The 115,343-nt window shown below is 48.6% G+C and carries 98 protein-coding genes, 1 other RNA gene and 1 riboswitch (1 of these 100 running past the window's edge); of the genes, 12 read left to right on the plus strand and 87 right to left on the minus strand.

The window, feature by feature from the left end; translation table 11 throughout:
- Positions 1-221 precede the first annotated feature (221 nt).
- The 3 genes from BLW33_RS04555 (at position 222) to BLW33_RS04565 (ending at position 2,714) form a co-directional block, all read left to right on the plus strand.
- Entirely contained in the window at positions 222-1,163 is a 942-nt protein-coding gene (locus BLW33_RS04555) for an ABC transporter ATP-binding protein (RefSeq protein WP_090305741.1), read from the plus strand.
- Positions 1,156-1,926, plus strand: coding sequence for an ABC transporter permease (locus BLW33_RS04560; RefSeq protein ID WP_090305744.1), 771 nt, complete (start codon positions 1,156-1,158; stop codon positions 1,924-1,926). The genes BLW33_RS04555 and BLW33_RS04560 overlap by 8 nt, the downstream gene beginning before the upstream one ends.
- A 101-nt stretch (positions 1,927-2,027) precedes the next feature.
- Complete coding sequence (locus tag BLW33_RS04565; protein ID WP_090305748.1) at positions 2,028-2,714, plus strand: putative ABC transporter permease; 687 nt, start codon at positions 2,028-2,030, stop codon at positions 2,712-2,714.
- Between the two features lie 82 nt (positions 2,715-2,796).
- On the opposite strand, the gene BLW33_RS04570 is transcribed toward BLW33_RS04565, so the two are convergent.
- From BLW33_RS04570 to argC, 21 genes are all read right to left on the minus strand, one after another.
- The gene (locus tag BLW33_RS04570; protein WP_090305751.1) at positions 2,797-4,569 is read right to left on the minus strand and encodes a phospholipid carrier-dependent glycosyltransferase; all 1,773 of its coding nucleotides are present in this window, start codon (positions 4,567-4,569) and stop codon (positions 2,797-2,799) included.
- Positions 4,566-6,173 carry a 6-pyruvoyl-tetrahydropterin synthase-related protein gene (locus tag BLW33_RS04575; protein WP_090305754.1) on the minus strand — a complete coding sequence of 536 codons (1,608 nt, stop codon included), beginning with the start codon at positions 6,171-6,173 and terminating at the stop codon, positions 4,566-4,568. The genes BLW33_RS04570 and BLW33_RS04575 overlap by 4 nt, the downstream gene beginning before the upstream one ends.
- Positions 6,174-6,175: 2 nt before the next feature.
- Positions 6,176-7,051, minus strand: a complete 876-nt coding sequence (locus tag BLW33_RS04580) for a pyridoxamine kinase (RefSeq protein WP_090306015.1) — start codon at positions 7,049-7,051, stop codon at positions 6,176-6,178.
- Between the two features lie 32 nt (positions 7,052-7,083).
- Positions 7,084-7,788: an ABC transporter ATP-binding protein gene (locus BLW33_RS04585; RefSeq protein ID WP_090243124.1), complete on the minus strand. Its 705-nt coding sequence runs from the start codon at positions 7,786-7,788 to the stop codon at positions 7,084-7,086.
- A 20-nt stretch (positions 7,789-7,808) separates the two neighbouring features.
- Positions 7,809-8,636 carry an Mrp/NBP35 family ATP-binding protein gene (locus BLW33_RS04590; protein ID WP_090305757.1) on the minus strand — a complete coding sequence of 276 codons (828 nt, stop codon included), beginning with the start codon at positions 8,634-8,636 and terminating at the stop codon, positions 7,809-7,811.
- A gap of 35 nt (positions 8,637-8,671) precedes the next feature.
- Positions 8,672-9,136 carry a YbaK/EbsC family protein gene (locus tag BLW33_RS04595; RefSeq protein ID WP_090305760.1) on the minus strand — a complete coding sequence of 155 codons (465 nt, stop codon included), beginning with the start codon at positions 9,134-9,136 and terminating at the stop codon, positions 8,672-8,674.
- Complete coding sequence (locus tag BLW33_RS04600) at positions 9,118-10,137, minus strand: potassium channel family protein (RefSeq protein ID WP_090305763.1); 1,020 nt, start codon at positions 10,135-10,137, stop codon at positions 9,118-9,120. Before BLW33_RS04600 ends, BLW33_RS04595 begins: the two co-directional genes overlap by 19 nt.
- A complete protein-coding gene (locus BLW33_RS04605; RefSeq protein ID WP_090305766.1) occupies positions 10,137-10,400 on the minus strand; it encodes a GIY-YIG nuclease family protein in 264 nt (87 codons plus the stop codon). Before BLW33_RS04605 ends, BLW33_RS04600 begins: the two co-directional genes overlap by 1 nt.
- Positions 10,401-10,574: 174 nt before the next feature.
- Positions 10,575-11,207 (minus strand): V-type ATP synthase subunit D, encoded by a 633-nt coding sequence (locus tag BLW33_RS04610; protein ID WP_090243134.1) that lies wholly within the window; start codon positions 11,205-11,207, stop codon positions 10,575-10,577.
- Positions 11,208-11,210: 3 nt separating this feature from the next.
- Entirely contained in the window at positions 11,211-12,599 is a 1,389-nt protein-coding gene (locus BLW33_RS04615; RefSeq protein WP_090306017.1) for a V-type ATP synthase subunit B, read from the minus strand.
- Positions 12,592-14,397, minus strand: a complete 1,806-nt coding sequence (locus BLW33_RS04620) for a V-type ATP synthase subunit A (protein WP_090305768.1) — start codon at positions 14,395-14,397, stop codon at positions 12,592-12,594. The genes BLW33_RS04615 and BLW33_RS04620 overlap by 8 nt, the downstream gene beginning before the upstream one ends.
- Positions 14,398-14,417: 20 nt before the next feature.
- A complete protein-coding gene (locus BLW33_RS04625; RefSeq protein WP_090243138.1) occupies positions 14,418-14,744 on the minus strand; it encodes a V-type ATP synthase subunit F in 327 nt (108 codons plus the stop codon).
- Complete coding sequence (locus tag BLW33_RS04630; RefSeq protein ID WP_176966630.1) at positions 14,745-15,707, minus strand: V-type ATPase subunit; 963 nt, start codon at positions 15,705-15,707, stop codon at positions 14,745-14,747.
- Position 15,708: 1 nt separating this feature from the next.
- On the minus strand, positions 15,709-16,320 hold the full coding sequence (locus BLW33_RS04635; RefSeq protein WP_090305773.1) for a V-type ATP synthase subunit E: 612 nt from the start codon (positions 16,318-16,320) through the stop codon (positions 15,709-15,711).
- Positions 16,321-16,348: 28 nt separating this feature from the next.
- A complete protein-coding gene (locus tag BLW33_RS04640) occupies positions 16,349-16,822 on the minus strand; it encodes a V-type ATP synthase subunit K (protein ID WP_090305776.1) in 474 nt (157 codons plus the stop codon).
- 19 nt (positions 16,823-16,841) lie between these two features.
- Complete coding sequence (locus BLW33_RS04645; RefSeq protein ID WP_090305779.1) at positions 16,842-18,719, minus strand: V-type ATP synthase subunit I; 1,878 nt, start codon at positions 18,717-18,719, stop codon at positions 16,842-16,844.
- Positions 18,716-19,024, minus strand: coding sequence for a hypothetical protein (locus BLW33_RS04650; protein WP_143032590.1), 309 nt, complete (start codon positions 19,022-19,024; stop codon positions 18,716-18,718). Before BLW33_RS04650 ends, BLW33_RS04645 begins: the two co-directional genes overlap by 4 nt.
- A 397-nt stretch (positions 19,025-19,421) precedes the next feature.
- The gene (locus BLW33_RS04655; protein WP_090305785.1) at positions 19,422-20,609 is read right to left on the minus strand and encodes an aspartate aminotransferase family protein; all 1,188 of its coding nucleotides are present in this window, start codon (positions 20,607-20,609) and stop codon (positions 19,422-19,424) included.
- Positions 20,610-20,618: 9 nt separating this feature from the next.
- The gene (argB, locus tag BLW33_RS04660; protein ID WP_242911595.1) at positions 20,619-21,518 is read right to left on the minus strand and encodes an acetylglutamate kinase; all 900 of its coding nucleotides are present in this window, start codon (positions 21,516-21,518) and stop codon (positions 20,619-20,621) included.
- Positions 21,519-21,581: 63 nt separating this feature from the next.
- Positions 21,582-22,817 carry a bifunctional glutamate N-acetyltransferase/amino-acid acetyltransferase ArgJ gene (argJ, locus tag BLW33_RS04665; protein ID WP_090305791.1) on the minus strand — a complete coding sequence of 412 codons (1,236 nt, stop codon included), beginning with the start codon at positions 22,815-22,817 and terminating at the stop codon, positions 21,582-21,584.
- Positions 22,818-22,846: 29 nt separating this feature from the next.
- Positions 22,847-23,890 (minus strand): N-acetyl-gamma-glutamyl-phosphate reductase, encoded by a 1,044-nt coding sequence (gene argC, locus BLW33_RS04670; protein WP_090305792.1) that lies wholly within the window; start codon positions 23,888-23,890, stop codon positions 22,847-22,849.
- Positions 23,891-24,155: 265 nt separating this feature from the next.
- Between argC and BLW33_RS04675 the strand changes: the two genes are divergently transcribed.
- The 3 genes from BLW33_RS04675 (at position 24,156) to deoD (ending at position 28,478) form a co-directional block, all read left to right on the plus strand.
- A complete protein-coding gene (locus tag BLW33_RS04675) occupies positions 24,156-25,394 on the plus strand; it encodes an argininosuccinate synthase (RefSeq protein WP_090243158.1) in 1,239 nt (412 codons plus the stop codon).
- Positions 25,387-26,766 (plus strand): argininosuccinate lyase, encoded by a 1,380-nt coding sequence (argH, locus tag BLW33_RS04680; protein ID WP_090305795.1) that lies wholly within the window; start codon positions 25,387-25,389, stop codon positions 26,764-26,766. Before BLW33_RS04675 ends, argH begins: the two co-directional genes overlap by 8 nt.
- Before the next feature lie 989 nt (positions 26,767-27,755).
- Positions 27,756-28,478: a purine-nucleoside phosphorylase gene (deoD, locus tag BLW33_RS04685; RefSeq protein ID WP_090305798.1), complete on the plus strand. Its 723-nt coding sequence runs from the start codon at positions 27,756-27,758 to the stop codon at positions 28,476-28,478.
- Between the two features lie 63 nt (positions 28,479-28,541).
- Here the strand turns inward: deoD and BLW33_RS04690 are convergent, their stop codons facing one another.
- Genes BLW33_RS04690 through BLW33_RS04705 form a run of 4 tightly spaced genes read right to left on the minus strand, consistent with a single transcriptional unit; the run spans position 28,542 to position 32,949 of the window.
- Positions 28,542-29,228 (minus strand): TIGR03936 family radical SAM-associated protein, encoded by a 687-nt coding sequence (locus BLW33_RS04690; protein ID WP_090305801.1) that lies wholly within the window; start codon positions 29,226-29,228, stop codon positions 28,542-28,544.
- Positions 29,209-31,044, minus strand: coding sequence for a TIGR03960 family B12-binding radical SAM protein (locus tag BLW33_RS04695; RefSeq protein ID WP_090305803.1), 1,836 nt, complete (start codon positions 31,042-31,044; stop codon positions 29,209-29,211). The genes BLW33_RS04690 and BLW33_RS04695 overlap by 20 nt, the downstream gene beginning before the upstream one ends.
- 58 nt (positions 31,045-31,102) lie before the next feature.
- Positions 31,103-32,341 (minus strand): cation:proton antiporter, encoded by a 1,239-nt coding sequence (locus BLW33_RS04700; protein WP_090305805.1) that lies wholly within the window; start codon positions 32,339-32,341, stop codon positions 31,103-31,105.
- Complete coding sequence (locus BLW33_RS04705; RefSeq protein ID WP_090305808.1) at positions 32,341-32,949, minus strand: TetR/AcrR family transcriptional regulator; 609 nt, start codon at positions 32,947-32,949, stop codon at positions 32,341-32,343. Before BLW33_RS04705 ends, BLW33_RS04700 begins: the two co-directional genes overlap by 1 nt.
- 174 nt (positions 32,950-33,123) lie before the next feature.
- Between BLW33_RS04705 and BLW33_RS04710 the strand changes: the two genes are divergently transcribed.
- Positions 33,124-34,668, plus strand: coding sequence for a Na+/H+ antiporter NhaC family protein (locus tag BLW33_RS04710; protein ID WP_090305812.1), 1,545 nt, complete (start codon positions 33,124-33,126; stop codon positions 34,666-34,668).
- Positions 34,669-34,742: 74 nt separating this feature from the next.
- Here BLW33_RS04710 and BLW33_RS04715 read toward each other — a convergent pair whose 3' ends face one another.
- The 3 genes from BLW33_RS04715 to BLW33_RS04725 form a co-directional block, all read right to left on the minus strand.
- Positions 34,743-35,321 carry a TetR/AcrR family transcriptional regulator gene (locus BLW33_RS04715; protein ID WP_176966631.1) on the minus strand — a complete coding sequence of 193 codons (579 nt, stop codon included), beginning with the start codon at positions 35,319-35,321 and terminating at the stop codon, positions 34,743-34,745.
- A 232-nt stretch (positions 35,322-35,553) separates the two neighbouring features.
- Positions 35,554-36,720: a tRNA uracil 4-sulfurtransferase ThiI gene (gene thiI, locus BLW33_RS04720; protein ID WP_090305818.1), complete on the minus strand. Its 1,167-nt coding sequence runs from the start codon at positions 36,718-36,720 to the stop codon at positions 35,554-35,556.
- Positions 36,721-36,729: 9 nt separating this feature from the next.
- Positions 36,730-37,899 (minus strand): cysteine desulfurase family protein, encoded by a 1,170-nt coding sequence (locus BLW33_RS04725; RefSeq protein WP_090305821.1) that lies wholly within the window; start codon positions 37,897-37,899, stop codon positions 36,730-36,732.
- A 151-nt stretch (positions 37,900-38,050) separates the two neighbouring features.
- Between BLW33_RS04725 and BLW33_RS04730 the strand changes: the two genes are divergently transcribed.
- Positions 38,051-38,647 (plus strand): helix-turn-helix domain-containing protein, encoded by a 597-nt coding sequence (locus BLW33_RS04730; RefSeq protein ID WP_090305824.1) that lies wholly within the window; start codon positions 38,051-38,053, stop codon positions 38,645-38,647.
- On the opposite strand, the gene BLW33_RS04735 is transcribed toward BLW33_RS04730, so the two are convergent.
- The 9 genes from BLW33_RS04735 to BLW33_RS04775 all read right to left on the minus strand — a co-directional run bounded on the left by BLW33_RS04735 (position 38,636) and on the right by BLW33_RS04775 (position 45,868).
- Positions 38,636-38,878, minus strand: coding sequence for a hypothetical protein (locus tag BLW33_RS04735; RefSeq protein WP_090305828.1), 243 nt, complete (start codon positions 38,876-38,878; stop codon positions 38,636-38,638). The genes BLW33_RS04730 and BLW33_RS04735 overlap by 12 nt on opposite strands.
- A 65-nt stretch (positions 38,879-38,943) precedes the next feature.
- Complete coding sequence (locus BLW33_RS04740) at positions 38,944-39,171, minus strand: hypothetical protein (protein ID WP_090305831.1); 228 nt, start codon at positions 39,169-39,171, stop codon at positions 38,944-38,946.
- Between the two features lie 118 nt (positions 39,172-39,289).
- Positions 39,290-40,108: an RnfABCDGE type electron transport complex subunit B gene (locus tag BLW33_RS04745; protein ID WP_090305835.1), complete on the minus strand. Its 819-nt coding sequence runs from the start codon at positions 40,106-40,108 to the stop codon at positions 39,290-39,292.
- Positions 40,109-40,121: 13 nt separating this feature from the next.
- The gene (gene rsxA / locus BLW33_RS04750) at positions 40,122-40,694 is read right to left on the minus strand and encodes an electron transport complex subunit RsxA (RefSeq protein ID WP_090246547.1); all 573 of its coding nucleotides are present in this window, start codon (positions 40,692-40,694) and stop codon (positions 40,122-40,124) included.
- Positions 40,691-41,317 carry an electron transport complex subunit RsxE gene (rsxE, locus tag BLW33_RS04755; RefSeq protein ID WP_090305837.1) on the minus strand — a complete coding sequence of 209 codons (627 nt, stop codon included), beginning with the start codon at positions 41,315-41,317 and terminating at the stop codon, positions 40,691-40,693. The genes rsxA and rsxE overlap by 4 nt, the downstream gene beginning before the upstream one ends.
- Entirely contained in the window at positions 41,317-41,940 is a 624-nt protein-coding gene (locus BLW33_RS04760; RefSeq protein WP_090305840.1) for an RnfABCDGE type electron transport complex subunit G, read from the minus strand. Before BLW33_RS04760 ends, rsxE begins: the two co-directional genes overlap by 1 nt.
- Entirely contained in the window at positions 41,940-42,920 is a 981-nt protein-coding gene (locus BLW33_RS04765) for an RnfABCDGE type electron transport complex subunit D (protein WP_090306020.1), read from the minus strand. The genes BLW33_RS04760 and BLW33_RS04765 overlap by 1 nt, the downstream gene beginning before the upstream one ends.
- 21 nt (positions 42,921-42,941) lie before the next feature.
- Entirely contained in the window at positions 42,942-44,276 is a 1,335-nt protein-coding gene (gene rsxC, locus BLW33_RS04770) for an electron transport complex subunit RsxC (RefSeq protein WP_090305843.1), read from the minus strand.
- A gap of 146 nt (positions 44,277-44,422) precedes the next feature.
- Positions 44,423-45,868, minus strand: a complete 1,446-nt coding sequence (locus BLW33_RS04775) for an aminopeptidase (protein WP_090305846.1) — start codon at positions 45,866-45,868, stop codon at positions 44,423-44,425.
- A gap of 165 nt (positions 45,869-46,033) precedes the next feature.
- Here BLW33_RS04775 and BLW33_RS04780 point away from each other — a divergent pair, with 165 nt between their 5' ends.
- On the plus strand, positions 46,034-46,846 hold the full coding sequence (locus tag BLW33_RS04780; protein WP_090305849.1) for an MBL fold metallo-hydrolase: 813 nt from the start codon (positions 46,034-46,036) through the stop codon (positions 46,844-46,846).
- Between the two features lie 26 nt (positions 46,847-46,872).
- Here BLW33_RS04780 and BLW33_RS04785 read toward each other — a convergent pair whose 3' ends face one another.
- The 9 genes from BLW33_RS04785 to BLW33_RS04825 all read right to left on the minus strand — a co-directional run bounded on the left by BLW33_RS04785 (position 46,873) and on the right by BLW33_RS04825 (position 58,660).
- Positions 46,873-47,820, minus strand: coding sequence for a DUF896 domain-containing protein (locus BLW33_RS04785; protein WP_090305852.1), 948 nt, complete (start codon positions 47,818-47,820; stop codon positions 46,873-46,875).
- Between the two features lie 9 nt (positions 47,821-47,829).
- Complete coding sequence (locus BLW33_RS04790; protein ID WP_090305855.1) at positions 47,830-49,122, minus strand: methionine gamma-lyase family protein; 1,293 nt, start codon at positions 49,120-49,122, stop codon at positions 47,830-47,832.
- Complete coding sequence (gene miaA, locus BLW33_RS04795) at positions 49,122-50,069, minus strand: tRNA (adenosine(37)-N6)-dimethylallyltransferase MiaA (RefSeq protein WP_090305858.1); 948 nt, start codon at positions 50,067-50,069, stop codon at positions 49,122-49,124. Before miaA ends, BLW33_RS04790 begins: the two co-directional genes overlap by 1 nt.
- Entirely contained in the window at positions 50,070-51,953 is a 1,884-nt protein-coding gene (gene mutL, locus BLW33_RS04800) for a DNA mismatch repair endonuclease MutL (protein ID WP_090305861.1), read from the minus strand.
- A gap of 16 nt (positions 51,954-51,969) precedes the next feature.
- Positions 51,970-54,612, minus strand: a complete 2,643-nt coding sequence (gene mutS / locus BLW33_RS04805) for a DNA mismatch repair protein MutS (protein WP_090305864.1) — start codon at positions 54,610-54,612, stop codon at positions 51,970-51,972.
- 6 nt (positions 54,613-54,618) lie between these two features.
- On the minus strand, positions 54,619-55,971 hold the full coding sequence (gene miaB, locus BLW33_RS04810; protein WP_090305867.1) for a tRNA (N6-isopentenyl adenosine(37)-C2)-methylthiotransferase MiaB: 1,353 nt from the start codon (positions 55,969-55,971) through the stop codon (positions 54,619-54,621).
- 38 nt (positions 55,972-56,009) lie between these two features.
- The gene (locus BLW33_RS04815; protein WP_090305869.1) at positions 56,010-57,503 is read right to left on the minus strand and encodes an NAD(P)H-hydrate dehydratase; all 1,494 of its coding nucleotides are present in this window, start codon (positions 57,501-57,503) and stop codon (positions 56,010-56,012) included.
- A gap of 154 nt (positions 57,504-57,657) precedes the next feature.
- On the minus strand, positions 57,658-57,918 hold the full coding sequence (locus BLW33_RS04820; RefSeq protein WP_090305872.1) for a hypothetical protein: 261 nt from the start codon (positions 57,916-57,918) through the stop codon (positions 57,658-57,660).
- Positions 57,919-57,928: 10 nt separating this feature from the next.
- Positions 57,929-58,660, minus strand: coding sequence for a YebC/PmpR family DNA-binding transcriptional regulator (locus BLW33_RS04825; protein WP_090305875.1), 732 nt, complete (start codon positions 58,658-58,660; stop codon positions 57,929-57,931).
- Between the two features lie 212 nt (positions 58,661-58,872).
- Here BLW33_RS04825 and BLW33_RS04830 point away from each other — a divergent pair, with 212 nt between their 5' ends.
- Complete coding sequence (locus tag BLW33_RS04830) at positions 58,873-61,845, plus strand: transglycosylase domain-containing protein (RefSeq protein ID WP_090305876.1); 2,973 nt, start codon at positions 58,873-58,875, stop codon at positions 61,843-61,845.
- Between the two features lie 57 nt (positions 61,846-61,902).
- On the opposite strand, the gene BLW33_RS04835 is transcribed toward BLW33_RS04830, so the two are convergent.
- On the minus strand, positions 61,903-62,124 hold the full coding sequence (locus BLW33_RS04835) for a YdbC family protein (RefSeq protein WP_090246576.1): 222 nt from the start codon (positions 62,122-62,124) through the stop codon (positions 61,903-61,905).
- Between the two features lie 7 nt (positions 62,125-62,131).
- On the minus strand, positions 62,132-62,392 hold the full coding sequence (locus BLW33_RS04840; RefSeq protein WP_090305879.1) for a glutaredoxin domain-containing protein: 261 nt from the start codon (positions 62,390-62,392) through the stop codon (positions 62,132-62,134).
- Positions 62,393-62,534: 142 nt separating this feature from the next.
- Here BLW33_RS04840 and upp point away from each other — a divergent pair, with 142 nt between their 5' ends.
- Entirely contained in the window at positions 62,535-63,164 is a 630-nt protein-coding gene (upp, locus tag BLW33_RS04845) for a uracil phosphoribosyltransferase (RefSeq protein ID WP_090305882.1), read from the plus strand.
- 74 nt (positions 63,165-63,238) lie between these two features.
- On the opposite strand, the gene BLW33_RS04850 is transcribed toward upp, so the two are convergent.
- The 36 genes from BLW33_RS04850 to BLW33_RS05025 all read right to left on the minus strand — a co-directional run bounded on the left by BLW33_RS04850 (position 63,239) and on the right by BLW33_RS05025 (position 110,264).
- Positions 63,239-63,883, minus strand: a complete 645-nt coding sequence (locus BLW33_RS04850) for a cytidylate kinase-like family protein (protein ID WP_090305885.1) — start codon at positions 63,881-63,883, stop codon at positions 63,239-63,241.
- A 39-nt stretch (positions 63,884-63,922) separates the two neighbouring features.
- The gene (locus BLW33_RS04855) at positions 63,923-64,534 is read right to left on the minus strand and encodes a flavin reductase (RefSeq protein WP_090305888.1); all 612 of its coding nucleotides are present in this window, start codon (positions 64,532-64,534) and stop codon (positions 63,923-63,925) included.
- A 69-nt stretch (positions 64,535-64,603) separates the two neighbouring features.
- Complete coding sequence (ilvB, locus tag BLW33_RS04860; RefSeq protein ID WP_090305891.1) at positions 64,604-66,268, minus strand: biosynthetic-type acetolactate synthase large subunit; 1,665 nt, start codon at positions 66,266-66,268, stop codon at positions 64,604-64,606.
- A gap of 12 nt (positions 66,269-66,280) precedes the next feature.
- Complete coding sequence (ilvD, locus tag BLW33_RS04865; RefSeq protein ID WP_090305894.1) at positions 66,281-67,939, minus strand: dihydroxy-acid dehydratase; 1,659 nt, start codon at positions 67,937-67,939, stop codon at positions 66,281-66,283.
- A 28-nt stretch (positions 67,940-67,967) separates the two neighbouring features.
- Positions 67,968-69,032: a 3-isopropylmalate dehydrogenase gene (leuB, locus tag BLW33_RS04870; protein ID WP_090305897.1), complete on the minus strand. Its 1,065-nt coding sequence runs from the start codon at positions 69,030-69,032 to the stop codon at positions 67,968-67,970.
- 24 nt (positions 69,033-69,056) lie between these two features.
- Positions 69,057-69,560 (minus strand): 3-isopropylmalate dehydratase small subunit, encoded by a 504-nt coding sequence (leuD, locus tag BLW33_RS04875; RefSeq protein ID WP_090246588.1) that lies wholly within the window; start codon positions 69,558-69,560, stop codon positions 69,057-69,059.
- An 11-nt stretch (positions 69,561-69,571) separates the two neighbouring features.
- A complete protein-coding gene (gene leuC, locus BLW33_RS04880; RefSeq protein ID WP_090305899.1) occupies positions 69,572-70,834 on the minus strand; it encodes a 3-isopropylmalate dehydratase large subunit in 1,263 nt (420 codons plus the stop codon).
- A 35-nt stretch (positions 70,835-70,869) separates the two neighbouring features.
- Complete coding sequence (gene cimA / locus BLW33_RS04885) at positions 70,870-72,465, minus strand: citramalate synthase (protein WP_090305901.1); 1,596 nt, start codon at positions 72,463-72,465, stop codon at positions 70,870-70,872.
- Between the two features lie 283 nt (positions 72,466-72,748).
- Positions 72,749-73,747, minus strand: a complete 999-nt coding sequence (gene ilvC, locus BLW33_RS04890) for a ketol-acid reductoisomerase (protein WP_090246593.1) — start codon at positions 73,745-73,747, stop codon at positions 72,749-72,751.
- 398 nt (positions 73,748-74,145) lie between these two features.
- Positions 74,146-74,808, minus strand: a complete 663-nt coding sequence (locus BLW33_RS04895; protein ID WP_090305905.1) for a 3-oxoacid CoA-transferase subunit B — start codon at positions 74,806-74,808, stop codon at positions 74,146-74,148.
- Complete coding sequence (locus tag BLW33_RS04900; RefSeq protein WP_090305907.1) at positions 74,805-75,554, minus strand: 3-oxoacid CoA-transferase subunit A; 750 nt, start codon at positions 75,552-75,554, stop codon at positions 74,805-74,807. The genes BLW33_RS04895 and BLW33_RS04900 overlap by 4 nt, the downstream gene beginning before the upstream one ends.
- Before the next feature lie 9 nt (positions 75,555-75,563).
- Positions 75,564-76,361, minus strand: a complete 798-nt coding sequence (locus BLW33_RS04905) for an enoyl-CoA hydratase/isomerase family protein (protein WP_242911596.1) — start codon at positions 76,359-76,361, stop codon at positions 75,564-75,566.
- 101 nt (positions 76,362-76,462) lie between these two features.
- Complete coding sequence (locus BLW33_RS04910; RefSeq protein ID WP_090305910.1) at positions 76,463-78,322, minus strand: alpha-amylase family glycosyl hydrolase; 1,860 nt, start codon at positions 78,320-78,322, stop codon at positions 76,463-76,465.
- Positions 78,323-78,492: 170 nt separating this feature from the next.
- Positions 78,493-82,008 carry a pyruvate:ferredoxin (flavodoxin) oxidoreductase gene (nifJ, locus tag BLW33_RS04915; RefSeq protein ID WP_090305912.1) on the minus strand — a complete coding sequence of 1,172 codons (3,516 nt, stop codon included), beginning with the start codon at positions 82,006-82,008 and terminating at the stop codon, positions 78,493-78,495.
- 147 nt (positions 82,009-82,155) lie between these two features.
- Complete coding sequence (gene pap / locus BLW33_RS04920; protein WP_090306022.1) at positions 82,156-83,655, minus strand: polyphosphate:AMP phosphotransferase; 1,500 nt, start codon at positions 83,653-83,655, stop codon at positions 82,156-82,158.
- Between the two features lie 273 nt (positions 83,656-83,928).
- Positions 83,929-85,350: an ATP-binding protein gene (locus BLW33_RS04925; protein WP_090305915.1), complete on the minus strand. Its 1,422-nt coding sequence runs from the start codon at positions 85,348-85,350 to the stop codon at positions 83,929-83,931.
- Between the two features lie 186 nt (positions 85,351-85,536).
- Positions 85,537-85,743, minus strand: a complete 207-nt coding sequence (locus BLW33_RS04930; protein ID WP_090246287.1) for a hypothetical protein — start codon at positions 85,741-85,743, stop codon at positions 85,537-85,539.
- Positions 85,744-85,845: 102 nt separating this feature from the next.
- Positions 85,846-87,321 carry a sodium/proline symporter PutP gene (gene putP, locus BLW33_RS04935; protein WP_090305918.1) on the minus strand — a complete coding sequence of 492 codons (1,476 nt, stop codon included), beginning with the start codon at positions 87,319-87,321 and terminating at the stop codon, positions 85,846-85,848.
- Between the two features lie 112 nt (positions 87,322-87,433).
- Positions 87,434-87,775: RNase P RNA component class A (rnpB, locus tag BLW33_RS04940), an RNA gene on the minus strand.
- A 4-nt stretch (positions 87,776-87,779) separates the two neighbouring features.
- On the minus strand, positions 87,780-89,198 hold the full coding sequence (locus tag BLW33_RS04945) for a sensor histidine kinase (RefSeq protein WP_090305921.1): 1,419 nt from the start codon (positions 89,196-89,198) through the stop codon (positions 87,780-87,782).
- Positions 89,188-89,862, minus strand: a complete 675-nt coding sequence (locus BLW33_RS04950) for a response regulator transcription factor (RefSeq protein ID WP_090305923.1) — start codon at positions 89,860-89,862, stop codon at positions 89,188-89,190. Before BLW33_RS04950 ends, BLW33_RS04945 begins: the two co-directional genes overlap by 11 nt.
- 50 nt (positions 89,863-89,912) lie before the next feature.
- Positions 89,913-91,196 (minus strand): S1C family serine protease, encoded by a 1,284-nt coding sequence (locus BLW33_RS04955; RefSeq protein ID WP_242911597.1) that lies wholly within the window; start codon positions 91,194-91,196, stop codon positions 89,913-89,915.
- 142 nt (positions 91,197-91,338) lie between these two features.
- Positions 91,339-92,478, minus strand: a complete 1,140-nt coding sequence (gene recA, locus BLW33_RS04960; RefSeq protein WP_090305926.1) for a recombinase RecA — start codon at positions 92,476-92,478, stop codon at positions 91,339-91,341.
- A gap of 20 nt (positions 92,479-92,498) precedes the next feature.
- The gene (locus tag BLW33_RS04965; protein ID WP_090305929.1) at positions 92,499-93,755 is read right to left on the minus strand and encodes a competence/damage-inducible protein A; all 1,257 of its coding nucleotides are present in this window, start codon (positions 93,753-93,755) and stop codon (positions 92,499-92,501) included.
- Positions 93,756-93,785: 30 nt separating this feature from the next.
- Entirely contained in the window at positions 93,786-94,526 is a 741-nt protein-coding gene (gene yaaA, locus BLW33_RS04970) for a peroxide stress protein YaaA (RefSeq protein WP_090305932.1), read from the minus strand.
- A 100-nt stretch (positions 94,527-94,626) separates the two neighbouring features.
- On the minus strand, positions 94,627-95,172 hold the full coding sequence (gene pgsA, locus BLW33_RS04975; RefSeq protein ID WP_090305935.1) for a CDP-diacylglycerol--glycerol-3-phosphate 3-phosphatidyltransferase: 546 nt from the start codon (positions 95,170-95,172) through the stop codon (positions 94,627-94,629).
- Between the two features lie 21 nt (positions 95,173-95,193).
- On the minus strand, positions 95,194-96,525 hold the full coding sequence (rimO, locus tag BLW33_RS04980) for a 30S ribosomal protein S12 methylthiotransferase RimO (RefSeq protein WP_090305938.1): 1,332 nt from the start codon (positions 96,523-96,525) through the stop codon (positions 95,194-95,196).
- Positions 96,518-98,869: a DNA translocase FtsK gene (locus tag BLW33_RS04985; protein ID WP_090305941.1), complete on the minus strand. Its 2,352-nt coding sequence runs from the start codon at positions 98,867-98,869 to the stop codon at positions 96,518-96,520. Before BLW33_RS04985 ends, rimO begins: the two co-directional genes overlap by 8 nt.
- Before the next feature lie 52 nt (positions 98,870-98,921).
- Complete coding sequence (gene dut, locus BLW33_RS04990) at positions 98,922-99,371, minus strand: dUTP diphosphatase (RefSeq protein WP_090305943.1); 450 nt, start codon at positions 99,369-99,371, stop codon at positions 98,922-98,924.
- Between the two features lie 18 nt (positions 99,372-99,389).
- On the minus strand, positions 99,390-101,471 hold the full coding sequence (locus BLW33_RS04995) for a polyribonucleotide nucleotidyltransferase (protein ID WP_090305946.1): 2,082 nt from the start codon (positions 101,469-101,471) through the stop codon (positions 99,390-99,392).
- 202 nt (positions 101,472-101,673) lie between these two features.
- Complete coding sequence (gene rpsO, locus BLW33_RS05000; protein WP_090246307.1) at positions 101,674-101,940, minus strand: 30S ribosomal protein S15; 267 nt, start codon at positions 101,938-101,940, stop codon at positions 101,674-101,676.
- Positions 101,941-102,066: 126 nt separating this feature from the next.
- Complete coding sequence (locus BLW33_RS05005; protein ID WP_090305948.1) at positions 102,067-103,182, minus strand: MGDG synthase family glycosyltransferase; 1,116 nt, start codon at positions 103,180-103,182, stop codon at positions 102,067-102,069.
- Positions 103,175-103,345: a stress-responsive transcriptional regulator PspC gene (locus BLW33_RS05010; protein ID WP_242911598.1), complete on the minus strand. Its 171-nt coding sequence runs from the start codon at positions 103,343-103,345 to the stop codon at positions 103,175-103,177. Before BLW33_RS05010 ends, BLW33_RS05005 begins: the two co-directional genes overlap by 8 nt.
- Before the next feature lie 2 nt (positions 103,346-103,347).
- Complete coding sequence (gene proB, locus BLW33_RS05015; protein ID WP_090305950.1) at positions 103,348-104,163, minus strand: glutamate 5-kinase; 816 nt, start codon at positions 104,161-104,163, stop codon at positions 103,348-103,350.
- A gap of 186 nt (positions 104,164-104,349) precedes the next feature.
- On the minus strand, positions 104,350-105,087 hold the full coding sequence (locus BLW33_RS05020; protein WP_090305952.1) for a hypothetical protein: 738 nt from the start codon (positions 105,085-105,087) through the stop codon (positions 104,350-104,352).
- On the minus strand, positions 105,084-110,264 hold the full coding sequence (locus BLW33_RS05025) for a fibronectin type III domain-containing protein (protein WP_090305954.1): 5,181 nt from the start codon (positions 110,262-110,264) through the stop codon (positions 105,084-105,086). Before BLW33_RS05025 ends, BLW33_RS05020 begins: the two co-directional genes overlap by 4 nt.
- A 163-nt stretch (positions 110,265-110,427) precedes the next feature.
- Positions 110,428-110,516, minus strand: a riboswitch (cyclic di-GMP riboswitch).
- 172 nt (positions 110,517-110,688) lie between these two features.
- Between BLW33_RS05025 and BLW33_RS05030 the strand changes: the two genes are divergently transcribed.
- Complete coding sequence (locus tag BLW33_RS05030) at positions 110,689-113,268, plus strand: PEP/pyruvate-binding domain-containing protein (protein WP_090305957.1); 2,580 nt, start codon at positions 110,689-110,691, stop codon at positions 113,266-113,268.
- A gap of 51 nt (positions 113,269-113,319) precedes the next feature.
- Here the strand turns inward: BLW33_RS05030 and BLW33_RS05035 are convergent, their stop codons facing one another.
- The 3 genes from BLW33_RS05035 to BLW33_RS05045 all read right to left on the minus strand — a co-directional run.
- Positions 113,320-114,672, minus strand: coding sequence for a sodium-dependent transporter (locus BLW33_RS05035; protein WP_090305961.1), 1,353 nt, complete (start codon positions 114,670-114,672; stop codon positions 113,320-113,322).
- A 114-nt stretch (positions 114,673-114,786) separates the two neighbouring features.
- Positions 114,787-115,179, minus strand: a complete 393-nt coding sequence (locus tag BLW33_RS05040; RefSeq protein WP_090305964.1) for a PaaI family thioesterase — start codon at positions 115,177-115,179, stop codon at positions 114,787-114,789.
- A gap of 1 nt (position 115,180) precedes the next feature.
- Positions 115,181-115,343: the final stretch of an ABC transporter ATP-binding protein gene (locus BLW33_RS05045; protein WP_090305967.1), read on the minus strand. It continues 467 nt past the right edge of the window; only the last 163 of its 630 coding nucleotides appear in the window; its start codon lies beyond the right edge, outside the window; it ends in the stop codon at positions 115,181-115,183.

The raw sequence follows: 115,343 nt of genomic DNA on the forward strand, positions 1-115,343 counted from the left end.
GGATATAAAACACCTCAGCAAATGGAGGATGAAGCTATTCGGGTGGCATAAAAAAGTTCAACTTTTTGTGTCCAATGTATTGACATAGGTCCAATGTGAGAATAAGTTGTCACCCATAATCATACAACATCAAAGCGATACATTCATTTTTTACTTGACGATTGTCATTCCGTGGATTATAGTCGAAAGAATAGATTATTTACTGATGAGGAGGACATTTAATGACAGCAGCACTGGAAATAAAAAATTTAAAGAAAACATATGCATCGGGGGTCATAGCACTGCGCGGCATCGATTTGATTGTAGAGGAAGGGGATTTTTATGCACTTCTTGGCCCCAATGGTGCTGGAAAATCGACGACTATAGGGATTGTGACCTCCTTGGTCAACAAAACATCTGGGACAGTGAAGGTATTCGGCTATGATCTTGATTCAAATCTGGTCCAGGCCAAGCAACAGATCGGCTTAGTTCCCCAAGAATTTAATTTTAACCCCTTTGAAACCGTTGAGCAAATCGTCGTTAATCAAGCGGGTTATTATGGTGTTCCCCACAAGGAGGCACTGCGCCGCAGTGAAAAATATTTAAACCAATTAGATTTATGGGAGAAACGTAATGAGCGAGCACGGATGCTTTCAGGTGGGATGAAGCGGCGCTTGATGATTGCCAGAGCCCTCATGCATGAGCCACGCCTACTCATTTTAGACGAACCAACCGCTGGTGTCGATATTGAGCTGAGACGGGAAATGTGGGATTTTTTGAGAGAATTGAATACAGGTGGGACGACGATTATCCTGACCACTCACTACCTGGAAGAAGCGGAAATGCTCTGCCGCAATATTGGTATTATCCAATCCGGAGAATTAATTGAAAACACCAGCATGAAGAATCTTTTATCAAAATTACAATTTGAAACCTTTATCTTTGATTTGGAGCCTTCTCCTTCTGATCAAATTCCCCGGATTACCGGGTACAAAAGCATCCTTAAGGACAATCGAACCCTTGTTGTTGAAGTTCAGCGGGATCAAGGTGTCAATACAATTTTCAATCAACTCACTAAGCAGGGTATCAAAGTGGTCTCGATGCGTAATAAATCCAACCGTTTGGAAGAACTTTTTTTGAAAATTACCGATGGAAAACGTCACTCGGAGGAAGAACATGTTTAATCTTTATTTTACAGCGCTGAAACGCCTGGCCGCTAAAGAAACCCATCGCTATCTGCGGATCTGGATTCAGACCCTGGTACCGCCGGTTATTACCACCTCCCTTTACTTTGTTATTTTTGGCAACCTGATCGGTGGTCGAATTGGAGAAATGGGTGGCTTTTCTTACATGGAGTTTATTGTGCCTGGACTCATTATGATGTCCGTCATCACAAGTTCTTATTCCAATGTCGCCTCATCCTTCTTTTCACAAAAGTTCCAAAAGAACATTGAAGAACTCCTTGTTTCACCGGTTCCAACACAGGTTATTATTCTTGGCTTTGTCATTGGAGGACTGGGGCGAAGCGTCTTGGTTGGTACCCTCGTTACCATCATTTCTTTATTCTTTGTGCCACTCCACGTCTATTCCTGGTTCATTGTTATCGTCACCTTGCTGATGACCGCCATTTTATTCTCATTGGCGGGGTTATTAAATGGTATCTTTGCTAAATCCTTTGACGATGTATCGATTGTGCCGACCTTTGTGTTACAGCCCCTTACCTATCTCGGCGGTGTATTTTACTCCATTGCAATGCTGCCACCAGTCTGGCAGGCTGTTTCCAAAATTAATCCCATCGTCTATATGATTTCGGGCTTCCGATTCGGTTTTCTGGGTGTAACGGATGTCCCGATTCTGTGGTCCCTGGGCATCCTTATTCTTTTTATAACCGTCCTTTATGCCATCTGCTGGTCTTTAATTGAAAAAGGGGTTGGCTTAAGAAGCTAACACCTTTTTAAAGGACAATGCATATAAAACTATAAGATGTTTTACAAATTCCTGTGCTACAATAAAAAAACTAAATAAAGGGATAACACAGGAGGTATGATTTGACTCTGGAAAAAACTGCAAAGCGACAAGGCGTTTGGTACGCCATTTATGAGTGTATCTGGATTTTTGCCCTGGGTGGTTTCTTAGGCGTTATTGTTGAAACATCCTATTGTTTTTTAGTCCAGGGCATTATTGAGAATCGTTCGGGACTCATCTATGGAATGTTTAATCCTGTTTATGGATTTGGTGCGGTCCTGATCACTTTATTCCTAAAACCATTGATGCATAAGAAGTGGGTATGGGTTTTTCTCCTATCCATGGTTATTGGTTCGGCCTTTGAATTTTGTTGTAGCTTTGTCCAACAAGAGCTCACTGGGACTGTTTCCTGGGTGTACACAAATCAGCCTTTCAATATTCTCGGACGGACAAGCCTGGGCTTTGCCATTGCCTGGGGAGCATTGGGCGTATTGTTTATTAAAGAAATCTATCCTTTGCTCCATCGATTTATCTTAATGATTCCCCGCCGACTGGGTGTAGTATTGGCTTGCTTTTTTGTTGTTTTTATTTCTTTGGACATGGCATTATCTGCCGTGGCCGTTCAGTGCTGGAATCAGCGGGAGCGAGGAATCCCAATTACCACCTCCATCCAAATTGAAATGAACAAGCGTTACCCGGATTCCGTTATGAAAGTGGACTATCCTAATATCACCCATATAGATACTGGAAAGGTGTCCTTAACAGATTAGGCCCCATGCTTCATATCTTCAAGTTGCCACGTCATCTTAACAGAACGGGCAACTTTTTAATTTTTTGTTTGCAATCGGGGCTTTAAAGAATCTCCCGTCCCTTCAATCGATATGCCCGAAGTAAAAGACCGACATAGAGAACACCGAAGAGAAGTGCGCTGATTTGAAATGCCAAGCGAATCCCTAAAATGGTTTCCCAGGATATTCCACTTCCGTAGATAAAGGGAAAAGCCACCACGAAGGATATCCCCACAGCACAGAGATAGATGCTGATAAAAATATTGCGATAGCCGACAATCCGGGGATGGGTACAGGTATTTTGAAAGAAATATCCCAGTGCCAGCATCAAAAAAGGAACCATTGGAAAATAATGGTATAAAAACGTATCCCGCGTAATAAATATCCAGGGGATTAACTGGCTGAAATAGGCCGCGGCAATGACGATTCCAGCATCATCCAGCCGACGAATGCCCCGCCATAGGGCGTAGAAAGAACCTACAAGCCCAAAGCCCCACACTATAGGGTTTCCCGTCGCATAAAGGTAGATATTAGCCGGTGCTGGTTCAAAATAATAAAACACGGGTTTTAGTGCAAGGAACCATGTCCACCAATGGGAGGAGTAGGGATGGTTGTAATTTGTCGATGTCCCGGTATGATAGCTTAACATCTGTTTAGCGTGTTCGATGGCGACTGTATAAAAATCGCTGCGTCCAAGGGTCTGGGCATAGGGAATATAGCTCAGGCCATAAACTAAGCATGGAATCATAATAAAGCAAAGGATACACCAGGTACACTCATAGAGTATAGCGCGCCTTTCTATCCCCCAGGCGAATCGAATTCGCTGGAAGAGCCAGAAAAAATAAAGCAGTGCCAAGCCCGCAGCGGCGTACAAGCCGGACCATTTGGTGCCGATGGCACAGCCAGCACAGACCCCTGATAAAAGTAAAAAGAGGTAGCGTCGCCACAAGCACTGGCTATTGTGATAAAAGACCATGAAGGCATACATTCCTAAAATAAAAAGTACCAAAAAGGCATCCAGTGTCCCTATCCGCGTTTGGGTATAGTGCATAAAATCCAGCGCCAGGAGTAAAGTAACCATTCCCGCCCACTTTGGGGATTTTAAAAGGGATCGTCCGAAAAAGTAAAGCAATGGCAGCATCAAAATCCCAGAAAACACCTGCATAAACCGAAAACCGAAGGGATTCCGTCCCCATAAATCCATTCCCAAACCAATGATCAAACGACCCACAGGGGGATGATCCATTTCTGCCACCGATAAGCCATCCTGCATTTCCAGGGCAGAAGAAGGAAAGTAGCTTTCATCAAAATAAGCACTATTCATTCGATTGCTATCCCGGGAGATGGTTTGTGGTTCATCCAAAACCAAGCCTCCATTTGGACTGAGGGCCTTTGTCGGGATTAACTTTCCCTCTTGATTATAAAACCCGATTTCTGCTAAAACAAGCCGATTCGAGGCGGCGTGCTTGTCAACTCGGATGTACCGCGTATCACCACTACAGGATAAGGGATAATCATACCAGATCATGGCTGCCGTATAATCCTTTGAATCATCATCGGTATCAAAAGCTACCGACCAATCCATCTGATTGGAGGAAGCCGAGATGGTGATGTCAATATACTTGGTAGAGCTATTGACCGGACAATACAGAGCCACGGAAGCAGGGGCTTCTGCCACCTCAAAATACAATGGACCGCTTTGATTATCGATAACCGCATAGGTTTCAGGTGCTGTAGGATCCCCCAGATTGTAAAATGCGACGATACCGTATAAGATAATCACAACGGCTAGAAAAAGCCATTCCCTCCAATGCATTTTCCGTGTGTAGTCCCTCATTGTCTCTTCTCCCTTCTGACTTGACGCTCCATGAACATCCCTCCCAGGATTACTGCAGAAGTAATGCTGAGTACCACGGACCAGCGACGAAGGGGTGTCCCAATGAACTGAAGGGTCCCCTTCCCCGTCTCATTGGAATTGATTTCCAGAAACCCCGAGGAATCCTTACGCGTCTCAACTTTACGTCCCTCGATTTGTACCGAATAGCCCGGATAATAAATAATCGGCAGGGACTGCCACCCGGTTTGGGTAATGGTGAATTTTTTGGAATAGGCATCTGTCTCTGTCCCCCATTGATCGGATACCAGATGTTCAAGTAACTCACCATAGACCATTTCCTTTGGCAAATATTCACACCCTGCCGGAAAAGAGGGATAGGGATTATCCGAAGCCGTTCCCCTGACGGAATAAATCGTGGTGGTATTCCAAAAGAACAGGGCAGTGAGGACCGCGAGGCAGAAAATAGTGCAAATCACATTTCTCCCTTTGTGCAAATGATAAAGACACTCCCCTGAAAAAAAGCAAAATATCCCACTAGCCAATCCATAAAAACGCCAGGGAAACTGCAAATTTTGGAAATAGGGTACCAGGATTCCCCAGGGGAATAAGGTGGTCGCCATCCATAAGCTAAAGAAGCCACAAAAGAGGACCTGGGTTTCGAAGCACCAGCGACGCCTCTGAGTGAATCCCAGAATTCCCATGATCACCAGGATGACCCCAACTCCAGATGGCGGGACATTTTCTCTACCAAAATGCTCCACGGGCAGAGAAAGAATGGCGTCTACAGGTGATGCCGCCCAGTTTGCCACTGAGCCCAAAAGCCCGGTATCTCCCCAAATCGGATTAAGCCAAAGTTGTTCTAGCATCGGAAGGGTGAAAAAAGCAGTGATTAAGAAAGTGACTCCTGCTGCTTTAAGAAGCGCCAGAAATCGGGAGGGTTCTTCTATAAATCGACGGATCCTTAACAAAAAGATGGCCAGGCAGAATATAGCCATAATAAGGGCTGAAAGCACATGGCTTAAAATGACCCCTGAAAATCCCAGGGTCAGCATTCCCCAATGCCTATTTTTCTCGCAAATCTCCCAAAGCCCAGCAATAATCAAAGGGATGAAGGCCATCGCCGTCAATTCACCAACGGCACAGCGATAGTATAGATTTGTCGTATGGTAGGAGCAAAGTAAATAAAAGCATGCTGAAATTAGCGGAATCCACGGTTGGTTGGGGTAAACACGCCCAACACTATAAAACATAATGATCCCAGTGGCAATATTGACCATGACAAAATACAATTTAAGGGCGGTTGCCCCAGAGCACCCCCAAAGGGTAAAAGCCGCTGGAATGGATAAAAAGAAATCCGGATAGAATAACCCGGCGCCGTAGCCATATTCCTTAAAATATTCCGCATAAACCCCTGGATAAAAGACACCCTGGGAAAAAGCATTAGAGAGTGCCTGAATTCGGCTCAAATGGAAACTTGCATCGTGCCCAAAGGGAATCCCCGAATGGAAGATCAATGGAAAAAGGCTGATAAGAACCCCTAAACCTAAAAGGGTTCCGATCAGCCATGGAGGTGGTTCCTTCACCTGCTTTATGAACCAAGGCATGCCTACACCAGGTGCAATGCCTGCATCATGGCCGGCAGAGCCCCTTCAAAGTCTACTCCTTCTCTGGGATTTGTTCCCCGGGCCACGGTACGACAAATACAATTCTGGGTTAATCTCACGGCTAAATCAACGGAATCCTCCAATGAAAAACCCTTGATCAATCCTGACACTAAAAAGCTGGCAAAGACATCACCAGTCCCGTGGAACTGACCTGGTATTCTTTCCTCCAGGGCATAATGAATACACCCTGATGCGGCATCATAGCTGGCGGCTCCCAGATGGGCCTCCTCAAAGAAAACACCGGTTAAAACCACCTTCTTCGGTCCCATCTCAGATAATCTTTTTAAATAGCTCTCAATCATCTCTTTGGTATAGGGCCCCTCTGTGTATTCCTCGCCAAGGAGGAGGGTCGCTTCGGTCATATTTGGGATGAGGACATCCGCCCTTCGACAAAGGGATGCCATGGCATCGACCATGGAGTCGTCAAAAACAGAATATAATACCCCATTATCAGCCATCGCCGGATCGACACAAACCAAAGTCTCCGTATCGGCTAATTTCTCGATAAAACGGATAATTAAATCGGTCTGTCGTGGCGAACCTAGAAAGCCGGTGTAAATCGCCTTAAAATGAAGACCAAGGGTTGCCCAATGGTCCGTAAATGCCACAAGATCATCGGTTAAATCGCGATAAGTAAAGCCAGAAAACCCGCCGGTGTGGGTCGAAAGAACCGCCGTGGGCACACAGCTGCCTTCAATACCAGCCGCGGAAAGAATGGGCAGCGCAACTGTTGTCGAGCATTTCCCAAACCCTGAAATATCGTGAACAATGGCCACCCGGTCCAAAGGCCCGGATAGCTTTGTAAGATCAGAATTCATTTTTAAATCCATACGCACTCCTTCTTAACTCTCTACCATTCAATATCATCCACAGGGGTGGGTGTTGGATTCAGATACATATCCTGAACCTTACCATTCTTCATGGTAATCACCCGATCAGCCATGGGTGTAATAGCCTGATTGTGAGTAATGAGGGCAACCGTCATTTTTTCTCTGCGGCAGGTATCCTGGAGCAGCTTTAAAATGGTTTTTCCGGTATTGTAGTCCAGTGCCCCCGTTGGCTCATCACAGAGGAGGAGCTTCGGCCGTTTGGCTAAGGCCCGGGCAATGGCTACCCGCTGCTGTTCCCCACCGGAAAGCTGAGAGGGAAAATTATCCAAGCGATCCGCCAGCCCCACCTTTGCCAATGTTTCAGCAGGGTCCATGGGATTCTGACAGATCTGGGTGGCCAATTCGACATTTTCAATGGTTGTCAGATTTTGAACCAAATTATAAAATTGGAAAACAAACCCTGTATCGTACCGTCTATAGGTGGCTAGCTCCCTGTCCGTCAGACAGGCCAGTTCCTTGCCCCCAACATAAATCTCACCCTCATCACAGCGGTCCATCCCCCCCAGGATGTTCAGCACCGTTGTCTTCCCTGCCCCGCTGGGCCCAACGACAATGGCGAATTCTCCCGCATCAATTCCAAAGGTGATCCCATTGGCCGCATTGATGGTCACTTCTCCCATTTTATAACGTTTATAAACATTCTTAAACTCGACAAAGTGTGCCATGTGGGACCACTCCTTTCCGATCACAATGCTTCGATCACATCAGCAGCCTGATCAAACCAAGTGCCGTCGTAGTCTTCGATGTTTCCGGCATCGACCTTTTTGGCAATTTCCGGATCGATGGGAACCTTTGCTAAAACTGGGATATGGTTTGCTGCGGCAATTTCATCAATTTTGCTATCCCCAAAGATATGATAAATGTCATCACAATTGGGACATTTAAAATAGCTCATATTTTCGACGATTCCTAAAACCGGAACATTCATCATCTGAGCCATGACCAGCGCTTTCTCAACAATCATGGAAACCAATTCCTGGGGAGAAGTTACGATAATGATTCCATCGATAGGAAGGGACTGAAATACCGTCAGGGGGACATCTCCCGTTCCCGGAGGCATATCTACAAATAAATACTCCTTATGGTCCCAGATCACATCGCTCCAAAACTGTTTGACTGCCCCAGCAATGACGGGGCCCCGCCACACCACAGGGTCTGTTTCATTTTCTAGGAGGAGATTCATCGACATGACATCAATTCCTGTTTTCGTCCGGACAGGATAAATCCCATTTTCTGAACCAATGGCTTTTTCGGTGAGCCCAAAGGCTTTTGGAATAGAAGGACCTGTAATATCAGCATCTAGGATTCCAACCTCCGCCCCGCGACGACGCATGGTGACCGCCATCTCAGAAGTAACAAGGGACTTCCCAACTCCCCCTTTACCACTGACAACACCGATGACCCTTTTGACCTGACTCATGGGGTGGGGTGCCACCGAAAAATCTGTTTCCTGACGGTCCCCACAATCCGACCCACAGGTATTGCAATCATGTGTACATTGTTCTTCGCTCATTTCAACCTCGTTTTCTTAAAATTCGATATTATGATTTATTTGGTAATCTCAACCCATCCCACTGCCCCGGAGCATTCCCAAAGTTCATCCAGGGTCATGGGTACCATGCTGTTGGCATCGCCAGCTGCCGGATAAACCAGTCCATAGCGTTTCAGACTATTGTCTAAGTACACTGCAGTGTGCTCCTTGGAAACGGCAAAGGGGCAAACTCCGCCAACCTCATGGCCCGTGTATGCTTCGACCTCGTCGGGCTTACACATCTTTGCCCGTAGACTAAAGGCCTCCTTGAATTTTTGGTTATCCACCCGGGCATCACCAGACATCACAACAAGGATACAGCCCTCGCCATTTCTAAAGGTCAGGGATTTTGCAATTTGATCAGGCGCCACATGGATGGCCTCTGCCGCCAGCTGAACGGTTGCCGTGGATTCCGTTAAGATCAGGACGTCTCCATCCTTTCCAAAACGGCTTAAGTATTGTTTTACTTTCTCGACTGACATGTCTCCTCCTTAATTTCTGTATTGGCTTCATTCTCTTCCAGGGAATCCTCCGCTTCTTCTGCTTCCTGAACCGAGACATCATCCATATCATCAGCCGCGCTATTGGAAGCACCAGCAACCACAGAACCCACAAAACAAGCCGTGGTGAAGATACTGGCAATGGCAATCGTAATGGCCACTAAGCGGCTATAAAACAGGCCATCAGCCCGCACAGGCACAATATCACCGAATCCAATGGTCGAAAACGCAACAAAAAGATAATAGATCAAGTCCAAAGCATCGATAGGCTGCCCTGAGGTACTGATGTAATACCCTGGGTTATTGGACCAGCAACTAAATACCATCAAGTACAAAATCGTCAGTACGCAAACCATTAACACACCCATTCCCTTGAGAATTCCAAGGGCGTCTTTTTTCTTCTTTTTGAAGCGACTGGGCCGTACCAGGACCATGGGGTTAATAATGGCACGAACCATGACTAGAAAGCATAGGGCAAGTGCCGCCAATAAACCGCCAAGGGTCAAGGGAAGGCTTGGATGTTCAATAAAGGATGAGAAGGAAACAAAGCAATGGCCTAATATTAAATAAAAGACCACATCCACACAACGGCCCACCAGGCCATCTTTAAAATGATCCAGACCCACGAATAAACGTTTGGTAAAGTACATAATCCCCATAAAGCTAACGGTAAAACAGGCTAAAGCTAACAGCTCACCACTTCCAACCGCTCCGGAGGATAAACTCGTCCCCAACAGAATAATAAGCAGAATTGTATTTACCGTTAAAACCCCATGGCGATCGTAATAAATAACCAATTTCCACAAGACTCTTTTAAAACGGGGAATGGGTTTGCCTGTTTTTCGATTCTCTTTAAACTCCAGAAGGAGCTTTTTTCGATTAACATACAAAAAAAGTTCAAATAAAAAAAGGCATAGTACAAATAAGTCATAAAAAAAGATGATCGTATCACCACTCATTAAGGCTAGTGCTTCTTTTTCCATTAGTCTGACTCTCCTTGTTGCTGGGCAATTAATTCGAGCTTTTTAAAACGGGACAGTTTTTTAATCGCCGCTTCACGGCTAAGGGCATCCCCTTTTTCATTAAAAACTTCATAGTACTCCAGGATAACAGGCAAACGATTTTTAGTATATTTTGCGCCATTGCCCTGATTATGAGTCCTTATCCGGCGATGAAGATCGGTGGTCCACCCCGTATACAGGGTATCATCGGCACAACGAAGGATATAGACGAAATGTTTTCCCATTGACACCCCCAATTTCCAGTTTATTTCATTATACACAATGGAGCTTTCTCTGTCCAATAATTGTCACTTTTTCCGGAACTTTGCTCAGAATGATCACAAGAAGAAATCAATAAAAGCAACTGAATCATCTCTATAAAAAATGATCAGTTGCTCTTCTTGTGATGATTTTGTCGATTATTGGTCCTGCTTTAGCATCATTTCCTTAACCTTCATCAAGCGGGTGATGTTGCCCTGCTCATTTTCCGCAAGCTTCATCGTAATGTATTTGATGGTGGTCTGCATTTCCGGGATCATGACATGCTCAAGGGCATTCACACGGCGCCGGGTTTTTTCAATTTCATCAGCCAAAAGATTACAGGTTTTTTCTACCTCGGCCAATTCAATCAATAAAGGTAGCAGCTCTGCAACATCAAGTACAGATTGATCCAGCTCTCCTGAAGAGAAGGCAAACCCATAGGGTAAATCTGCTGTTTCATGGTAAGAGCTGTAGCGGATTGTCGGAACATCACAATTCATGATATTTTGGGTTCCAACCTGGATTTCAGCCTGTCTGGCGGGGCACAAAAGTGCTTCTGCTACAGCATCCGAGCCCATCCGCGCACTGGCTACGGAAAATTGAGCCATTGCCGCTGCAAGCTTTTCATCAATCTCTTCCCTCAACGCCTTGTTCCGTCGGATATATCCCATGAACTGACGGACCATTTCGTCCCGTTTATCCTTAAGGAGCTTGTGACCGCGTACTGCAGTCTTCAAACGCTTTTTCAGGCGTGTGAGCTCCATTCTTGTCGGATTCACACGAATAGCCATGGCCTATTCCTCCTCTTCTACAAGGGTTGGACAATAAGCATCGATATACTCGTCTTTAATACGTTTCAGCTCGGTTCGGGGCAGAATGGATAACAATTCCCAACCGATGGCCAGTGTTTCTTCAATGCTACGATTCGTTTCAAAACCCTGGGAAATATAGACTTCTTCGAACTCTGTAGCGAAACGCGCATAGACCTTATCCACATCAGATAACGCCGCATCCCCAAGGATAACAGCCAACTCCTTGGCATCCTTTCCACGGGCATAGGCCGAGAACAATTGGTTCATCGTATCTGCATGGTCCCGACGGGTCTTCCCGTCCCCGATTCCCTTATCCTTCAAACGGCTTAGGGAGGGCAGCACATCGATGGGCGGTGTAATGCCCCGGCGATATAAATCCCGGGACAAAATAATCTGCCCTTCTGTGATATAGCCCGTAAGGTCTGGGATTGGATGGGTTTTATCATCCTCGGGCATGGTCAAAATCGGAATCTGGGTGATGGAGCCCTTCTTCCCACGGATACGGCCTGCCCGTTCGTAAAGGGTAGCCAGGTCCGTATACAGGTACCCTGGATAACCACGGCGGCCAGGAACTTCTTTCCGGGCTGCGGACACCTCACGGAGGGCTTCCGCATAATTGGTGATATCGGTCATAATAACCAGAACCTGCATATCTAATTCATAGGCCAAATACTCCGCACAGGTAATGGCCATACGGGGTGTCGAAATACGTTCTACCGCCGGGTCATTGGCGTAGTTCATAAAGAGGACAGCCCGTTCGATGGCTCCGGTACGGCGGAAATCTTTCACAAAATAATCGGCTTCTTCAAAGGTAATCCCAATGGCGGCGAAGACGACAGCAAAGCCTTCATCATTGTCTAAAACCTTTGCCTGCCGCGCAATTTGAGCCGCCAGCTGGGCATGGGGCAGACCAGAGCCGGAGAAAACCGGTAACTTTTGCCCACGTACCAGGGTGTTCAAACCGTCAATAGCGGAAACCCCTGTTTGGATAAATTCTGCCGGGTAGTCCCTGGCCACAGGATTCATGGGCGAGCCATTGATATCCATTCGCTTTTCAGGGATGATGGCGGGACCACCGTCCTTAGGACGGCCCATGCCATCGAAAACGCGGCCAAGCATATCCTTACTGACGCCCAACTCCATGCCATGGCCTTCAAAACGAACCTTTGAGTCGGAAATCCGAAGTCCCTGGGAGCTTTCAAAAAGCTGAACCATGGCCTTATCGCCATCGACCTCCAGAACCTTACCGATGCGCTTTTCACCATCAGCCTGTTGGATTTCGACGAGCTCATCGTATTTAATCCCTTCGACCTCATCCACCAGCATCAGAGGGCCGACGACTTCTTGTATGGTTTTATATTCTTTATTCAGCGTCATCGTAGTCCTCCATCAGCACATTAAATTCATTGGCCAACTCTTGTTCAATTTCTACAAAGCGGGTTTCCTTTTGATCCTCTGGAACGTATTTCATTCTAGCAATGGCTTCTCTCACCGACATAGAAATAATCTTATCAAAGGGCACATCCATTTCCAAAGCCTGCTGCCCCTTTTGGTACCAGGTCAAAATCATTCTCAGCATATCGTACTGCTTTGCCAGTGAGGAATAGGTGTCGATATCATCAAAGGCCGATTGATGCAGATAATCTTCCCGAATGGACTGGGTACACTCCAAGGTTAAACGGTCTTTAAAGCTCAGGGCATCCACCCCGACCAAACGGACGATTTCTTCTAATTCGGATTCCTCCTGAAGCAGCTTCATGGTCAACTGCACCTGGGCAGACCAATCTGTGGCCACTACATCATCGAAGAATGTGTTTAAGCGATCACTGTACAAGCTATAGCTCTGCAGCCAGTCGATGGCCGGGAAATGACGCTTGTACGCCAGACTGGCCGATAAGCTCCAAAACACCTTTACGATTCGAAGGGTCGCTTGGGAAACCGGCTCTGAAATATCCCCACCTGGCGGTGAAACCGCCCCAATAGCGGTGATGGCACCATAGCGTTCATCACTACCCAGGCAGCGGACAAAACCAGCCCGTTCGTAAAACTCTGCCAAACGTGAGCTAAGATACGCAGGATACCCTTCTTCTCCAGGCATTTCTTCCAGCCGCCCGGACATTTCGCGTAAGGCTTCAGCCCAACGGGAGGTGGAATCCGCCATAATAGCAACCTTATAGCCCATATCTCTAAAATACTCGGCAATGGTAATCCCAGTATAAATCGACGCTTCACGGGCTGCCACCGGCATATCCGAGGTATTAGCAATGAGGACGGTCCGCTTCATTAGAGACATCCCCGTCCGTGGATCGTGGAGTTCCGGGAACTCCATAAGCACGTCGGTCATTTCATTGCCACGCTCGCCACATCCGATATAAACGATGATATCCGCATCGGCCCACTTAGCCAGCTGATGCTGGACAACGGTTTTCCCGGAGCCAAAAGGTCCTGGAATGGCGGCAATTCCCCCCTTAGCGATGGGGAATAGCGTATCGATGACACGTTGACCCGTAACCATCGGTTCATCGGGAGCCAGCTTTTCCTGATAAGGGCGTCCACGACGGACTGGCCAACTTCGAAGCATCTGAATGATATGCTCCTTCCCATCCACCGTTTCAATTTTAGCAATGGGTTCTACAATGGTCGCTTCTCCATCAAAAATCCAGGTGATTTTACCCTCGATTTTTGCAGGCACCATGATTTTCTGGAGAACAGCAGGTGTTTCCTGTACGGTTCCCAGGACATCTCCGGGTAAAACCATATCCCCTTCCTTAACCGATGGGACAAATGGCCATTTCTTTTCCCGGTTTAGCTTGGGAACATCGACCCCTCTGGCAATCCGGTCTCCAGCGGCTTCATAAATGGCCGTTAATGGACGCTGGATCCCATCGAAGATTCCTTCGATGATACCCGGTGCCAACTCAACAGAAAGCGCTTCACCCGTCTGATAAACGGGCTCTCCTGGTCCAAGGCCTGCCGTTTCTTCATAGACCTGTATTGAGGCACGGTCGCCCCTCAGTTCAATGACCTCACCAATCAAGCGTTTCTCACTAACCCGAACCACATCGTACATCTGGACATCAGACATGCCCTTTGCGACGATGAGGGGGCCAGCAACCTTGACGATGGTGCCAACACTTTTTTCCAATGGTTTTTCACTGGGCGAAATCATGTGTTATCCACCCCTTTCTTTTATAAAATATCTGCGCCAATAGCTTTTTCAATGTTATCCTGAATCCCTTTCATCCCAACGCCTTCCGAGCCAAAACGACTGGGAATGGGTATAATGGCAGGATAGGGCTCTGTCTTGTATAGATTAATGGTATCCTCGGCCTGGGCAGCTGCCGTCTCGGTGATGTAAATCACCGGAAAGCCCTCCCGGGACAAACGATGAATCGCTTTTTCAATGGTAAGGGGGTCATCGGCATAAACCGTATGAAAACCCAATGCCTGAAAAATCATAACGGAATCCCGATCTCCGATGACAGCGACCTTTCCTTTATGTTGGTGTTCACTCATTTAAATCACCCCCAGCTGGGAAAGCGGCACTTTGATACCCGCACGTTTAGCGGCAAAAAGTATCCGTAAAGCTCGCCCTTCGTTAAGCTTACTCAAAAGATAATTAATAATGGGACCAATGCCAAAGGAATCCATTCTGGCATTATGGATAATGGAAAGCGCGGCATTTTCAAGGCCTTGTTCCAGATTGGTGATATCTTTATCTTGCGCGAAATCATCAAGGCGTTCCTTGATGAGGGTACTATACTCACCAGTGGCCAGTTGTGCTGAAAGCTGCTCTGGTGCCAGCCCCAGGGCATCCAACAGCGTCTTTTCATCAAGGTTCCCCCCGTTTAACAACAGAGGCTTTGCCTTAGACTGTTCCCAACTTAAGATATTGCATCGGACAATCGTCAGTATATTGGTAAACGTAATTTTGGCATTAAAATATTTTGACAATAAGTCATTCTTCTTTTTTTCCAAAACTTCCAAAATTTCAGCATAGACGCCATCGTCAATGATTGCGCTGAGGACCCGGGGATCCTCCTGATTTTCAGCTTTACGCATCGCTTGAGCTAATGCCTCTGGAATGGCATCGTAATTGCCTGAATCAATGCTCTTATCCAACAAATCGAGGGAAATACTTCCTCCGCCAAGCAAAAGCTCTGGCGATGCCTTCCGATTCAGTATCCCTTTTAAAATCACCTTGATATTATGTCCATCCGTCGGCAAAAGGAATAAATCCGAAAGCTCGGGTTCTGGGCAGATTTCCGCAATCAAAGTCCGTGCATCGGTGATTTCTGTCCCGATTAGGGCTTCGAGGTCCTGTTTATCCTCAGAATCAGCACCATAGCCCGCTTCCTCCAAAATCTTCATGCCCTCTGGAATATCTGCTTCACTCAGGCGCTGCCATTGTGTCGCATCCAGAAGGGTATCCTCCAGGGCTTTAATGCGCCCGACGGCGAAAAGATAATCTGCTGCCATGCTACACCTCCGCAGGGAACAAGATATCAGCAGCCTCCCGCTCATAGGTAATCCGTGCATCATCAATTAACCGGTCAAAGGAACCATTAACATCAAAGCGCTCTCCAACGAGGCGTACGCCTGCTTTAAAGGGAGCATCATCCTCACTCAAGGTGAGCTCTCCAGGAAGTCCCTTGGCCTTAAGCGCTGTATTGAGACGCGTCAGCATACCATTGGCACCCATATATCGCTCCCGGTCTTTCTGGGGAACCTGCAGTTGTTCCTGTCCAGTGGAAGCCCCATCCAAAACGATTCGTGTAATCAGCTTTTCCCAGGCTTCGCCACTAAGAGCATCCAGAGCCATACGTGCATGCTTAAAGGTTTCATCCAAAATACTTTGTTTAACCAATAAATGCTTTTTACGGTTTTCCAGTCGGGTCATCAAATCACTACGGCGTTGGATTTCAGCAATGTTCTTCTTACTGGCTTCTTCCATGTCGGCTAAGGCGACCCCTGTTTGTTCATCAATGGCGGCAATGAGTGTCTGCGCTTTATCCTGTGCTTCCTGTCGGATCGTTTTCGCATCATTTTCTGCGTTTTCAATGATTTTTGCTACTATTTTATCTGAAGCCATATCAGACACGTCCTTTCAAAGGAATTTACTAAACGGTAATTCCGAAAAGCAGCAGGATGGAGACGAGTAATGCCAGAATGGCGTAGGTTTCAACCAAAGCGGTCATGGTAATACCCTTTGCAGAAGCAGAAGGATCCTTACCGGTCATATGGATTGAGGCAGCAGCTGTCCGCCCCTGATAAATTCCAGACCACCACCCGACAATGGCGATGGGAAGTCCTGCACAAAAGAAAGCCAATCCCTGTTCAATGGAAAGGTTCGCTGGAGACCCGGAAAGAACGCCAGTCTGTACCATAATCAGAACAGAGACAAGGAATCCATAAATCCCCTGGGTACCTGGAAGGGCCTGGAGCACCAACAGTTTCCCGAATAATTCTGGCTTCTCTGCACAAACACCTGCAGCCGCTTTACCGGCACACTGCACCCCGTTGGCTGAGCCAATCCCTGCAAAAGCAGCGCAAACAGCGGCACCACAAATTGCGATAATTAATCCTGTAGTCATTGTTTTTTCCTCCTAAAATTTAAGATTCAGAATTCTCTCCATCAATCACATCAATGTACTTGGATTGAATGGATAAGGGTTTGAAGGCGTAACCCCCGCCTTCATAGAACTTATTGAAAAACTCAATATATTGCAGACGGCTATCATGGACATAGGCCGATAATAAGCTCATGGCCAGATTAAAGGAATGCCCCACTAAATAAATGAGTATTGCAAAAATGAAACCAATGACACTGCCACTGACCATGCCAGCTAAAAGGTTCATAACCATACCGATAACACCGGTTGCCAAACTGAGTGCCAGAATACGGGAGTAGGATAGAATATCGCTCATATAGCTGCTGATATCGTACAATCCTAAAAGCCCTCCAGTGATCTTGCCAACAATCCCAGGCTTCTCGCGACCAGCAGTACAAAGGATCACAACAGCGCCACCAATGGCCATCCACATTCCTGCGGTTTTCAGCGGTTCTAAAAACATAAACCCGAGTCCCACAATTAAAACCATCCAGCTCACTTGGTCAAAAATTGCGTCCATCCATCTTCCAGCCTTTACCTCCTCGGCGATCTTTATTCCCATACCTGAGAAAATATGGAGGACCCCGACAATCAAGGTAACAATCAGCATATTGATGGGGTTATCCAGAGGAGCAAAGAGAATAGGATTCCAGGTTTCACCAAAATAGCTCCCAAAGAGTATACCAAAAATAATCGTCGGGAAGCTGCCATAAAAGAGGACATTAATCAATCGGCCAAAATCTCCCTGGGGCTTCTTGATCTTCTTAAAGGCGTAGAAGAGGATCGCCATCACGACCCCATAGCCCACATCTCCCATCATCATCCCAAAGATGATCCAATACCACAATCCGGCAATGGGTGCTGGGTCAATGGTACCAGGCTTCGGCAATGAAAACATATCCGTAATCGTTTCGAATTGGGATAGGAAATGGCTGTTCTTTGTCACTGTTGGCGGTTCTTCGTCATCCCCAGGATCCGTATAGGATAAATCATAAAACTCAGTTACGGATTCCACCGCTTTCTTGACGACCTCCAGCTTATCACTTCGGACCCAGGCCATAATTTGGATGGTTTCTAAGGTTTCACTGCCCTTGACCTGCTTGCGCTCGGATTGTGCATCGTACTGGGCAGACAGGAGTTCGAGCTTTTCCCGCTCGGGAAAGAGCTTTCGGACCTGGTCGTCGATACCGGCCATTTCCTGTTCCGCCACTTTAATGGCATCGTCATTCCTATCGTATACGGCCTTGGTCAGGCCGACCACCCTTGGGGGGCTGCCTTCTACAAATCCCATGGCTTTAAGGGCATCCAGGGTATCTGCCTCGTCCTTACGATAAAGAGAGATCAGGGATGCAAGTCCCTCCTGGGCAACATCCATACGAATAAAATCTCCACCAGCATCTTCAACTAAACGGACGGCTTCCTCCAAAACCGGCATGGGTACATAGCCGGTGTGAAAGGCTACGCTAGCCGTTCCTGGAAGACTTTCTACTGGAATGGGTAAACTCAGCCATGGTAAAAGCTGGGTATTTTGTGCTTTTAAGGCGGCGATTTTCCCGTGGAGCTCACCCATCTGAGTGTTTAACACTTCTAATTGGGCCGCTAAATCGGCTCCCTGGGGATTTTGGGAGAAAAAGGTCTGGGAATCAACGTTGGGACGCTCTTCAAAAAACTTGCTTTTTTCTCGATATTTCTCTAAAAAAGCAAGCATTGCCTTGGATTGCTGGGCCTTCAAATCCGAGGCATCATTATCCCCGCCTGCTTGCTCAGCATCATCCGGCTCGATCACCATGAATTCGCCAGTGCGCTGAAGGCTTTTTAATAAACTTTCTTTGTTCTCCTTCAGGGCGATCAGCCGCGCTTTTTTCATCGGAACGATCATTGGTCCACAATCCTTTCCAGAACAAAAGATACCGTATCGGCCAGTCGTTTTCGGGCGTCTTCGGCAAACTTCTGATCCTGATCGTCCTGCTTCCTCAGGGAGTCATCCATTGAGAGTCGTGCCTTGACCCTTGCTTCTTCCGCCAACTTTTCCTGATCCGACCGACATGCATCCAGGGCATGCTTTTGTTTGGACAAAGCATTTTGCTCCATTGTCCGTAACATTTCGCGAGACTCCACCCGAGCATCATTTCTAATTTGTGTCGCACGTGCTTCTGCCTCAGCGATGGTATCAAGAATTGACATTATCTTTCACCGCCTTTCTTTTTTTTATTGCGAGAAAATTATCAGTAAAATGATAATTTTTTCTCTCATGTTATCACAATACCACGGAATAAATTCTTTTGCAAGCGTTTTTTTACACTTTTTGTAAACATTTGTATGTCTTTGTCATATAAAAAGAATTCTTTTGTATTCTACCCTTACTCTATATAAATAAGAAGAAAAAAGATGGTTGAATGCTGATGAAACTCTCACATCGGATCATTTTAAACATCTAGGCATTTTCTTTTAAGCTATCCATTTTAATAATTTTGTTGCAATATGACAAGGGAGATATTCAAATTATATAGTGTTATGCTTTGGTTATTATTTAGTTTAATCGCAAAAGAAGCCAATCATTATCAAACAATTGGCTTCTCATTTATTTCAGGCATGACGCAATAATCGCCATTGCCTCATCAATTTCTTCCCTGGTGATAATCAGCGGTGGTACAAACCGGAGGACATTGGGTCCGGCACCCAATAATAAAAGTCCACGATCCAAGGCTTCAGCAACAATATCACCGACTGGGATGGATAATTCCATACCTAGCATCAGACCGATGCCACGGACCTCAAGAATCTCTGAATGCGCTGCTTTCAGACCCTCAATCTTTTCCTTAAGATAGGCACCCTTTTGGACAATATCGTTAAGGAATTCGGGCTGGTTAACGGTCTTTAGAACGTAGCTTGCTGCCGCAGTCGCCAGGGGATTTCCCCCAAAGGTGGAGGCATGGGTACCCGGCACAAAATACTGGGTAATGTGTTCCTTCCCAATAATGCCGCCCATGGGTACCCCACCGGCAACGCCTTTTGCAAAACTGACAATGTCTGGAACCACATTGTAATATTGATAGGCAAAGAGATGCCCCGTACGGCCGATTCCGCATTGCACTTCATCAAAAATAAGGACGATGTTTTCTGAATCACATAAGCTGCGGACCGCCTTTAAATACTCAGGGTCTGCCGGATAAATCCCGCCCTCTCCCTGGATGGGCTCTATGAGAATAGCACAGGTTGCCGGAGTAATGGCTGCCTCCAGAGCCTCTAAATCATTGAAGGGCACATGCTTAATGGCCGGCATAAGGGGATCCAGGTCTTTTTGATATTTGGGCTGTCCCGTGGCGGTGATGGCGGCATAGGTACGGCCGTGGAAGGAATGATCCATGGCGATAATTTCAACCGCATCTTCTGATTTTTCGTGCTTGGCATAAATACGGGCCAGCTTCATCGCCCCTTCATTAGCCTCAGCACCACTATTACAGAAAAAAACCTTATCCAGTCCGCTGCCCTTTACCAATAGTTTTGCGGCTGTTACCTGGGGCTCCGTCCAATACAGATTGGATACATGAATGATTTTTTTGGCCTGTTCAGCAATGGTCTCACACAACCCGGCATGATTATATCCCAGGGCATTGACGGCAATCCCCCCCACAAAATCCAAATATTTTTTTCCTTCGACATCCGTAAGCACACAGCCTTCCCCACTTTCAAAAGCCACCGGGAAACGGCTGTAAGTCGGCATGATATACTTCTCAGCCTGTTCGACCAGTTGTTCTGTCTTCGTCATGGCAACCTCCTATAACGATTCGTATTTTGGTAATGCTTTGCGGATCATAGTTCCGCAGCCCGCTGCTGTAAATAATTCCAGAAGTAAGGAGTGTTCGATTTTACCGTCTAATATATGAACAGAATTAACACCCGATAAAATGGCATCCACAGCATTCTCTACCTTGGGGATCATCCCACCGGAGATAACACCCTCTTCAATGAGTGGCTTGACCTGATCAATGGCCAGACGTCTAATAATGGAATCCGGGTCACCAGGATCGACGTATACGCCGTCGGTATCTGTCAGGTAAACCAATTTTTCAGCCTTCAGCTCTTTGGCGATGGCATAAGCAACGTGGTCAGCATTAATATTATAGCTCTGTCCATCCTTATCGCTGCCAATGGGTGCAATGACCGGGATATAATCGCTTTTTAAAAGGGTGTATAAAATATCACTCTTTACCTTTGTAATTTCACCCACAAAACCGATATCTAAATCATTGACAAATTTTTTCTTAACCTTGAGCAAGCCACCATCTTTTCCTGAAATCCCAACAGCTGTGATGTCCCGATCCTCCAGCATCTGTACGATTTCCTTATTAATCCGCCCCGAAAGCACCATTTCTGCCACTTCAATCACATTTTCGGTGGTTACCCGAAGCCCATCGATAAATTCGGTATGGACATCCAGCTTATCAAGAAATGCGGAAATGTCCTTTCCCCCACCATGGACAATAATGGGGCGCAGGCCCACCAGCTTCATAAGTGCGATGTCGTTCATAACCGACTTTTTAATATTTTGATCGTACATAAAGCTGCCGCCGTATTTAATTACAACGGTTTTTTTTCGAAACTGCTTAATATAAGGTAACGCCTCGATAAGGGTATTGGCCCGATCGATGTACTTTTCCATGTCTTGTATACTCATTTTTCCCAACTTTCATTGTTTTCTTACATTGATTATATCACAGATCCCAGGTTGCCAGCTTTGTTAGGTCCGATAATCCCCATTAATCTTAACATAATCATAGGTAAGGTCACAGCCCCAGGCCGTTGCCTGGGCATCTCCCTGGCCCATTTCTACCTGGATTTGCAGTTCTTTTTCCTCTAGTATTACTTTGGCATAGGCCTCATCAAAGAGGATAGGGGTCCCATGATCTAAAAGTTTAATCCGTCCTCCCTTGCTTTCAAAGCAGACGCTTACCGTCATAGGGTCAAAAATGGCCCCAGATGCCCCCAACGAGGATAAGATCCGTCCCCAATTGGCATCCTCTCCAAAAATGGCGGTTTTAACTAAGCTCGATTGGATGACTGCTTTTGCCAGGATTCGGGCATCCCCTTCCCCTTGAGCACCGCTAACGATGGTTTCAATAAATTTAGTGGCTCCTTCCCCATCCTTTACGATGGCCTTCGCCAGGGTTTCATTCACCTGGTACAGGGCATCATAGAAGGTGATGTAGGCTTCGCTGCCGAAATCTCCCAGGGTCAGCTCTTTGTTGCCTGCTAATCCATTGGCCAGGACCGCCAGAGTATCATTGGTACTCATATCGCCATCCACAGACATCATATTGTAGGTGTCCTTGGTAATGGAAGAAACCATGGCCTGCAGGCAATCCGGAGCAATCTTGGCGTCCGTTGTGACATAAGCCAGCATGGTAGCCATATTGGGGCAAATCATTCCAGAGCCCTTGGCCATCCCACCGATACGCACGGTTTTACCATCGATCTCAATTTCAAGGGCACAGGTCTTGGGGACCGTGTCCGTCGTTAAAATCGCCCGTGCCGATTGATCCGCTCCACAGACATCGGCAGTTAACGCTGCGATCAAGCCATCGACACCCTTTGTGATTTTTTCAATGGGTAATGGCACCCCAATAACCCCTGTGGAAGAAACCAAGACCATTTCTTTGTCAATCCCTAATCCACTGGCGACTTTTATGGCAGTATTTTGAACATCTGCCATTCCCTGTTCCCCGGTACAGGCATTGGCGTTACCGCTGTTAGCCACAATAGCCTGGGTCCAGGGATTTGCTTTAACAATTTCATTATCCCACAGAACAGGGGCAGCCTTCACCATATTTTGGGTTGTTACCAGAGCGGTTGCTGCTGGCACTATGCTGTAAACCATGGCCATATCCAATGCCCCATTTTTTTTAATGCCGGCGGCAATACCACTGGCTTTAAACCCTTGGGGTGCCAATACGCCGCCATCTATTTCTTTTTTCACGATTACTTACTCCTTTTTTACTGTGGTAATCATCCTGGAAAGTCAGGAATAAAGTCAATTCCCATTTCTTCTGGCAAGTCAAATAATAAGTTCATATTCTGAACCGCCTGGCCCGCAGCACCCTTCATTAGATTATCGATGGCTCCGACAACGATGACCCGATGGGTTCTCGGATCGACGGTCAATCCGATGTCACAATAATTGGAGCCCTTTACCCAACGGGTTTCAGGTAGCTCTCCCCCATCATAAATTCTTACAAAGGATTCCTCCGAATAAAAATCTCGATAAGCCGCTAATAGCTCTTCTACACGCTTATCTTCCTTTAAACGTGCATAACACACCGCCAGAATTCCCCGATTCATAGGGGTCAGGTGGGGCGTAAAGGATAAAGTCAACCGATCACCACCAAGGAATCCGAGCTCTTGTTCGATTTCTGGTGTATGGCGATGGGTTCCTACCTTATAGGCCTTAATACTCTCATTACACTCACAGTATAGATTGCCAATATTAAGTCCCCGACCAGCTCCCGTTACGCCAGATTTAGCGTCGATAATGATAGAATCAATCTCCACAAGGTGGTGCTGGATGAGTGGGGCCAGGCTCAAAATACTGCAGGTCGTGTAACAGCCCGGATTGGCAATCAGACGAGCACCTCGAATCTCATCCCGGTGTAGCTCCGGCAATCCATAAACGGCCTCCTGAAGCAGCCCCTCATTTCCATGCTCAACCTGGTACCAGCTTTCATAGGTTTCCTTATCCTTTAGGCGAAAATCAGCCCCTAAATCGACAATACGACACTTCTTCAAGATCTCTTCATTAACCTGTACCGAGGCAATGCCATGGGGTAAGGCTAAAAAAATTACATCGGCCATTTCAGCCAATTGCTCTAAGGGAACATTCTCACAGGATAATTCTGAGATCCCCTGAAAATTATGATAAACCTTTTTAAAGGGTTCATTTGTATAAGATCTCGATCCAATGGACACCACATCGACTTCCGGGTGCCGGTATAATATTCGCAGTAACTCTTGTCCGGCATAACCGGTGCCACCAACGACTGCAGCTTTTATCATATTCAATCACTCCTTGGATAATTATTAATGCATTCGCGTCCCAAAACGAAACAACTGTACTTATTTTAAAGACATTTCTACCATAAAGGCCTGAGTCCTTGGACTATTGTGCTATTATACCCCTGTTGATTTGAATATTCAAGCACATTTTATGAATATTTATTCTGTTTTTCGGATATTTTATCATTTAGGCCTTGATTTTGAGGATTCTATATTGTATAATCATTCACAGTTAAAAGAATATAATCTCGAAGGAGGCAATATAATGTCACAAAAGAAAGTAATTTTAGCCTATTCTGGTGGATTAGATACCACCACTATCATCCCATGGCTCAAGGAAACCTACGATTATGAAGTTATCTGTGTGTGTGTTGATGTCGGACAAGGGAAGGAAACCGATGGTTTAGAAGAGCGGGCCAAGGATTCCGGCGCCAGTAAATGCTATATTATCGATGTCGCCGATGAATTTGTTGAAGACTACTGCTGGCCAGCACTGAAGGCCGATGCCGTTTATGAAAAGAAATATCTCCTGGGTACTTCTTTAGCCCGCCCCCTTATTGCCAAGGTTTTGGTGGATATCGCCCATAAGGAAGGTGCGGAAGCCATCTGTCATGGTGCCACTGGTAAAGGGAATGACCAGGTCCGTTTTGAACTGGGTATCGGCGCCTTGGATCCCCAGCTCAAAATCATTGCCCCCTGGCGAATCTGGGATTTGCAATCCCGTGAAGATTGTATGGACTTCTGCATCGAGCATGACATCAAGGTCAGTATGAGCCACGATCAGAGCTATAGCCGGGATACAAATATCCTCCACATGAGCCACGAAGGCCTGGAGCTGGAAGACCCTTCCCTGGAACCCAACTATGCCCATCTCCTCCGTCTAACCAACACCCTTGAAAACGCACCGGAGGAAGGCGAAGAAATTGAAATCGAATTTATTAAGGGTGAGCCCGTTAAAATTAACGGACAAGCCATGAGCCCCCGGGAAATCCTTGAAACCTGTAATAAAATCGGCGGAAAGCACGCCATTGGGGTCGTGGACTTAATTGAAAACCGTGTGGTTGGGATGAAGTCCCGTGGGATTTATGAAACCCCCGGCGGCACCATTCTCTACAATGCCCATGAAGAGCTGGAGCATATGTGTCTGGATCGTGAAACCTTTGCCTTTAAACAGCAGGCAGCGGTTAAATTTGCAGAAATCACCTATAACGGCCAGTGGTTCACACCCTTGCGGGAAGCCTTATCTGCCTTTATGGACGAAACCCAAAAAACCGTCACTGGTGTGGTGAAGCTACATCTGTATAAAGGAAATATGGTCCTGCATTCCGTTTCTTCCCCCTATTCACTCTACAATGCAGAAATTGCCAGCTTTACCACCGGGGATTTATACGACCATAAGGATGCAGAAGGCTTTATCCATCTCTTTGGCCTGCCACTGAAGGTCCGTGCCCTCATGCGCATGAGCCACGATGAAAAAGCGGCTAAAGGAGAAACCGATGTCTAAGAAAATGTGGGGTGGCCGTTTCCAAAAGGGAACCGATACCTTAACAGACGATTTCAACTCCTCCATCCGCTTTGATAAACGTCTCTTTCGTGAGGATATTACGGGGAGCGTGGCTCATGCGAAAATGCTTGGAAAACAGCGGATCATCCCGCAGGAGGATGCGGATTTAATCGTTCAGACCCTCGGGGAAATCCTGTCAGATATTGATGACGGGAAGGTAACCTTTACCGTTGATATGGAGGATATCCATATGAATGTAGAGGCCATCCTAACTGAGCGCATCGGTGATGTAGGTAAAAAACTCCATACCGGCCGCAGCCGAAATGATCAGGTCGCCACTGATATGCGGATGTATGTTAAAAACATTTGTGCTGACCTCAAGGAGTCTATCCGTCACTTTGCCAATAGCCTGCTGGACTTAGCCGCTAAGAATACCGAAACCATTATGCCGGGCTACACCCATCTCCAACGGGCCCAGCCCATTACCTTCGCCCACCACCTCATGGCCTATGTGGAAATGATGAAGCGCGATATCAAACGCTTTGAACAAGCTTCTGATATGGCCAATAGTCTTCCCCTTGGTGCCGGTGCCCTGGCAACCACTACCTACCCCCTGGACCGTTACTACGTATCCCAGGAGCTGGGATTTGGGGGAATTTGTCTCAATAGCCTGGATGCTGTTTCAGATCGGGATTTTTGTTTGGATTTCCTCCAGGCCGTTTCCGTCCTTATGATGCATCTCAGCCGATTGTCCGAGGAAATTATTCTGTGGTGCTCCTCTGAATTTGGTTTTGTCACCCTGGATGATGCCTTCTCCACAGGGTCTTCCATTATGCCCCAGAAAAAGAATCCGGATATTCCGGAGCTGGTTCGGGGGAAAACCGGACGGGTTTATGGGGACCTTATGTCCCTCTTGTCTACAATGAAGAGCCTGCCTCTGGCCTACAATAAAGATATGCAGGAGGATAAGGAGCCCGTATTCGATGCCTATGATACCGCGGAAATCTGCTTGACGACAATGACCAAGCTCATCGATACCTTGAAGGTCAATGCGGAGCCCATGCGCAAGGCAGCAGCTGGCGGTTTTAGTAATGCCACGGACGCTGCGGATTGGCTTGTCAAACAGGGTGTGCCCTTCCGGGACGCCCATTCCATTATTGGCAAATTGGTGTTCTATGCCCTGGAACAGGGTAAAGCCTTGGATGAACTGACTCTGGACGAATACCAATCCATTAGTCCAGTCTTTGATTCTTCCATCTATGAAGCCATCGATTTGAAAACCTGTGTCAATCAACGGGATATCATTGGTGGTCCTGCGGTCGATACCGTTAAACGTGCCATTGATATTAATCGGGGATTGCTCCGAAAATAGAAGGATTGTTTAAGCCACCATTATGGTGGCTTTTTTCAAAAACTGCAAATGCCGACCCGTCACATTATATGTAACCAGTCGGCATCAGCAATGTTGTTCAATTACCATTTCCTTGGGACTCACCCCTTTCAATCCTTACCATAAAAGCTTATGACAAACGAGACTTTATTGGTTGTGGCGACGCTTCGTTCCTCATCCCTTTTCAAATCATGTGGGTTATCATTAAAGTACGGGGAAGGCTCTTGCCTTTTATCCACCGCATCATCCTTATCTTTTACTAAGCCGATGATATGAACGCGGTACCACTTCTTTTATTTGCCTATAGTATAGCACCATCAGACTCTTTTGTAAAGCCTTTTCATTCGATTTTAATTCTAAAATTCATGAAATAAAGCGGCCAAAAATTGACTAAGACCTGCTTCTCTCAACTGACGAAGCAGGTCTTAGCGTTCAGATTCAGGTTTCATGTCTTTTGGACTCACCCCTTTCGAATCTTACATTATCAAAGTCGAATTCTCATCCTTTACAGAAGCGCCAAAATCTTCTTTGTTCTCATCCCTTACTGCTTACGCTTTCATCGAATATAAACTCCTTGTATTTAAGAACGCTTAAGTCTCTATACGCTATAAGTCGTCTGCTTAAATAACCATTCGCTTACTCCCATAAGGTTCAGGCTTCTAACATGTTTATCAACCTGATAACAGCAACCTCACCAATGTGTGTAATACATTTTCTTCTTTACAACCATTTGGTTGGTTTCTCACCTGTTATCATTCTCTGTAAAGATGTTTCTCCTTTGATTTGACTATAGTATAGCACGTTTTCATCGTATTGTAAAGCATAATCATTTAATTTAAGGATTTTATAATTAAGTTTTTTTATAAAAAGCGCCCCATCTTGGCATTGATATTTTTATGATTTCAGCCTATAATAGAATTAGATTTGAAATATTATTATCAGTATTAAAAAAAGATTATTAGGAGGCTGATATGTCTACAACACCACATAATATCGCACACCCCGGTGATATCGCTAAAACGGTTTTAATGCCTGGAGATCCTCTCCGCGCACGTTTTATTGCCGAGAATTATTTGGATAATCCACGGCTTTTCAATAATGTCCGTGGGATGTTAGGCTATACTGGTCTCTACAAAGGGCATTCTATTTCTGTTATGGGTTCTGGTATGGGGTTACCCTCCATGGGCATCTATTCTTATGAGCTTTTTAATTTTTATGGGGTGGATAATATCGTCCGCATTGGCAGTGCTGGCAGCTACACTGAAGAAATTCCTTTATACTCCATGGTACTGGTCGATTCCTGCTGGAGCGAATCCACCTATGCTAAAGCACAGTCTGGTGATGACTCCCCCATTCAGTATCCTGATAAAGAACTTAACGACATTCTATCACAAACAGCCGATCGCTTAAATATTGACATTTTCCGCGGCCCCATCCATTCCTCCGATATTTTTTACAACGCTCCCGGTTATGGTGATTTCTCTGCCATCCGTGAAGCCCATGGATGTATCGGTGTGGAAATGGAAAGCTTCTCCCTCTTCCATAATGCCAAACTTTCTGAAAAGAAAGCGGCTTCCCTGCTGACGGTGAGTGATAGTATGCTGACCATGGAATCCCTAGATGCCTTGGAACGAGAAAAGGCCTTTACCAAGATGTTCCACCTAGCCTTAGAAAGCGCCATAGCCTTTCACTAAAAAATAAATGCCATACCCCACAATTTTCTTCTGTGTGGGGTATGGCATTTTTTATCAATGCTTTTAGAAATCATCGTCGAGCAGCTGCTGCATGGATTTATGTAACCCAACTGTGGCATCAACGGTAAGCTCTAAATTCGCAAAATCATTCAGTGCCGTCATAACGAGGAGTGGCTTCACACATTTTTGGTCGATATACACCACGGCTAAATCAAATCCCAAGGTATCTCTCTGTTTTCCAGTATAAGATAGAGACTGGATAAAGGGACGAATATCTACTTCCTGCATGCGTCCCCTTTTATTGCGTTTTTCAATCAAAATGGTTTCTTGATCCATGAAGCGAGCAATGGACTCCTGGTAAAGGGCATCTGATTTTTCATTCTCCACGCCATAAAAGGTAATGTGATAACGGGCATTGCTCAGGCTGGCACTTAAGGAAGGTGTTCCTGGCCGGATAATCCAGGCTTCGGTAATGGCGATACCCATGGGTAGGATGGCATTCATCTCCTTTATAAAGGCCTTTGGTTCCATCTCTTCTGAAAGCCCGATATCCCCATACTCCGCATCGGAGGTCAATCCCAGAGCCATCGCTCCTGAAAAGGCCAGCTTAGGGTGTGGATTAAAACCGCTGGAATAAGCCATGGGGATTTCTGCCCGGCGAAAGGCCCGCTGAAATAATCGCTGCTGGTCTAAATGGGAAATGAGACGCAGGGTCTCCCCACGTTTAAATTTAAATCTCATGGTTGCCATGGCACTGCCATCCTTTCTCAAAGCTCTGGATTCCACATCCACCACAGCCACTGCGACAGTCAGTGGTCAGGGATTCTGCCATTGCTTTATCCCATTCCCGTCGTAGGAAGTCCTTTGTCACACCCATATCGATGAAATCCCAAGGCAGCACTTCCCCAAAATCTCGGGTTCTCAGGGCGTAATCATCCCCATCGATCCCCGCTTGGGCAAAGGCCTGCTGCCATTTTTCTTCGCTAAAATATTCATGCCAGCCATCAAACTTACAGCCAAGTTGATAAGCATTGTACAGCACCTCTCCCAGCTTACGATCTCCTCTGGCAAAAATGGCTTCGTAGTAGCTGGTGGCGGCATCATGCCAGTTGTATTGGATTTTTCGACTCTTAATGGCATCCTTAAGCAGCTGCTGCTTTTCTCTAAAGGTTCCCTGGGTTTCCTGGCCCATCCACTGAAAGGGGGTGTGGGGTTTAGGCACAAAACAGGAAGAGCTCAGAACAATTTTAACCGCCTTATTCCGCTGGTCCTTATCCACAGCGTAGTACTGCTCCAACACCTTTTCTGCCAAATCAGCGATGCCGGTCACATCTTCAGTGGTTTCTGTAGGAAGTCCCATCATGAAGTAAAGTTTGATATGCCCCCAGCCCTTTTGAAAAGCGTTGGACACCGTTCCCATGAGGTCCTCTTCTGTCACCCCTTTATTGATCACATCGCGCATACGCTGGGTTCCAGCCTCTGGTGCCAGGGTAATCCCGCTTTTTCTGATTTTTTGGATTTCCTCTAACATATCAATGCTCAGGGAATCAATACGCAGGGAGGGCAGGGAGACACCGATTCGTTTTTCCTGATAACGCTCCACCAAATCGTGGATCAGGGTCTCAATCTGGGTATAATCCCCAGAACTCAAAGAGGACAGGGCAATTTCCTCATAGCCGGTGTTCTCCAAAATTTTCTGAATATCAGACTCGATACAGTCCAGAGATTTTTCCCGTACCGGACGATAGATCATTCCAGCCTGACAGAAGCGGCAGCCCCGGCCACAGCCCCGAAAGATTTCTGCGGTCACCCGATCGTGGATGGTCTCAGTAAAGGGTACGATGACCTGTTCCGGGAAGTACACCTTCTCAATATCCTTAATAAAGCGCTTTTTGATCTGGACCGGTTCGCCGCTTTCTTTCCAAATCAATCTGCCATCCTCGGCCTGGGTACACAGTCTTGGGATATAAATCCCCTGAATCTGAGCAGCCTCCTTGAAAAAGCGTTGACGATCATCCCGGTTATGACGATAGCACTTAAGGAGATCGAGAATCACCTCTTCCCCTTCACCGATGACGAAAAGGTCGATAAAGTCTGCCAGGGGCTCTGGATTACAGGCACAAGGGCCCCCTGCCAGAATAATCGGCGCATCCTCACCCCGTTCTTCGGAACGCAGAGGGATACCCGCTAAATCCAGCATATTTAAAATATTGGTAAAGCTCATTTCATATTGGAGGGTAAAGCCCACCATATCAAAATCCATAAGGGGATCTGCACTTTCCAGGGCAAAGAGTGGAAGGTTTCGAGTTCGAAGCTGTTCCTCCATATCCGGCCAGGGTGCAAATACCCGCTCACAGGCGATATCCTTCTGATCGTTGAGAAGGGCGTACAGAATCTTCAGGCCCAGGTGGGACATCCCCACCTCGTACACATCGGGAAAGGCAAAGGCGAATCGGATGGTGTCTGCAGTCAATTCCTTGTGGACCGACCCGATTTCATTGCCTTGATAAGTTACTGGTTTTTTGACCAGGGGTAAAATCTTTCGTTCTAATTGTTCTTTATTCATAATTCCTCAATCTTTGCGTTTTTTAGCTTGTCAATTTTACCCTATCCATGGCTTAAAGTCAATGAAGGCTCTTCGCAGAATCCAGTTCTCCAGCCCATTCAAACCCCTTTTTCGCCATGATCACCGCAATGATTTCATTAATAATGGCCGCAGCGGCGATGGTTCCTGAAATAATGGTAGCGCACTCTGGGGCTTTACTTGAAAGCATGGAGGCTGCAATACCGGTAAAGACCAAGGATACACCGGAATGGGGCAGCAAGGTAAATCCAAGATATTTTTGTACCGTTATAGGCATGTGGGTCGCCTTTGCCCCCATCCTTGCCCCAAAGTATTTACCAAAGGCCCTTGCGGCAATGTAAATAAAGGTAAAGAACCCCGCTCCAAGTATGGCATGATAATCCAGGGGTGCCCCCAGGTTGATAATGACGACAAGCATCGAAATTCCCAAAATTGGATTAAAGTCCTCCGTTACGTCTTCAACCTCCTCCTTGGAAATCACATTGGAAAAAGCGGCAGAAAAAGCCATTCCCATGAGCATAAAATTAAGGAGGGGTGAGGGCATAAGATACGTGTTACACAGGATACCAATTACCGATGTGAGAATGATGCCCAAGATTAACGTGATGATGACACTGCCCTTCGATGTGGTTTTCTTAAGCACAAAACCCGTTGGGATACCAATGGCTGCGCCGATAATCAAGGGTAAAAAAATCATGACTGGTACAAAGTATAACGGCATTCCTCCTCCAGACAGGCCCCGTGCCACCATGGCGATGGTTGTAAAAAACACGATAACGCCAACGATATCATCCAGTGCTGCCATTGGGATGAGGGTTTTTGTAACAGCACCATCGGTTTTAAATTCACGAACAATAGATAACGCCGGAGCAGGCGCTGTCGCCAGTGCAATACCGCCAAACACAAAAGCTAGATACAATGGAATATTTAGCATACTAAAGACAAGGACAAAGCAAGCCGTTACCACCCCAAATGTCATTATGGACTGGGACAGTGTCGTGATGATCAATGCCTTTCCGTATTTCTTAATCTCCCCCCACACCAGCTCCGTACCAATCATTAATCCCACACAGCATTCTAAAACATGGATGATTGTATTGTACCAGGGCGCATCCATTAAAGCTTGGGGCAAAAGGTTTAAGGCACAGGGACCTAACACCATTCCACCGATGAGCCAGCCTAAAATTGCTGGTAATTTCAGCTTAGATACGGCTTTTCCACATAAATAAGAACCCAAAATCGTCAGAACCCATCGCATAATGAGGAATAAAAGATGCATTATTTGTTTTTCCTTTCTGCAATACCATATAATATAAGATCAATTGTTTTCGCCAAAAAATTTTCACGCATTCCAGCGACAGAAGATAAGTTCCCTTCTTTTATATCAAGGCTTTCAAAATAAGCGTTAAACATAAGCTGGATTAAGGAAAAATGTTTCATAGCCTCTTCCGCAGAAATATCTTCCCTTAAATCCAGACGATGCAGCAGCACATTAAAATAATCGTGGTTAAACTGATTGAAAGGACTTTTTGCACCTTCGATTTCCTTATACAAATGCTGCGGGCAATGCAGCATCGTCTCAAAAATGATATTTGCTTTCATGGGGAATGCTTCAAAAAAACCCCATCGGGCAGACATATAGGCCTGCAGACTATATTCTGAATCTGAACCTTTTAAGCAAACAAGCAAGGCGTCATAACATTCTTTAACACAAGCAATGTATAGTTCATCACGATTTTTAAAATTATGGTACAGCAGGCCTTTGGGAATCCCTGTATTGCAAATGCTATTGACAGAGGCACCTTTATAGCCATTTTTCCCAAATTCCCGGATTGCCGCTTCTATAATCTTTTTTTTACTCATTGCCGTTCGTTGTTCTTTTTTCAAAAAATCACCTCTTATCTATTATAGACCACATAGTCTATAATGAGGTTTATCAGACCATTTGTCAAGACATAAAAGAAAACTCTCCACCTAAAAAGAAAATCCCTACTTTAGTTTTTCTTAAGTCTATGATAGAATTAAAAGGCAATTTTAGTATTCATGTAGAGGAGGAATTATATGGAAACAATCGATGTTGGACTTTTGTCTTTGGTTCCACCGATTATTGCCATCGTTTTGGCCCTGTGCACCAAAGAAGTCATCTCTTCTTTGATCATCGGGATCCTTTCCGGTGGCCTGATTTATGCTTTAAATACCGGAGGGGGCATCGTCGAAATGAGTGCGATTTCCTTTGGTGCTATGGCTGAAACCGTTGGGAGTCCAGGTAAATTTAATATTATTTTATTTCTGGCACTCCTTGGTGCCCTAGTATGTGTTGTCACCAAAGCCGGTGGCTCCCGTGCTTATGGTAACTGGGCATCAACTAAGATTAAAAACAAGAAGCTAGCCCAGCTGGCCACCAGCTTTTTAGGGGTTTTAATCTTTATTGATGACTATTTTAACTGCTTGACAGTCGGTACCGTCATGAAGCCCGTTACGGATAAATACAATGTATCCCGTGCAAAGCTGGCCTATATCATCGATGCAACTGCTGCTCCAGTCTGTATTATTGCCCCCATTTCCAGTTGGGCAGCTGCCGTGGGTTCGACCCTTTACGAAACCGGGGCCTTCTCCAACGAATTGTCGGCATTCTTTGCCACCATTCCTTATAACCTGTATGCCATTTTGTCCATCATTATGGTTATTGTGTTATCGGTGACCAATCTGGAATTCGGTCCCATGGCAAAAGCAGAATGGAGGGCAGAGCATACCGGGGATTTAGGCGCTATTGACTCAGATCCCGAAGAGGAAGCCGCGATTTCCAATAAGGGAACGGTTTGGGATTTGGTAATCCCCATCGGTGCATTAATTGTCTTCTCCATCTTAGCCATGCTCTTTAACGGTGGTTATTGGTCTGAGGGCCTTTCCCTGAGTGAAGCTTTTGGGAATTGTGATGCTTCTGCTGCATTAGTCCTTGGTGGATTTTGGGCTATTGTGGTCACCTTCCTGCTGTTCATTCCCCGTAAGCTGATTTCCTTCCGGGAATTCATGGATGGCATTGGGGACGGCGTAAAAAGCATGGTACCAGCCTTTATTATCCTGACTTTGGCCTGGACCATTGGGTTCATGTGCCAGGATTATCTGGGAACTGGCGTTTATGTTGGCCATTTGGTTGAATCCAGCAATCTACCCATGGAAATGATTCCAGCCATTGTCTTTTTAGTGGCTGCAGGCTTATCCTTCTCCATTGGGACAGCCTGGGGAACCTTTGGTATTTTTATTCCCATCGTGGTGTTCATCTGCCAGGCCTCTGCTCCAGAGCTTATGGTTGTCACCTTATCCGCCACCCTGGCTGGTTCTGTTTTTGGGGATCATTGCTCCCCCATCTCAGATACTACCATCCTGTCATCAACCGGTGCCGGCTGTAACCATATGGAACACGTCTCCACCCAGATTCCCTATGCCATTACTGTGGCAATCTGTTGCTTCATTGGTTATATCATTGCAGGGTTCTCCTACGGAAATATCCTGCTGACTCTGGGCTCTGGTATCCTGTTGCTGGCTGCCGCCCTCATTATACTCCATCGATTTTCCCAGAAGAAGTTAAACGCTCCTGAAGGTTGATGGAATGCTTTTTGAGTAATGATTAATAAAAAATCCTAAAGTCGTGAAATCCGACTTTAGGATTTTTTTGTTCTCTATGAATTTAATACTGGCTCCAAAAGAAGGGTTAACTCTTCGTCGATACGCTCTTCTGGCATTTTAAGGACAGGGAGGGTGAGACACATCCCACTAAGAAAATGGGCAAGATGCCTACCCCATTGGGCAGGATCTATCTCTTTAAACGCTCCGGTCCCAATTCCGTAGCTTAGAAGCTCTCGGAGCATTTCTGCCATATCATCAAACTGCCATCGCCTTATGACCTGCTCCTCTTCATTCTCCTGGAAAAATTCGTAGGTGGCCAAGGTTAAGGTCGGCGTATCCCCCAATATGGAGGCCTTGTGCTTTTCGATGTAATCCACAAGGATATCTCTGGGGTCCTCCTGCTGATCCAAAGCTATCATAACTGCTTCCTGGCTTTCCACAGCCTCCTGGCGAAACACCTCTAGGAAAATCTCTTTGGTGGAGCTAAAGTACAGATACAGGCCCCCTCGGCTAATACCACAGGCCGTCACGATATCCTTCATGGTCACCCGAGAGTAGCCCTTTTTCATAAAGACTTTCCGAGCCTGGGTTAAGATAAAGGCCCGCTTTTTTTCTGATTTTGAATAAGCCAAATCCATTCCTCCCACCTTGTTTAAACTGACACCTATGTCATAATTATACTTTTTTTGGGAGATGGCGTCAAGGAATGGCATAAAACACACATGTCGAGCTTTCAGATTCCTCTCAGATTTCTACCAATCTCATCCATTCCCCTTATTCATCTTCCTAATATCCGCAACGATTAAAAAAAGAGCGTGCGCTAAGCGCTCCGCTCCGTAAGAAAAGACTGCTTTCGTCTCCGGACTATACCCGGACAATTTCTGCATCGGCGATGGCTTTTTCAATCATGGGGCCGGCGATTTTCTCCATTTCGATTTCGGATTTTTCGATCATCTCCCGCTTCGGCTTTGTTTCTGGATGCTTGGGCACAAAGATGGTACAGCAATCCTCGTAAGGTAAAATAGAGGTCTCAAAGGTTCCAATACGTTGGGCAATTTCAACGATTTCCTGTTTGTCCATACCAATTAAGGGGCGCAGAACCGGCATATCCACCACCGCGTTGGTTGCCCCTAGGCCTTCCTGGGTCTGACTAGCCACCTGACCCAGGCTTTCACCGGTGATCAGGGATTTGGCACCGTTTTTCCGGGCGATTTCCTGGGCAATGCGCATCATATACCGCCGGATGATGATAGTGGTTTGGCGCTCGGGGCAAACTTCGACGATTTTTGTCTGGATTTCCGTAAATGGGACAACATAGACATCCATACGCCCCACGTACTTCGCCACAATCCGACCTAAGTCAATCACCTTTTCCTTGGCTCGATCACTGGTAAAGGGAAAGCTATGGAAGTACACACAAATGGGCTGAATGCCCCGCTTCGCCATCATATAGCCCGCTACAGGGCTGTCGATACCTCCAGATAGCAAGAGGGCACTTTTACCAGAGCATCCCACCGGCAGTCCCCCACCACAGGGAATGAATTGGCTGTAGATATAGGTTTCCTCCCGAACCTCCACCCAGAGATTCATATCCGGGTTTGTCATATCGACACTAATTCCGGTGCCATCTAGGGCTTTTAAAATGACAGCTCCCATATGACGGCCAATATCCGGAGATTTCATGGGAAAGCGCTTATCACTACGCTTCGCGGTGACCCGGAAGGTTTTGAAGGTCCGGGCCCGAGCTTCTTCCTCCACGGCCGTCTCAATGGTTTCTAGCACACTCTCCACCACCACTGCTGGGCTGATGGATACAATCCCAAAGACCTTCTGCACAGATTCCAGGGCATCCTGGAACTGTCCATCATCCACATCGATAATAATGCGCCCCTGAACCTTTTTAACGACAACGCTATCGAGGTAGCGCAGGGTATTCCGAATATTCTTAACCAATAAATCAATAAAATAATTCCGATTCAGGCCTTTTAAACTGATTTCGCCGTAGCGGACTAAAATTACATGCTTTGCCATTATTCCTCACTATTTCTTTTTAAAATTCATCCATTTTTGCAGTTTAGCGGCTTCCTCTGCGATCACAGCAGCCCCTTCCCGGACCTCGGTCTCCGTCGTCAAAACGGAAAAGCTGATACGAATGGTGCCCTCGGCCAAATCCATGGGAAGGTGGATGGCCTTAAGCACCGATTGCTTTTCCTTTTTATGGGAGGAGCAGGCAGAGCCAGTGGACACATACACGCCCCTGGCTTCCAGACTGTGGAGCAGCACCTCCCCCCGAATCCCTGGGATGGAGGCACTGAGCACATAGGGGCTTCCCTGGGGGTCCCCATTAAAACGAATACCTTCTATGCCATTTAGTGCTTCCAGCATAATGGCTTTGTACGCTGCCATGCGCCCGTGGAGGCCCTGGGGGTCCTCCTCCATCACAGTGATGGCCTCATCAAAGCCTAAAATGGCTGGGGTGTTCTCCGTTCCGGAGCGCAATCCCCCTTCCTGGCCACCACCGAGTAAAAGAGGTTTGATACGCAGTCCTCCTTTAAGGTAGATGGCTCCAATTCCCTTGGGCCCGCAGATTTTATGGCCACACAGGGTAACCGCATCCAGTTTACAGGCTGCCACATCCAATGGCTCCTTCATGTAGCCCTGGACATAATCGGTATGGAAAACACAGTCGGGATTGGCACCTTTTATGATCGATCCAATCTTTTTAAGATCCTGGATGGTCCCAATTTCATTATTCACACCGATGATACTGACCAGGATGGTCCGGTGATCTACCGCCGCCTCCAATGCCGCTAAATCGACGTGTCCCTGGGAATCCACCGGTAACCACACAACATCAACCCCGTGCTCCTCGTAGAGCTTGAAAACATCCTTAACGGCGGGATGCTCGATGGTTGTGGTGACAATACGGGCTGTCTTGAGCACATCCGGCCGTTTGATTTCCACCAGGCCCTTGATAATGGTATTATCCCCCTCCGTTCCCCCGGAAGTAAAGATAATTTCCTCAGATGCGGCTCCCAGCGTCTTTGCAATATGGGACCGGGCTCCTTCAATTTGCTTTTCCATATCGATGCCCAGATTGTACAGTGCCGAAGGATTGGCATAGCCGGATTCCAGGGCCTGGCACATCCGTGCGATCACCCGTGGATGCGGACAGGTCGTCGCCGCGTTATCTAAATAAATTTTTTTCACATTTTTCCTTTCAGATGCTTTACTTTAACCTTAAAAAAATATAAGATTAAACTATATTATTCTTTAAAAGATAATTTTGCAATTGCAATTAATCCCTGATTCGCATACTATTAAATAATAACATATTCTTTGGATAATTGAAGAGGTTCTGATGAATAAATATAAAAAACTCCGTAAAGAAATCAACATCTCCCAGGCCCAGCTGGCAGAAATGCTGGGTGTTTCCCAAACTGCGGTGAGCCAATGGGAAACGGATAAGAATTATCCGGATGTGAACACCCTCAAGACCCTGGCAGAAATTTTCTGCGTTTCCACAGATTATCTTTTAGGTATGGATGCCAGCCGGATTCGAGAGGTCAACGAGGTGGTGGTTTACACCCGTATTCCCGCTGGAGTGGATTGGGGAAACAATATCGATCGGGATGGTACCGAGGAGATTCCCGGGCGGCTTCTCGCCAAGGGGCGGGACTATGTGGGTTATAAAATTGTCGACAAGAACCTGTCCCCCATTTTTGAAGAGGGCGATGTGCTCATCATCGAACTAACCGACCATTGTGAAAACGGTGATCTCGCTATGGTCCAGGTCAGTGGCTATGATGCCCAGGTTCGCTATGTTTTCCATACGACACAGGGCATTTTGATCCAATCCGTGGTGGCGGGACACCAGGATATGTTCTTTCCCACGGCCCATAAAGAAAAGCCCCGGATCATTGGGGTGATCCGGGAGCTCAGGCGACTATTTGGATAGCTTATCAATGAGGGTACGAATGATTTGACCCGGTGATGCCTTCGGGTCCTTTTTAAGGATTTCCCGGATTTCCTCACCGACGTAATATTCTAAATCATCCGCTGTTAAATCGTAGCCATCATCGACCGCTAATTCAGCCAGTTTTTTAAAGAGCTTCTTTCGCTTTTCACCCAATCGGGTTTCTTCACTCTTGCCATCATGGATAACATTGGTGACAAAATCATCCATCATTCCTGAAAATAATTTAACGAGGGTTTCCTTCTTCTCTCCATGATTTAGGGAACGCTCTTTTTCTTTTACCTGCTCTTTAACGATTTTTCGTCAGTCTCAATAATTTCTTCCAAAATACTTTCTTCTGGATTTTCCGGCAGGGTCGCAACAACGGGAAAGCCCTCTCCCATCATCATTGGATCTGTCAATAAATAGCTACCTGATTCGATAAGCGTTTCATTGTACCGCTCTAATTCATCGTGATCCTTTTTGATTTGTTCAAAAAATTTTTTAACACTATCCTTGCCCATCATGATACCTCCATCTAATAATTAAGGAAGTATCGATTTTTAACCTGCTTCCTTTTTAGGATTTTGCAGATAGTATACCAATACTCCCTTAAATCATTACATATTCAATTGCACGATGGCTTTAACTGTTGATTTTAACAATACGGTCTTCTTTTACCACGGCACCCGTTGGACATTTTTCCACGCAAGCACCACACTGAGTACATAAATCGTAATTAATATGAGCCAGATTATCGGTAACAGTAATCGCACCCGTTTCACAGACTTTGGTACACGCCTTACACCCGATACACCCGCAGGTACAAGCCGTTCGAACGATTTTCCCCTTGGCCGTTGACCGACAGTCCACATGGATGACCTGGTCGTAGGGTATCAGGTTAATCAGGTTTTTCGGGCAAGCCGCAATACACTTTCCACAGGCCGTACAGGCATCGGGGTCGACGATGGGCAGGCCTTTGTCTCCCATGGTCAGTGCTCCAAATTGACAGGCTTCCACACAAGAACCCATTCCCATACAGCCAAATCGACACTCTTTGGGGCCGCCACTGGCAATCATGGCTTCCCGACAGTTTTTAATGCCGTAATAATCGGCCCGGGTAGGGGCATGCTCGCAATCACCATTACAGTGAACACAGGCAATTTGAGGATCGGTATTCCCCACACTTTCACCCATAATTTCCCCAACTTCCACCGCTGTTGATGGTCCGCCCACCGGGCAGGCATTGGCTGGTGCATCGCCTTTGACGATAGCCTCTGCCAAAGCATCACAGCCGGGATAGCCACAGCCACCGCAATTGGCACCAGGCAGAGCCGCCCGGACCAGGGGTATCCGTTCATCTTTTTTGACCTCAAACACCTTGGAGGCAATGGCAAGACCTGCACCAAAGATCAGGCCCATGCCACCGAGGACCAGGACCGGGATTAATAAGTCGTTTAACATATCCTTTTCCTCCCTATATCATTCCTGAGAATCCCAGAAACGCAATGGCCATGAGGCCAGCCGTCACCAAAGCAATGGGGAATCCCTCAAAGCACCTGGGGATATCCGATAGTTCCAGACGTTCCCGGACACCGGCAAAAAGCACGATGGCCAAGGTAAAGCCCACAGCCCCAGAAAAACCATTGACAATGGTTTCTAAAAAGTTGTAATTACTCTGGATATTTAAAAGAGCCACCCCAAGCACTGCACAGTTGGTGGTAATCAGGGGCAGATAAACCCCCAGGGCCTGATAAAGTACCGGGCTCACTTTCTGGATAACCATTTCCACCAGCTGTACCAGAGCCGCAATAACCAAGATGAATGCGATAGTCTGAAGGTATACCAGATTAAGGGGAACCAAAATGGCATACTGCACCATATAGGTAATAGCGGAGGCCAGGGTCATAACAAAGGTAACGGCCACACCCATGCCGATGGCGGTTTCAATCTGTTTTGAAACCCCCAGGAATGGGCAAATCCCCAAAAAACGGGAGAAGATATAGTTATTAACGAAGATGCCGCTAACGACGATGATTAGAAGATTCATGAGAGCGCATCCTCCTTACTTTCTTTTTTCTTTTCAACACTTTCTGTTATTTTATTGATTAAGGCGATACACAGGCCCAGGGTTAAAAATGCCCCAGGCGGCAAGATCATCAGGATAACCGGTTCAAAGCTGGCACCAAAGAGGCTGATTCCGAAAATGGAACCTGCACCAAGGATTTCCCGGATCGCACCTAAAACGGTTAAAGACATGGTAAAGCCTAACCCCATGCCAATGCCGTCGAACATGGAGTCTAACACACCATTGGTAAAGGCAAAGGCTTCCGCCCGGCCAAGGATAATACAGTTAACCACGATGAGGGAGATGTAAATCCCCAGAGCGGCATACAGCGCCGGAACGAAGGCTTCCATGAGCATCCCGACGATGGTAACAAAGGATGCAATAATCACAATAAAAGCCGGAATCCGGATATTATCGGGAATCACCTTTCTCAGTGCAGAGATAACCACATTAGATCCAATAAGCACCACCATGGTCGCCAACCCCATTCCCAGACCATTGATGGCCGACGTAGTCACGGCCAAGGTTGGGCACATACCGAGGAGCAAACGGAAGGTCGGATTTTCTTTAATTAACCCATTGGTGAGGTTTTGTAAATGTTTCATTATTTTTGTCCTCCTGCAATTGCTTTGTAAATCTGGGTGGAGGTATTGACACCAAGGGTTACCGCTTTGGAAGTAATGGTGGCTCCTGTAATGGCATTAATCTGATTCCCTGAGGCTCCGCCGCCTTTAACCACCGCGATTTCCTGGGTAGCGTCCAGTCCCTTGTACTGGTCCTGGAAGGTTGTTTCCGTGGCACGGGCACCCAGACCAGCGGTTTCATCATTGCTTAAGATGGTGATGCCGGTCACCTGACCATCTGTAGAAATACCTGTAAGTGTTTCCACCTCACCACCATAGCCCTTGGGCACTGTCTTAACGGTGTAACCCACCAGCTGGTTATCCTTATATCCAGCATAAACCTCAGCTACAATATTGGCATTATCACCAACAGCTTCCTTAGCAATATCTTCAACACCTGGAACCGCTTCAAAATCTACCGCCTCTGGCAACACCATCTGCCGGGCTTCAATATTCTTTTCTTCTGTCTGCTTGGCAATGGCATCCTTTGTCACAGAATTGGTAAGGGCCAATAGAAGGGCCGCCACTGCTGTGATGATAAAGAGGATGAGCGCCAGCCGTCCGACAGTTTTCCAGTCAATCTGGACTTTTGTTTTATCTGACATTATGCCGTTACCTCCTCTTTTTGTTTATCTTTCTTTGCCTTCACCTTCTTTTGCACACCGTAAATAGCCGGCTTCATGTAGCGATCCAAGAGTGGTGCCACAATATTCATGAGAAGGATGGAATAGGACACCCCTTCAGGATATCCGCCAACCATTCGGATGATCATGGTTAAAAGACCACAGCCAACAGCATAGATGATTTGACCCACGGGCGAGCTGGGAGAAGTGGTATAATCCGTTGCCATAAAGAAGGCTCCAAGGATTAGCCCCCCAGAACAAAGCATAACAAGGGGGTCCTGGCCAAAAGGAATAGATAAAACCGCAACCGTTGCCAGGTAAACCACTGGAATCCGCCAGCTGATAATGCCCCGGGCAATGAGGTAAACCCCGCCAATAAGCAGAGCCAAAGCTGAGATTTCACCAATACAACCATAGACACCATTGGTCCCAAGAAATAAGTCAAGGGTGCTGGGCATCATGGATAGATCCCCGGCTTCCTTCAAAATACCCAGGGGAGTGGCCATGGTTACCGTATCCGTCGTCGGGATATAGGCCGTTCCGGTCATCCGTGTCGGCCAAGAGGCTAACAAAAATGCCCGAGCCGCCAGGGCCGGATTCATGAAATTATGTCCAAGCCCCCCAAATATCTGCTTCACGATGACAATGGCAAAGGCAGAACCGATAATGGCCATCCACCAGGTGGCATTCACCGGAAGGTTGAAGGCCAAGAGGATTCCAGTCACCACTGCACTCCAGTCCTTTATGGTAATGGGCTTTTTCATAATCTTTTGACACAGAGCCTCGCAGACAACACAGCTGGCAACACAAATAGCCACCAGCAGCAGGGCTTTCACGCCAAAAACATACCCCGCCATAGCCAAGGCCGGCAGCAGGGCGATGACGACATTCTGCATAATGCTCTGGGTGCTTTCCTTGCTCCGAATATGGGGGGATGAGGATACCGTCAGTTTAAGTTCCATTTTATTATTCACAGTAGCCTCCTAATTTTTCTTTCGAGCAGCCATAATCTGGCGCTTGGCAACCCGGATGTCCGATACAAGAGTCCGTTTAGCAGGACAAGTATAGGCACAGCTGCCACATTCTATACAATCCAGAGCGTGGTAGACCTCACATTTTTCCCAGGACTCCTTTAAAGAATAAGCGGATAGATATAAAGGCTGTAAATGAATGGGACAAACGGAAGCACATTTTCCGCAGCGGATACAATTGCTGGGCTCACTGATAGAGGCCGCTTCATGGCTTAAACAAAGGATACCGGAAGTTCCCTTCATCACCGGAACATCTGTCTGAAAAAGGGTTACCCCCATCATGGGACCGCCGGAGATTACCTTTTCAGGTTTCCTTTCAAAGCCACCGCATTGATCGATGACGTCTTGGTACATGGCCCCAATGCGAACCTCCATGGTCCGGGCATCCTTCACGGCATCACCGGTACAAGTGAGCAGACGTTTATACAAAGGCATTCCCGTTTCAAAGGTTTCTGCAATCTGGGCTGCCGTTCCCACATTGAGGACCACGACACCGGCATCAGCCGGTAATCCACCTGAGGGGACTTCTCTTCCTGTAACCGCCGTAATGAGCTGTTTTTCGGCCCCTTGGGGGTATTTGGTGGCAAGTTCAATAACGGTAATACTGCCATCCTCTGACACTGCCTCCCTCAACTTCCTTATGGCTTCTGGCTTATTGGCTTCAACGCCGATATAACCCGTCGTAACCCCCACCGCCCTCATGGCGATACGCAGCCCCTCCACCACCTTCTGTGGTTTCAGGTTCATTAAATGATCGTCTGCCGTCAGGTAAGGCTCACATTCCGCGCCATTTAAAATGAGGGTATCCACCTGCTTGTCCGGAGGAATACTCAGCTTGACATGGGTTGGAAAGGTGGCGCCGCCCATACCGACGATCCCAGCATCATGAATGATGTCAATGATTGCCTTGGGCTCGTAATTCTCGAAATCTCCATAGGGCGTGATCTCCGGACAGGGGGTATCCAGTCCGTCAGACTCAATAACCACAGACATGACATTGTCCCCATTGGGATGAGGGCGTTCCTCCACGGAGATAACCTTCCCTGAAACGCTGGAATGGATTGGGGCGGAAACAAAGCCATTGGCCTCCCCGACTTTCTGGCCGAGGGTCACGGCTTCTCCTTTTTTGACTACCGGAGTACAGGGTGCTCCAATGTGTAACGCCATTGGAATGACCACCATTTCCGGTACCCTTGCGACCTTTGCAGAGACATCCGCGGTCCGCTCTTTATTGTAAGACGGATGGATTCCTCCTCTAAAGGTCCTTTTCTTTTCTGCTGTTGACAAGATAAACACCTCTTACTCAAATTTTGAATTATATTTTATCACAATTTGTCAATTAAATATAGTAATTCTTTACATAGAAATAAAATCAGCCAGAAATTCATCGCCACTGATAAATTTCTGGCTATTCTTTTGTAACACTTTCCGTTCTAGTCGAAAGATGTTAAAAACGCACGGTAAGCTTTATAGGTCATATACACATCAGCCTTAGAGGTTAGCTCGAAGGGAGCGTGCATACTGAGGACTGGTGTCCCACAGTCTACTACATCCATTCCGTATTGGGCTAAAATCCAGGCGATAGTCCCACCGCCGCCCAAATCAACCCGGCCAAGCTCCCCGGTCTGCCAGACGACATCTCCGCCATCAAAACAGCGTCTGATCTTTCCGAGGAATTCAGCATTGGCATCATTACAGCCTGATTTTCCCCGGGCCCCGCCATATTTGTTGACAGCGACACCTTTCCCTGCAAAGGTGGCATTTTTGAGATCGTGAGTTCCTGTAAAATTGGGATCGTAGGCCGCAGTGACATCTGCCGATAAGAAGTCAGAGTGCTCCAGACAGCGCCGCAGGGTAAGGGCGATATCCCCATCCCCTTTAATGTGGATGAGCTCAGCGACCTGGTTTTCAAAAAACTTCGACTGCATACCGGTGCTGCCATAGCTTCCGATTTCTTCTTTATCCGCTAAAAGAACACACAGGGTTCGTTCTGGGATATGCTGGTCATTATAATCCAGGATGGCCTGGGCTGCACTATAGGCGCACACCCGATCATCCTGGCCGTAGGCCCCCACAAAGCTGCGATCAAATCCGATATCCCGGGCGGCACCCGCCGGTACGGCCTCTAACTCCGCACTGGTAAAGTCCTCTTCTGTAATACCGTAGTGTTCATTCAGATATTTGAGGATATTGAGCTTGACCGGGTCCTTAATCTCAGCATCATTTAGTGGAATGCTGCCGATTAAAAGATTTAAACCCTCTCCCGCAATGGCGTCACTCAGTTTTTTCTGGGATTGCTCTTGAGCCAGATGGGGCAGCAAATCGGTAATACAGAAAACCGGATCCTCATCCTTTTCCCCAATGGAAATATTGACTAGCTCCCCGTCCTTCTTGGCAATGGTGCCGTGGAGGGCCAAGGGAATGGTCACCCATTGGTATTTTTTAATCCCGCCATAATAATGGGTTTTAAAATAAGCCATATCATTTTCTTCATATAGAGGAGTCGGTTTTAAATCTAATCGGGGGGCGTCAATATGGGCACCGATAATGGCCATCCCTTGTTCAAGGGGTGCCTTTCCCACAATAAAGAGACTGACCGTCTTGCGTCGGTTCAAAATATAAATCCGATCCCCGGGCTCGACCTTTCCTTTTTCAGAAATATAATAATCCAGGGGCTTAAACCCTTTCTTTTCCGCTAACATGACGGTAAATGCAGCACAAAGCCTTTCGGTTTTAGAAACCCCGAGAAATGCTTTATAGCCTTCACAAAAATGGAAAGCAGCCGATTGCTCGCCTTCATCCATGTGGTTCCATGCTAAGTCTTTTTTCTGACACAGAGCATCCGATAAAGCCTGATATTCTGTCTTTTGATCATCCATGGGCTTTCTCCTTTTAGTTTGAATGGTTTTATTTTCTATTTTACCCTTAATTGGTCAAAGGCTCAAGGACTATTCTAATCCTTTGGGGTGAATTAAGGGGTTGCCATCTTGTTCCTATCCTCCATTTATGTTAGACTAACTTCCAAAGCAGAAGGGAGATTACTGATGAAAAAAGAACGACTTGTTGTATTGGGAACGGGAAATGCCATGGTGACACGATGCTATAATACCTGCTTCGCCATCCGGCAGGGTAAGGAATATATCTTAGTGGATGGCGGAGGGGGTAATGGCATCCTGCGCCAGCTGGAACGGGCAAGAATTCCAGCAGAGCACATTCACCACCTTATCGTCACCCATGGACATACCGACCACGTACTAGGGGTTATCTGGATCATCCGAAAAATTTCTGCAATGATGCACGCAGAAGAGTACACTGGCACCCTAAAAATTTACTGTTACGCCGAATTGGCGGATATGATCCGGGCTATAGCCCATATGACCCTGACCCCTAAGCTGACGGACCAATTTGATTCCCGTATTCAGTTTGTAAAGGTAGAGGACGGTGAAAAGCATCAGCTCCTTGATTCTACTGTTACTTTTTTTGATATTCATTCCACTAAAATGAAGCAGTTCGGCTTTACCCTGGATCTGGTTTCCGGGAAAAAACTGACCTGCCTTGGAGATGAACCTTTTAATCCTCTATGTGAAAAATATCTTCTGGGCACTCACTTTCTGTTGTGTGAAGCCTTCTGCTTATATAAAGACCGGGAAATCTTTCACCCCTATGAGAAGCATCACAGCACGGTTAAAGATGCCGCAGCCCTTGCCGAGAGATACCACATTCCCCACCTGGTACTTTGGCATACCGAGGATAAAACTCTGGATACCCGGAAAACGCGGTATACCAAGGAGGGGAAAAAGGTCTACACCGGAGATCTGCACGTGCCGGATGATTTGGAGGTCATAAAGCTTGTGTGAAGGGGCGTTCGTCCGCCCCTATACCTCTATGCCCCCTTCACCCCTTCTACAACAATCCAGTCCTCGCCATCCTGTAAATGGATGGTGGTCGTGGCCATGCCCACCCGCTCAAAGAGGGCTTTGAATTCCGGGATGGTGAGGTTATTCATCTCGTATTTAGCCGTATTTTCCAGCTGCTTTTCAGAGAGGCCCTCTTTCATGTACATTTCTGCAATGAGGAGAAGCCGCCCCCCGGGAGCCATGACCCGCAGAACTTCCTTTAAATCGGATTCTAAATCCGGCCAGAAGAAGTAGCTCTCCACTGAAATAACCTTATTAAAGGTTTCGTCACTATAGGGCATGCTGGAAACACTGCCGTGGTGGATTTCCATCTGGCCGCCTTGGACAACATCCTGATTCAGACGGGTGGATTCTTCCACAGAGACCTCCGAATAGTCGATGCCCACATAATGGGCTTCGGGCTGACGGTTCGCCATCTTCTGAAGGGCTGCCCCACCCCCACAACCAATATCCAGTACCGTATCACCGGGGTGCAAATCTAAAAAATCTAGAGCCCAGTCCGTCATGGGACTGTGACTCTCATTCATCCGCTTAATCATTTCCTTACCGGCTTCGCCCTCGGGCTTCCGGGGATTTCCCATTTCAGTCACTGATTTTTCCTCCTGGGCCAGCTCTGTGGCCAATTTGTCGGATAAATTGGCCACATGGGCCTTTTCATCCTCTGTATATTCTGATTCAGCCTTCAGACCCGGGATGATCGCCGAAATATCCACCTCTTTTTTAAGGGGACGTTCATTCCCCTGGTCATCCACTAAGCGGACATTGTCCAGCTGGGTCTTAAAATTGGAACGGATACTTTCAATATAGGCCGCCCGGAGAGCTTTTTGTTCCACTTGCTCCGCCTCTGTCAGGCCCTCACTTTTCTTTTTTTTCGCCAGGGCATTAATCCGGGCGATTTGTTCATTAGTTACCATAAAAGCCTCCTAATCTAAGGTAATGATTCCTGCGTCCTTCAGACGTTGCAGGGTCAGTATCAGGCCAAGCTTCCCGTGGAAATGGGTCAGCCCACCTTGAAAATAAACAATATAGGGTTCCCGCATGGGGGCATCGGCGGAAAGTTCAATGGAGGACCCTTGGATAAAGGCTCCGGCTGCCATAATAACCGGGCACTGATACCCGGGCATCTCCCAGGGAATGGGTGTGACGAAAGCATCTACAGGAGCCGCCTCCTGAGTGGCCTGGCAAAAGACCTCTACACCTGCAGCCGTACCCATTTTGATACTCTGGATAATATCACTGCGATAATCCTCTGGTCCAGGACAGACGGCAAAGCCCAGCTTTTCATAAACCGCCGCCATGAGAACGGCACTTTGCAGGGCCTGGGCCACCACTGTGGGAGCTAGAAAGAACCCCTGCAAAAGGGTTCGGTTAATGGTCCCTGTAGCGCCAGTTTCCTTGGCGACCCCAGGGGCTGCCAGACGACAGGCCGCCATATAGACGTATTCCTTTTTTCCCACCACGTACCCGCCCGTGGGGGCAATCCCACCCCCAGGATTTTTAATGAGGGAACCGGCCATCAGGTCCGCGCCAACAGAAACTGGCTCGGCATCATCTAAAAATTCACCATAGCAATTGTCCACAAAAGCGACTACATCTGGCTTAATCTCCTTGGCAAAGGCAATGGCAGCTTGGATATCTGCCAGGGTAAGGGCCTTTCTCCAGCTGTAGCCTGTGGAGCGCTGGAGGTAAACCATTTTCGTCTTATCTGTTATGGCGGCACGAATTCCATCGTAATCCACCTGGCCATCCTTTAAATCAACCTGTTTATAGGATATGCCAAAATCCTTAAGGGTACCATTGCCATTATCGCCTTCCTCATATCCGATGACGGTCCGGATGGTGTCGTAGGGAGCGCCGGTGATGGCTAAAATTTCATCCCCCGGGCGCAGCACGCCGTAAAGACAGAGGGAAATGGCATGGGTCCCCGAGGAGATATGCGGCCGCACCAGGGCATCCTCTGCCCCAAAAACATCGGCATAAATGGCCTCGACGATTTCCCGTCCGACGTCGTCGTAGCCGTAGCCTGTGGCCGGATGGAAGTGACGATCGGACAAACCGGCCCGCTGCATGGCGCGAATCACCCGGTATTGATGCATTTCTGCCCGCTCCATCAGAGTATCCAGCTGGGGCTTAATGTCTGCGCCGATACGCTCCACCAGATCCATCACCTGGGGGGATATATGGTATTCTTCTTGTAAAAAGGTGTTTTTATCCATCAATTTCCTTCTTTAATCGTTTTATAATACATGGCCATCTGATCAGCCAGAGCCTCTGGTCCACCAATCGCCTGGAAATCAAACCATTTAATCCGGGCATCCTTCCTGAACCAGGTAAGCTGGCGTTTAGCAAAATGCCGTGTATCCCGCTTTAGGATACGGATGGTTTCCTCTAAATCCTGTTCTCCCCGGAGATAGGGAAAGAGCTCCTTGTAGCCGATAGCCTTTAAGGAGGTTAGTTCTGGCCCATAGCCAGCATCCAACAGGGCTTGGACTTCTTCTAAAAGACCCTGGGCAAACATCTGATCGACCCGTTCATTAATTCGGTCGTACAGCTCTCCCCGCTCCCAGTGGATACCGGTCATCACATAGTCATAGGTGGCCGGGATACTCCTGGCCTCAGCATCCCATTCTGATTTTGTTCGTCCTGTGACTCGGTAGATTTCCAGGGCGCGGATTACCCGCTTGACATTATTGGGATGCATCCCCGCTGCGGTATCCGGGTCTACCGCCATCAGCTCCCGATAGAGTCCCTCTGGCCCGTGCTCTTGGGCTCGGTCTTCTAAGAGCTGGCGGACTCCATCATCCCGATCCTGGGCCGTAAAATCCCAGGGCAGGGTGAGGCCATTGATATACAGACCGGTTCCTCCAAGGACAATGGGGACCTTTCCCCGACTGTGAATATCCTGAATACACGCTGTGGCATCCTCTACGAAGTGGGCCACGCTGTAGGGTTTATCCGGAGGGACAAAATCCATCAAATGATGGGGCACTCCTGCCATTTCCTCAGGGGTTGGCTTAGCCGTTCCAATGGACATCTGCTGATAAATCTGCATGGAGTCCGCCGAAACGATTTCACCATCCAGTTTTTTAGCCAGGGCCACGCCTGTGGCTGTCTTCCCCGAGGCTGTAGGACCCACCACCACTAATATTTTTTCTTTTTCCATTTAAACCACCCGCTTAAAGAGTTTTTCCAATTCATAACGGCGCACCTTAAAAATGATGGGGCGCCCATGGGGACAGGTAAAAGGATTCTCCAGACCTTCAAGCTTAGCGAGCAGGCTTTTGATTTCATTAAAGCCCAAGATCTGATTCCCTTTCACCGCTGCCTTACAGGACATGGTAATGATCCTCTTGATCTGATTATCCCTTTGTGCTTCCGCATCGTACAGAGCGGCATCTAAAAAGGCGGTAACCAGTGCCGGTTCCTGGGGCTCACCCAGGATGATGGGCACAGACCGGACCATCAGGGCATCTTCTCCAAAGACATCACAATCAAAGCCATAGTGCCTAAGGGGCTCGGCTAGAGTCTCAAAATTTGCCGTCACCCGGGGCTTCACCGCGATGGATTGAGGCACTAACATGGCCTGAGCCGGAAAGGTCTCTGCCCGCTTAAAGCGCCTGCTCAGCTCCTCGTACATAAAGGCTTCATGGGCCGCATGTTGATCGATGAGAATGGCTTCCTCCCCCTGCTCCAACAAAATGAAGGTGAAAAAGAGCTGTCCCACCACCCGGGCATTGGAAAAGTCCACCCGTCTTGTAATGGGAGCCCCTTCCCCTTTTCCAGGGTCTGCTGGCAGTGAGCTAAAGGCTGGGATAGCCTCAGCTACCTGGTTGTGCTCAACCCATTCCTCATAGGCGCTTTCCGGGGCTTTTTCAATCTCTTTTACAAAAACCGAGGGCCTCTCTGGAATCAACCGTTGCTGTTTCTCAGTAGACTCAGCTTCAACCCTCCCCAGAGAAACATCCCTGGGCTCTGATGGGAAATCACCCGAAGCCTCTTCCCCTGAGATGGTCTCTAAAATCGGCCCCCCTTCCTCGGAGGCGCTTAAATCAATGGCCAAGTTTTGGCGATGAAGAGCATCCCGAATTCCCTGTTTAAACAGCAGGTGAACCAGACTTTGGTTTAAAATAGCAATTTCAGTCTTAGCCGGGTGGATATTCACATCCAACATCCGTCCCGGCAGGGTCATGAAAATAATCCCAACCGGATGACGGTGCTGCATGACATAGCCCTCGTAAGCTGCCTCAAAGGCCGCCATTAGCCCTTTATTTTTAACGTATCGCCCGTTGATAAAGATAATTTGTAAATCCCGGGTGCTTCGGGTGGCGCTTAAGTCCCCAATATAGCCCGTCAGCCCCATGGGGGTATTCTCCTCATCCAAGGGGACCAGGCCAGCAAAGAATCCCCGGCCCAGGGTTCCCTCAATGGCATCCTGGAGGCGCCCACTACCCGTGGTCGCAAACTGACGCTTCCCCTCGATAATAGTGGTAAAGGCAATTTCCGGATGGCTGAGGGCCAGCTTTTCCATGACATCCTGGATGGCCATAGCCTCTGCCTGGGCCTTCCCCAAATGCTTTCTTCTGGCTGGAACATTGTAAAATAAATCTGAAACGGCCAGCACCGTTCCCCGATCATGGCCACAGACCCGTTGATTGATAAACGCACCGCCTTCAAAGGTGGTCTGACTGCCCACCTCTTCCTCTAAAAAGCGGGTGGTCACACAGACCTTCGACACCGCCATAATGCTGGACAGCGCCTCTCCCCGAAACCCCAGGGTCTCCACATCCTCTAAATCATCGATGGTGAGGAGCTTACTGGTGGCATGGCGCTCAAAGGCCAGGGGGACCTCGTTATAGGGAATCCCACAGCCATCGTCCGACACCACCATCCGGTCCTTTCCGCCCCCCTCGACGGTAACCGTAATGCGCTTGGCACCCGCATCAATGGCATTCTCCACCAGCTCCTTAATGACCGATACCGGGCGAACAATCACTTCACCTGCCGCTATTTTATTAATGGTTTCCGAGCTCAGCATTTTAATACGCATATCGGTCCTCCTCTCTCTACTCCTTCAGCCGCTTATTCAAGCGGTGAAGCGCCATCATGGCCTCCATGGGAGTCATTTCGTTAATATCCAATTCTCGGATATCCGATAGAACCTCTAGCTCTTCCGGAGACACTTCGGGCTCTGTGGCCACGGCCATATTAAAGATATTCACCTGGTCATCGGCGAAGGGTGGAGCCTCTGCTGCTGCCATATCACTAATATAAGTATCCTCCCCTGCCTCCAGATGTTTGAGAATCGCCTGGGCCCGATGGGTCACCTTCCGGGGGAAACCTGCCAGCTTAGCCACCTCAATTCCATAGCTTTGGTCCGCACTCCCCGGCTTAATCTTACGCAGGAAAACGACCCCCTGGGCTGTCTCCTTCACCCCAATGCTATAGTTGACAATCCCAGGCTTTAGGGATTCCAGTTCTGTCAGCTCATGGTAATGGGTGGCAAAAAGGGTTTTAGCCCCAATGGTCTCGGCATCCCAGAGATACTCTACCACAGCCCAGGCGATGGAAATCCCATCGAAGGTACTGGTTCCCCGGCCGATTTCATCCAAAATCACCAGGCTCTTAGCCGTGGCATTCTTTAAAATATTGGAGACCTCCGTCATTTCAACCATAAAGGTACTCTGGCCTGTGGCCAGATCGTCCGAGGCCCCAACCCGTGTAAAGATACGATCCGTAATACCCATGGTAGCGGCATCCGCCGGGACGAAGGACCCGATCTGGGCCATGAGGGTAATGATGGCAACCTGTCGGATATAGGTGGACTTCCCAGCCATATTCGGGCCGGTAATCAGCATGACCCGCATATCCTCCCCATCTAGAAGGCAATCATTGGTAATGTAGGCGTCGGAGCCAATGAGGGCTTCCACCACGGGGTGTCTTCCCGCGATGATCTCCATAGGGCCCTCCTCTTTAAGAATCGGGCACACATAGTGGTTTTGAAGGGCGACCACCGCCAGAGCGTACAGGGTATCACAGAAGGCAATATCCCTGGCCCGGCCCTGGATTCTGGCAATCTGAGAAAGTAGCTTGTCCCGAATCTCGGTAAATACCTGATACTCTAACTGGGCCAGCTTTTCCTCTGCCCCCAGGATTCGGGTTTCCATCTCCTTAAGCTCCGGTGTAAAATACCGCTCGGCATTGGCCAGGGTCTGCTTACGGATATAGGTTTCCGGTACCTGGTCCAGATTGGTTTTGGTGACTTCAATAAAGTAACCAAAAATCCGATTGTACTTCACCTTGAGGGATTTTATCCCCGTGGCTTCCCGTTCCTTAATCTCTAAATCCCGGATCCAATCCTTGCCCTTATCTCCTGCCTCCCGATAACTGTCAATTTCTGGATGATACCCCGTCTTAATGACATTACCATCCTTGATAACCAAGGGGGCATCGGGATTGATGGCCGCATCGATGAGGGTGTGGATATCCTCAAGGAGATCCCCCTGGGTAAATAACCCCTTCCACTGGGGTGCATCTATGGTGGCAAAGCATTCCCCCAGCTGTCCCAGAGCTTCGATGGACTGCCCCAGGGACAGCATATCCTTCGGGCTAACGCTGCCAAAGGCAATCTTTCCACAAATCCGCTCTAAATCGTAGACCTTGCTAAGGATTTTCTTGATTTCTGGCAGGGCACCGGGGTTTTGGATAAACTCCGCAATGCGCTGCTGCCGGTCCTGGATGGCTGGAAGGGAAAGTAGGGGCGCTTCCAACCAACGCCTTAAGAGACGCCCTCCCATGGCGGTAACGGTTTGGTCCAATACCCAGAGCAGGCTCCCCCGCTTTTCCCCAGAACGCAGGGTTTCAGTAAGCTCTAAATTCCTCCGGGTGGCGGTGTCCAGCACCATAAATTCATCGGGTTTATAGCAATTGAGATGGTTAATATGCCCCAGGACCTGCTTCTGGGTTTCCTCCACATAGCCCAGTAAGGCCCCCGTAGCCCGGAGGGCACTGTGATGATCCTCTAGGCCCAGGGATAGTAATGAATACACTTTAAATTGATCCAGAAGCCTCTTCGTAGCATTCTTTTCATTAAAGGCCGCCGCTGGATACAGGCTGACCATGGCGCCACTGCGGGCCTCTAGGGTTTTGACCACACCCTCGGCCTTATATAAGGCTGGATTCATGAGGATTTCCGCCGGACCGACCTTTGCAATTTCATCCATCCCCCGGGGGATAAGGTCCCGACCCGATAGCTCGGTGACGAAGCATTCCCCTGTGGAAATATCCAGATAGGATAAGCCCAGGCTCCCGCCGTCCAGGCAAAGGGCCATGAGGAAGTTGTTTTGCTTGGCCGCCAGATGGGCAGTATCGGAGATAGTCCCTGGAGAAACTACCCGGATGATGTCACGGTGGACGATGCCCTTGGCGGTGGCAGGGTCCTCCATTTGCTCGCAAATAGCCACTTTATGGCCCTTTTCCACCAATCGGGCGATGTAATTTTCGGCGGCGTGATAGGGCACCCCACACATGGGAGCCCGTTCTTCCAGGCCGCAGTCCCGGCCTGTCAGAGCGATTTCCAGCTCCCGGGAAGCGGTGAGGGCATCGTCGAAGAACATTTCGTAGAAATCCCCCAGACGGAACATCAAAATGGCGTCTGGCACCTTTTCATGGGTGCTTAGGTATTGCTGCATCATTGGGGTCAAGCCCATGGTGGATTACTCCTTTCGTGAATTAATGGGGGAACGGGAGGCGATGGCCCCGTCTAAACTAAATGTTTTTGCGTTAGTGATTTTCACTGTGACAATTTTACCGATACAATCGGCGGGGCCGTCGAAGTTAACGAGTTTGCCGCTAACGGTGCGGCCGGTGAGGCGGTTTTCATTGTTTTTGCTGTGGCCTTCCACCAGGACCGTCACCTCAGTATCCTGAAAGGCACTATTTTGATCGGCGCTGATGGTATGAAGGGTATCCAGCAGGCGGTTTAAGCGATCATGCTTGATGTCCTCTGGAACCTGGTCCGCCATGGTGGCTGCAGGTGTTCCCTGGCGAATAGAGTACAGAAAGGAAAAGGCTGAGTCGAAGGCACAGGCTTTTACCACTTCCAGGGTGTCCATAAAATCTTCCTCGGTCTCCCCGGGGAACCCGACGATAATATCCGTAGTGATGGCCACTCCGGGGATTCGCGCCCGAACTTTTGCCACCAGCTCGATAATGGCTTCCTTGGTATACCGACGATTCATAGCCTTTAGAATTCGGGTGCTCCCTGATTGGATGGCCAGATGGATGGCTGGACAGACGTGCGTACAACGGGCAATGGCTTCGATGACGTCATCCCCAAGATCTTTTGGGTGACTGGTCATAAAGCGAATGCGCTCTAACCCTGGGATGGCATCCAGATCGTAGAGCAGCTCTGAAAAGCAGGTGCCATCCTTCAAGTCGTTGCCATAGGAATTGACATTCTGTCCCAAAAGGGTGATTTCCAGGCAGCCATCAGCCACTAAGCCCCGCACTTCCTCTAAAATACCGGCCTTTGGCCGACTGACTTCCCGCCCCCTTGTATAGGGCACGATGCAGTAGGTGCAAAAATTATTGCATCCATTCATAATGGTGACGTAGCTTTTGAAAGGATACTTTCGATCCACCGGGAGCCCTTCCGCCAGGGTATTGGAATCCTCCCAGATTTCGAAGATGCGCTCACCACCGGCAAGATGTGCCGCCAGGAGTTCTGGGAATTGATGGAGGTTATGGGTGCCAAAAACAATGTCCACCTGGCTGTATTTTTCCTTGATCTTCCGGACGATTTCAGGCTGCTGCATCATGCAGCCACAGACCGCCACAATCTGATCAGGGTTAACGGTTGCCTTAATATGCTTAAAAACGCCCAAATTGCCAAAGACCCGGACATCAGCGTTTTCCCGGACGCTGCAGGTGTTCATAATCACCAGTCCAGCGGCGGTTTCGTCCTGGATGGGGGTATACCCCATCCCCTTTAATAAGCCGGAAAGCTTCTCAGAGTCATTCTCATTCATTTGGCAGCCGTAAGTTTTAATGATATAGGTTTTATTCATAGAATTCCTTTTATACTTCTTTTCTTTATATGGTTATTCTAGGGCAGAACGATTTTAAGAAAATCGAGAAGGTCTGTGGCCAAGAGACTGCTTTGGTTGAAGCGATCGGCGTATACATCCCCAGCGGCCCCGTGGTAATAGACTCCAGTCTGTGCCGCCTCCAGGGGAGATGCTCCCTGGGCCAGAAAGCCGGCAATCATACCCGCCAGCACATCTCCGCTGCCTGCTGTAGCCATCCCGGGATTTCCGGTGCTATTAAACCAAATCGCACCTTCTGGAGAGAAAATCAAGGTGTGGTAACCCTTGAGCACCAACACCAGGTTGTTCTCGGTGGCAAAGCGGCTGCCTATGGTAAGGGGGTCCTGGGTAATGGTCTGGGCATCCATCCCCGTGAGCCTGGAAAATTCCCCCAGGTGCGGGGTGAGAATGAGGGGCGCTGCATGGCTAGGTAGCGCCTGCCGGCACCGCTCCAAATGCCATATGCCATCGGCATCGATAATGACCGGGGTCTGTCCGTCCAGGATATATTTAAGGAAGGGGCCAAAATCATGGTGGCGCCCCACCCCTGGTCCAAAGAGCACGGCGTTCCAACGTCGATTTTCAAACGCCGAGGCAAAGAAGTCCGTACCATAGGCCTGGACCATAATTTCCGGAGGCAGCTTCGTCCCTAAAATATCCGCCCCTTCCTTGGGGATAAAGGCGGTTACCAGCCCTGAACCGACACGCATAGCTGCCTGGGCGCACAGCACCCCGGCACCGTACATCCCGGTCGATCCAGCAACGCTGGCCACTTCCCCGTAGGTGTATTTATGGGTATTGTTTTTTCGGGGCTTTGGAAAGTGGATATCTTCCCCCTCGAGAAGGCATTTGTGATTACAAATCCCACCTTTGGTGATACCAATATCCACGGGGATAATCTCTCCACAGTAGTCTGGTCCATCATTTAAGAGGCAACCTGTTTTGATATATTGGATGGCGATTGTCCGATGAGCCACCACAGAAGCACCCAAAGTCCGTCCAATGTCCCCCCGGAGACCCGAAGGAATATCGATAGCCGTAATGGGAGTGCCTGACGCATTCATCCCTTGGATCAGCCGCTGGAATTTTTCACTCAAAGGCCGATCTGCTAAACCGTTGCCAAAAACGGCGTCCACCAGGACAGCCGCACCTTTAAAAAGTGCCGCTGCCGCTGCTTCGGTGAGCGTATCGAAAAACAATGGCGTAATCTCCGCCTCTAAGAGCCGGCTGTAGTTTACCTGGCTGTCCGGGGTTATAGATTGTGGCTGTCCGGTACAAAGCACCTCTACCGGACGCCCTTCTGCGGCCAGAATTCTGGCGATGGCCAAGCCGTCACCTCCATTGTTCCCGGAGCCACAGACTACTACCACTTTGTCCAAAATCGTCAGTCCCAGAGCGACGATTTCCGCACAGGCCACCGCCGCCTTTTCCATGAGCTTAAGGCTGGGGGTACCTGCAGCAATGGTCTCCTGATCCATCTGAGCCATTTCCCGGGGGGTTACGATTTCTTTCATGCTGTTCCTCCTCCGCAATCAATAGAATTCATTCCTCTTTGTCGTGCCTTGTAGCTACGTCGCGTAGAAATAGAAGAGGCTGCCGCAGGATAGCAGGCAGCCCTAGACTATAAAACAAATCATCCCTCTCAATTCAAAGGGTTATTCTGTGCACCTATTGCACCGTCGTCGTTGGTGTGGTCGTGGTGGGTTGGGTTGCTCCCCCATCCTCCTGGTCCACAAAAGGTGTCTTCCCAATGGTTGATTCATAGATTGCCTGAACGCCAGTGGGATTGATGCTGAGCTTGTCTGCATTGTTATACACATCCTCAATGACGAAGGATGAGGTTAAAAAGATGAGTACAAAAGCCACAATAAAGTAGACCACATAATCCCTGGTCTTGTACTCCCGGTCTCGTTTTTCCCGTTTTGCCATGGTGAGCCTCCTATTCGTCTCCCTCGTTCCAGTTGTGCCAGACTTCCTGAACGTCATCGTTATCGTCAAACATATCCAGCATTTTTTCCATTTTCTTCACATCTTCTGGACTCAAGGCTGTTTCTGTTGATGGAATCATGGCAACTTCTCCGGTAAGAACCTCAATGTCGTTTTCACCCATGGCATCCATCACCGCTGCAAAATCCTCGGGTGCAGTAATAATGGTGTACCCATCTTCCGCAACCTCCATATCCTCTGCGCCAGCATCCAGCGCCAGCATCATCAGTTCATCTTCATCAATGGCATCACTTTTTTCAACCATAATCCGGCCGGATTTCGTAAATAAAAATCCCACGCAACCGTTGGTTCCTAAATTTCCGCCATTTTTATCAAAAGCGTGACGGACATCCGCTGCCGTACGGTTCTTATTATCCGTCAGAGCACTGACAATGACGGCCACACCACCGGGACCGTAACCTTCATAGGTGATTTCTTCAAAAATAGCATCTCCTAATTCTCCAGTCCCTTTCTTTACCGCTCGGTCTACATTATCATTGGGCATATTGGCGGCCTTTGCCTTGGCAATGGCGTCCCGCAGTTTTGCATTCATTTCAGGATCGCCGCCACCTTCACGGGCGGCCACTGCGATGAGCTTTGCCATCTTTGTAAAAATCTTACCTTTGACAGCGTCCTGTTTCCCTTTCCTATTTTTAATATTTGACCACTTTGAATGTCCTGACATATAATTCCTCCATTTAATAGGTTTTAATTAGTTTGATTACTGAATAAATATTTTATCACAATCTTCTTTGGCCTTCAATGGATGGAAAAAGATTTCCCCTTTTTATTGATTATTTTTTTAAGACATCCCTTCTTTAGACATGAAGATTTGCCAATAAATCAAAAAACAGGTATAATTCCTTTTGAGAATAAATAAAAAAACCGGAGGATCAAATGCCCCCTCAAAAAAAAGAACCATCACATAAACTAAGTAGTGAAAAAACACCCCTCAATCATCGGGACCGCAGACGACGCATTGCTCAGCGAAAAAGAAGCGAACAGCTCAAGAAACAGTACGCTGGCAGCAAGGGTCCATCTAACCTAGAGAGTCCCGTTATTCCCAATCTCGACCATCTGGAAAATTTATTGGAAGACACCCCCTCATCCGTGCCACCCCAAGAGGAATCTGACACCCCCTCCGTCGATGCGCCAATACCAGAGGCTCCACCGACAAAGTCGGACATCCCCACAGAACATCCAGTCCCGGATACTTTCTCTCTCCGATTAAAGAAAGCACTCTCATGGAAAAACAAAACGACAAAGGGAAAAGTTTTATATGTTATTATAGCACTTGTTGCCATACTTTTCCTGGTGGGTGGCGTGGTCTTTGCTTATGAATTCATCAATACTCCCGCACTAGATACTGAGAATTTCAATTTTGTTCAAAATTCCCAGATTCTTGATAAGAATGGTACATTTTACCAGGATTTCGAGGCCTCTGAAAACCGAGAGGTCGTTTCCATAGACCAGGTTCCGGATTATGTTCAAAATGCCTTTATCGCCATCGAAGATGAACGGTTTTACTCCCATGGTGGTGTCGATATTCAAGGCTTGACACGGGCTGTTTTTGGCGTTGTGTTTTCCGGAAGTCTGGATGGTCCTGGGGGATCCACCATTACCCAGCAGCTTATCAAATTGACCCATTTAACCTCAGACAAAACCATCTCACGAAAGCTCCAGGAAATGATTTTAGCCAGCCGCTTAGAAGGTATCTACTCTAAAAAGCAAATTTTAGAAGCCTATCTCAATAAGATTAACCTTTCCCAGGCTTGGGGGGTCCAGGCTGCTGCCAAAACCTATTTCAATACAGATGTCAGTCACCTGACCGTAGCCCAGGCCGCCATGTTAGCGGCCATGCCCAAATCGCCCTCCTATTACGATCCTTACGTTTACGTAAAGGATGAGAACGGTAATTCGATCATCTCAGTGGGTGCAGACGGTAAATACGCCTTGAATGCAGAAAACCAAAAGCGGGCCATCGTTATTTTAGATAAAATGCTGGAGCTGGGTTATATTGATCAAAGCCAGCGCGATACAGCCAAAGCAGAGTTGGAAGCTAACAATGTGGGGCTAACCTATGTGGAACGGGAGATTGAATACTCCTATTTTACGGATTCCTTATATGAAGAAATCGTATCGGATCTAATGTCCCAAAAGAATATGACTGAAGAGGAAGCCTCCCAATACCTCTTAAACGGGGGATTGACCATTAATGCCACCGTCGATCCAACGGTCCAGACCACCATGGAAGAAGCGGCCAAGGATGATTCCCTCTTTCCTTCCCAGTCTTCTGCCGCCGCCCAAGCTTCTGCTGCTAAAAGTGCGGATATCGGTGAAGAAGTCAACTATACACCTGAAGTGGGGATGACTGTCATTGATAACACCACAGGTAATGTCGCCGGGATTGTAGGTGGTCGGGAGAAGAAAACCAATCTTTCCTTAAACCGGGCGACCCAGCGCTTCCAGCCTGGTTCCTCCACCAAACCACTCACCACCTATGGCCCTGGACTGGATACTGGAAAGGTTACCCTTGGAACGGTTTATAATGATGTCCCCATTGCCTATCAAGGTTGGACCCCTCAAAACTCTGGGGGAGGCTTTGGGGGGCTGACCACCATCCGTCAGGGGCTTGTCAATTCTACCAATACCATTGCCGTTCAGACCTGTATTGCCACAGGGCTGGATACCTGCGCAGCCTACGCTGAAAAGGTAGGCCTTACCATCGACCGGGAGAATAACCTGGATGTCAACCCAGCATCTCTGGCTCTAGGTGGCTATTCGGTGGGACAATCCTCACTGGCCATGGCCAGTGCCTATAGCAGCTTTCCCAATAGCGGGGTCCATAAATCAGCCTCCTTTTACACCACGGTGACTGACCATACCGGAAAGGTCATCCTAGAGAAAAAGACGACAGAAACCCAGGTATACAAAGCTCAAACGGCCTATCTGATCACAGACGTTCTTAAAAGTGCCGTAAATGGCGGCACAACAACTATCAATGTTTCTGGCCAACCGGTAGCCGGTAAAACCGGTACGACAGATGAAGAGCGTCACGCCTGGATTTGTGGGTATACCCCCTACTATTCCATGGCCGTTTGGTATGGCTATGATGAAAACCATGTGTCCACCAGCGCTGGAGATTTCGAGTTAAATATCAATCTCTTTGGGGGGAGCAAACCCGGACCAGCCTCTATCTTTGAAGAAGTGATGGATACCATCAACCAAAATCTACCATCAGCTAGTTTCCCCGATAACCCCGGAGGAATCACTACAGCCAGCATCGATAATAAATCCGGCAAGTTGGCTACCAGCCTATCTACGGCCGCAGGCAGTGCCGTTAACGAAATGTTTATTGACGGAACGGTCCCTACTGCCAGTGACGACAGCCATTATCAAGTTCAGATTTGCTCAGCCAGTGGAGCTATCCCTAATGAATATTGCCCAAAGGATCAAATCCAGACCACCACAGCCCTTAAAATTCCCACAAACCTTTATCCTGCGGGGATTACAGAAGCGCGCCCGGGCTATATCGGTGGCAACGATGCCTCTCTCCTCGGTCCTTCCAGTAGCGATATTTGCACGGTGCACAATGCCACGACGGCTGCAGCAGGTAATGAAATTACCATTAACTTAAATGGAACTGCCCTCGGGTCCGGTAGCATTCGGATGTCAGTAGGCAGCAGCCAGGGCTTAAGCATTAACGGCCCCAATAATGGCACGACCTCAGTATCCTCCTCCAATGGCGGTGTGGTTGCAGTTTCAGGGACAACACTCACAGCAGTGGCTGCAGGGTCCAGTACTATCACTGTCAGCCAGACGGTGGGTAATCGAACCTTCTCAAAAAGCTTCAGCGTTACCGTACAATAATTGAATAAAGCCCCAGATTTCCTCAATTGGAAATCTGGGGCTTTATGTTTTTTATTCTTAATCTAAGGTCAAATCATTTAAGATAGCTTTTAACTCAGCCAGCTCATCGACGCTCAGGGTAACACCCTTGCGCATTTTTTCATGGTTCGCATCCCACTCCCGGATATCGTACTTCGGATCCCGTTCATTCCAGCTTACCAAATTGAGTTCCTTCTGCCACCCACCAGGGCCTTCAGAAAGCACCCCGATTTCTTCTACCACTTCGAATTTAAATGCCATTGATTTCTCACTTTCCAAATATTTCTGCAAGTTTCCCGCTGTCATCCAGGGCTGCTAATTCTGAATAGCCACCGATAAGTTCATCGTCAAAAAAAATGTACGGAACCGTCGTTTGTCCAGTTTTAGCAATCAGGTCCTCCTTTTCGGCGGATTTCCCCAATATGTTATAATCTTCATATTGAAGTCCTCTTGCCTTAAGGAGACGCTTTGCACTGATGCAGAACGGGCAATGGGGCCATGTGTATAATGTAATTTTTCTATTTTGCATTTCCCAACACCTTGCCTTTACTTTTTCACTATTCTACTCAGAAATACACACTTTGTCAATAAAAAAAGATTAGGGGTTTCGATTTTCTATACTTTCATGTTATGATAGTTTCAATAAAAAGAGAAAGGATATCCGATCCGACATGGAAAATGTCATAGAGAAAAAACACCCATTGATGACGCATAAGCTCACTTTAATGCGTATGAAAGAAACCTCTGCCTTTGAATTCCGCCAGCTTGTTGATGAGCTGGCTACACTACTTGCCTACGAGGTGACGGAGTCCTTTGCTACAAAGCCCATCGAAATCGAGACACCTATCGGTGCCACTACCCAGGCCGTTCTGGCCCAGAAAAACGTGGTCATCATGCCCATTCTCCGGGCAGGTCTCGGGATGGTTAACGGGATGCTCCATGTCATCCCCAATGCCACCATCGCCCATGTGGGGCTGGAGCGGGATGATGAAACCCTAGAAATCCGGGAATATTACCGTAAATTCCCTAAGGATATCGCAGAAGCCACCCTTATCATCACCGATCCCATGCTGGCGACAGGGGCCTCTGCCGCCCACGCCATCGCCCTAGCCAAGGAGGCCGGTTGCCAGGATATTAAGCTGGTGAACATCCTAGCGGCACCGGAGGGCATCGCTGCCATCCATCGTGTTCACCCGGAGGTTCCCATTTACTGTGCGGCCATTGATGAAGGGCTAAATGAAAAGGGCTATATCGTCCCAGGCCTTGGCGATGCTGGTGATCGGCTCTTTGGGACCCTTTAAGGCTTAAAGCATTACGGTAGAAAAAGCGAAAACCACCATCCTGTTTTATAGGGTGGTGGTTTTTATTTAATGCATTAACCCCGCGCTTTTTTTCGAAGGGCCATTCGGTTTAAGAAGGTGATGATCACTTCGATGCAGCCATCTTCTCCAAGGAGGCCACTGTTGAGGGCTAAATCGTAATTATCCGCCTGACCCCAGTTTCGGTCGGAGTAATAGTTGGCGTAGCCGGACCGTTGTTTATCCACTTTTTTAACAGATTCAGCAGCTTTTTTCTGGGTCAGGTCATATAACTTAGCCACTTGGTTAATCCGCTCCTCTAGATCCCTATGGATGAAAACATCCACGGCATCGGGGTCATCCCGAAGCACGAAATTCCCACATCGGCCGACGATGACACAGGAGCCTGCCTCGGCATATTGACGGATCACCTCGGATTGGGCTAGAAAGACTTTATCCGTCATGGGTAAGTCAACAACCGGCGAAAAGGAACCACCACCAAAGATGGCACTACTCGACAAGGAGTAGAGTAGTGAATTCGTCGGGGTCTCTTCCAGTGCTTTGACCATTTCAGGATCAATCCCACTTTCCTTAGCCGCTTCAACAATGATCTCCTCGTCATAAAAAGGAATCTCCAACCGCTTGGCCAGCCGTTTTGCAATATTGTGTCCACCACTTCCAAATTGTCTTGAAATCGTGATGATTTGACGCTTTGCGCGCATTTTTCCGCCTCCTTTTCATTCCCCGGGTAAACGACGCCCCTACCGGGTTTTCCGGTAATAAGCGTAGGTCATTGGTTCCCCCTTACGGAAGTCCTTCCCCCCGACCAGCCGTCCGATGAATAAATTATGAGTACCGACATCCACAACCTGTTCAACTTCGAGCTCCATAAAGCACAGCGTTGACGTCACGCCGGGGCAACCCGTTACGTCACCCTTTATAATGTCAATACCAGCAAATTTATCCACGCCGCTATGAGCACTTTGATAACCGAAGCGTGGGACCAGGTCATGATTATCCTGGCCCAGGATTGATACCCCAAAGACCCCGGATTTCTGAACCAGCTCCCCAGTGTAAGTCCCTTTATTCAGGCAGACACTTGCCTTGAGGGGATCGCTGCTCAGTTGAAGGAAGCTATTGGAGAGCATTCCATTCTGACGGTCACCATCCACAGATGTCACCACATACAAGCCATAGCTGGCATTGAAGAGCAGCTGTTCCAATTGCTTATATTTTTCTGGGGGCATGCTGCCCGGCGCTGCCTCGGGAACCGGCACAAATTTTTCCGGACCCACCCCACAAATCGGACATTTTTGGGGCGGCATCGCCCCTTCATAGATATAGCCACACACTGTGCATTTCCACTTCATCATATTCACCACTTTCTTTAAGATAATTCTAGTATAGAGGGTAAATCTTAAGGACTTCTTTAAGTTCTTCCCTTATTCGTAGTAAATCTCATCAATGGGCTTGCCTGCTGGGACCATGGGATAAACTCCTTCGTCCCTGGGAATGGTACAATGGATTAAAACCGGCTCCGGTAATCCCTTCATATCCGTAAGGGCGGCATCTAAATCTTCCAGGGAAGTTACATCGTAGCTCTTCATGCCAAAGGCATCTGCCAGCTTGATGTAGTCTACCGCCCCTTCGTTTAAGTCCGTTTGGGCATAACGTCTGTCATTGAAAAGCTTCTGCCACTGACGCACCATGCCCAAGGCTTCATTGTCGAACAGAAAAATTCGCAGGGGCAGGTTGTACCGCTTGACCGTGGTGAGCTCCTGGAAATTCATTCGGAAGCTACCATCCCCAGCCACCAGGAGGACATCCTTCTCTGGTTTTGCCATCTGGACGCCAACGGCAGCTCCAAGCCCAAAGCCCATGGTGCCCAAGCCTCCAGAAGTCACGTACTGGCCCGGGAATGCGAATTTCCAATACTGGCCCACCCACATCTGATGCTGACCGACCTCGGTCACCACATAGGCATCCGTGTAAGCTGCATTGATATGTTCCAGAATATTTTTAGGGATATACTCATCGGCATCTCGCTCGGGCAGTGGCCACTTTGCAATTTGCTCAATCCACTGGGGATGGGTTTTAGGGGTAATGAGGCGGCTAAGCATGGGCAGGACATCACAGATATCCGCACAGATATGCACATTTGCCTCGATATTCTTTTCAAATTCCGTGGGATCCACGTCGATATGGATGATTTTCTTATCCCGCATGAAGGAATTGATATTCCCGGTGACCCGATCCGAGAACCGGGCACCAATGGCGATTAAGGTGTCGCAATTGATGACCGCCAGGTTACACTCCTGGGAACCGTGCATCCCCACAAAGCCCAAGGATAAAGGATTCTCCCGGGGGATGGACCCCAGGCCCATCAATGAGTTAGCCACAGGAATTCCCGCCTTTTCTGCAAACTCGACCAACATCTGGCTGGCCCCGGATTTAATGACCCCTCCCCCGGCATAGATGACTGGGCGCTGCGCGGCGTTGATGTATTCCGCAGCCCGGACGACGGCATCCCGTTGAGGTCTGGGGGTGTTGTTGTCCAGATTGTAGGGCTTTTCCACCTGATATTCGGTCTTCGCCATAAAGATATCCTTGGGGATATCCACCACCACTGGGCCAGGACGGCCAGAAGCCGCGATCCGGAAAGCCTCCCGGATGGTGGGGGCCAGCATGGTGACGTCCTTAATCATAAAATTATGCTTGGTGATAGGCATGGTAATGCTCGTGATATCTACCTCCTGGAAGGAGTCCTTCCCAAGAAGTCCCTGGGTAACCTGGCCGGTGATGACCACCAAGGGGGTTGAATCCAAATGGGCATTGGCAATGCCAGTGACCGCATTGGTGGCCCCGGGGCCGGAAGTAGTAATGGCCACCCCTACCTTACCGCTGGCCCGGGCGTAGCCCTCAGCAGCATGAACACCATTTTGTTCATGGCAGGGTTCCACCTGGACAATGCTGTGCTCCAAGCGATAAAAAGCATCGAATAAAGGAATGACGCTACCCCCAGGATAGGAGAAAACGTAGTCGCATCCCTGTTCCTCCAGGCATCGGACGACGATTTCCGAGCCCAATAATAATTGTTTATTTTCCATAGCTTCTCCCTATTACTCCAAAATTGCGCCCTTATTGGCAGAAGACACAGACTTGGCGTAACGGGCCAGGTAACCCTTGGTCACATTGGGAGCCTTAGGTGTCCAGTTTTCCCGGCGTCGGGCCATTTCCTCATCACTGACCTTCAAATCCAGCTTTCGAGCCGGAATGTCAATGGCAATCATATCACCATCCTGGACAAAGGCAATGGGCCCACCGGAAGCGGCTTCCGGAGAAACATGGCCGATGCAGGCTCCCCGGGTGGCGCCACTAAAACGACCATCGGTAATCAGAGCAACGCTATTGCCAAGGCCCATCCCCATAATGGCTGCCGTGGGAGCCAGCATTTCCCGCATCCCCGGACCACCCTTAGGGCCTTCGTAGCGGATGACGATGACATCTCCCGCCGCAATTTTTCCGGCATTGATGGCTGCTTGGGCTTCTTCTTCACTTTCAAAAACCCGAGCTGGACCTTCGTGAACCAACATCTCCGGTAAAACCGCAGATTGTTTGACCACGGCGGTATCCGGAGCAAGGCTTCCCTTTAACATGGCTAAGCCTCCGGTTGGGGTGAAGGGATGATTTACAGGGCGGATGACTTCGGGGTTGCGATTAAGGACCCCTGCAATATTTTCGCCGACGGTTTTTCCCGTAACGGAGAGACAGTCCGTGTGAAGGAGGCCCAGCTTATTGATTTCGGCCATGACCGCATAAATCCCCCCGGCTTCGTTGAGATCTTCCATATAGGTGGGACCCGCCGGTGCCAGGTGGCATAAGTTCGGGGTTTTCGCCGAGATAGCGTTGACCATATCCGCATTGATTTCAACCCCACACTCGTGGGCAATGGCAGGTAAATGGAGCATGGAGTTGGTGGAACAGCCTAGGGCCATATCCATGGTGAGGGCATTTTCAAAGGCATCCTCGGTCATGACATCCAGGGGGCGAATATCCCTCTTTAGCATTTCCATCACCTGCATCCCTGCCTTCTTAGCCAGACGGATGCGTTCGGAATACACCGCTGGAATGGTGCCATTGCCCCGGAGCCCCATGCCCAGAACCTCGGTGAGGCAATTCATGCTGTTAGCCGTGTACATCCCGGAGCAGGACCCACAGGTGGGACAGACATCACAGGCAAATTCCTCAAGCTTTTCATCATCAATCTTTCCGGCGTTGTATTCCCCCACCGCTTCAAACATGCTGGATAAGCTGCGCTTCTGACCATCCACATGCCCGGCCAGCATTGGCCCACCGGAAACAAAGGTGGTGGGAATATTCAGACGTGCTGCAGCCATGAGGAGGCCAGGGACGTTTTTATCACAATTGGGAATCATCACCAGGGCGTCAAAGGCGTGGGCCATGGCCATGGCTTCCGTAGAGTCCGCAATGAGCTGGCGGGTCACCAGGGAATATTTCATCCCAATGTGACCCATGGCGATGCCGTCACACACGGCAATGGCGGGAAACTCAATGGGGGTTCCCCCCGCTGCCCGGACGCCAGCCTTCACCGCGTCACAAATCTTATCCAGGTTCATATGCCCCGGTACGATTTCGTTATAGGAATTCACCACCCCGACCAGGGGGCGGCTTAGCTCTTCTTCAGTATATCCTAAAGCGCGAAAGAGTGACCGGGCCGGTGCACATTTGGCACCTTGGGTAACAGCATCACTTCTCATATTGATTCTCTCCTTTTTTTTGTTTACGTTAGGCCAGGTTTTCGATAACCTTATTCCCCATTTCGATACAGCCAATGACTGTTTCGCCGGGTACAGCGATATCTCCGGTGCGCCATCCCTGGGCCAAGGTCTTCTTAACCGCCCCTTCAATGGCAGCGGCTTCAGCCTCTAAGTTCAGGGAATACCGCAGCAGCATGACTACAGACAGTATGGTGGCAATGGGGTTTGCCTTATCCTCTCCGGCAATATCCGGAGCGGAGCCGTGGATGGGCTCATACATTCCAAAGGTTCCCTCACCCAGACTGGCAGAAGGCAGCATCCCAATGGACCCCGTAAGCATGCTGGATTCATCAGAAAGGATATCTCCAAAGAGATTCCCCGTGAGGATGACATCGAATTGCTTGGGATTGATGACCAGCTGCATCGCTGCGTTATCCACGTACAGGTATTCCACTGCAACCTCCGGATAATTCGCTGCGACCTCCGTGACGATCTTACGCCAAAGTCTTGAGGTTTCCAGCACATTGGCCTTGTCCACACAGTGGAGTTTTTTCCCCCGCTTCATGGCAGATTCAAAGCCCACCCGGGCAATGCGTTCAATCTCCATACGGGAGTAATTCATGAGATCCGAGGCGTATTCGTCCCCGTCCCGCTTCTTTTCTCCAAAATACACATCTCCGGTGAGCTCCCGTACCGTCAGGATATCCATCCCATCTCCGATGATTTCAGGCTTTAAGGGCGAGGCATCTCGCAGCTCCTCAAAAAGGATGGCCGGACGCAGATTGGCAAAAAGGCCCAGGGCCTTCCGAATTCCCAAAAGCCCAGCTTCTGGGCGTTTGTCCCCAGCCAGATGGTCCCACTTGGGGCCGCCCATAGCACCTAAAAGTACCGCATCGCTGGCTTTACAAATATCCACAGTTTCCTGGGGCAGGGGCGTACCGCAGGCATCGATGGCCGCACCACCGGCTAAAACATTGGTGAGATCAAACTGGTGGCCGTATTTTTCCCCAATAACACCGAGGACCTTGGTGCTGGCCTCTACAATTTCAGGGCCGATTCCATCGCCCTTGATGACTGCTATTTTATATTGCATTAAAATTTCTCCTTAATTTATCACTTATGCCATAAACCCATTGGCCGGATCGTTGATATAGTTCACCAAGCCGCCAGCAGCGATGAGCTTCTGCATAAATTCCGGGAAAGCCTGGCCTTGGAAGGACTGACCCTTGGTGACATCGGTAATGATGCCAGAATCGAAATCCACCTCCACGGTATCCCCAGCTTCGATGACAGCTACGGCTTCCGGGCATTCCAGAATGGGCAGTCCAATATTGATGGAATTGCGATAAAAAATTCGGGCAAAGCTATTGGCAATGACACAGGATACTCCAGAAGCCTTAATGGAAATAGGGGCGTGTTCCCGGGAGGAGCCACAACCAAAATTATCGTCTGCCACAATAATGTCACCCTGGTGAACATTGCTCACAAACCCGGTGTCGATATCCTCCATACAATGCTTAGCCAATTCCAGTGGATCACTGGTATTTAAATAACGGGCAGGGATAATGACATCCGTATCCACGTTGTCGCCATAGCGGAAAACTTGACCTTTTGCGTTCATTGATGACCTCCTTATACTTCGTCAGGACCGGCGATACGGCCTAAAATTGCAGATGCTGCCGCCACTTCCGGGCTGGCCAGGTACACTTCAGAGTCCACGTGGCCCATACGGCCTACAAAATTCCGATTGGTGGTGGACACACAGCGTTCCCCTGCTGCCAGGATCCCCATATGGCCCCCTAAACAGGGCCCGCAAGTGGGGGTGGATACCGTGGCACCGCACTCAATGAAATCCTTCAAATAACCGGCTTCCATGAGTTCCAGATAGATCTTCTGGGTGGCTGGAATGATGAGGACCCGAACGCCCTTCTTAACCTTCTTGCCCTTCATCAGCACAGCGGCTTTCTCAAAGTCAGAAAAACGCCCGTTGGTGCAGGAACCGATGACCACCTGGTCAATAACAACCGGTTCTTTGATTTCATCAATGGTCTTTGTATTTTCCGGAAGGTGTGGGAAAGCGACTGTGGGGCGCAGCATCCCCAAATCAATCTCTAAAACCTGAATATACTGGGCATCCTCATCCGCTTCGTAAACAGTGTATGGCTTTTCGCCGTGGGCGTTCATATACGCCACTGTCTGATCATCCACAGGGAAAATCCCGTTTTTCCCGCCCGCTTCAATGGCCATATTGGCCACGGTAAAGCGGTCATCCATAGTCAGAGCAGCCACACCGGGTCCCGTGAATTCCATGGACTCATACAGGGCACCATCCACGCCAATTTTTCCAATGATATGAAGGATAAGGTCCTTTCCGGATACCCCCTTGGCAAAGGTGCCGGTAAGGTTGATTTTAATAGCAGCCGGCACTTTGAACCAGGCCTTACCCGTAGCCATTCCCACGGCCATATCGGTGGAACCCACTCCAGTAGAGAAAGCCCCTAAAGCCCCATAGGTACAGGTATGGGAATCGGCCCCAATGACCACATCCCCGGCAACCACCAGACCCTTTTCAGGCAGAAGGGCATGCTCCACTCCCATCTCTCCAATTTCAAAATAGTTGGTAATGGCCTGGTCACAGGCAAAGCAACGGACCTGTTTACATTGTTCCGCAGCCTTAATATCCTTATTCGGTGCAAAATGGTCCGGTACCAGGGCAATTTTTTCTTTATCAAAAACAACCTCTGTGTCAATGTTCTGGAACACGTTGATGGCCACAGGGCCGGTAATATCGTTCGCCAGCACCAGGTCCAAATTCGCCATGATGAGATCTCCGGCTTTCACGGATTCAACCCCAGCATGGGCTGCTAGAATCTTCTGCGTCATTGTCATTCCCATAAATTTACGTTCTCCTTCAAAAGAATTTAGTTTCGCTATATTAAATTATATGCCTTAAGCTGACGCTCCATATCTGAGAGCAGCTTGTATTCGATGGAATCCACCAATGCGATAAGGCTTGCCTCGATGACATCGGTAGAAACACCCACATTCGTCCAGATATCCTGGCCATCGGTGCTCTCAATAAGAACCCGGACCTTAGACGCCGTAGCCCCCTTATCGATAACCCGAACCTTGAAATCCGTCAAGCGCAGCTCCTTTATTTTTGGGAAAAAATCCTCGAGGGCGGTGCGCAGAGCCTTGTCCAAGGCATTCACCGGACCATCCCCCTCGGCGGCATTAACCGCCTCTTTTCCCTCCACATTCACCTTAACGATGGCGGAGGAGCTCAGGGCTCGGCCAGCCACCGGCTTTTCACCAATGGTCTTAAAGTCCTCAATGGTGAAGAAAGGCTTGAATTTTCCCAGTTCCTTCCGAATCAGAAGGCGGACACTGCTTTCAGCGCCCTCGAATTGATATCCCTGGTACTCCAGCTCCTTAATCCGGTTCATAACCCGGGTGGTCTCTTCGGACTTTTTGGTGATAGAGGGATCGATATCGTTGATAATCTTAATAATGGTACTCCGTCCGGAAACCTCGGACATCAGGATGCGCCGCTCATTGCCCACGGCCTCCGGCTGGATATGTTCGAAAGACCGGGGTGCCTTAAGCACCGCATCAATGTGCATTCCGCCCTTATGGGCGAAGGCGCTCTTCCCAACAAAAGGCTCTCTTCCAGAAAGGGTAAAGTTGGAGATTTCAGCAATACGGATAGCTGCACTGGTCATACGTTCCAGGGAGCCCTGGGGCAAACAGGCATAGCCCATCTTGAGTTGGAGGTTTGGGATGATGCTGGATAAATTGGCATTCCCACAGCGCTCTCCATAGCCCAGAAATGTCCCTTGGACCTGTCTGGCCCCGGCCCTCACCGCAGACAGGCTGCAGGCCACTCCGAGACCGCTATCATTGTGACAATGGATGCCGATTTCAGTCTTCACCGCTCCCTTAACCACCGTCAGAATTTCGGCAATTTCCTCAGGGAGGGTTCCCCCGTTGGTATCACACAGCGCCAGGGTAGTCGCGCCTCCCCGCTCGGCAGCCTGAAGCACCGCCAGGGCATAGTCGGGGTCCAGCTTGTAGCCATCAAAAAAGTGCTCAGCATCAAAGATGACTTCCTTTCCCTGGGATACCAAATAGGCCATGGTGTCCTCAATCATTATCAGGTTTTCTTCCAGAGTGGTCTTGATGATTTCGGTGATATGAAAGGTTGATGATTTACCAAAGACCGCCACCACTGGCGTTCCAGCATCCACTAGGGCCTTTAAATTGGCATCTTCATCCACTGGGATACCACTGCGCCGGGTGCTGCCAAAGGCACACAGCCTGGCGTGCTCGAGGGTGAGATCCGAAAGGGCTTCAAAGAAGGCGATATCCTTGGGGTTAGACCCTGGATTTCCCGCTTCAATGATATCCACCCCCAGCTTATCCAGGGTGAGGACGATCCGCAGCTTATCCTCCACTGAGAAGGAAATACCCTCAGCCTGGGCCCCGTCCCGGAGGGTGGAGTCAAAAATTGTGATTTTATCTGCCATATAGTCACCTCGTTTCTCCCAGGGCAGTTGGGGGTTATGTTTAAAAGAAGGGGCTGTCACACGATTGTGTGGCAGCCCTCAAGATATTGAAGGGTGGGGAGCGCTCGGTAAGGGCTTGGGGTCCGTAGCAAATCTTCTAAACAGTTGCCCTTCCCGTACTATACCACCCGTGCTACAAGAGTACGGCGGTTATATGAACCGCAAACCGCCGCCCCACCGCACAGAGCCAGGCGAACAAACCGCCCAATCCCAGCTCACAGCCAGGACTACTACCAATTCTGACTTATTTGTTTTCTGACGCCCAGCTCATCATGTGGCGGAGTTCGGCGCCAACTTTTTCCAACTGCTGATCGGCTTCAATGCGGCGTTTGGCGTTGAAGTATGGACGATTAGCGCGATTTTCAAGGATCCATTTGTTGGCAAAGGTGCCTTCCTGGATTTCCTTTAAGACCTGCTTCATAGCCCGTTTGGATTCATCGTTGATGATGCGGTCCCCAGTGACATAATCTCCATATTCAGCAGTATCCGAGATGGAATAACGCATATATTTGAAACCACCCTGGAAAATTAAGTCAACAATAAGCTTCATTTCATGAATGCATTCAAAGTATGCAGATTCCGGTTCGTAGCCGGCTTCTACCAAAGTTTCAAACCCAGCCTTCATAAGGGCCGTCACTCCACCACAGAGGACAGCCTGTTCACCAAAGAGATCCGTTTCAGTTTCTTCACGGAAGGTTGTTTCCAGGATACCCCCACGGGATCCACCAATCCCAGCAGCATAGGCTAAGCCGATATCATGGGTATTCCCAGCATAATCCTTTTCCACAGCGATTAAGCAAGGAACCCCTTTGCCTTCCACATACTGACTGCGGACGGTATGGCCTGGTCCCTTGGGAGCGATCATGAAGATATTAACGCCTTCGGGAGGGACAATCTGCTTGAAATGGACATTGAAACCATGGGCAAAAGCCAGGTAAGCCCCTTCTTTTAAAAAGGGAGCAATGCTCTTTTTATAAACAGCAGCCTGAACTTCGTCGGGTAACAAGATCATAACCACATCGGCATCCTTAACAGCATCTTCAGTATTCATCACCGTAAGACCCGCAGCTTCTGCCTTGGCTTTTGACTTGCTGCCTTCATACAGCCCCACGACCACATCAACGCCAGAATCCTTGAGATTCAGAGCATGGGCATGGCCCTGGCTGCCGTAGCCGATGATGGCCACACGTTTTCCGTCTAATAAGCTTAAGTTACAATCCTTGTCATAAAATAATGTTGCCATTTTATTCCTCCTAAAATGTTTGAATTCAATTTATATAAAAAAACCGTCCCTCGTATAGTTCGTATACAAGAGACGGACATTATATACCCGTGGTACCACTCTTCTTCAGCAAGACCTTTCGGTTCTGCCCTCTTCAGGTCGGAAAATTCTCAACCCTAGCCCCGTTAACGTGGAGCGCATCCATAGATGCAACGGCCTTTCCTACCACCCCTACGGGTTTCGGATTGGCAGCTCCAGGGTGATTATTCCATGCTGCTTCTGTGCCGATATTCCACCATTCACCGGCTCTCTGTAAAGAAGCTTCCAGCATCTTTCTCCCTGTCATCGCTGTTCATTATTTGACTATACTAAGATTATAACACTCTTCTAAAGAATGTCAAGAAGATTGTATACAATTTTTACGCTTCCATAATTCCAATGACATCTGGAACAACAAACTCGGCATCAGTACAGGCTTTGATATCTTCTACAGTATAGTTCGGTGCCAATTCCCGAAGGGTAAGGCCCTGAGAGTCAACAGAAAAATAACAGCGTTCTGTCACAATATCCGTCACACAACGGGCTCCAGTGAGAGGTAATGTACATTTCTTTAAAATTTTAGAAGCACCACTCTTTTCACAATGATCCGTCGCCACCACAATTTTCTTGACGCCAGCACACAAATCCATGGCACCTCCCATCCCTGGAGCCAGCTTACCCGGGATCGTCCAATTGGCGATATTCCCCTCCTGGTCTACCTGGAGCGTCCCCAGAATAGTGGCATCCACATGGCCACCGCGGATATAAGCAAAGGACTGGGCATGGTCACACACACTCCCACCAGGAATGATCGAAGCAGGCTGCCCACCAGCATCTATGAGATCTGGGTCAGCATCTGCCCAGCGTGGAGACGCCCCACACCCCACAATACCAATTTCTGCTTCTAGCCATAGGTCAACACCTTCAGGCAGGTAATTAACACAAAGCATTGGAAGACCGATACCCAAATTGACAAAATCCCCATCTTTAAAAAATTTTGCACAGCGGGCTGCAATGAGCGCGCGTCCAGTGAGTGCTGTCATGCCTTCGTCCCTCCTTTAGCTTCTTCTTTCGCTGCCGCCTTGGCTTCCGCTTTGGCACGATTACGCTGCCACATGGGACAGAAAGTACGTTCACTTTGTCGGAGGTAAATCATATCGATAACTGGAGCCGGCACATCAATGTCCTCAGGCCCCAATTCTCCGACATCTACCACTTCTTCCACTTCAACAATGACCCAATCTGCAGCCAACGCCATATAACTATTGGTGGCCCGGCCCACATAACGGAATTGGATATTGCCAGCAGTATCAGCCCTCCAGGCCTTTATAAGGGCGATATCTTCATGAAGTGGCAGTTCTAAAAGATAAGGCTTACCGTCGATGACCAAACGTGTTTTTCCCTCTTCTACATCGGTCCCGACACCTGTTGGGGTCAGTACCCCACCCAGACCAGCACCGCCACACCGAATGCGTTCTGCAAAGGTTCCTTGGGGAATAAATTCCACATCTAATTCCCCGGCGAACATCTGTTGCCCTGCTTCGGGATTAAGGCCAATATGGGTTGTCTTTAAGCTACGGACCTGATGGTTATGAATCAGTTTCCCCAAGCCCTGGTCTTGCATTCCGCCACTAACGGCAATGGCATCGATATTAGTAATTCCCTTCTCTAAAAGGCCGTCAATGAGCTCATCTGCAGCCAATTCTCCATGCCAATCCCCAAACAAAATCGTTTGTCCATCTTTAAAGGGGGTAAGAGCTTCTTCAAACGTAACAACTTTGTTTTTCATACACTCCTCCTACGCACCCGTAAAGGCAGCCTTACGTTTTTCCATAAAGGCAGAAACGCCCTCCTGGAAATCCCTGGAAGCGGCACATTCCCGCTGGGTCGGAATTTCGCACTCATCTAAATAGTGCTTGTAATCCAGGAACGCCGCTTCGTAAATCTGCTTTTTGATATTTTTGTAAGAAAGGGATGGTCCTGCAGCAAATTTAGCAGCCAACTTCATAACAGCCCCATCGAGCTCTTCCCCTGGTACTACCTGGTACACAATACCGGCATCCTGAGCTTCCTGAGCACTTAAGGGGCGTCCGGTTGCGCACAAAGCCATCGCTTGCTTTTCTCCCAATTCTTTGACCAACAGGTAACTTCCCCCTGTATCGGGAACCAATCCCAAATTTACAAAAGCCATAATAAATTTAGCGTTTTCTGAACAGACAATAAAATCAGCAGACAGGGCAAGGCTCACGCCGGCACCGGCAGCAGAGCCACTGACTTGGGCAATGACGAGCTTACTCATACGCTTGAGGCCATCGGTAACGACGCCCACTTTGGCAATAAGGCCATCCATATTAACGTCCCCACCACCTTGAATGAGATCGTAGAAGTATCCAATATCACCCCCAGCAGAGAATGCCTTTTCACCGCCCTTTAGAACCAGCACCTTTACATCAGAATCCTTTTCTGCAGCCTCTACCACTGCCATGAGCTCATCCGCCATCACCTCGTCAATGGCGTTTAAGTTCTTTTTAAAATCCATTTGGGCGACGGCAATGCCAGCATCCACCGAATACTTGATCTTTGTCAGTTCCATCATCCTACTCCTTTGTATGATTGTTCTTTATGGTAAGCATACCATCTTTTTCCAGTATTGTTAGCCTTTTCATCAAAGGGCGATTCTTAGAGATACCCCAATATCTACCGTCTTTTTCCAAAAAATTCCTGGAGGAGTGACTGACATTCGAGCTCCCCAATTCCCTGTATAATTGTCATATCCTTGGGAAGCATGGGATGGGCCCCCAACTGAGCCGTGGTTTCTACACTGCCGTAGCGTTCTTCCCAAGTCCCATAAACTAAGGTGGATATTCTAGCCTGGATAACAGCACCCATACACATTGGACAAGGCTCCGCCGTTACATAAAGTGTACAATCCGTCAAGCGCCAATTTCCCAAGGTTTCTGCCGCCTGACGGATCGCAAGCATCTCAGCATGGGCAGTAGGATCCTTTGTGACTTCCTTACGATTGTGTCCTCGACCAATAATAGTACCATCCAAAACCACAACAGCTCCGACGGGGACCTCTCCTTCATCCGCTGCAAGGCGGGCTTCTGTCAGGGCCATTTCTATATAATCCCGATGAGTGCGCCTTTTTTTTACTTCCTCATTGTAAATATTGCAAGGTCCCTTCGTCTCTTCCGCCTCTTTGTAGAGTCCTGCCGGAACATCTTCCTTGGAGATAAGGATCATCCCTCCACAAGCTGGAATGCTAATAGCACCGTCTAGATCATACTCTCGGACCTCGGTTTCCAAAAGATTAACAACAATCCCATAAAAATTCTCGTTTTGAATGAGCACTGGTGTTTTCTCAATATTGAAAAGCACCAGCACCGTCTGGTTGCCCTGATGACGTTTAAATCCGAATTGGCCATTGGTCACAAATAATTGGACGTAATCTCCTTGGGTTATGGCCGATAAGACGCCTCGGATATGTCCTAAACGGGCAATGTATTGATACAACCCAGACCGGGGATCAAAATGCATACTTTCAGCACAGGGCCGCAGTGGAGCATCCGTTCCCTGCCCCTTACGGCCCTTTGCCCCTTGTTCACTGCCGTAATACACATTTGGGATACCAGGGATTGTGTAAAGCATGAGATACAGCAGGGGCAGGAGGCACTCGTTCTCTAGGGTGCTGGCCACCCGGTCCACATCGTGATTGTCCACAAAATTTGCCGTGGTCACGCCTTCTAAAAGTCCTCCCCTAGCAAACAGTCGGTTTAGAGAATAGGCGATTTCAAAGTAATTGTGATCCTTCAGACTGGAATACATTCCTTTGTAGTCCTCGTAATTCGTGACGGCATCCATGCCCCCATCCCTAATAAGCCGTCCGTAATAGTCGGCGTGTACGCATTCCCCCAGAAAGAAGAAATGGGCATCTTTCCCCCGAATAAAATCGGAAAGCTCCCGGAGGAACCCCAAATCCATTACGTTAGCGGCATCCATTCGCAGGCCATCAATCCCAAAGGACTCCATCCAAAAGGCCGCTGTGTCCTTTAAATATCCTCGGACTTCGGGGTTACGGAGGTTTAATTTCACCAGGTTATCACACCCTGCCCAGTCATCATAGCGGAAGCCATCACCATAACGGTTATCCTCCCAGAAATTAACCCCGGAGAACCAGTCAACGTACCGGGAGGCCTCCCGATTTACCTTTAAATCCCCAAAGGCAAAAAAATCCCGCCCCACATGATTAAAGACACAGTCGAGAATAACAGCGATCCCTGCTGTGTGGAGGGTGTTCACCAGAATTTTCAGATCATCATTGGTTCCCAGGCGAGGATCAACAGTACGGTAATCGATGGTGTCATAGCCATGGGAAACGGCGGAGAACAACGGCCCCAAAAGCAAGGCATTGATCCCCATCCCCTTTAGGTAAGGGATTAGCTCAATAATTTTAGAGAGCCGATGGCATAAACCGCCGCACTGATTCTGCAGTTCTTCTGCACCGCAAAAGCCTAGGGTGAAGATGTGGTATATTTGATAATTACGATAATCCATAGGAACCTCCTTAGATTTTATTTGTTTATTTTACCATAACCATAATAAAGTAACCTATCTCTATCTCACAAAATGATAGTCTCTTCCTAGCGTAAGGCCATTATTTAGTATACGTAAAAAAAGAGCACCCCGAGGGATGCTCTTCTACACTTACCACCAAAAAGTGGTTATTATTCTTCGTTACGCTTTACATAACCAGCATAGCGTTCTTCTGCTTCTTCCTGTGCCTTGGCGTACAGTTCGTCTGCGATATCCGGGAAAGCCCGACGCAGGGAATTGTAGCGGACTTCGGAACCAATGAAATCCTGGAACTTGGAGAAATCCGGTGTCTTGGAATCCAGGCTGAAGGGATGTTCAGCTTCTGGATTGAAGTGGTACAGATGCCAGTAACCACAATCCACAGCGGCTTTTTCGTGGGACTGGGTCTTACCCATGCCTCCCTTGATGCCGTGGTTGATACACGGTGCATAGCCAATGATCAGGGATGGTCCCTTGTAGGCTTCTGCTTCCTTAAGAACCTTCATGAACTGATTCTTATCCGCACCCATGGCCACCTGTGCTACATAGACATAGCCATAAGTTGCTGCAATCATACCCAGATCCTTCTTCTTGATCCGTTCGCCAGAAGCAGCAAACTGAGCAATAGCAGCGGTTGGGGTTGACTTGGAAGCCTGACCACCGGTGTTGGAATACACTTCTGTATCCAGTACGAAGACATTGATATCCTGCTTGGAAGCCAACACATGGTCTAAGCCACCGAAACCAATATCGTATGCCCAGCCGTCACCGCCGAATACCCAGACGGATTTCTTTACGAAGTGATCCGCATTGTCCTTAACAAATTTCACCTTATCGGAGAGCTCGCAGTTACATTCAAAGCCAGCTAAAGCAGCCTTTAATTCTCTGGAAGCAACTTTAGAGCCTTCAGCATCATCCATATTTTCAATCCAGTTTTTAGCCGCAGTTGCTACATTTTCTGGAGCCTTTTCTGCGATTTCGCCTAAGTAGCTGGCAATGGTCGAACGGATAGCCTTAACACCCTGGAGCATCCCAAAACCAAATTCTGCATTATCTTCAAACAAAGAGTTACAGAAGGTTGGGCCCTGGCCCTGGGCATTCTTACAGTATGGAGAAGCCGGAGCGGAGGCACCCCAGATGGAAGAGCAACCAGTAGCATTGGCAATCATCATCCGATCCCCATAAAGTTGGGTAACGGCCTTAATGTATGGTGTTTCACCACAACCTGCGCAAGCGCCGGAGAATTCAAGAAGCGGCTGGCAGAACTGGCTGCCCTTGACGCTGTACTTATCCATCTTATCATCCTTCACCGGAACGCTCATGGCGTAATCCCAGTTCGCCTGTTCAGGCATTTGGGTGGCGATGGGTTCTAAGGTTAACGCCTTAGTCTTCGCGATACAGGCGTCCACACAGTTGCCGCAACCGGTACAATCCAAAGGATCTACCTGGATGCGGTAGCTTAAGCCTGCCAGAGCCTTCCCGTTTGCCTTAATGGTGGTAAAGGATTCCGGTGCAGCGGCCTTTTCTTCTTCGGTCAGAAGAACCGGACGGATGGCAGCATGAGGACAGACAAAGGAACACTGGTTACACTGGATACAATTGTCAGCGTTCCACTTCGGCACGTTGACGGCAATCCCACGTTTTTCAAAAGCAGCGGTTCCAGCCATCCAGGTCCCATCTTCATTTCCGACAAAAGCAGAAACTGGAATCGTATCCCCTTCAAAACGGCCAATGGGACGGACGACTTCTTCCACAAATTTGGGGTCGTTTGCCTTGGCTTTAGGAGCGTCTTCTGCCGTTGCCCAGGAAGCCGGCACATCGTATTTCTTTAAGATGGAGGGATCAATCCCAGCATCCACAGCCTTGTAGTTCATTTCGACAATCTTATCGCCCTTATGGCCATAGGATTTCTTAATCCCTTCCTTAGAGAACTTCACCGCATCTTCGATGGGGATAATGTCCGCCAATTTAAAGAAGGCAGCCTGCATAATCATATTGGTCCGACGGCCCAGGCCGATTTTTTCAGCAGCCGCAGTAGCATTGATAGTATAGAACTGGATATCGTTCTGTGCGATGTAACGCTTCATGTGAGCGGGCAGCTGACGATCAATTTCTGCGTCATCCCATACAGTATTAAGCAGGAATGAACCGCCCTTGCGCAGACCCTTTAACAGGTCATAGGTGTGCACGTAGGATTCAGTAGAGCAAGAAATGAAGTCTGAATTGGACACCAGGTAAGGTGACTTAATGGGCTTTTTCCCAAAACGCAGATGGGAGCAAGTAATCCCTCCGGATTTCTTGGAGTCATAATCGAAGTAGCCCTGAGCATACAAATCGGTATGGTCCCCAATGATCTTGATGGCGTTCTTATTGGCACCGACGGTTCCGTCAGAGCCCAATCCCCAGAATTTACAGGCAGTAGTGCCTTCGGGAACAGTGTTGATGTTTTCGCCGATTTCAAGGTTGGTGAAGGTCACATCATCCACGATCCCAATGGTAAACTTATCCTTGGGTTCAGCGGCACGCATGTTGTCATACACCGCCACAATCTGAGCCGGTGTGGTGTCCTTGGAGGATAAGCCATAACGGCCAGCAATAATGGAGGGGGCATCCTTTTGACCAAAGTAAACGGTACAGATATCCTGATACAGAGGATCACCCAATGCGCCAGGTTCCTTGGTCCGGTCTAACACACAGAGGCGTTTCACGGAAGCAGGCATTACCTTGAGTAGATATTCTGGAGCGAAAGGACGGAAAAGGTGCACTTTGATGACACCCAGTTTTTCACCCTTAGCAGCCAGATAATCAATGGTTTCTTCAATGGTATCTGTCACAGAACCCATGGCCACGATGACGTCTTCGGCGTCTTCCGGTCCATAGTAATTGAACAGATGGTATTCCCGACCAGTTTCTTCGGAAATCTTTGCCATATAGTCTTCCACGATGGCCGGTACGGCGTCGTAGAATTTGTTACAGGCTTCACGAGCCTGGAAGTAGATATCCCCATTCTGAGCGGTCCCACGGGTTACCGGATGTTCCGGATTTAAAGCGTGGTCACGGAAAGCCTGAACGGCATCCCAGTCAAGGAGTTTTTTATAAACATCGTAATCCATGACTTCCACCTTAGACACTTCATGGGAGGTTCTAAACCCATCAAAGAAATGCATAAAGGGAACCTTAGATTTAATGGCAGCCAGATGGGCAACCCCACCTAAGTCCATGACTTCCTGAACGGAGCCAGTGGCCAGCATGGCAAACCCGGTCTGGCGGCAAGCCATGACATCGCCATGATCCCCAAAAATAGAGAGGGCATGAGCAGCCAGGGTACGGGCAGACACATGGAAAACACCGGGGAGTAATTCACCGGCAATTTTATACATATTCGGAATCATCAGGAGCAAGCCCTGGGAAGCGGTGAAAGTCGTCGTTAACGCACCTGCGGCTAAAGATCCGTGGACCGCACCAGCAGCACCACCTTCAGACTGCAGCTCTGAAACCTTAACGGTTTCACCAAAGATATTTTTCATTCCCTTCGCGGCCCAAGCATCCACGTGCTCAGCCATTGGTGAAGAAGGGGTAATCGGGAAAATCCCGGCGACTTCGGTAAAAGCGTAAGCTACGTGAGCCGCGGCCTGATTACCATCCATCGTCATCATCTTTTTAGACATAGTTCCTCCTTAAAATCGCAATTACTGCATTTGTAATAGATTTTAGTACAAATTTTTACCATAAATAATTATATCACACTTCATTTTACCTGTATACAAACAAATAGAGATAAAAAATTGTCAGTTTTTTCGTTTTGTAAGTCGATATCAGAGGCGTAAATCGGCAAATTTCTGCTCTATGGCCTCAATAACCGCCTTCAGCACCCGAATTCTGGCATAGTACTTATCATTGCCCTCTACGATAATCCAGGGTGCTGCGGTTGTGGAGGTACGCAGCAGCATCCGGTCCACCGCTACGGTGTAGGCATCCCACTTCTTCCGGTTTCGCCAATCCTCCTCAGTGATCTTCCACTGCTTATCCGGGTCGGCCTCCCGCTCTTTAAAGCGACGCTCCTGTTCCTCGGGGGTAATGTTCATCCAGAACTTAAGGACGACGGCCCCAAAATCCGTTAGCTGCTTTTCAAAATCGTTGATTTCAGAAAAGGCCCGGTCATATTCCGCCAGCGTACAAAAGCCCTCAATGGGCTCCACCATAACCCGGCCATACCAGGTACGGTCATAAATGCTGAAATGCCCTTGCTTCGGCACCGTCCGCCAAAACCGCCACAGCCAATTATGGCTCAGCTCTTCCTGGGTTGGTGCCGCCGTGGGATGGACCTGATATCCCCGGGGGTCTAGATTCTGGCACAGACGCTTGATGGCTCCCCCTTTACCGCCAGCATCCCAGCCTTCAAAGCCCAGAACTACAGGAATCCGCCGACGATAAATATCGTACTCTAGCGTACGCAGGCGTTTCTGACAGGTGGCCAGCTCCTTTTTGTAGGCCTTCCGATCAAGATGATGGTCCATATCGACGCCACTGAGTATGGCCGTCCCCAAAGGATCATCCCCAGCAGTAATCAGTGGCCGATAAACCGGCTTTTCTGCGGCCTCCACCTTGGCAATGGCTTCCGTCAGGCGCTGGGCCAGCAGGCTATACACCTTTAGGCCAGCATACGCCTTATCCTCCCCCTCGATAATCTCCCAGGGAGCACAGTCGCTATCCGTTGCTTCCAGGGCTGTATCATATCGGGCTGCCAGTGCTTTATAGCGTGCATTTTCAGCCCAATCTGAATCCGTAACCCGCCAGCGGGTGGCCTTGCGGGCTTCCAGTTTTTTAAAGCGCCTACGCTGTTCCTTACGGCTGATATGGACAAAAAATTTTACAATAAGGGTACCACTGGCGGAAAGAGTCGCCTCAAATTCATTGGCTTCGGCAAGCATCAGCTGATAGTCAGCACCCTGGAGATCTGGCTGGTGGACCAAATCGGAGTAATAGCTGCTATCCAGGATGGCCATCCGTCCCTTTGGTGGTGTCTTCATCCAATACCGCCATAAAAAAGGCCGGTTGGCTTCATCATCATTGACGGTCCGCTTGCAATTGTACACCGTAAAGCTCCGGGGATCCAGGGGAATCATCAGATCGTTAATGAGGGTCCCCTTCCCTGCTGCATCCCAGCCATCAAAGAGGATCATCACCGGGATGCCCAGCGACTTTACCCGCCGCTGGCATTCCCCCAGCTTAAGGGCCAGAGCTTTCTTTTCCAGCTTACGCTGGGCCCATTCCTCCTTCGTCAATCCAACCTTTACATTCACCTGATCAAGCATACAGACCTCCTTTTTCTTTTTATTTTTTTGGACACAAACTGACATCTTTAGTTTACTTCTTTTAGCTGAAATTCAGCTTGGACCATGATATAATATAAAAAAAAGAAAAGAGGTAGATTCCATGAAAATCGCAGGATTCATCATCAGCATCGTCTCATTCATCATCGCCACCACCGCCCTGGTCATCGGTAGTGCCGCCCTGGCTAAACGGTAGGTCTTGATGCAAAACACCCACTGGCATTTGGCTTCCAGTGGGGTGTTTGAGTTTTGTCCCTAGGAATTCAGTGAATAAATCGTGATTCCGTTGAATAGCAGCACATTCTTGGTGAGCATGGCATATTCCATGAGATCCGACTCAAAGGGCCGGTTGGCAAAGACACCGTACACCCGCTCGTAATCCTTATAGGCCCGCAGCTCCTTAATTTCCTCACATTTATCTACAAAGGCTTCGTAGTCCGCCTTGGTGTAAGCTTCGCCTCGATAGGCACAATCCCCAAGGAAGAGACACTTTCTCGTATTATCGATTCCTACAATATCCACCGCCGTCGCTTTATTAAAGAAGGAGCCCACGGTATCACAATTAATGGGGATGGTCTTTTGTTTACAGGCCACCAGTAGTATTTCCACTGCCACCTTTTTAAACCAGGCCTGAATATACTCCTCGAACCCAGCCATCAGCTGCTCCATAGCCACACGATCCTGTCCTGCGGTGATCTGCTGATAGCTTGGAAAAACAAAGGTATACCAAAAGCACAGCAAAGGGTCAGCAATCTGATATTCCACGGCTTTGCTAAAGGAAAATTTCTTTTCGATGATGGAGGTGTTCCGGGCCACGAAGCCGAGGGACAGCAGATTACCCATCAGATCCTCTACGCCCCCATTTTTGTACCCACAGAGCGCCGCAATATCGGCAATGGTGGCAGCGCCAGAGGCCATGGCGGACAGTACCGAATGATATTCCGTTGGGTCCATCACCTCATTTTCAATGAGTTTTACCGGCTCGTCCAGTAAATCGCCATAGGGATTGAGAAAAAAATCCCCAATGGCTGAGATGAACTCCTCCATCTCAATACATTCTCTAAAATATTCCCAATACCTTGGAACCCCACCGACGATGGCATACAACATCATCAGCTGGTTAAAGTCATGATGGGGAAAATCCTTCATCAGCTCAACAAAGGTGACCTGCTTTAAGGAAATCCGATGGGTAAGACGCCCCATAAAGGACTTACTCTTTTCTGACATATTGAGGAGCAGCCGTCCTGTGGGAACAATCAGAACCACCATCACGAAATTTGGTTTCAAGATATTCTCCCAGGCATGGCGAAACACGCTGAGGATCCCCGGATCCGCCTGGACCAGGAAATTGAAATTATCAATGATGAGAACTTTCCGCTCCGTCCCTGGACGATCAGCAAAGAGCCGCAGCATATCCTTCCAGGCATTGGTTGTCTGAGCACTCGCTTTGGATGCCCCGCCACAATAATCGATAAAGGCCTTTTCAAAAGCCCGACGGTTCATGACATCCGATACATTCCCTGCCGAAAAATACAACGCCTGCTTCCCTTCCGCAAAGGCCTGTGCCAGCGTGGTCTTCCCAATATATTTACGCCCATCCAACAAAATGAAAGCATCCTGGGATGCCCAAGCGTTCTGAAGCTTCTGGAGCTCTTTTCTCCGACCGATGAATTGCATTGCTTGCCCTCCTTGTAAACTATAATTATCTTTTATTTTATCATGTATCCGGCCATGCGTCCAATGGAATTGCCAAGGGCTTAATGAGATCTGAGACCATCCCCTGCTTTTCAAGAATATAAACTCATTTTGCCGCGTACAAATAAAGAGAAAAGGACTGTCGATTCACGACAGCCCCTCACTTCATTAAAATATCGGACCGTTAAACTTAGCGCCACAGTCTTCGCCTTCACAAACCCAATCCTTCCCGACACCGACTACCTTCGCACCACAGACGGGGCACTTTCCAACACCGCCTTCGGGCCAATGGAATTCAGACAACTCCATTTCAATGAACGTATCCGGGCCATCCTGGATTTTCTTGAATTTAAGTATGGGTTGAGACTCTCTCACTGCTACCAGCTCCTTCACTTTTTTAAATTATCTTATCATATCTCTCGATTCATGAAAAGATAAAAACTAAACGGATTACACGAAAATACGAAAATCCACAGCTTATTTTCTCTCTGTTTTTGCCGCTGCCACAATGGCCACCATCTCATCAAATTCTTTCATACATTCCGGGTTTGGCTGTGTCAGGCGGTTGACAATGAGGATAACGACCACATTGAGGAGGAAACCCGGCACGATTTCGTACATCAGGCTGCTCATCCCCGTCATCTTCCAAATCACTACGGTGAGGGTTCCCACAACCATCCCTGAAAGGGCAGCCTGCCAGGTAGTCTTTCGGGAATACAGGCCAAAGAGCACCAGGGGACCAAAGGCTGCACCAAAGCCACTCCAGGCGTAGGAAACTAACCCCATAACCGAGGCATTATCCTGAAGGGCCAGCAACATGGCCAGCACTGCGATGACAACCACAGCACCACGGCCGATATTCACCGACATCTTATCCGATAAGCTCTTTTTAGCAAAGACATTCCACAAATCCTCGGTAAGTGCAGAAGAGGACACCAAGAGCTGAGAATCGATGGTGGACATAATGGCCGCCATAATAGCCGCTAGGAAAATCCCGCCAATCCAAACCGGAAAATACTGTCGGATCATCAGAATAAACACCGTTTCCTGGGAGCCACCACTTAATCCTGGGAATAGTGGAATGGACAATAAGCCTACTAAAATTGCCCCAGCCAAGGAAACAATTACCCAAACAATGGCGATGGTCATCGACTTTGGCAGATCCTTAATGCTTCGAATCCCCATAAAACGCACAAGGATATGGGGCTGTCCAAAATATCCAAGACCCCAGGCCACTGCCGAAAGGATGGCCAGTACCGAAATACCATTACCGAAAAGATTGATGGGAATGTCCTGGACTGCCATAGCCGTCATGGTCGTTCCTAAGCCCCCCATTTCAATCATCGCTAAAACAGGGACCACCGTAATGGCGATAACCATGAGCACCCCTTGAATCAGGTCCGTCCAACACACAGCCAAAAATCCCCCTAAAAAGGTATAAGCAACGATGACGACGCCCCCAATAATAACGGCTGATCGATAATCCACACCAAACATAATTTGGAACAACTTTCCGGATGCCACCATTCCCGAAGCCGAGTAAATGGTAAAGAACACCAGAATGACCAGTGCCGAAACAATTCGAATGGCCCGGGTGGGATCCTTATAGCGCTTTTCCAAGAAGGTCGACAGGGTTAGAGACCCCGTCTCTTCGGTGTAGGTCCGCAGACGGGCCGCCACAAACTTCCAATTCAGTGCCGTCCCAATGAAGAGGCCAATCCCAATCCACACCTCGGGCATTCCACCAAGATAAATGGCACCAGGCAACCCCATGAGCAGCCAGCCGCTCATATCACTGGCCTGGGCCGAAAAAGCGGTTACCCAGCTTCCCAGTCCCCGGCCACCTAAAAAGAAGCCCTCCGCACTATCGGACTTCTTATAAAAATGCAAACCGATGGCGATCAGCACGATGAGATACACAAAAAAGATGACAAGCTCACCACTAATTTTCATACATAAACCCCACTTTCTTATTCTTAAGCGATACTTTAATATTGTATACAAAAACCGTATTAAAGTAAAGCACTTTCTAACACAAAAAACCACCCCGTAGGATGGTCTTTTGGATGGTACCAGGCCTATAAGCCGAGTTCTGTTTTAACGATCATCTGTCTAGACCCATCGTCGCCAATGGGTTCAAGCGACCTACCATAGGATAGCGACGGGCCGCCGCCTTTTAAAATCCGTTCTTGGTCTTGCTCCGAATGGGGTTTACCCAGCTGGCCGGTTACCCATGCCACTGGTGAGCTCTTACCTCACCCTTTCACCCTTACCAGCAAAGCTGGCGGTTTACTCTCTGTTGCACTTGCCTTGGAGTTACCTCCACCGGACGTTATCCGGCATCCTGCCCTCTGGAGCTCGGACTTTCCTCAGGCACTTAAGCACCCGCGATCATCCAGCCTGCTACCAACTTATATAGTATACCCGTTCTCACATTCTTTTGCAATGCCCATTTCAAACCAAAAGGTACTTCCTTCATTTAAAGTACTTAAGACGCCAAAGGGCATCCCATGGAGAGTTAAGATATTCTTTACGATGGACAAGCCCAGCCCCGTACCCACCGAAGCCAACTGGTGGTTTTTATCGATTTTATAGTACCGATCCCACACATAAGGCAACTGATCCTCGGCAATGCCTTCTCCCGTATCCGTAACAGCAATCCGCACCCGGGTATCGCAAATGGTTTGGCGGATAACCACGCGTTTATCCGCACCCGTATAATGGATGGCATTGTTCACCAGATTATAAATGACCTGGGTGATTTTAAGTTCATCTCCCTGGGCATAGACCTCTGAATCTGCTTCAAAGGTGATGCTGTAGCCGTCCTGCTCTGTGAGCTTTGTGTAACGCTTCATAATCTGGCGGATGGTATCGGTCAGACAAAAAACCTCCACATCCAAATCCTGGACACCAGCCCGCAGCTTGGAAATATCCAGCACATCATTGACGAGCGCCGCCAAACGGTTGGCCTCATCGATAATGATTTGCACATTCTCTGGGGTATTTTCCCCGGGGAGATCCCGGATGACCTCTGCATAACCGGTAATCATCGTCAAAGGGGTGCGTAGGTCATGGGATACATTAGCGATAAGCTCCCGCTGGAGCTTTTCAACCTTAGCCAGCTCCCCCGCCGCATAATTAAGAGTACTATTCAATTCTGTAATCTCACGATATCCCTCCCCATCGAAATGCACGTTGACATTTCCCTTGGCCAGCTCCTTGGCAGATTCATTCGTCACCATAATGGGCTTTGAAATCCGTTTTGAGATGAATGCCGCAAAAAGCAGTCCCAACACACCAAAAATCAGGCTCAGATATACGAGCTGGCTGCGCAGGGTACTCACGGTGGCATTCACCGGTGTAATCATGGTATTGAGCATCACCACATAATTACCGGATATTTGGGTGTAGACAATGCTCTCTTCACCACCATCCATAAATTTGCCTGTCCGTGAAAAGGAAGCCAGATAGGTCCCATTATTTTCCTTGGCATTTTGGTATAACTGGTTCAAATCCTGGCTGCTGAGATAATGCAAGACGCAATTGGGAGTCCGATCCACATCGATAACAGTCCCATTTTCCAGATTAACCACCTTAACACAAGTATTACTGCGCTCTACCACGGCATTGATGGCCTCCCCCATATCATTTGTTCCCAGATTGGTCACAATGCTCTGGGCCGAGGTATGCAGTTCATCAATCTTACTTTTCCGGTAAAAGCTGCTTAAAAAGACAATTTGGAAAAGCCAGATTATAAAAATCATCACCGCCAAAAAAGCGGTGATGAAGAGGAAAAGCTTCCATTTCAGGCTGAGTTCTTTAAGCTTCAAAGCGATACCCCACACCTCGGAGGGTGACGATACATTTGCTATAGGGTCCGAGGCTCTTTCTGAGTAATTTAATATGGGTGTCCAGGGTCCGGTCATCGCCATAAAAATCATAGCCCCAGACATTGGTAATCAGCTTATCCCGGGTGAGGGCGATGCCACGATTTTTAAGCATATAGAAAAATAGATCGTACTCCTTGGGTGTCATACTGGCAAGTTCCCCATCAACTGTCACCTTCCGGGCCGCCATATCCACCTCAATTCCCTCAATCTGGATAATCTCCCGATCATCGCCACCACCAGCTTGATGGATCCGGGCTAAAATGGCTTTAATCCGCAGCATCAGCTCCTTAGGTGAAAAGGGTTTGACCACATAATCGTCAATCCCCAGCTCAAAGCCATGGATGCGGTCGTACTCCTCGCCCCGGGCTGACAGCATGATAATCGGGGTCTTGCTAGTCTTTCGAATCTCGCGACAAGTTGAAAACCCATCGAGCTCCGGCATCATCACGTCCATGATGATAATATCAAAATCCTGGTGGCGGACTTTATCGATGGCATCCATACCATCCCCCGCCTCGACGACCTCATAACCCTCAAATTCTGCATATTTGCGTACCAAGCGTCTGATTTTTTCTTCATCGTCTACCATTAATATCCGAATCATGCTCCTATCCTTTCTGCACTACAAAGGGCGGCGAGCTGGACATCCCAGCCTTATTGCTGACTTGTAGACGACGTATTTTCTCCCTGATATTCACCAAGGGTAACCTTCATGGTTTGCTCGCTGCCATTTCGGGACACCTTTACCTCGATTGTATCCCCCACGGAGTGACTGCGGATGGCCTGCTTGACATCTGCCGCACTGGAAACCGCTGTCCCACCGACTGAAACAATCCGATCCCCGGATTGAAGTCCGGCATTGGCAGCCGGACCGCCGCTCGTAACCTGTCTGATATAAACACCGGTACTATTGACCCGGTACTGCATGGCGGTTTCGGCAGAATCCACATCCACCAGGGTGACCCCCAGGCTGGCCCGGCCCTTTACATAGCCGTCGGACATTAAGGCTTCCACCACTGATTTCACTTCATTCACTGGAATGGCAAAGCCTAAGCCCTCCACTCCGGTTCCTGAGGATTTAGCCACCACCAGACCGATCAGCTCACCACTGGCGTTAAAGAGGCCCCCGCCGGAATTACCAGGATTGATAGCTGTATCCGTTTGGAGCAGGTTCATCGTTTCTCCATCAATGGTAATTTCTCGGTTTAAAGCCGAAATAATTCCATCTGTCACGGTGCCGCCCAGTTCGCCCAGAGGGTTCCCAATGGCAATGGCCTGTTGGCCGACGACAATCCCTTCAGAATTTCCCATGACCACTGGCTGCAAATTGGAAGCACTTATTTTAAGTAAGGCCACATCACTTTCAGAATCTGTTCCCACCAGGGTTGCTTCATAGGATTTTTCATCTTTGGTGGTTACCGTAATCTTTGAGGCTCCGTTAATGACGTGGTTATTGGTCACAATATAACCATCGGCGCTTACGATGACGCCACTACCCGCACCTTCTGTCACCATATCCTGCATATACTGGCTTTTGGTCACCGCCTCGGTTTTAATTTCCACCACCGAGTTGGCCGCCGATGAGGCCACCTTTTCCGTAGTGGAGGCCGTACTGTCCGAGGTTCCTGCCGCCGTAGCCTGGGCCACAGACTGATACATTACCGTCTTACCACCGGCCACTTGGTTAGCCAGCATCCCCCCTCCAAAGCCCAGGGCTCCAGAAAGAAGGACGCAGCCCACCATCATACCGGCCATGGATTTTTTCATCCCGCCAAAGGCCGCCCCCTTCCGGGTGCGTCTTTTTTTATTGGTTGATGGGACAATTCCACCCATAGGCGATTCTTTTGCCCCAGGGGTGGACTGACCATCCTCTGTCTTCGGTGCATCGATTAATATGAAATCCGTCGTTTCCTGACGATCATTATGATTATATTCCATCACGCTTTCCTCCTATTGTTCAATGTGATGTCTCTATTGTAAGGAGAAAATGTGATGGGTTTTTGAAAGGCACCTGAAGGAATGATGAAAACTACAGGATTAAAGGGTTTGCTAAGCCTATGGGCTCAGCGTTCCTTATCCCCTACTCGTCTTCAAAATGTCCCATGTCAAAGGTATCCTGGATAATCTCGTCATCTGTAGGCAGAAGGGCTTCTTCTGATTCCACAGCAACCTCGGGCTCCTTAGCTTTTTTGTAAAAATCCCGAATCTGCTGCTCGATGGTATCACAAATATCCGGGTTTTCCTTCAAGAAATCCTTGACTTTATCCCGTCCCTGTCCAATGCGCTCCTCATTGTAAGAGAACCAGGACCCGGCCTTGTGGATGAGATCCAGCTCAACCGCAATGTCTAAAACATCCCCAATATGGGAAATACCCTCACCGTACATAATATCGAATTCTGCAATTTTAAACGGCGGCGCCATTTTATTTTTAACAACCTTCACTTTGGTTCGATTCCCAATGAGCTCCGAGCCTTTTTTAAGGGGCTCACCCTTTCGAACATCCATTCGGACCGAAGAATAAAACTTAAGAGCCCGTCCGCCAGTGGTGACCTCTGGATTCCCATAGACAACACCGACTTTTTCCCTGAGCTGATTGATGAAAATCGCTGCGGTATTGGCCTTCTTAATGGTTCCAGCCAACTTTCTCAGAGCCTGGGACATGAGGCGGGCATGGAGACCCACATGGGAATCCCCCATTTCCCCATCAATTTCTGCACGAGGCACCAGGGCGGCTACGGAGTCCACCACCACCACGTCGATGGCGCCACTTCGGACCAGAGCTTCTAAAATTTCCAGTGCCTGTTCCCCTGTATCGGGCTGGGAAACCAGCAAATTGTCAATGTCCACTCCTAAAGCCCGGGCGTATTCCGGGTCCAGGGCATGCTCAGCATCGATAAAGGCCGCATTGCCGCCATTTTTTTGGGCTTCCGCCACAATATGAAGGGCCAGTGTCGTTTTCCCTGAGGATTCTGGACCATAGATTTCAATAATCCGTCCCCGGGGAACCCCGCCAATACCCAGGGCTAAGTCTAACCCAATGGATGAAGTGGATATGACATCCACATCCATTTTAGAGGCATCGTCCCCCAGACGCATGATTGCACCTTTTCCAAAGTCCTTTTCGATTTTCTTTAAGGCTGCATCCAATGCTTCCTGCTTCGCCTGATTCTCAGTTTGTTGTACCACTTTTACAAGGGGTTGTTTATCCTTTTTTGCCATTATTGCTCACTTTCTGTTTATTAATTAAACACATTGCCATTTTTGATTTTCAAAACATGGGTCCGCACCAAATTCAAGGCGGCATTGACCACCCGTTTTTGGATGATGGTTCGGGCTCCGCCAAAGCGGCATTCCTCAATGGTGGTTTCTCCCTGATAATGAATTCCCACATAGACCAAGCCCACCGGCTTTTCCGCCGTTCCTCCATCGGGTCCGGCAATGCCAGTGACCGACACGGTCAGATCACAGCCGGATATCCGGGCTAAGTTTTCGCACATCTCCCGGGCCGTCTGGGGACTCACTGCACCATACTGGGCCAGGGTATCCGAAGAGACGTCAAGGAGCTGCATTTTGGCCTCATTGGAGTAAGTTACCAGCCCCATTTTAAGACTTTTGGAAATACCGGGAACTTCCGCCAGCTTTCCAGAAATCAATCCACCCGTACAGGATTCTGCAGTGGCAATGGTCACTCCCTTTTCAATAAGGAGCTTACCCACGGCGATATACAAAGGGTCCTGGGAATGCGTAAAGATATGTTGACCTAACCGTTCCACCAGTACCTTTTCATACTTATCCAGAATAGCATTCATCTCGACCTCATCTTTACCGCTGGCCGTAATGCGCACCAGTACCTCCCCTACCTTTGCATAGGTGGCAATGGTTGGGTTGTCCTGACGATCGATGATATCCATCAGGGTATCCTCCACCATGGACTCGCCAATTCCACCCAGGTTATAATACCGGGAAATGACCTGATGATCCATCATCTTTTCCAGGATTGGCAGGACTTCGTCCTCAAACATCCCCTTCATTTCATGGGGTGGCCCAGGGAGAAGAAATACCCGGACACCATTTTTATCCACCATAATCCCCGGGGCTGACCCCCTGGGATTGGGTAGCTTCTTAGCCCCCACCGGAATATCAGCCTGACGCAGATTATTCTCCGTCATGACCATCTGGCGTTTTTCAAAGAAAGCAGTCAGCTTGGCCACTTCCTCTTCATCCCGGGTCATGGGGAGCCCAAAGAAATCAGATACCGTTTCCTTTGTCAGATCGTCCTGGGTGGGTCCAAGGCCCCCAGTCACAACAATCATTTCACTACGGCCAACCGCCTCACCCAGCACCTCTTTCAAACGGGCGGGGTTATCACCGATGGTGGTCTGGTAATGGACCGAGAAGCTGCGCAGTGACAGCTCCTTTGACAAATAGGTCGCATGGGTATTCAGTGTGTCCCCGGTCAGCAGCTCCGTGCCGACACAGATGATTTCACAATTCATAATGGTCACTTCCTTTTAATCCGTAATTCCTTATCCTTGAACAAAAACAATTTTTTGATTGGTCGAATGGCTGGTATCGTAACGAAAGCCCAGAGCATCAAAGGCTTTTAAATCCTCTGGTTCAATCCCTGGATTCTCCACAATAAAACGGGCCATTCTCCCTCTAGCCATTTTAGCATATGTGGTGATAGTTTGCATCTTTCCAGCCTTAATTATTTTAAATTCTACATCAATAAAATGCTCTTCTGGGGTTAGGTACCGTCGGATGGTTTTAGCGTACTCCTCTGAGGCGAGGTTAATAATGGTATCGCTCTGGGAGTACAGCGCATCATGGAGGGACCGTCCCCAAAAGGCGTATAAATCTTTATGTTCCCCCACCGAAAGTTTTGTTCCCATTTCCAACCGGTAGGGCATGATGCCGTCTTGAGGTCTGAGAACACCGTAAAAACCAGAAAGAATCCGAAGGGATGCCTCCGCCATTTCCCACGCCTTGGGACTAAGGCTATCCGCATCAAAATGCTTAAAAACCAGCCCGTCATAGGTGGCTATAGCCGGCGTTCCCGGTTCTGACAAATCCATATGGGCGAAGGCATAATGGGCCTTCTCTCCCAGGCTGCTGCTCACCTTCATCAGCGCCTCCAACTCCCAGGGCATCATCTGCCGAAGGGCCCCAAGCAGAACCGCCGACTCTCCGGCAAAGGTTGGCTTTTGGGTCTCCCCCTGCCAATGGACCTCCCGCATATTTTTAGCCGGTGATAAAATCGCAATCATAGATTCTCCTTCTTCTTAAAAAGAGGACCCTGAAACAGGGCCCCCCTTTATCTATCCAAAATCCGAAGGTCATATTTTCCGACTTTCGAATTCTGATCCTTTAATAGGATTTAATCACACCCTTATTGAGTCTGAAATAATCAATCCCTGAAATCATAGTCAACACCAGGGCCACATAAATCATCACCGTCCCAAAAATATTCAGGGCGGGAATCTGACACACCGGCCAATTGTAGAGTAGCAGGGCGACAATGGCAATCATCTGGGACATGGTCTTGGCCTTGCCCCATTTGCTGGCGGCAATAACCACTCCATCCGAGGCGGCCAGGGTTCTAAGTCCCGTAATGGCAAATTCCCGGGCGATGATGACGATGACTACCCAGGCCGGCATGAGGTGCAGCTCCACCAGACAGATAAAAGCCGAACACACCAACAGCTTATCTGCCAAAGGATCCATAAATTTGCCAAAATCCGTTACGAGATTCCGGCTTCTTGCCAAATGACCATCCAAGGCATCAGAAGCCGCCGCCACGACGAACAGGACTAAGGCGATGGGTTCATGGAATGGAAAATCCACCGCCATGGCGATGACAAAAAAAGGAATCATAATAATCCGGGCCATGGTAATCTTATTGGGTAAATTCATTTTCTCTCTCCTTTAAAATACTCACGTACGAATACTTCCAATCACGTCGTAGCCAATGGAGTTCGTAACAGACACCGGATAAAAGGTGCCGCACACCAAATCGGCATCCTCAATGATGACGCCACAATCAATTTCTGGTGCATCACCATAGGTCCGGCCATAGAACACCTCGTCCCCATCGGTTTCTTCTACCAGCACTTCAATGGTCTTTCCCACCATTTCCTGGTTCTTAAGGGCCGTGATATCTTCCTGCTGCTCATAAATCCGGCGTCTTCGAGCTTCCTTTACCTCCCCAGGCAGTTGGTTCACCATTTTAGCGGCTGGAGTCCCCTCTTCCAAGGAATAGGCAAAGGCGCCCAAGCGTTCAAAGCCCAATTCTGACAAAGCCGCTAACATCGCCTCAAATTCTTCCTCAGTTTCCCCGGGAAAGCCTGTGATGATAGTCGTCCGTAAAACCACATCGGGGAGGGCTTTACGGATCATGGCCACCTTCTCAAAAATAGTCTGCCGGTCAATTTGGCGGCCCATTCGCTTCAGTACACTGTCCTCCGTATGTTGGATGGGCATATCAAAATAGTGACAAATATTATTGTGGGTGCGTACCACCTCCAACAGTTCCCCATCGATGCCCTCTGGATAAAGATAGAGCAGGCGAATCCATTTGAAGTCCACTGCCTCTGCCAATTCCTTAAGCAATGTTGCCAGTGTGACCCCCTCTTCTAAATCACTGCCATATTGGGTAAGATCCTGGGCGATGAGGATGAGCTCTTCCACCCCCTGATCCCGCAGGCTTTTGGCCTCGGACAAGATTGCCTCAGGGCGACGACTGCGGTAATGACCGCGAATCCTTGGAATGGCGCAATAGGTACAATGCTTATCGCAGCCCTCGCTGATTTTCAGATAAGCCGTCACATCGCCATCTTCAACCCAGCGTTCGACCACCGCTTCTTTATAGGTTTTATCCTCTTCTTCAATCAAGGTATTCGTCTGACGGCTCCCATCAATAAGGGAAAGGAGATCCTCCAGATTGTTGACTCCTAAATAGAAATCCACTTCCGGAAGCTCTGTTTTCAGTTCCTGAGCATAGCGCTGGGCCATACACCCTGCCACCACAAAGATACCACATTTCCCCTCAGTTTTATAGGGTAAATACTCAAAAATCCGGTCGATGGATTCTGCCTTGGCAGCTTCGATGAAGCAGCAGGTGTTAATGATGATGATATCCGCATCCTCTGGTGCCTTAGCTACGGTATATCGGGCCCCCCTTAAGGTGGCCAGCATGGTTTGACTGTCCACAGTATTTTTGTCACAGCCCAGGGTCTCTATATAGACCGATTGGGTGGGTTTAGGCATGATAATACTCCTCTCGGGTGGTGAGCAGGGTCCGGGGCTTACTGCCATTTGGTCCTGAAATCACACCCTTTTGTTCTAGCTCATCCACAATTCGTCCAGCCCTGGCATAGCCCACCTTTAGCTTTCTTTGGACCATGGAGGTCGAAATCTGATTGTAGGTAAAGGCCAGCTCCACAGCCTGGGGGAATAAGGCGTCCTCAGTTTCTTCCGTGTCATCCGGCTTTTCGCTATACCCTGCAATGACGTCTTCAATATGGGCGTTAAAGGTCGGGGCTGTCGCCCCCTCGATGGCTCCGATGACCCGATTGATTTCTGCATCAGAGACGTAGGTACATTGGACTCGCAGGGGCTTGGATTTTCCCACCGGGAAGTAGAGCATATCCCCCTTCCCCAAAAGTTTCTCGGCCCCGGCCATATCTAAAATGGTCCGGCTATCTGTATTAGAAGCCACAGAAAATGCAATTCGAGAGGGAATATTGGCTTTGATGAGCCCGGTGATGACATCCACCGATGGTCTCTGGGTAGCGATGATGAGATGAATTCCACAGGCCCGGGCCAGCTGGGCAATCCGGCAAATGGCATTTTCAACCTCCTTGGGAGAGGTCATCATTAAATCCGCCAATTCGTCCACCACAATGATGATTCGGGGCAGCTTCTTTTCTCCAGCTGCTAGCATCTTGTCATTGTACCCATCAATATCCCGAACCCCCGCATCCTTAAAGAGCTGGTAACGGTCCGTCATCTCTTTGATACCCCAATTGAGGGCATAGGCCGCCTTCTTAGGGTCTGTCACCACCGGGATAAGCAGATGGGGAATATTGTTGTACTGATTCAGCTCCACCATTTTGGGGTCGATCATGATAAATCGCAGCTCATCCGGGGTCAGCTTGTAAAGCAGACTGATGATAATGGTATTGATGCACACGCTCTTCCCTGAACCCGTGGCTCCGGCAATGAGCATATGGGGCATCTTACTGATATCCCCAATGATGTTTTGCCCGGACAGGGTTTTCCCCAGGGCAAAGGGCAGGGTCGCCTTAGTTCGCTCAAAGCCCGGCGCTTCGATAATTTCCCGAAGCCCCACGATTTCGCTTTCAGCATTAGGCACCTCAATCCCCACCGCGGCCTTCCCTGGAATGGGAGCCTCGATGCGAATGTCTGAGGTGGCCAGGTTTAAGGCCAGATCATCGCTTAAGTTGACGATTTTATTCACCTTGACCCCTGGGTCCGGCTGAACCTCGAATCGGGTAATGGAAGGACCGACATCCGCACCTACGATTTTTGCCGCAACCCCAAAGCTTTTCAGGGTCTCCTCAATCTGACGGGCTTTTTTTTTCACATCTGTTTTTTTATCGCCCCCCCGCCGTAAAGGGGGATTAAGCAGTGCCACATCAGGGATCTGATATTCCTCCACCGGGGCGTCGGGATCGATGGCCTCAAAGCTGCTGCCAATGGTAATATCCTCTGGGACTTTATCCACTGGGGCGGTGCTGGCTGCACGCTGTTTCCTGGCCTGACGTTCCGCTTGGGCAGCGGCCGCCTCCTCTGGATCAAGCGCCTCCATCACATCTCCAATATCTAAATACTGGGTATCCACGGAGATCTCCCCAGTTTCCCCACGATGGAAGAGGTCGTCATAGTCTTCGTCAATGAGCTCCTGTTCCTCCAGAAGTCGACGTTCCTCAGCCTCCTTACGCTTATCCCGTAGCTCTTTCGCTTCTTTAACCGCGGCTGCCTTCTCTTTGATTTTATCCATACCAAACCCCTTCTCCTTAAGCGCCCCATAAGCCTGAGGACAATTGATCTTAAAGAGGAGAAATGCTTCGATAAAGAAAAGAAGGATAATCAAGATAAAAGTCAGTACCCGTCCCATAATGGTAGTAAACAGGAAGGCAAAAACGTTTCCGATGATTCCCCCATAGCCTCCCAAAGTCGCCAGGGAGAAGAGGTCTACCATGCTATTGTCAAGAAGCTTGGGCATATTAAGGCTAAAGCCAATCATGAAATTCATCAGCATCAAAAAGACGATCAGGACGGTCTTTCGGTAGTAGCGCATTTTATCCGTAAACAGGAGAATACCGCAGGCCACGCCATAAATAGCCACCATCATCGAGGCATTGCCAAACATAAAGGTGACAAAGCCCTTCCCAATGATTTTATCCACAATATTCGGGGTGGCGGTACTAAAGGCATAGGCACTGTAGATGGAAAACAGAATAACCACTGCCCCCCAAATCTGCCGCTTCCGATCCGGGTGCAAAGTTTTTTTCGATTGTGCCTTGGCCGATGGCCGTGTTTTCTTTTTCGTACTGGTTCTTGCAGTCGTTTTTTTGCGAGCTGCCATTTTTATCACCTCAAATCATATTAAAAAAGGGTACACAGGGTACCCTTGCTCTCTACACGCCGCTGTGCCCGAATCCGCCGTCGCCGCGTTGTGTGGCCTCCAGAGCCTCGGGTGATTCCACCACAACAAACTCTGGCAGACTGACCCGGGTGACCACCATCTGGGCGATGCGGTCCCCGGGGGTAATGGTGAAGGGCGTATCCAACAGGTTCATCACAATCACCGCAATCTCTCCCCGATAATCGGAATCGATGGTACCGATTCCGTTAACCAGGGTAATCCCGTGCTTTAAAGCCAGGCCGCTTCGAGCCCGGACCTGAGCCTCATAGCCTAGGGGAAGCTCAATACGAATGCCTGTGGGTACAGCGTACACCTTATGGGGCTCAAGTACCAGGGGGGCGGCCAAATCCGCGTGTAAATCCACGCCAGCCGCCCCCTGGGACTGTACCCTGGGCAGTGGGTTTTTTGACCCATTATAAATTTTTACAACACAGGTTTCCATTATTATAACCGGTGTTCCTTAGTTTTCCTTAGGCAGGCAAGCTTTCCGGGACAGATTAATCCGGCCCTGATCATCAATTTCGATGACCTTTACAGTCACCTTATCTCCCAGCTTTACCGAATCCTCAACCTTTTCTACCCGGTGATGTTCCAGCTTGGAAATATGGATAAGGCCATCCTTCCCCCCTGGAATGGACACGAAGGCGCCGAAGTTCATAATTCGGACGACGGTTCCATCCACCACTTCACCGACTTCAACCTCCCGGACGATATCGTTAATCATATCGATGGCACGCTTTGCAGCTTCACCATCCTCAGATGCGATATAGATGGTCCCATCATCCTCGATATCAATCTTCACACCGGTTTCATCAATGATCCCGTTGATTACCTTGCCGCCACTCCCAATGACCTCACGGATCTTGTCGGGCTTGATGTGCATGGTGATAATTCTCGGTGCATAGGGAGACAGCTCTTCCCGGGGTTCTGCAATGGTATCGTTCATGATGCCTAAAATGTGCATCCGACCGTCCTTGGCCTGGGCCAGGGCTTGGGTCAGGATTTCACGGTCGATCCCGTGGATCTTAATGTCCATCTGAATGGCGGTAATCCCATCAGCGGTTCCAGCCACTTTAAAGTCCATATCCCCTAAGAAGTCTTCCATTCCCTGGATATCCGTCAAAATAGCCAGCTTTTCATTTTCCTTAATGAGGCCCATCGCACAGCCTGCAACCGGCTTCTTCAGAGGAACACCAGCAGCCATAAGGGCAAGGGAGCTTCCACAGACACTGGCCTGGGAAGTAGAGCCATTGGAGCTTAAGACTTCAGATACCACACGAATGGCATAGGGGAATTCTTCCTCTGAAGGAACCATGGGTAACAAGGCACGTTCAGCCAGGGCACCATGGCCAATTTCACGACGGCCAGGGCCGCGCATGGGGCGGGTTTCTCCAACACTGTAGCTTGGGAAATTATATTGATGCATGTAGCGTTTTTCAGTTTCGGTTCCCAACCCATCGATCATCTGAGCATCCCGGAGGACCCCAAGGGTCGCAATGGAGAGTACCTGGGTTTCGCCACGGGTGAAGAGGCCAGAGCCATGGACCCGGGGGACAAAATCAATGAGGGCACTGATGGGACGCACTTCTTCCATCTTTCGATTATCCGGGCGAATCCGATCGTTTAAGATCAGGCTCCGGACTTCCTTCTTCTTCATCCCATTAAGCACGGTGTCAATGTCTGCACCAGCATCGGGGTATAATTCCGTAAAGTGGGCCATGGCTTCGTCAATAAGTCCATTCATGGCAGCCAGACGTTCGTCCTTATCGGCAGTCTGAACGGCATCGTGCATGCGGCTTCCCACATAGGCTTCGATTTCTGCAGTGAGCTCTTCCGTTGGAAGATACAGCTTATACTCTGCCTTGGGGACGCCCACTTCTGCAACAATCCCTTCAATAAAGGCAACGATTTTTTTGATTTCATCGTGGGCAAAGAGGATAGCTTCTAACATGGTTTCTTCAGAAACCTCATTTGCACCCGCTTCGACCATCATCACAGCGTCCTTGGTTCCCGCAACGATGAGACTTAAATCGCTGACTTCACGCTGGGCTTGCGTCGGATTTAACACCAGCTCACCATCGACTAAGCCGACAGCCACTGAACCCGTTGGCCCGGCAAAGGGCATGTCCGAAATGGACAGGGCCACAGAGGAACCAATCATCGCAACGATTTCCGGAGCATTATCCTGTTCCACTGCCATGACAGTGGTAACCACCTGGACATCATTTCTAAATCCCTTAGGGAATAAAGGACGGATGGGGCGGTCAATTAAACGGGAATTTAAGATGGCCTTTTCTGACGGCCGGCCTTCCCGCTTTAAAAATCCTCCGGGGATTTTACCTACAGCATATTGTTTTTCTTCATAGTCTACACTCAGGGGGAAGAAATCCATCCCCTCCCGTGGTTTTTTGGAAGCGCCGGCCACCGCCAGGATAGTGGTTTCGCCATAACGAAGGATGGCCGATCCCTTTGCCAGCTGGGCCACCTGGCCAACTTCAACGACCAGCGGTCTGCCGGCCAACTCCATTTCAAATCTTCTCATATCATAACTCCTTTATGATGAAAGGTCCCATGCTTTCGCAGAGGACCGATGCCCGGTAGACATTGCGTTCTGTCCGTCGTTTATACCCACCAGCAGGTAGGCATAAACCGCGAACAGTTAAAACATCCGTCCTTTGGGCATCGCCATAGGTCTTTACAAAAATGACAGAAAGGCGGAATAGCTCCGCCTTATCAGTGTGTTATTATTTTCTCAAGCCTAAGCGTGCAATGAGTTCACGATAACGGGTGATGTCTTTCTTCTTAAGGTAGCCCAGCAGGTTACGACGCTGTCCAACCATCTTCAGAAGACCTCTTCTGGAGTGATGGTCCTTTTTGTGCACTGCGAAATGTTCGTTCAAATCGTTAATGCGAGCGGTTAGAAGCGCAATTTGCACTTCGGGGGAACCGGTGTCCCCTTCATGGGTGCCATAATCGGCGACAATCTGTTCTTTTTGTTCTTTTGTGATCATAATGATTCTCCTTAATTCTTAATTTCCTGCCAAGTCGTAGTAAACCGTCGGAGTGTCGGAAAACCAGGAATTGGCAACGTCAGTATCATACCACATCCACAGGGGGGTGTAAAGTATTTTTCACCATCAATCCATTAATTGGCTACAGAGATCCAGGGTCTTTTCCATGGAGTGTCGCCGGGCCTCCTCGGTCATATTGGCAGACATCTCCCGGATGATATAGCTGTTTTCAATGAGAAAGTCCACCAGGGAGGTTAAATCCTTAACCTTATCCACCTTAATCGCCATGCCACTGTCTACCAGGAAGTCGGTATTCTCCTCCTCCTGACCTGGATAATAGTATGGAATAATCATGGGAATGCCCTTGACCATGGCCTCTGTGCTGGTAAGTCCTCCAGGCTTCGTGATAATGGCCTCGGACTGATCCATGAGCTGCGACACATTCTGGACAAAGCCATGGATCTCGACCACCTTATCCGCTGGTTCGTACACCTTGGCCAAAAAACGGATATCCCGCTCAACCTTGGCATTATTCCCACAAACCACGATAATCCGAATCTTCTCCTTGGTCTTCATCAGGGAGACAAAAGCTTTTTCCATTTGACGGGCCCCCATGCTCCCCCCCATGACCATAATAGTTCCCCGAACTGCCGGGTCCGCTTTTTCTAACTCAGCAGAGGGAGCATCCATAAATTCGGTACGGATGGGAATGCCAAAGGGATAGATGATATCTGGGTCTACCCCCCGCTCCACCATAGTTTGCTTGGTGTATTCGCTCCCCACCACGTAGGCATCGATCATGGGGTGCAGATAGACACTATGAATTTTATAATCCGTCACAAAGGAAAGGACCGGCTGACTAAAGGCACCATGGGCCTTTAAGGTCCCCAGCATATTTGTAACAAAGGGATGGGTTGAAATAATGAGGTCCGGCCCTTCCTTTTCAATCAGCGGGACGATTTCAGGGTTCATCACCTTAGACATGACTTTAAAGATATTCTGCTGGAAAGGGGTCATCTTGTTGAACTGACGGTACATCTGTTCGTAAAGCTTGGGCGCGATTTCCACCAATTGCTTGTATCCCTTGGTCACTATGCGGTTCAGAGCGGCACTGCTTTCTTTAAAAGCATCATAAACCTGGGCATCATACCCCCGCCCTTGCAGTGCCTCTGCCAGGGAACGAGCCGCCAAATTATGGCCCGCCCCGGTCGATGCACTAAAGATAAAGACCTTTTTAGCCATCAAAATCCTTGGTGAAGCGGTAATTCACCCGCATCAGTTTTCCGCCCACAGCCTCTTCCCGACGCTTTTCTACTAAATAAGCCACACCAAAACCAGTGGCCACACCCGCAACAATGGTGCCTAAGGTCAGCATAATCTTCTTAAAGATACATTCATTATCCATAATTATTCTCCTTCTACACTTTCTTTTTTAAGAAAAATTGTTCCAATTTCCTGGCCATCTAAAATCTCATAAAGCCCTCGGACATCCTCTCCCGAGGCGATGATCGTATGGATTCCACGCTCTGTAGCATACCGGGCCGCACCGATTTTCGTCACCATCCCACCAGTTCCAAGTCCGGAGGTGGAGCACCCGGCACTTTTTATAACAGCCGTATCAATTTGCTCAACCACCGGCACCAACCTGGCATCCTCATGCTTGGCGGGGTTGCAATCGTACAGCCCATCCACATCAGATAAAATAATCAACAAATCGGCTTCCACCAGGCTGGCGGTCATGGCTGACAGGATATCATTATCCCCAAAGCACTCCTCCTGGATTTCATCCGTGGACACACAATCATTCTCATTGACGATGGGAATAATACCCCTTCCCATGAGCGCCATAAAGGTATTGGCGGCATTAGTCCGCTTGATTTCATTTTGAAAGACATCCTTCGTCAAGAGGATCTGACCAATATTTTGATGGTAATCATCAAAAAACTTATGGTAAATTTCCATCAAAAGGCCCTGGCCCACAGAAGCCGCCACCTGCTTTTCTTCTAACTTAACAGGTCGCTGCTCCATACCCAGGCGGTTCATTCCACAGCCAATGGCTCCAGAAGAAACTAAAACAATCTGCTTTCCGCTGCTGACCAAATCGGTCAGTACCCGTGCCAGATGATCCAGCTTCCGAAGATTAAGCTTTCCGTCGGGGTGGGTAACGCAGGTCGTCCCCATTTTGATCACGATCCTCTGTGCTGCTAATATTTCCTTGCGCATTCTAGCCTCCCACGCCTGATGATTCCAATGCACCCTCCAGGGTTCATTTAAGAATAGTTTACCAAAGATTCCTATGAAATTCAAATATTATCTGCATTGTCCTTCTTTAACCACCGCTAATAACGGTCTTGACACTAAAACACCCCTTCTCACGATATTTCAAGGTTTGAGAAGGGGTGTCTTTTCCTATTGATTTATTCTGTTTTTTCGGCTAAGTGCTACCGCTCCGCTTAAGGCGATCAGGAATATCCCCAGAACCACGGGGATGGCCTGCTCGGTAGCCAGAACGCCTGTTCCCGGGTTACCTGAGCGTCCCTCCGTCTCTGTAACAGAACCAGATTCCGACGTACCGCCACTGGCCACATCCCCTGGATTTTGAACCGATGGACTGGGATTAGACCCTTCCGCTGGTTTTTTTTCAAAGGATAGACTTTCGGACTTACTATCATTTTTCACCACAGCTAAAACGGTCTTTGCGTAAGTCAACGCATCCACCATTTCCAAATCGCTGGCAGCTATACTGTAGTCGGCTCCTGCCTGGCCGGTTACCGTCAGGGTTCCAATGGCTATTACACCACTAACTAAGGGCAGCTGGCCATCCCGGGTAACGGCCAAGGTGGCCTCTTCTCCACTTTCCTGGGGAAGGATTTTCACCCGGGCATCCTCGCTCTTTAGGGCAGTATCTGGGGTAAGGGCTCCGGTAAAGGTAGCATTTGTTAATTTTAACTTAAGGGAAAGGCCCTTGATGGTCGGTGCCCCCATCCCTGACAGGGCGATGTTGATCTGGCCATCCTGGTTTCCCTTAGTTACTAAAAGCTGGGGAGCCCCACCCTCCTCTGCCATAACCGGCAGGCAAAAAAGCATGATAAGCAGGGTGCTTAGGCACAAGGTACCCATATATTTCATTATTTTATTCCACTTCATATCGACTTATCCTCCGCGGTTTGTGCGCCAGTGAGTTCGATGGCGGGAATGGTCGCCGGAAGCGCTATCCCAAAGGTATCGCTGGTGAGCCGCTGTCCCTCATTGGTTTCCATATTATTGACACGGTATAACTCTGCCCTGACTGTATCCGGTAGGGCGTTCATGTCTAAATTATCCACGTCAATCCAGTAAATCCAGGTTCCTTGGCTAATTTCTCCGATATTGCCATTTTCCGGAACCGTTGCCATAAAGATACTCTCGGCCTGTCCATCCTTACCGACCACATTGTTACCCTGGGAATCCTTTAACAAGAGGGCATTAAACCCTGGATGTCCCCGGTAGCTTCCGGTGAAGATTAAAGAACCGGCTTTAATGGGCGCCTGTTCCGGATCGTAGGTGAAGTCTGATTTAAGGATTCCGATACCACTTTGTTCCAAATTTACATTATCCCCAGGAGGTCCGACAATGTCCAATTCTGCAGCACTAACACCAGCCGCTCCATTGGCAATAAGCCGGACATATCCTGCCTGATAGGTGTGGAGCTGGTTGGCTCCCTCCTGGTCTGTTTCATTGAAATAAACGATGGCTGAGGGTTCTTCCACACTGACGGTAAAGCTACCCTTCGTGGCATCCTGCCAGGTGGTCCCATCCTCACTAACCTGAATAGTATAGCTTTTAATGGTGTTTTCAGCCAGAGCACCATCAACGACCGCTGCGGTGTACTTAAACCCTACCACCGGCATTCTTTCCTGGAGATTAATGGTGATGGAAGGATTATTACTGGTCTTGGTCCCTTGGTAGACATTGGCATAATCCTCATCGTACAGGGTCTTTAACGCGGGATGGGCAATGCCTGAATCGCTACAATCCTCATCCACCAGAGTGTCCCCTTGGGAGGTCATGGTGGAATCCATGGTCCATTTTGTTTTTGCCACACTGCCATCATGCTGAAGCTTAATGGGCTCCAGGGCCAGGGCTTCGGTTTTATTCAAATAGTTGTCATAGGCAATGACTTCGTAATTCAGGACCCGGTTGTTCATCGAGGCAATGACATCCGTATAGGTATTGTTGGTTGTAAAGCCTACAGACTGGCCGTTCCTTACAATTTCATAGCCTAAAATAGCATCCTGGTTCTTGTTGACACCCAGGTTCAGGGTAATTTGCTTTGAATCCTTGCCATTTTCCACCGTATGGTTTAAGGTCGCTTTAACAGCTGTTCCTGCTGCCATGGCCGGAGCTTTCTGGATTCGTTTATGCCGAGCATCGTCATTTAAGTAGTAAATGGCCCGTTCTTCTTTAGGATACTTACTGACATAGGCAAGGGTTTCTTCGTTTGCTGTCAGTCCCCATTTTTCAAAATAAATGGTCAAATCTCGCTGGACGGCATCACTGGCCATGCGGATTAACAGATTATCCTTATCCGTCTTTTGGGTATTCCGACGGTACCCTTGGTACAGCTTAGCGTAAAAGCTATCCTTTGCATCCAGGCTATTGGGCGTATCGTCATAGGCCAGGTGCAACTGCCAGAACATTCCCAACTGGGTAAAGACATCGCTGGAGTAGCCCGTCGTGCCAGAGGTAACCTTCTGATAAATCGCTGAGTAATTCGCCCTGGCCCCTTCCTTTTCGTCAAAGGTTTTAACCAGCTGGGACAGGATATTATTGGAGGTCTCACCGTAAACCATATCCCCTTCATCCGTCACATGTCCGATTTCATGGGCAATCCCCCAGCCATAAAGCTGGCCGTCAGCCATGGTGCCATTGGACTGAGCCTTATGGGGTTGCCCCTTGACCATTCCCCCGACAGAGCCGTACTCAATGCCGATATGCTGGCCGGTGGCATACATAAAGGCACCAGTAAACATCCGGGTGTACCGCACATTAATCCGGGAGCCAGGCCATTGATCCAAGTTATCGGCAGCATCCCGGCTAAGGCCCTTGGAGGTATAGGTAATGTTCATCATCTGTTCCATGGCCAAACTGTTTTGATACAGCTGTTCAACCTGGGCATCTTCTGAGCCCGTCAGGTTTTCTACCACAGCGGTAGCCGGTACGGACAACAGCATCTGATCCATCATAATCTCCGTGGCATTATAAATACTGGAGGTCTTATCCCAGGGATACCGAACATCCTCGCCCTCATACATCGATGGGAGGGATGTCGCGTAGGCCTTTAATTCCGTAATATAAGAGCGGATTTTCGTCTTTGCCGCCGCAGCATCGGTAATGCCCGTCAAATTAAGGGTGGGGGTTTTAACCGCACCGGCTACCCGTACTTTAATTTCCTTGTCTGTGGCCGTGGCATTGGGATAGCGAATATACAAGGCCCCCCCGCGCTCGCTGTCCTCTCCCCCAATTTGGGCCAAGGTTATTTCGTTCTTTCCCTTTTTTAGCTTAACCGTCTTACTCCAGCCGGTTTTTATATCCGGGTGATACTGGGTATATACCAGCTCTGGTAAAACACTGCCCGTGGTTCCGACATAAACATTGATGGTATCGCCCGCTTTAGCCGCCAGCCCCAATGGCTGAAAATCATTGAGGGACATGGCAAAGCCTAGAGTACCATTTTTAGCGTTGGATACATTCTGGTCCACCACCACCGTATCGTCAATATTGGTTTCACTGAGAATGGATTTTGCCAGGGTCAGTTCCGACAGAATCAAATCCTTATCAGGATGGAATTCTCCACTGTCCGGATCCGGGGTGTTGGCACGCTCGATTAGGCCATCCACATAGGCCATGGTTACACTATCCTTTAACTCAACGTGGAGATCATCAACAAAAAGAGCGTCTGTTTCATTCGCCAGGCTATCGTAGGCATAGAATTTAAGCTCTGATATCCGGCATCGTGCATTGGGCGCACCCGCCCAATACAATGCGGGGTTAATCTGGATTTTTACCGGCTTAATCTTATCCTTGATCTGGATACGGTAGTATTCCTTTCCGTTAGTGGTTTTTTTACTCGAAATCGTAAAATCCTCCTGGGCCTTTAAGGTATGGGCCAAACCAGCCTCATCCCACCACCGAATGGTCATGTAGGTGTAGGTGCTAGGCTCCCCTTCCCCACGAATCAGAACGATATCGTCCATTTCATAGGCCCCATCAAAGGCAACCACTGGCCCCTGGAGGGTTCCTGCCCAACCACCAGCATTCCATCCCCCATAGTTCCAATAGGAGGTGTAGTCATTGTCCGTGATGTCGTATTGATCAAAACCATTTTCATAATCCCCTTCCTTTAAATAAGGATAGGTGATATCCGTAATATGGGCAGTAGGCTCGTCAACCCCATTGGCACAATTAATCAGCTTGTAATTGGAAGTAATGGGTGGATCGATGGATTTGGTTTCACACCGATACACCGGTGACGCCGCCCCTTCCCCGATGGCATTGTAGCCCCTCAGATAGATTTCATATTCCGTTTGGTCTTTTAAATCGGTGATCACTGTGCTCGTGGCCGTCAGTCCACCGATTTTACTGTATTCTGTCTTTCCCTTTTCCCGGTAATAGACATTATAGCCCGTTGAGTTTTTCTGCTTTTCCCAATTAACGGTAATCTGACGGTAGCCACCGCTTAAGGTGATGGCTTCCGGAGCCTCTGGAACCGATGTGGGTAAGGGCGTAGCAACGATGGGTGCACTGTAGCCGCTCTCCCAGTTCCCAGTATCCGAACGGTTGACCGATTGGACGGAAATGGTGTAGTCCACATAATTGGTCAAATCACCAATGGTCAGCGCATTGCCGTCCACCGGGGTTATCGTTGTTTCGTTTTTACCGGTTTTAGGATTGTCGAAGCTCATCTTGACCTCGTATCCCGTTACATTGGCCTGGGCATCCCAAGTAATGCTCAGGCTTTCGTTACCCGGGGTAGCCCGGACATTGGTGGGGATACTGGATACCTGTTCAACAATCTTATCCTTGGTATTATTTAAAAATTCTACTTTAGAAATTTCCACCAGGTTGCTGCTGGCTTTTGTGGTTTCTGTCACACGGATGGTGATTTTCTTAATCGCCGTTTGGCCCTTTAAATCGATGACGATGGTATTTTCTGAGGGTTCATCCGTCAAAAACAGCACTGCCGTGGATTCTTCCGTACCAAAATAGTAAATCTCGTCATTGCCTGCTTCATTGGTGACGATAACCTCGCCTTTCTTGGCTGCATGATCAATTCCCAAAGCACTGGGCTCAAGGCGAATCTGGCTGGCCTGGATGGTCTCTGCCATCACCAAGGGAATTTCGAGGGGCGTGTTGGTACTAATAGACTGACCATCCTGTCTCTGGAAACCAACCACTTCTGTGGCTGTGGTCGATGCACCAAAGAGCTGGCTAATGGCTCCATCCTTTACAGACACTGGATTTTCCGCACTGCTTTCCAGCTTTACTCCCTCAGGGTTCACCACAGGAGAGGTTTCACTGACCTGAATAGCTGTGGTATCGACGGTTTTACTTAACCCTTCCTGGAGATAGACCAAATCGATAATATCCACAGTACCATCACCGTTTAAGTCATATGCGACCTCGGTTGTGCCCAGCTTGGCCAATACGGCATCGTAATCCACATCATCAATTGCCCCGTTACCGTCCACATCCCCGGTCAGAAGGGCCTTGGCATTCACTTCCACCCGTTTGGAGGTGGTGTTGATGGCAGCAGTAGTGGTCACTGGCAGCAGTCCGGTATCGGACAGGGTGAGGGTATAGGTATCCACGGGTAAATCGTAAAAATTAACGGTGGTGTAATAAACCTGGGCATCCTGAGCCGATGGATTGTAAAGCACACTCCCTGCCATACTGCCATCACCAATGGCGTTTTTGTCAAAGAGCAGATTTTTGTACTGGATGCTCTGGCTGCCTAGGGATGCCGTCTTTTTATCCGAGGCTACATCCTTCAGGCTAATCGTTACAATCTCCCCCGCAGTGTTGGTAAGGCTTACCGCCGCGCGATCCGTCAGAGCCTTCCTGGGCTGGGGGTAGGAAATCTCCACCTCCAGGGTCCCAACGGCCTTTGCATTAACCGTATCCACAGCTTCTGCTTCCAGCAAATCAGATGCTTTCTTCTGGGAAACTTCCTGACCCGCCTCTTCATGCGTTGTTTGGGAAGTTATCACCTCCGCTAAAACAGACGTGGGTACACTCACAAACAGCAAAACCAGCGCCATTAAACAAGCCAATCCTCTTTTCATCGATTCATCCTTTCTTTCTATTTACAGATTCTGCACCGATGCTCGTAATCCATACTCATATATTCATAATAAAAAAAGCCACGCCAAAGCGCAGCCTGACGAACAGACCTACAAGAAAAACAACTCATCAACCACTGAGTTTTCCACTCTTAAGCCATGTCCTTTTTGCAACTGGCTGCCCTTACCGCACTGCGGTTTTAGACCCTTTAGCTTTGCGTCCACTGCCTTTCGACAGGTTTGCCTATTTATGTAGATTAAAACGGATTTAATTAAGTAAAATAATATCATTTAAGGGATTTGACGTCAAGTTAAATAAATTGATCATCAAGTTCCCCCACTCTTTAATATAAATTATATTATCCTATGCTATCCTATTCTAATTCAAGCAATACCTAAAATAGAAGCTAAAACAAAGGAGAACCCCATGGCAGCCTTCGATCGTATTGACTCCGGCCTTCCGGAAATGGACAAAGCTTTTGACCACATCCGTTTGGGCGATAATGTAGTGTGGCAGGTAGAGGATCTGGATCATTTTAAAATCTTTGCCCTCCCCTTTGCCAGGCAAGCCATCACCGACGGGCGCAACCTGGTGTATATTCGTTTTGCCTCCCATGGGCCGCTGTTATCTCCCCAGCCAGGCCTCAAGATTTACACCCTGCGGCTTTCCCATTATTTTGAAACCTTCACCGTGGAAATCCATAACATCATTGAGCGCGAAGGTCCTGAAACCTTTTATATTTTTGACTGTCTTTCCGAGCTCCAGGTCGCCTGGTCCACAGACCTTATGATGAGTAATTTCTTTCGCCTGACCTGCCCATTTTTATTCAAGCTGGATACAGTGGCTTACTTTCCCATCCTCAGGGGTCGGCACTCCTTTGATGCCATCGCCCGAATCCGGGAAACCACCCAGATCCTGCTGGATGTCTATGCCGACGATCATACGTGCTACGTCCATCCCCTGAAAGTCTGGCAGCGCTACTCTCCCTCTATGTTCCTCCCCCACGCCTACGATGCTGCCACCAATACCTTTACCGCCCTCACTGACGGCATCCGTATCAGCCGCTTTTACACCTTGCTGGACCACGATAGCGCATCCACCGAAACTCAGGATTTGGATAGCTGGGATCGCTTCTTTACCCTTGCCAAACTACAGTACGATAATGGGCTGCTAAACGACGCCCATCAGACCACCATCTGCCGAACCATGATGACGAGAGACCCTCAGATGCAGGCCCTCATCCTAAAGAACTTCACCCCAAAAGATTTTTTCTCAATCCGCAGCCGGATGATTGGCACCGGGATGATTGGCGGCAAGGCCTGCGGCATGCTCCTTGCACGGAAGCTCGTGGAAAAACACCTGCCCCAGTGGCGCACAAATCTGGAACCCCACGATTCCTTCTATATTGGCTCCGATGTCTTTTATTCCTATATCGTCCAAAATGACTGCTGGAATCTCCGGCTGCGCCAACGAACACCCCAAGAATATTTCTCCATCGCTGAGGACTTGGCCCATGCCCTGAGACATGGGTGTTTTGCCGAGGATATCCGGGAAAAATTTCGGAGAATGTTAGAGTACTTTGGTCAGACCCCTATCATCGTCCGATCTAGCTCTATCTTAGAAGATAGCTTTGGCAATGCCTTTGCTGGTAAGTACGAATCCGTCTTCTGTGTCAACACCGGAGATTTGGATACCCGCCTGGCGGCCTTTGAAGACGCCGTCCGCATTGTCTATGCCAGTACTATGAACCCATCGGCATTGGAATATCGTAAGCGTCGGGACCTGGACGGACAAGATGAGCAAATGGCCCTCTTAGTCCAACGGGTATCCGGCTCCTGGCTGGACAAGCTCTTCATGCCCTCTGCCGCAGGTGTCGGTTATTCCACCAGTACCTATCGCTTCTCCCCAGGGATGGATATTTCTGCTGGAATGCTGCGCCTGGTTATGGGTCTGGGCACCCGTGCCGTGGATCGAACAGAGGGGGATTATCCCAGACTTTTAAGCCTCAGCGATCCTCTGGTTCGTCTCGGCGCCACCTCTGCAGAACGCCATCGTTTTTCCCAACACCAGGTTGATGTGCTGGATACAGCGTCTGTCTCCCTAAAGTCCCTTCGCTTAGAATCCCTTTTGCCCCAATTACCGGAGGATCTGGTTAAAACCCTTCTGGAACGGGATACCGACGCCGAACGCATGTTTAGGGAACGGGGGGAATATCGTAGAGTTTATTATATCTCCTGCCAGGGTCTGGTTAAAAACACCACTTTTACCGAAATGATGTATACCATGTTAGACACCCTGGAAAAGGAGTACGACTATCCTGTCGATATCGAGTACACCATAAATGTGGGAAAGGAGGGGGACTTCGTCATCAATCTCCTCCAATGCCGTCCCCTCCAGGTTTGTGAAAGTGGCGGGGTCTGCCATATTCCCATGCTGCATCCAGAAAACACGTATTTCCACATCCAAGGCACCAGCATGGGCAGCACCCGGACCGAAGATATGGATATTTTGGTAGTCGTCGATCCCAAGGCCTACTACGATTATGAATATGCAAAGAAGCCAAAGGTTGCCCATCTCATTGGAGAAATCAACACCTATTACAAAAACCAAGGGCTTCAAATGATGCTCATCGTCCCGGGCCGCATTGGCACCTCCTCCCCAGAATTGGGCGTCCCTGTGGTCTTTGCGGATATTTCTGAGTTTTCTGTCATCTGCGAAGTCGCTTATTCCGCCGCGGGCTATCAACCGGAGCTGTCCTACGGCAGCCATATGTTCCAAGATTTGGTGGAAAGCAATATGCTGTACTGCGCCCTTTTTGAAAATGACCACACAGAAATCTTTAAGCCTGGCCTTTTATCCGACGAACCCAACCGCCTGCCTACGTTATTTCCAGAGTCTGCCCCGCTTGCAAGCATCCTATCCCTTTACACCCTCACCGGTCAAAGCTTTCGCTTATACCATAATATGGAAAAGGACGAAACGCTTTGTGGCTTTGAGGTGGAATAATAGGGTATTAATTCATAAAAAAGAGACGGCTCATCGCCGTCTCTTTCACTATTAATAAACAATAATACCCATTCCCTCTAAAATCGAGCTGATTAAAATCGCGACAATACAGATGGGGGCAATGTACTTAATCATCACCACAAACATCTTTTTCCGTTTAAAACCTGAGCCGCCATCAATTTCATCCACAATAATTTTTGTATCAATAAGATGACCAACAAAGATACAAGTCAGAATGGCCCCCACAGGCATTAGCACCGAGTTGGTAATAAAATCAAAGAAGTCAAAGAAGCCCATCCCAAGAAGGGTCACATCACTCCATAGGCCAAAGCTTAAGGAAGAAGGAATTCCCAGGAGAATCGCCATTCCCGAAATAATCAGCACTGCTTTATTTCGGCTCCATCCAAAACCATCGTGAACCGAGGCCACCACAGCCTCCAGTAAAGAAATGGAAGAGGTCAGCGCAGCAAAGAGGACCAGCACAAAGAACAGTGCCCCCATTAGAGATCCCATTCCCATACTCTCAAATACCTTAGGCAAAGTAACAAACATCAGCCCTGCCCCTTTATTCAACGCATCTGGATTTCCTCCAGAAAAGGCAAAGACTGCTGGAATCACCATAAAACCTGCTAAAAAGGCAATCCCGAAGTCAAAGAGCTCTACCTGTTTAACCGCACTTTCCATGGGATCATCCTTCTTCATATATGACCCATAGGTAATCATAATTCCCATGGCCAAGGATAAGGAGTAGAACATTTGCCCCATAGCACCTAGAACGCCCTGAAAGCTAAAATTCTGCATGTTCGGCCAGAGGTAATATTTGACCCCTTCCCAAGCTCCGGGCTGACACACTGAGTAAACCGCGATGATTACAGAAAGCACAATAAGAATCGGCATCAGGACCTTGCTGGTCTTTTCAATCCCCTCTTTTACCCCGCGCACCACGATAACTGCCGTAATCACCACAAATAGAATTTGAAGTAAAATCGGCATAATCGGCTGGGCAATATAGCTGGAAAAATAATCATCTGCCGCAGTAAGTGGACCTGCCCCCATTACAAAATCAGCCGTATACTTAATAACCCATCCACCAATGACACTATAGTAAGGAAAAATCAAAAATGCAACCAGCATTCCGATAATCCCAATAATATTCCATCCAGGCTTAAGAGCGCCATACGCCTTCGATGGGCTCAGCCGGGTGTGGCGTCCAATGGCCAGTTCTGCTGCCATAATGGTAAAACCCAGGGTTACCACAAACAAAATATAAAAAAGCAAAAAAATACCGCCGCCATATTTTGCAGCCAAATAGGGAAAACGCCAAATATTCCCCAATCCCACAGACGACCCAGCTGCCGCCATAATAAATCCGAGCTTACTCGAAAAAGAACTCCGTTTTTCCATAAAAAATAACTCCCTCAAAAATTTATCTGTAATCTGTCTTCTTACAGCAGACACCAATTTGAGAGTATAACACAACTGACCAATTTAATCCAGCAAAAATTTCTATGGGCGCTTTTAAAGCCGCATCCCGGAAATAATGGCCACCGCAATGTTGGTACCCAAATCGTCTGTTATAGCCACACGATAAGTACACATCCGACGGCCCGCCTTTTCGCAAAAGGTTTCTGCGTAGAGGACCTTTCCTTTTACCGCATTTAAAAAGCTCATGTGACTATCCACCGTAACGGTATGGGTGCTCCCTGTATTGGAGGCCACCGCAAAGGCGAAGTCCGCCAGGGTAAAAACCGCACCGCCCATAACCCCTCCATTGGCGTTGAGATGGACCGGACGGAGGGTCATCTGGCACTTCGCCCATCCCTCCTCCACCCCGATGATTTCCACCTGGGCCGCCTCCGTTGCAAAATGATCACTTCCAAACCGTTCTCGTGTCTCTTCTAAAAGTCCCATTTTATGTCTCACTTTCTTTTATGCTATCCACTTTATCACTTCCGATAACGGACAAATCAATTCGGTTCGTACACAGGCACTCCAGCTCTGCCGCATCATGGCTTACTAAAACCGTCGTGCGTCTGTCCTTTTGCCAAAGCTTTAGGAAATCCGCCATGATTTGG

The sequence above is a fragment of the Eubacterium aggregans genome, from assembly GCF_900107815.1.
GTDB classification, from domain to species: domain Bacteria; phylum Bacillota; class Clostridia; order Eubacteriales; family Eubacteriaceae; genus Eubacterium_O; species Eubacterium_O aggregans.

Excerpts from the sequence above, each read along its gene's own strand:
- miaB (WP_090305867.1), bottom strand. The coding sequence starts at position 55,971 with ATGAATAAAACCTATATCATTAAAACTTACGGCTGCCAAATGAATGAG.
- dut (WP_090305943.1), bottom strand. The coding sequence starts at position 99,371 with ATGGAAACCTGTGTTGTAAAAATTTATAATGGGTCAAAAAACCCACTG.
- BLW33_RS04985 (WP_090305941.1), bottom strand. The coding sequence starts at position 98,869 with ATGGCAGCTCGCAAAAAAACGACTGCAAGAACCAGTACGAAAAAGAAA.
- BLW33_RS04730 (WP_090305824.1), top strand. The coding sequence starts at position 38,051 with ATGAATAAATATAAAAAACTCCGTAAAGAAATCAACATCTCCCAGGCC.
- BLW33_RS04625 (WP_090243138.1), bottom strand. The coding sequence starts at position 14,744 with ATGAGTGAACACCAACATAAAGGAAAGGTCGCTGTCATCGGAGATCGG.
- BLW33_RS05005 (WP_090305948.1), bottom strand. The coding sequence starts at position 103,182 with ATGGCTAAAAAGGTCTTTATCTTTAGTGCATCGACCGGGGCGGGCCAT.
- BLW33_RS04575 (WP_090305754.1), bottom strand. The coding sequence starts at position 6,173 with ATGCCTTGGTTCATAAAGCAGGTGAAGGAACCACCTCCATGGCTGATC.
- BLW33_RS04710 (WP_090305812.1), top strand. The coding sequence starts at position 33,124 with ATGGAAACAATCGATGTTGGACTTTTGTCTTTGGTTCCACCGATTATT.
- BLW33_RS04820 (WP_090305872.1), bottom strand. The coding sequence starts at position 57,918 with ATGGCAAAACGGGAAAAACGAGACCGGGAGTACAAGACCAGGGATTAT.
- BLW33_RS04995 (WP_090305946.1), bottom strand. The coding sequence starts at position 101,471 with ATGAGAAGATTTGAAATGGAGTTGGCCGGCAGACCGCTGGTCGTTGAA.
- BLW33_RS05020 (WP_090305952.1), bottom strand. The coding sequence starts at position 105,087 with ATGAAGTGGAATAAAATAATGAAATATATGGGTACCTTGTGCCTAAGC.
- BLW33_RS04775 (WP_090305846.1), bottom strand. The coding sequence starts at position 45,868 with ATGGATGATCAAAAGACAGAATATCAGGCTTTATCGGATGCTCTGTGT.
- BLW33_RS04605 (WP_090305766.1), bottom strand. The coding sequence starts at position 10,400 with ATGGGAAAACATTTCGTCTATATCCTTCGTTGTGCCGATGATACCCTG.
- BLW33_RS04590 (WP_090305757.1), bottom strand. The coding sequence starts at position 8,636 with ATGAGCGAAGAACAATGTACACATGATTGCAATACCTGTGGGTCGGAT.
- BLW33_RS04905 (WP_242911596.1), bottom strand. The coding sequence starts at position 76,361 with ATGATGGAACTGACAAAGATCAAGTATTCGGTGGATGCTGGCATTGCC.
- BLW33_RS04690 (WP_090305801.1), bottom strand. The coding sequence starts at position 29,228 with ATGGCAACCATGAGATTTAAATTTAAACGTGGGGAGACCCTGCGTCTC.
- argH (WP_090305795.1), top strand. The coding sequence starts at position 25,387 with ATGTCTAAGAAAATGTGGGGTGGCCGTTTCCAAAAGGGAACCGATACC.
- rimO (WP_090305938.1), bottom strand. The coding sequence starts at position 96,525 with ATGCCTAAACCCACCCAATCGGTCTATATAGAGACCCTGGGCTGTGAC.
- BLW33_RS04825 (WP_090305875.1), bottom strand. The coding sequence starts at position 58,660 with ATGTCAGGACATTCAAAGTGGTCAAATATTAAAAATAGGAAAGGGAAA.
- BLW33_RS04600 (WP_090305763.1), bottom strand. The coding sequence starts at position 10,137 with ATGGAAAAAGAAGCACTAGCCTTAATGAGTGGTGATACGATCATCTTT.
- BLW33_RS04815 (WP_090305869.1), bottom strand. The coding sequence starts at position 57,503 with ATGAAAGAAATCGTAACCCCCCGGGAAATGGCTCAGATGGATCAGGAG.
- miaA (WP_090305858.1), bottom strand. The coding sequence starts at position 50,069 with ATGGAAAAAGAAAAAATATTAGTGGTGGTGGGTCCTACAGCCTCGGGG.
- proB (WP_090305950.1), bottom strand. The coding sequence starts at position 104,163 with ATGCGCAAGGAAATATTAGCAGCACAGAGGATCGTGATCAAAATGGGG.
- leuD (WP_090246588.1), bottom strand. The coding sequence starts at position 69,560 with ATGAACGCAAAAGGTCAAGTTTTCCGCTATGGCGACAACGTGGATACG.
- BLW33_RS04645 (WP_090305779.1), bottom strand. The coding sequence starts at position 18,719 with ATGATCGTTCCGATGAAAAAAGCGCGGCTGATCGCCCTGAAGGAGAAC.
- mutL (WP_090305861.1), bottom strand. The coding sequence starts at position 51,953 with ATGCGTATTAAAATGCTGAGCTCGGAAACCATTAATAAAATAGCGGCA.
- BLW33_RS04790 (WP_090305855.1), bottom strand. The coding sequence starts at position 49,122 with ATGGATAAAAACACCTTTTTACAAGAAGAATACCATATATCCCCCCAG.
- putP (WP_090305918.1), bottom strand. The coding sequence starts at position 87,321 with ATGAAAATTAGTGGTGAGCTTGTCATCTTTTTTGTGTATCTCATCGTG.
- BLW33_RS05010 (WP_242911598.1), bottom strand. The coding sequence starts at position 103,345 with ATGGATAATGAATGTATCTTTAAGAAGATTATGCTGACCTTAGGCACC.
- recA (WP_090305926.1), bottom strand. The coding sequence starts at position 92,478 with ATGGCAAAAAAGGATAAACAACCCCTTGTAAAAGTGGTACAACAAACT.
- pgsA (WP_090305935.1), bottom strand. The coding sequence starts at position 95,172 with ATGAATTTACCCAATAAGATTACCATGGCCCGGATTATTATGATTCCT.
- BLW33_RS04925 (WP_090305915.1), bottom strand. The coding sequence starts at position 85,350 with ATGCAATTCATCGGTCGGAGAAAAGAGCTCCAGAAGCTTCAGAACGCT.
- rsxA (WP_090246547.1), bottom strand. The coding sequence starts at position 40,694 with ATGAATCTTCTAATCATCGTCGTTAGCGGCATCTTCGTTAATAACTAT.
- yaaA (WP_090305932.1), bottom strand. The coding sequence starts at position 94,526 with ATGATTGCGATTTTATCACCGGCTAAAAATATGCGGGAGGTCCATTGG.
- BLW33_RS04955 (WP_242911597.1), bottom strand. The coding sequence starts at position 91,196 with ATGGAATATAATCATAATGATCGTCAGGAAACGACGGATTTCATATTA.
- BLW33_RS05040 (WP_090305964.1), bottom strand. The coding sequence starts at position 115,179 with ATGGGACTTTTAGAAGAGACACGAGAACGGTTTGGAAGTGATCATTTT.
- BLW33_RS04640 (WP_090305776.1), bottom strand. The coding sequence starts at position 16,822 with ATGACTACAGGATTAATTATCGCAATTTGTGGTGCCGCTGTTTGCGCT.
- BLW33_RS04765 (WP_090306020.1), bottom strand. The coding sequence starts at position 42,920 with ATGGAACTTAAACTGACGGTATCCTCATCCCCCCATATTCGGAGCAAG.
- BLW33_RS04840 (WP_090305879.1), bottom strand. The coding sequence starts at position 62,392 with ATGCAAAATAGAAAAATTACATTATACACATGGCCCCATTGCCCGTTC.
- BLW33_RS04950 (WP_090305923.1), bottom strand. The coding sequence starts at position 89,862 with ATGATTCGGATATTAATGGTAGACGATGAAGAAAAAATCAGACGCTTG.
- BLW33_RS04655 (WP_090305785.1), bottom strand. The coding sequence starts at position 20,609 with ATGACGAAGACAGAACAACTGGTCGAACAGGCTGAGAAGTATATCATG.
- BLW33_RS04570 (WP_090305751.1), bottom strand. The coding sequence starts at position 4,569 with ATGAGGGACTACACACGGAAAATGCATTGGAGGGAATGGCTTTTTCTA.
- BLW33_RS04675 (WP_090243158.1), top strand. The coding sequence starts at position 24,156 with ATGTCACAAAAGAAAGTAATTTTAGCCTATTCTGGTGGATTAGATACC.
- BLW33_RS04740 (WP_090305831.1), bottom strand. The coding sequence starts at position 39,171 with ATGATGGGCAAGGATAGTGTTAAAAAATTTTTTGAACAAATCAAAAAG.
- thiI (WP_090305818.1), bottom strand. The coding sequence starts at position 36,720 with ATGGCAAAGCATGTAATTTTAGTCCGCTACGGCGAAATCAGTTTAAAA.
- deoD (WP_090305798.1), top strand. The coding sequence starts at position 27,756 with ATGTCTACAACACCACATAATATCGCACACCCCGGTGATATCGCTAAA.
- BLW33_RS04700 (WP_090305805.1), bottom strand. The coding sequence starts at position 32,341 with ATGCATCTTTTATTCCTCATTATGCGATGGGTTCTGACGATTTTGGGT.
- ilvD (WP_090305894.1), bottom strand. The coding sequence starts at position 67,939 with ATGAGAAGTGATGCTGTTACCCAAGGTGCCAAATGTGCACCGGCCCGG.
- BLW33_RS04760 (WP_090305840.1), bottom strand. The coding sequence starts at position 41,940 with ATGTCAGATAAAACAAAAGTCCAGATTGACTGGAAAACTGTCGGACGG.
- BLW33_RS04620 (WP_090305768.1), bottom strand. The coding sequence starts at position 14,397 with ATGATTTCGCCCAGTGAAAAACCATTGGAAAAAAGTGTTGGCACCATC.
- BLW33_RS04855 (WP_090305888.1), bottom strand. The coding sequence starts at position 64,534 with ATGATGAAGTGGAAATGCACAGTGTGTGGCTATATCTATGAAGGGGCG.
- BLW33_RS04695 (WP_090305803.1), bottom strand. The coding sequence starts at position 31,044 with ATGAATAAAGAACAATTAGAACGAAAGATTTTACCCCTGGTCAAAAAA.
- BLW33_RS04830 (WP_090305876.1), top strand. The coding sequence starts at position 58,873 with ATGCCCCCTCAAAAAAAAGAACCATCACATAAACTAAGTAGTGAAAAA.
- argC (WP_090305792.1), bottom strand. The coding sequence starts at position 23,890 with ATGATAAAAGCTGCAGTCGTTGGTGGCACCGGTTATGCCGGACAAGAG.
- BLW33_RS04910 (WP_090305910.1), bottom strand. The coding sequence starts at position 78,322 with ATGGATTATCGTAATTATCAAATATACCACATCTTCACCCTAGGCTTT.
- mutS (WP_090305864.1), bottom strand. The coding sequence starts at position 54,612 with ATGGGCTTGACCCCAATGATGCAGCAATACCTAAGCACCCATGAAAAG.
- cimA (WP_090305901.1), bottom strand. The coding sequence starts at position 72,465 with ATGGCAGATAAAATCACAATTTTTGACTCCACCCTCCGGGACGGGGCC.
- rsxE (WP_090305837.1), bottom strand. The coding sequence starts at position 41,317 with ATGAAACATTTACAAAACCTCACCAATGGGTTAATTAAAGAAAATCCG.
- BLW33_RS04850 (WP_090305885.1), bottom strand. The coding sequence starts at position 63,883 with ATGCGCGCAAAGCGTCAAATCATCACGATTTCAAGACAATTTGGAAGT.
- rpsO (WP_090246307.1), bottom strand. The coding sequence starts at position 101,940 with ATGATCACAAAAGAACAAAAAGAACAGATTGTCGCCGATTATGGCACC.
- BLW33_RS04630 (WP_176966630.1), bottom strand. The coding sequence starts at position 15,707 with ATGGCAGCAGATTATCTTTTCGCCGTCGGGCGCATTAAAGCCCTGGAG.
- leuB (WP_090305897.1), bottom strand. The coding sequence starts at position 69,032 with ATGCAATATAAAATAGCAGTCATCAAGGGCGATGGAATCGGCCCTGAA.
- BLW33_RS04610 (WP_090243134.1), bottom strand. The coding sequence starts at position 11,207 with ATGGCTATTCGTGTGAATCCGACAAGAATGGAGCTCACACGCCTGAAA.
- BLW33_RS04585 (WP_090243124.1), bottom strand. The coding sequence starts at position 7,788 with ATGGCACACTTTGTCGAGTTTAAGAATGTTTATAAACGTTATAAAATG.
- argB (WP_242911595.1), bottom strand. The coding sequence starts at position 21,518 with ATGAGTATACAAGACATGGAAAAGTACATCGATCGGGCCAATACCCTT.
- BLW33_RS04595 (WP_090305760.1), bottom strand. The coding sequence starts at position 9,136 with ATGTCAGTCGAGAAAGTAAAACAATACTTAAGCCGTTTTGGAAAGGAT.
- pap (WP_090306022.1), bottom strand. The coding sequence starts at position 83,655 with ATGCTTGATCAGGTGAATGTAAAGGTTGGATTGACGAAGGAGGAATGG.
- BLW33_RS04900 (WP_090305907.1), bottom strand. The coding sequence starts at position 75,554 with ATGAAAAACAAAGTTGTTACGTTTGAAGAAGCTCTTACCCCCTTTAAA.
- BLW33_RS04835 (WP_090246576.1), bottom strand. The coding sequence starts at position 62,124 with ATGGCATTTAAATTCGAAGTGGTAGAAGAAATCGGGGTGCTTTCTGAA.
- BLW33_RS04780 (WP_090305849.1), top strand. The coding sequence starts at position 46,034 with ATGAAAAAAGAACGACTTGTTGTATTGGGAACGGGAAATGCCATGGTG.
- BLW33_RS04580 (WP_090306015.1), bottom strand. The coding sequence starts at position 7,051 with ATGAATTCTGATCTTACAAAGCTATCCGGGCCTTTGGACCGGGTGGCC.
- BLW33_RS04895 (WP_090305905.1), bottom strand. The coding sequence starts at position 74,808 with ATGACAGCACTCACTGGACGCGCGCTCATTGCAGCCCGCTGTGCAAAA.
- nifJ (WP_090305912.1), bottom strand. The coding sequence starts at position 82,008 with ATGTCTAAAAAGATGATGACGATGGATGGTAATCAGGCCGCGGCTCAC.
- BLW33_RS04745 (WP_090305835.1), bottom strand. The coding sequence starts at position 40,108 with ATGTTAAACGACTTATTAATCCCGGTCCTGGTCCTCGGTGGCATGGGC.
- BLW33_RS04635 (WP_090305773.1), bottom strand. The coding sequence starts at position 16,320 with ATGGCTTCAGATAAAATAGTAGCAAAAATCATTGAAAACGCAGAAAAT.
- BLW33_RS04560 (WP_090305744.1), top strand. The coding sequence starts at position 1,156 with ATGTTTAATCTTTATTTTACAGCGCTGAAACGCCTGGCCGCTAAAGAA.
- ilvB (WP_090305891.1), bottom strand. The coding sequence starts at position 66,268 with ATGGAAAATAAACAATTATTATTGGGCTCGGAAATCGTCGTCCGATGC.
- BLW33_RS04555 (WP_090305741.1), top strand. The coding sequence starts at position 222 with ATGACAGCAGCACTGGAAATAAAAAATTTAAAGAAAACATATGCATCG.
- BLW33_RS05030 (WP_090305957.1), top strand. The coding sequence starts at position 110,689 with ATGGCAGCCTTCGATCGTATTGACTCCGGCCTTCCGGAAATGGACAAA.
- BLW33_RS04650 (WP_143032590.1), bottom strand. The coding sequence starts at position 19,024 with ATGTCAATTCTTGATACCATCGCTGAGGCAGAAGCACGTGCGACACAA.
- upp (WP_090305882.1), top strand. The coding sequence starts at position 62,535 with ATGGAAAATGTCATAGAGAAAAAACACCCATTGATGACGCATAAGCTC.
- BLW33_RS04965 (WP_090305929.1), bottom strand. The coding sequence starts at position 93,755 with ATGAATTGTGAAATCATCTGTGTCGGCACGGAGCTGCTGACCGGGGAC.
- BLW33_RS05035 (WP_090305961.1), bottom strand. The coding sequence starts at position 114,672 with ATGGAAAAACGGAGTTCTTTTTCGAGTAAGCTCGGATTTATTATGGCG.
- ilvC (WP_090246593.1), bottom strand. The coding sequence starts at position 73,747 with ATGGCAACATTATTTTATGACAAGGATTGTAACTTAAGCTTATTAGAC.
- leuC (WP_090305899.1), bottom strand. The coding sequence starts at position 70,834 with ATGGGAATGACAATGACGCAGAAGATTCTAGCAGCCCATGCTGGGGTT.
- BLW33_RS04785 (WP_090305852.1), bottom strand. The coding sequence starts at position 47,820 with ATGGTAACTAATGAACAAATCGCCCGGATTAATGCCCTGGCGAAAAAA.
- BLW33_RS04735 (WP_090305828.1), bottom strand. The coding sequence starts at position 38,878 with ATGATGGATGATTTTGTCACCAATGTTATCCATGATGGCAAGAGTGAA.
- BLW33_RS05025 (WP_090305954.1), bottom strand. The coding sequence starts at position 110,264 with ATGAAAAGAGGATTGGCTTGTTTAATGGCGCTGGTTTTGCTGTTTGTG.